The following is a 115,343-nucleotide window of genomic DNA, read 5'->3' as shown; positions in this document are numbered from 1 at the left end:
TTGTCGTGGCGTAAAATCAAACGATATTCTGCTCTTGATGTTAGTAAACGATACGGTTCATTGGTTCCTTTTGTCACTAAATCATCGATCATAACACCGATATAACCATCGCTGCGTTTCATCACGAAAGGTTCTTTATCTTGGACTTTTAAAGCTGCATTGATTCCTGCAATTAGGCCTTGGCCTGCTGCTTCTTCGTAGCCGCTTGTACCATTTGTTTGTCCAGCCGTAAATAAACCATCGATAACTTTAGTTTCTAAGGTTGGACGTAATTGATGCGGCACGACAACATCATATTCGATCGCATAACCAGTACGCATCATTTCAGCTTTTTCTAAACCAGCAATTGAATGTAAGATATCCGTTTGGACATCTTCTGGTAATGAAGTAGACAGTCCTTGAACGTAAACTTCTTCTGTGTTCAATCCTTCTGGCTCCAAAAATAGTTGATGGCGAGGCTTGTCAGAAAAACGAACGATTTTATCTTCGATCGAAGGACAATAACGAGCGCCAACTCCTTCGACGATTCCTGTAAACATCGGTGCACGATGCAGATTGTCTTGGATGATTTCATGCGTTCCTTCATTTGTGTAAGTCAACCAACAAGAACGTTGATCTAAATTATAAGCACTATCCGGTGTACTAAAACTAAAGTGATTTGGTTGTTCATCACCAGGCTGTTCTTCTGTCACAGAATAATCGATCGTACTAGATTTCACACGTGGTGGTGTTCCTGTTTTGAAACGATCCATTTCAAGTCCAAGTTCTTTAAGATGATCCGCTAAACCAATTGACGGTAATGAATTGTTGGGTCCTGAAGAATATTTTAGTTCACCGATAATGATTTCTCCGCGAAGAGCTGTTCCTGCTGTAATAATCACGGCTTTACTTTGATATTGTGCACCTGTTGTTGTGATAACGCCTTTACAAATACCATCTTCTACGATCAAGCGTTCAACGATTCCTTGACGTAATGATAAGTTGTCCGTCCGCTCGATTGTGTGCTTCATTTCTGTTGCGTAAGCGTGTTTATCCGCTTGGGCGCGCAACGCGCGAACGGCCGGACCTTTTCCAGTGTTTAGCATCCGCATTTGGATGTATGTTTTGTCTATATTGTGACCCATTTCGCCGCCTAACGCATCGATTTCTCGCACAACGACGCCTTTTGCTGGCCCTCCCACAGACGGATTACATGGCATAAAGGCCACCATATCTAAATTGATTGTTAGTAGCAGTGTTTTACTGCCCATACGAGCGGATGCTAAGGCTGCTTCTGAACCGGCATGGCCTGCTCCGACTACAATTACGTCATAAGATTCTGCTTTAAATTGATTCATCGACTCTTCCTCTCTATTTCCCTAAACAAAATTGACTGAATAATTGAGTGATCAGTTCATCTTGGACACTGTCACCGACGATTTCACCTAAAAAATCCCAGCAGCGTGTCATATCCATTTGAACGAGATCGACCGGCATTCCAGCTTCGATTCCTCGAATCACTTCATCCAGCGCTATAGCTGCCTGATCTAGTAATGCGATATGGCGGGTATTAGATACGTATGTGGCATCTTTTTCCCCTGTTTGCCCGCCGAAAAATAAGTCTGCGATTTTTAATTCTAGTTGTTCCATCCCAGTATTAGATAAAACAGATACGGGTAAAATTTCTTCATCTTTAACGAGCTGTTTTAATTCTTCTCGATTTAATTGAGAAGGTAAATCCATTTTATTCAGTAAAATCACGCGCTTTAACCCATCTGTTGCTACTAACAATTGACGATCTTCATTTGTTAATGGCTCATTTTGATTCAGAACTAGCAAAATCAAATCAGATTCAGCTAATGCTTTACGGCTACGTTCTACGCCGATTCGTTCCACAATATCTTCTGTTTCTCTAATACCAGCTGTATCGATCAATTTCAGTGGTACTCCACGAACGTTGACGTATTCTTCGATAACATCACGTGTCGTTCCGGCAATATCTGTTACGATCGCTTTTTCTTCCCGTAATAAATGATTCAGTAGACTAGATTTTCCAACGTTTGGACGACCGATAATCGCTGTGCTTAAACCTTCGCGCAAAATTTTCCCTTGTTTCGCTGTTGTTAGTAATCCTTCGATCTGAGCTTTAACAAATCCAGCTTTTTCAAGCAATAATTTCGTCGTTAATTCCTCTACATCATCATATTCAGGATAATCGATATTTACTTCGACCTGGGCCAAAGTTTCTAAGATTTCCTGTCTTAATGAGCGGATCAAAGAAGATAAATTGCCATCTAATTGATCTAACGCAACATGCATCGCTCGATCCGTTTTCGCCCGAATCAAGTCCATCACAGCTTCTGCTTGAGATAGATCCATTCGACCATTTAGAAACGCTCGTTTCGTAAATTCGCCTGGTTCAGCCAAACGTGCACCTTCTCTTAACAATAGCTGCAATAATTGGTTGACAACGACAATTCCGCCATGACAGTTTATTTCAACGACATCTTCTCTGGTAAACGTTTTTGGTGCCCGCATGACAGATACCATCACTTCATCCAGCAAACTATCATCTTTAGGATCAAGAATATGACCATAATGAATCGTATGAGAGGGAACATCTAATAATTGCTTACTGCCAGAACGGTAAACTTTATCTGCAATAGCAACTGCTTCATCGCCACTTAAGCGAACAATACTGATTGCTCCTTCGCCAGGAGGCGTTGAAATTGCGGCGATTGTATCAAATTCTAATGTTATTTGTTGCATGTTTGACTGACTTCCTTTCGTTATTGAATTGAGCTGTTTTTCGCGTAATACTTACTACGTTAAGCAACACCTAACTTTTTTAACTATGTATAAATCAATTTTTGGCTACAAAAAAAGCGCCCACTCCACCCCTATTTTTTCAGGTTGGATCTAGCACTTTCACTGCATCAATTCCTATTAATTTCTTGACATAGAATAGCATATTTTTATATTTTTCGCAAGATTGTTTATTTACTAAAATCGTTCGTTAACTTTGCATTTCTTCTGGTTTATCTTTAAAATAAACTTATATAAGGCAAGGAGGTTCCTATAATGAAACGAATAAAAAAAGAAGAATTCGATGAACAAGAATTAGAAAATCGTTTAAGTGGAATCACATTATCTACAGGAAATGTTAATAAAAAGTATATCGTTCGAGATATTGTTTTTGCGACAGATCGAATCGAGACAGATTTATTTTCACCAGATGTCAATCCAAATGATGTTTTCAGCGGTGTTTACCGTCAGTTGAAAGTGATTGCGTTTGAATATGAAGCAGATGCTGTAATCAATTGTCATTTTGAAGAAAAATATGTGGAATATCAAGGAAAATGGGTCGTTGAGATATTTGCTTATGGAACGGTCGTTCAGTTTACACAGACAAATATTGGCTAAATGTACTTCAAAGAGAGATTGGGACAGAACAGTTTAACTCTAAGAACTAAAGAGGTATTCTCCGATATCAGTTCATATCTCACTGTGTTTCACAACAATTTCAGCTTATTTCCGAAGCCTTCAAAACTCAGCGCTTTAACACTTTGAACTTGATGTGAGTAAAGCGTAGTAGTTGCTTTTGGCCCACTGTTTATCTGGATTCCATGTGACTGGGATATGACTCACAGAGTTATGTCTCGGTCACTTTTTTCTTTCTGTTTTTTAGCAGAATAAAAAACCTGATTCTAAAAGAACCAGGCTGGAAGAAGCACGACTGCTCCAACTACTTTATCATCGTATTTTGTACGTTGATAAGAATGATTTCGTTTAAAATATACTTTGTTTAACTGTGTTTGTCAATGTATTTTTTTGAAGAACTATCTAAACAAACAATAAATGCTCCTTTAAAAAAATTACTTTTTAAAGGAGCATTATCTATTGTTTAATAATATTTTTTCGCAGGTTCAACAACCAAATAACGATACGGTTCATCGCCTTCTGAATGTGTTTTGATATGATCATCTTTGCTCAAGGTAAAGTGAATTTGTTTTCGTTCAAATGCAGGCATTGGTTCTAGAAAAACAGGTCGACCAGTTTGTTTGACTTTTTCTGCCGTTCTTTCTGCTAAACGTTGCAAGATTGCTTGACGTTTTTCACGATAATCACCCACATTTACCACAACAGACAACTTGTTTTCTGCAACACGATGAACAAAAACTTGGGCTAAATATTGCAGTGCATTTAAGACTTTTCCGTGTTTTCCGATCAAGATTCCCTGTTTATCTGTATCTAAATGGAAAACTAACAAACCATCTTTACGTTCTAAGCGGACTAATGCTGGTGCATTCAATTCTTTTGAAATTGTTGTTAAATACATCGCTAATTCAGTGATGGCTTCTTCATCTTCTAGGTTTTCCAAGATTTTTGGTTGAGAGGAATCTGAGGTTTTGGCAGCTAATAATTCTTCAACAGCTGTTTCTACTTTTACTTCCTCATCTGTCACAATGATATCTTCAACTGTCTGTGCAACTGCTTCTGTGATTTGCTCACTGACAGTAGGTTCAATCGAAACTTGAGCAAGTTTTTTACCCAAACCCAAGAAACCTTTCTTAGCGTCTGCGATCACCTTGATCTCTACTTCTTCTTTTGACAAATTCAGTGCGTGTAAGCCCTTAGTTGTTGCTTCTTCAATTGTGTTTCCCTCATATACCGGCATCTGGAAAACCTCCTTTTATTTTTTCTTATTTTTTTTCTTAGGATTCATTGCTTTCTTCAATGCTCGTTCGCGTTCTTTCACTTGTCGTTCAGCTTCTGCACGCTCTTTACGGATTTTGAATGGGTTATTGATCAATAATGTTTGACCAACTTGGAAAGCATTAGAAACCACCCAGTAAAGTGATAATCCGCTGGCTAAGCTCATACCCATTACAAAAATCATAACCGGCATTACGAAGTTCATGATTTTAAGTGAAGCATTTGATTCTATTTGGCTCATGCTAGTCAAGTAGCTGCTGGCAAATGTAAAGACAGCCGCTAAAATAGGTAAAATCAGATATGGATCGGGTTGGCCTAAGTTCAGCCACATAAAACTTCCCTGCTTCAATTCTGGTACACGTGAAATTGATTGATACAGCGCCATCATGATCGGCATTTGAATCAACAATGGTAAACATCCAGCATAGGGGTTTACGTTATTTTCGGCATATAATTTTTGCTGCTCTTCACGGAATAAACGTTGTGTTTCTGGATCTTTTGATGAATATTGTTTTTGTAGCGCTTTTAATTTTGGTTGTAATTCTTGAGTCTTACGCATGCTTTTCGTTTGGAAATGCATTAATGGTAATAAAATGATTCTGATTACTAATGTAAATAGGATGATCCCGATACCAGTATTTGCTGAAATGGATAAAAATTTAATTGCTTCAGCGAAATAATAGACAATATAGCGGTCCCAAATTCCTGTACTACTCTCGTTGATCGGGGCTGTTCCACAGGCAGACAACACCAAAACAAGTGTCACTAAACCTGCCATCAATAATAGGCGTTTATACTTCTTCACAAAACTGTTCCTCTCTTATTTCAAAATTTTTGCAAGTTTTAAAACATGCGTCACGTTGCTATGAATTTCTTCAGAAGTCAACTTTTCGACGCCAGGTCTTGCGATGATAATAAAATCACAAGTTGGATCGATTGATTCTTTTAACTGGTAGATCGACGTACGAACTTTACGTTTTACAGCATTTCTAACAACCGCATTCCCAACTTTTTTCCCTACAGAAATTCCTACTCGAAAATGCTTTTGTTCTGGCTTTTCTAATACGTAGACGACAAATCTTCGGTTAGCACAGGACTGTTTATGTTGAAATACTGCTTGAAATTCTTTTTCTTTTTTTACTCTATAGGATTTCTTCATCTGCATCCCTTTGTTTCTTTCTATCTTTCTTTTTTACTCACTCTACAATGATAGCATATTTTAGTCATTTTTTTGCAAAATTAAAGGAAAATATCTAGAGATTTTGGCGATAATGACTCTAATTTCATATCTTATCATTTTTTTGGTTTTTTTTCACTTTATTTTACGGGATTGAAAGATTTTTTGAGGTAGCGGGGTTAATTTTTAAAATTTTAGTTTTTAGAAATTGGTGAGGTTGAAATGAAATGGGTTTTATTTAGAATGTTGCTGTTACCTTCATCTGATTAATAGTGTTACATTTCAATATTACTGCACTATTTTTTCAGAGTTAGGCGTTTGGTGATTCACTAGTGATGAACAACAAAAGAACCCTTTATTATTTCCACACATACATTGTGAAGATAATAAAGGGTTCTTAGTTTAAACTTGATTCGTTATTTAAAGTCAACATAGATTATGCTGAAATAACTTTTCTGCCTTTACGACGTCTGCTCGCTAATACGTTGCGACCATTTTTTGTGCTCATGCGTTTACGGAAACCGTGAACTTTTTGACGTTTGCGTTTGTTTGGTTGATACGTTCTTTTCATCTCTTGTTCCACCTCCTGAAATTGTAACTATCCATCAATACATAGACATACTTTGATAGTATAACTAGTATTGGGTCAGTTTGTCAATAAATTTTCAGGAAATATTTTTCCTCCTAATCAAATAAGTTATCCACAAAATGGAAAATTTTAGGGATAACTTGTGGATAGTTTTTTTGCTGCCTCCATTTCATTTTTACTTTTCTCAGTGTTTATACACAAAAAAACAGGGTGTTAAAAAGTTATGCACATCTTATTTTTTTATTGTGTATAACTTCCTAAAAAGCTTGGATTACTTGGTTTTGTTTTGCAGAATCTGTTGTGGATAAATAAAATAACAATAAGAAATCCACTGTTTGTTTTCGTGTTGTGGATAAGTTTATAACCCTCTGTGAATTTTTTTTCCACAATTCACAATTTGCCTGTGGAAAAAGTTCCGAAAAAATGCTAAAATTCTATTTGCTTATCTATTTATATTTGTTCTGCTTTTTTATATAGAAAATTTGTTCCGTTCTATGGGTCAGCTTCTTGTTAAATTTGGAAAAAGAATACAAACTGATTCTGGCAAAAAATGCCACTCTCTTTTTTCTTATCAGAACTGGACGAGCCCTATGCACTTTTACTTTGAAACATGCCAAATCATGAGAAGATATTGATTGGTCTGAGATGTCTAGTTGCCTCTATTCATTATTTGATGTTAAGAAGTATAAGGTGAGGCAACGCGGAACGTTGTTACTGTATATTACCCTAGCTGCACAAGCCAGCTCTTCGGAAAAAAGATAAACTATGAATAAGGAAAAAATACCTTAGTCATAATTTCCAATTTTTCTATCAGAGCTAAATGGTTTGTTCCGCTTTTAAATTAAGGAGGTCACCATATGCCCGATATGGAAAGTTTCTGGAAAGATCTGGAAGATACTTACCAATCTGTTTTATCTGCGCCAAGTTTTGACGCTTGGATAAAAACAACGCAACCGCTAAAGTTGGAGAATAACCAATTATGGTTAGAAGTTCCTTCTGCTGTTCATAAAGACTATTGGGAAAAGAATTTAGCCGCAAAAATCGTTGAAACCGGCTTTAAATTGACTGGTGCTGAAGTGATGCCTCATTTTGTTATTACTGGTGAAAAAGAAACGATGCCTGTCACAGAAGAGAAAAAAGCCCCTGTTACGCAAGAAAAAATTGCTGAACATGGGAAAAAAGCTTTGTTGAATCCAAAGTATTCTTTTGACACATTCGTTATCGGAAAAGGGAACCAAATGGCTCACGCTGCAGCCTTAGTTGTAGCAGAAGATCCTGGTTCTATCTATAATCCGTTATTCTTTTATGGCGGTGTTGGTTTAGGAAAAACACATTTAATGCATGCTATCGGTCATCAAATGCTGCAAAACCAACCAGATGCTAAAGTAAAGTACGTCAGTAGCGAAACATTTACAAATGAGTTTATCAATTCAATCCAAACCAAGAATTCAGAACAATTTAGAAAAGAATACCGAAATGTTGATCTTCTACTTGTCGATGATATTCAATTTTTAGCCGAAAAAGAAGCAACATTGGAAGAATTTTTCCACACCTTTAACGATTTGTATAACGAAAACAAACAAATCGTACTGACAAGTGATCGACCACCTAACGATATTCCAAAACTACCTGAACGGTTAGTTTCTCGTTTTGCTTGGGGCTTATCTGTAGATATCACGCCGCCTGATTTAGAGACTCGAATTGCCATTTTACGTAAAAAAGCCGATGCAGAACGCTTGGAAATTCCTGATGATACGCTTAGTTACATTGCCGGCCAGATCGATTCAAATATTCGTGAATTAGAAGGCGCTCTAGTCCGAGTTCAAGCATTTGCTACGATTAATGGTGAGGATATTACAACAAGTCTAGCTGCTGATGCATTAAAATCTTTAAAATCTGTCGGCAGTCAAAATCATCTATCGATTTTACAAATCCAAGAAGAAGTGGCAAAGTATTACCATATCCAATTAAAAGATTTAAAAGGCAAAAAACGTGTGAAATCAATTGTTGTTCCTAGACAGATCTCGATGTACCTTTCTAGGGAGATGACCGAAAATTCTCTACCAAAAATCGGTGCCGAGTTTGGCGGAAAAGATCATACTACGGTGATCCATGCTCACGAAAAGATCCAACAATTAATGGAAAAAGATCCGACAATTCAAAAAGAAGTTGGGGAAATCAAAAACTTGCTTAATTCATAGCCTGTGGATAAAAAAGTGAAAAAGCAAAAAGTTTTCCACAAGTTATGCACAGGTGGAAAACTTCTGTTTTATTTCATTTCCTGACTTTTCCACAGAATTAACAGGACCTACTACTTTTATTATTTATTTATATATAAATACAAAACTGTCTTAGCAAAATTTATGCTTTTAAAATCAATTAAAAAGGAGTTCAATCATTATGAAATTAACCGTAAAAAGAAATACATTCTTACAAGAATTACAAACCGTTCAAAGAGCGATTTCTTCTAAAACTACTATTCCAATTTTAACAGGTGTAAAAATCGTTTTAACTGACGAAGGATTATCCCTAACAGGTAGTAACGCAGATATCTCTATTGAAAGTTTCCTAAGTAAAGAAGACGAAAAAGCTCAAATGACAATCGAATCAACAGGGAGTATTGTTTTACAAGCACGTTTTTTTGGAGAAATCATCCGTAAATTACCAGAAGATATGTTTACTTTAGAAGTGTTAGACAACAACCAAGTAGCAATCACATCCGGAAAAGCTGATTTTACAGTTAACGGATTAGATGCAGATAATTATCCACATCTTCCTGTAATCGATGCTAAAAACCAAATTCAATTACCAGTGCACCTGTTGACAAAAATTATCAATGAAACAGGTTTCGCAGTTTCTCTTCATGAAAGTCGTCCAATTTTGACGGGTGTTCACTTTATTTTAGAAAATCAAAAATTATTAGCTGTAGCAACAGATTCACATCGTTTGAGTCAACGAATCATCCCAATTGAACAAGCAGCTGAAAATTTCAATATTGTAATTCCAGGAAAAAGTCTGACTGAACTTTCTCGTTCATTTACAAATGAAGAAGAAATGGTCGAAATCAGTATCATGGAAAATCAAGTATTATTCAAAACACAAAATATGTATTTCTATTCTCGTTTGTTAGAAGGAAATTATCCTGATACAAATCGTTTGATTCCAACAAGCTTTAATACTGAAATTGATTTTTATGTTCCCGAACTTTTATCAGCCATCGATCGTGCATCTTTATTGTCACATGAAGGTCGTAATAATATTGTTCGTTTAGCTATTACTTCTGATTCGGTTGTTCTTTATGGAAATTCTCCAGAAATTGGTAAAGTGGAAGAACCATTAAATTACGAAAAAGTAACAGGTGATCCATTGGAAATTTCTTTCAACCCAGATTATATGAAAGATGCCTTACGTGCATTTGGAGATATGAGCATTACAGTTAAATTTATTTCTGCGATTCGTCCATTTACCTTAGAACCAACAGAAACTGATTTAGACTTTATTCAATTGATTACGCCAGTTCGTACAAATTAAAAAATTTAAAAAAACGTGTGAGTGAAAAACTAAATTTCAGTTTTTCACTCACACATTTTTATGTTTATCGTAGCTAAGATCAAGATAGGGATATTATCCAGTCTCATATTTCTTTATAAGTTTTTTTGCTTTGGTTCCCATAATTGTAAAGTAGACAGCACCAAACATAAAAAACATCATAGGCATTATCTGAAGGCTCAAAAAGAATGTTTGCACAAGGATCATTCCAAACAATTGAAAACCAGTATATGCCCAAATACTTGAAGTCAAATACCATGAAGAGATATTTTCAAATGAAGGCTGCAACAGAAAGAAATAAAGAATCATCAATGTCGCCCATAGAATAGCTTGATCATATAAACGTTTATACCGTTCATTACTTGATGAGGTATCTGAAAATATATCTAAATCTTGATTGTTACTGTTTAACGGTACAAAAAATTGAAAACCACTACTCTTTGTACCACTGATATGCTGCCAACCACTATCTTCAAATAAAGTCAGATACGCAATATAATCAGCTTTCTTTTTGAATGTCTGATAGTCAATTCTGTAATTCAGCGTTTTTGGCGCTATCTTTTCAAATGTATAGATACCCCAAACGTTACATTTTACCAGAGCCCAACCTTGTTCAGCCATTTCCTTTAAATACTGTTCTTCTTTTTTTATATCAATGAATAATTTTAACTTTTTCATTTGTTCCTCCTATAATAAATTGTTAGCAAGTATTACTAATTCTTTTAACCGTTCGACTTCAAGCTTTAAAACTTTTTTGCCAGCAGTTGTTAATTTGTATACGCGCCGACGTTTATCTTCTCCAGGAACCTCACAAATTAGCTTTTGTTTTAATAAATTTTCTGTTGCGCCATACATTGTGCCAGCTGCAATGCGTACTCGACCATTGCTTATTTCTTCTACTTTTTGCATGATGGCATATCCATGAGAAGGTTCAATGAGTGACATCATAATATAAAAAGTTGTTTCTGTTAGAGGTAAAATCTTATTTATAGCCATTTAGTGTACACCTTTTATAAAATTATTGTATACAGTGTGACTGTACAATTAGATTGTATATCGTTAGACTGTATAAGTCAATTATTTTTCAAAAAAAACCTTAAATGAGAAACACTGAAAAAAATTTTAAGAGACAAAACTTACAAATTTCTCCTTAAAATGCATTTTAAGCCTTTTTTAATCGATAGAATATTTTTTATCGATTGCATTCAAAATTGCTTAGAAAGAAAATTAGACGGATAAATTTGTTTTTTGACGTAAAAAAGAGTATAATATAAGAGTAAAAGTGAAGACAAAAAAGAGGGATGCATTTTGAAAAAGACGATTGTTTTAGAAACTGATTACATGACACTAGGTCAAGTCTTAAAAGAAGCCGATGTTATCAGCAGTGGCGGTGCTGCCAAATGGTACCTAGCCGAAAATAGTGTTTTCGTAGATGGAGAGTTAGAGAATCGCCGCGGTAGAAAATTATATGCTGGTATGATGCTCGAGATACCTGAAGAAGGTACTTTTTTTATGGTCAAAAAAGGCGAGGCAGTCGATGAGACTGAATGAAATCGAGGTGCAGCATTATCGTAATTATGATGGGCTGACCTTAGATTTTCCTAAAACGTTAAATATTTTTCTAGGGGAAAACGCACAAGGCAAGACAAACCTCTTGGAAAGTATTTATGTTTTAGCAATGACTCGCAGTCACAGAACCAGTAACGAGAAAGAATTGGTTCATTGGGATTCCGATTCAGCAAGAATCAGAGGAGTTATTGAAAAAAAGACAGGAACGGTGCCGCTTGAGATCATTATTTCTAACAAAGGCCGCAAGACAAAAGTCAATCATATTGAACAGAAGCGTTTGAGTTCATATATCGGTCAACTAAATGTCATTTTATTTGCGCCAGAAGATTTATCGTTAGTTAAAGGCTCACCACAATTACGTCGTAAGTTTATCGACATGGAATTAGGTCAGGTCAATCCGATTTATCTATATGATTTGGTTCAATATCAGTCTGTCTTAAAACAACGTAATCAATATTTAAAGCAGTTAGCTGAAAAAAAACAGTCAGATCTTGTTTATTTAGATATTTTGACAGAACAATTGGCGGAATTTGGTGGTAAGGTTTTGTTTGCTCGCCTAGAATTTATCAAAAAATTAGAGCATTGGGCGAATTTACTGCACAAAAAAATCAGCCATGAAAAAGAAGAATTAGCGATCGACTATTTTTCAAGTATCCCGTTAGACAAAGAAAATATTTCACTAGAAGAGATCCAAAAGCAACTGCTGCAGAGCCTTCTTGACAATCGGAAACGCGAATTGTTTAAGGCAAATACTTTTTTAGGTCCTCATCGAGATGATCTGATTTTTAATGTAAATGGACAAAACGTCCAGACATATGGTTCACAAGGTCAACAAAGAACCACGGCTCTTAGCGTAAAGCTTGCGGAAATTGATTTAATGTATTCAGAAACAGGGGAATATCCTGTGTTGTTATTGGATGATGTCATGAGTGAGTTAGATAATGAACGACAATTGCACCTGCTAGAAACGATTGAAGGAAAGGTTCAGACTTTTTTAACAACGACAAGTTTGGATCATTTAAACAATAAATTAACTGTTGAACCAGATATTTTTTATGTTCATCAGGGAGAGATAGAGAGGGAAGCATCTATATGACAGAAGAAGAAAAAAATATGAAAGAACGTGCACAAGAATATGATGCCAGTCAGATTCAGGTATTAGAAGGTCTTGAAGCGGTTCGTAAACGTCCTGGTATGTACATAGGATCAACGAGTTCGGAAGGTTTGCATCACTTAGTTTGGGAGATCGTTGATAATTCGATCGATGAGGCTTTGGCAGGCTTTGCATCAAGTATCCAAGTAGTAATTGAGGAAGATAACAGTATTACCGTTGTCGATGATGGACGTGGGATTCCTGTCGGTATTCAAGCCAAAACAGGCAGACCAGCGGTAGAAACAGTCTTTACCGTTCTACATGCAGGAGGAAAATTTGGCGGCGGCGGATATAAAGTTTCCGGTGGACTTCATGGGGTTGGTTCCTCTGTTGTTAATGCCTTATCAACAACATTAGACGTAAAAGTCTACAAAGAAGGTAAAATTTATTATCAAGAATTCCACCAAGGTGCTGTAAAAGATGATTTGAAAGTGATCGGTGACACAGATCGTCATGGAACGACTGTCCATTTTGTTCCAGATCCAGAAATTTTTACAGAGACAACTGTCTTTATCTTTGATAAATTAGCAACACGTGTTAGAGAGTTAGCGTTCTTGAATAAAGGGCTAAAAATTTCTATTGAAGATAAACGTGAAGAAAAACCAGTCTTGAAAGAGTATCATTACGAAGGTGGAATCAAGAGTTACGTAGAGCATTTGAATGCAAATAAAGATGTTTTGTTCCCAGAACCAGTTTTCATTGAAGGGGAACAGCAAGATATCATCGTTGAAGTCTCTATGCAATACACAGATGGCTACCATACTAACTTACTAAGTTTCGCCAACAACATTCATACGTATGAAGGCGGAACCCATGAATCAGGTTTCAAAACGTCATTAACACGTGTAATCAATGATTACGCCCGTAAACAAAAGATCATGAAAGAAAATGACGAAAACCTAACAGGGGAAGATGTTCGTGAAGGATTAACAGCGGTTATTTCTATCAAACATCCAGAACCACAATTTGAAGGACAAACGAAAACAAAATTAGGAAATTCAGAAGTTCGGACTGTTACAGACCGTTTATTCTCTGAGTATTTCAATAAATTCTTGATGGAAAACCCAACTGTTGGGAAACAAATCGTTGAAAAAGGCCTACTTGCTTCTAAAGCCCGTATGGCTGCTAAACGAGCACGTGAAGTAACGCGTCGTAAAGGAGCACTTGAGATCAGTAATTTACCTGGTAAATTAGCCGATTGTTCAAGTAAAGATCCTGAAAAATGCGAAATCTTCATCGTCGAAGGAGATTCAGCCGGCGGTTCAGCAAAACAAGGACGTAGCCGTGAATTCCAAGCGATTTTACCAATTCGTGGGAAAATCTTGAATGTTGAAAAAGCCAGCATGGATAAAATTTTAGCGAATGAAGAAATCCGTTCACTATTTACAGCGATGGGTACAGGCTTTGGTGCTGATTTTGATGTATCTAAAGCACGTTATCACAAATTAGTAATCATGACCGATGCCGATGTCGATGGTGCACATATCCGTACACTGTTGTTGACACTGTTCTATCGCTTCATGCGTCCGGTTGTTGAAGCGGGATATGTATATATCGCTCAGCCACCTTTATATGGGGTCAAACAAGGAAAAAATATCACCTACGTTCAACCAGGAAAAAATGCTGAGGAAGAACTAGCTCAAGTTTTAGAGAGCCTACCAGCCAGTCCAAAACCAAGCGTTCAACGTTATAAAGGTCTTGGAGAGATGGATGACCATCAATTATGGGAAACAACAATGGACCCTGAAAAACGTTTGATGTCACGTGTCAGCGTTGATGATGCAATCGAAGCCGATCAAATCTTTGAAATGTTGATGGGAGACCGTGTTGAACCACGCCGAGCATTTATTGAAGAAAATGCCCATTACGTGAAGAATCTAGATATTTAATGAAGAAGGAGATAAATTCATGAGTGAAGAAATCAAAGAGAACATTCAAGACGTCAATCTGACCAGTGAAATGAAAGAATCCTTCATTGATTATGCAATGAGCGTTATTGTGGCGCGTGCGTTGCCGGATGTTCGTGATGGGTTAAAACCAGTTCATCGCCGTATTTTATATGGGATGAATGAGTTAGGTGTAACACCAGACAAACCACATAAAAAATCAGCTCGTATCGTTGGGGACGTTATGGGTAAGTACCATCCACACGGAGATTCATCCATTTATGAAGCAATGGTACGAATGGCTCAACCGTTTAGCTACCGTAGTATGTTAGTTGATGGACACGGGAACTTCGGTTCTGTCGATGGTGATGGCGCTGCTGCCATGCGTTATACCGAAGCTAGAATGAGTAAGATTGCGTTGGAAATGTTACGTGATATCAATAAAAATACAGTCGATTTTCATGGAAACTATGATGATTCAGAACAAGAACCAGATGTACTGCCAGCACGTTTCCCTAACCTGTTAGTGAATGGAACGACAGGGATCGCTGTTGGGATGGCAACCAATATTCCACCTCATAATTTAGCGGAAGTAATCGAAGCTGCAAGTTTATTGATGGAAAATCCCGATGCAACAACCAATGAATTGATGGAAGTATTACCTGGACCAGATTTCCCAACAGGTGGTTTAGTTATGGGTAAATCAGGTATCCGTCGCGCCTATGAAACAGGTCGAGGATCGATTACAATTCGTGCTAAAGTTGAGATCGTTGATATGCCAAACGGTAAAGAGCGTATCTTAGTATCTGAATTGCCGTATATGGTCAACAAAGCTCGCTTGATTGAACGGATTTCAGAATTACATCGTGAAAAAAGAATCGAAGGAATCACTGATTTACGTGATGAATCTTCTCGTGAAGGTATGCGGATCGTCATTGATGTTCGTCGTGATGTCAGTGCCTCTGTTATCTTGAATAACCTTTATAAAATGACGGCATTGCAAACCTCTTTTGGTTTTAATATGTTGGCAATCGAAAAAGGGATTCCTAAGATTTTGAGCTTGAAAGAAATTCTTGAAAATTATATAGAGCATCAAAAAGAAGTTATTACACGTCGTACAGAATTTGATAAGAAAAAAGCTGAAGCGCGTGCTCATATCTTAGAAGGGTTACGAATTGCGTTAGATCACATTGATGAGATCATCGCAATTATTCGAAACTCAAAAGCAGATGATGAAGCAAAAGCTTCTTTGATTGAACGTTTTGAATTTTCAGATCGTCAAGCACAAGCGATTTTAGATATGCGTTTACGCCGTTTAACAGGTTTAGAACGTGATAAGATCGAAAATGAGTATCAAGAATTATTGAAATTCATTGCTGATTTGAATGATATTTTAGCTCGACCAGAACGTGTAGTTGAAATCATCAAAACAGAGTTAGGTGAGATTCATGATAAATACGGTGACGCTCGCCGTACAGAACTATTAGTCGGTGAAGTTCTAAGTTTAGAAGATGAAGACTTGATCGAAGAAGCCGAAGTCGTGATTACTTTGACGAACAATGGCTACATCAAACGAATGGCAAATAGTGAATTTAGAGCACAACGCCGTGGTGGTCGTGGTGTTCAGGGAATGGGTGTTCATGATGATGATTTCGTGAAAAATCTTGTTTCTTGTTCAACCCATGATACGTTATTATTCTTCACGAATAACGGTAAAGTCTATCGTGCTAAAGGATATGAAATTCCTGAATATGGCAGAACAGCTAAAGGAATTCCTGTAATCAATATGTTAGGTATCGACTCTAGTGAGAAGATCCAAGCAATCATCGCTGTTGAAGGACAAGCAGAAGAAGGACATTATCTATTCTTCACGACTCGTAAAGGGACTGTTAAACGTACAGCAGTCAAAGCATTCTCTAACATTAGAAGCAATGGTTTGATCGCAATCGGTCTAAAAGAAGATGATGAGCTAGTCAATGTTGTTTTAACGAATGGCGAACAAAACATGATCATCGGAACCCATAATGGTTATTCTGTGACATTTGCTGAAACAGCAGTCCGTGATATGGGACGTACAGCATCTGGTGTGCGTGGTATTCGTCTAAGAGAAGATGATTACGTCGTAGGAGCCTCTCTACTCGACGCTGACACGGAAGTTCTAGTGTTGACGGAAAATGGTTACGGCAAGCGTACAAAAGCCTCTGAGTACCCTGTGAAGGGCCGTGGCGGTAAAGGAATCAAGACAGCCAACATTACAGCGAAAAATGGGCCGCTAGCGGGGCTTACGACTGTTCGTGGTGATGAAGATATTCTAGTAATCACCAATAAAGGTGTCATTATTCGTTTCAATGTCGATTCAGTTTCTCAAACAGGGCGTGCCACATTAGGTGTTCGTTTGATGAGAATGGAAGATGACGCAAAAGTTGTGACGATGGCAGTTGTAGAGCCAGAGCCAGATGAAATCGTTGAAGAAGTTGAGAGTGTAGAAACGACAGTTGTTGAAACTGAGACATCAGACATAGAGACAACAGAAGAATAAACAAAAAAGAACATTTCAGTGGAAAGCTGAGGTGTTCTTTTTTTGCATCTTTTTTATATTCAAAAAAAACATAATATCGTTTTGCTTTGTTTTGAAAAAAAGTATGATTATAATAAGGGTAATAAGAAGTGAGAGGTAAAAAATATGACACAAGAAAAATTATTATTATCTAAAACTTTTTCAAAGCAATTAAATATTGGAACGGCATTATCTAACTTTCTTGAAAATATATTAGAAATATTTGGAGGAAAAACAACAATTTATGAACGTAGACCGATTACTTTTTCAGAGTATCTTTATGTTGAGATGATCACCTTCTCAAATGGTTTTCAGATCAGAACGAGCCTAAAGCGGAATCCGGAAACATTTGAAATAGAAGCATTTGCTTACTCTGAGCCGAATCATGTTTATCTATCAAATTTAACCTCAGAAGAGTTGAACTTGATGTATTTACTTGTAAAAAAAGAAAGAGAAAAAATTATGAATCAAAAATATTCAGAAGTGGATCAAAGGGAATTAGAAGTGATGTCTTCTTTGCTAATGAAGCTAAAAGTTATCACAGGGGAGATCATTTAGCGAAAAGTTAAATGATCGTTTAAAAAGTGTCTATTTATTTATTTATTTTTGAATCCTTCATAATAAGCATTCAACGAATTAGAAACAAATAAAGAGGTTTGACAAAACTATTTTTACGTTTTGCCGAACCTCTATTTATGTATCCATTTTGCGACTCATCAATGTACAGCGACCAACTGCTGTCAGCTCATCTGAGGTGTTAAAAATTTTTCCTTCCCAAACTTGAACTGCTTGTCCGATTCGATCAGCAGTTGCAATTACTGTTAATGTACCATCAGAAACACCTTTTAAGTGATTGATTTGAAGATCGATACCGACTGCATAAGAATTCTCATCTAGCTGTTCATTCGCACCTAAACTACAGGCTGTTTCAATCAAAATACCATTCATTCCTCCATGTAAAATTCCATAAGGCTGTTTATGGAAATCTTCTATTTTCATTGTTAAAACTACTTTTTCTTTAGTTAGTTCAGTTGTTTTAACATTCAAATAGTCTAATAAATGCATACCAATCAATCCTTTCATATTATTGTTCAATCGACTCTAGAAATTTGAGAACTTTATCTAGATTTAACTCATGATAACGTAAAGAATCAAAATAAAACACTTTTTCTTTAGGATAATTCTTGATATCAAACTGCTTTTGCAATCCAGGTACACAAATAATGGCATCAGCTTTTTGAGCAATAACGTCGATATCAGCTATAGAGTTGTCTAAAACAGCTAACCAGTGACTACCCTCCTTTTCGAGGGCTCTATTTAACGTTGTTACTAGTTTATTTTGTTTAAACATCCCTAGAATATTACCATTGGGAAATTTATTTTTTCCAAGCATGGGTGTACTTTGATAAACTACAATTGCTGTACTCATAAAATCCTCTCCTTCTTAGTAAAAGAATGATTCATACTTACGATAGTAACTAAGTTATTGATTGTTCACAAGTGATTTTATATAGTTTGGTAAATTTATGCTTTTAGTAGGAGTTTGTTTTCTATTTTTGTAGTATAATCTATTTTTATCTAATTAAAGTAGAAATAGGAGGAGTTAAGATGGGTTGTCTAGGAAATATTATTTGGTTTATCTTTGGTGGATTTTTTGGAGGATTGACTTGGCTTTTAGCAGGAATTCTTTGGTGTATTACGATTGTGGGGATTCCAATCGGATTACAGTGTTTTAAACTGGCAGGTCTAAGTTTTTGGCCCTTCGGTAAAAAAGTTGTGTACAGCACAAGTACTACCTCATTTTTAGTGAATATTCTTTGGCTGGTTTTTAGTGGCTTTTGGTTAGCGGTAGGTCATTGTGTCAGTGGCATTATTTTATGCGTGACAATCATTGGAATTCCATTTGGGATGCAGTCATTTAAACTAGCTAAGCTTGCGTTGATGCCCTTTGGAGCACAGGTAGTGCCTACAAATAGTGTTTATATGGAATAATATTAAAAAAGTAGATAAAGACCAAGAAAAAAGCGTAATTGTTTTTTTCTTGGTCTTTTATTTGTATCTTGACAACGATAAAAAATATTGTTATATTCTCATGTGGTTAAAACGTAATCATTACGTTTTGTAGAACGCGAATCGGAAAGGAGCGGTCAAATGAACAATTAAATTCTTTAACAAATGCGTTTTTCGCACTAGTAATTATTTGTAAGGTGCGGTGCATCATAAATAAAATGATTGAGGAGATCAGAAATGAAAAAAAAGTTAAAACTAATTATCACAGGACTATTGTTACTAGGAGTTATTTTAACAGCTTGTACCAAACCGAAAACGGAAATAAAAGAGAATAAAAATAACAAACAGCTAATGATTGTTACCTCTTTTTATCCAATGTATGAATTTACAAGAAATATTGTTGGAGACATTGGAGAAGTTAGTTTAATGGTGCCTGCCGGAACGGAAGCCCATGATTATGAACCTTCTGCAAAAGAAATCGCTAAACTACAAGACGCAGATGCCTTTGTTTACAATAGTGAATACATGGAAACGTGGGTTCCTAAGATGGAGAAATCATTAAAAAATGTGAAGAGTATCAAAGCAAGTGAAGGTATGGTTCTTTTACCTGGTAGTGAAGATCACGATCATTCAGCAGAAGAAAATCACGATGGACATTCCCATGCGTATGATCCTCATTTATGGTTGAGTCCTTTTCGAGCGATCAAAGAAGTTGAAACGATCAGAGATGGTTTGATTAAACTTTTTCCAGAACAAAAAGCGACATTTACTAAAAATGCAGCTGATTATATCGAACAATTAACGGAGCTTAATGAGCTATATGAAACAAAATTAGCGAATGCCAAACAAAAGAATTTTATCACCCAACATACAGCTTTTTCATACCTAGCTTTGGATTATAATTTAAAACAAATACCAATTGCAGGAATTTCTCCTGATCAAGAACCACAGCCTTCTCGGATTGCAGAACTGAAAAAATTAGTTGAAGAAACAGGAATCAACTATATCTATTTTGAAGAAAACGCAAATGACCGAGTAGCGAAAACCTTAGCAAACGAGACAGGTGTTGAATTACTTGTATTAAATCCGTTAGAAGGCCTTACCAATGAAGATATGAAAGCTGGAAAAACATATATTAGCGTGATGAAAGAGAATTTGGAAGCATTGGTAAAATCAACAGACGTTACCCCTAAAAAAGAACTAACTGAAACTGCCGTAAACAAGACGGTCTCAAATGGTTATTTTGATGACAAGAACGTTAAAGATCGTGCCCTTTCTGATTATGTAGGTGAGTGGCAATCGGTGTTTCCTTATTTAGAAGACGGCACGTTTGATCAAGTATTTGATTATAAAGAAAAACTAACGAAAAAAATGACGGCAGAAGAATACAAAGCCTATTATCAAAAAGGGTATCAAACAGACGTGGATCGAATTGATATTAGCAAGGATGCTATGACGTTTATAGTAGGGGATAAGAAGTATTCATCGAAATACAAATACGCAGGCAAAGAAATCTTAACGTATAAAGCAGGAAATCGTGGGGTTCGCTATTTATTTGAAGCCACAGAAGACACGCCTTATAAATATGTTCAATTTTCAGATCATGGAATCGCACCGTCAAAAGCAGCACATTTCCATATTTATTTTGGTAATGAAAGCCAACAAAAGTTATTGGAAGAAATGGATAATTGGCCGACTTATTATCCTGTTGGTATGACTGGATTTGAGATAGCACAGGAGATGTTAGCGCATTGATAGTGATGTAAATCGTTAAATTTAAACCCATCAAAAATCAACTAGTTGAGATTTTTGGTGGGTTTATGTTTAGTTGTTTTTCTAAATCAAATTGCAAAACGGCAATGCAGAACGAGATACTACTCCACTTTAAATGCTTGATTTTTTTTAATTTTCTTTATAACCATTATATTTTGTCTAGTAAATTTCCATTCAATTTCACCACCCTCTAAACCGTCTATCATTCTAAATTTTCTATATTTGTGTATAATAGAAACATTGAAAACAATCTGCTCAGCTTTTAAATTATCTAGCTGCACAAGCTAGCTCTTCGGAAAAAAGATAAACTATAAATGAGGCAAAAAGCACCTTAGTTATAGTTTCCTACTTTCCTGTCGAGGCTGAATGAGCCTGCTCAGCTTTTAAACTATCTAGCTTCACGGGCTAGCCTTTCGGGAAAAAGATAAAAATGGAATGAGGCAAAAAGCACCTCAGTCAATTTTTCCTATTTTCCTGTCAAGGCTGAACGAGCCCGATCCGCTTTTAAAGCTATCTAGCTGCACAAATCAATCCTTAGGAAAATAGATAAATTGTCAGTGAACCAAAAAATGTTTCAATGCCAATTTCCTAATTTTCTACAGGATTAACCGATTTGTTCCGCTTTTATGTTATCTAGCTACGTAGGCTAGCCTCTCGGGAAAAAGACAAATTATGAATGAGGCAAAAAGCACCTCAGTCATAATTTCCTATTTTCCAGTCGAGGCTGGACGAGCCCACTACGCTTTTAAAATTATAAGGAGGTTTCCTAATGAGAAACTGGACAACGATCAAAGAATACGATGAAATTTTATTTGAACAAGAAGGAAAAGTAGCGAAAATCACGATTAATCGTCCTCAGGTGCATAATGCCTTTACACCAAAAACCGTTATGGAAATGATTGATGCATTCAACATTAGCCGTGATAAACAAGATGTTGGCGTCATTATTTTAACTGGTGCAGGAGACAAAGCATTTTGTTCTGGCGGAGACCAAAAAGTTCGCGGTCATGGTGGCTATGTAGGGGAAGATAGTGTTCCTCGTTTAAATGTATTAGATTTACAACGTTTGATTCGTGTGATTCCAAAACCTGTTATTGCAATGGTCAAAGGATATTCAATCGGCGGCGGAAATGTACTTCAACTTGTATGTGATCTAACGATTGCAGCAGATAATGCTAAATTCGGCCAAACTGGACCAAATGTAGGTAGTTTTGATGGCGGCTATGGTTCTGGTTATTTAGCTCGTGTGGTTGGTCATAAAAAAGCAAAAGAAGTGTGGTTCCTATGTAAACAGTATTCAGCTGAAGAAGCCTTGGATATGGGCTGGATCAATACAGTGGTACCTTTGGCAGATGTTGAAGATGTTACAATGGAGTGGGCAGAAGAAATGCTGAAGAAAAGCCCTCTTGCATTGCGCATGATCAAAGCTTCTTTAAATGCTGATACAGATGGATTAGCTGGGATTCAGCAATTAGCAGGAGATGCAACGTTACTTTATTACACAATGGATGAAGCCAAAGAAGGACGCGATTCTTTTAAAGAAAAACGTGACCCTGATTTCGACCAATTCCCTAAATTTCCATAAAATAAAAGGGTGAAAAAAATGAGTAGTTGGCTGCAAAAACAAGTGAATGAAAGACCTGATCACCCTGCTTTTTATTGGCAGGATGAAGCCTGGACATTTGCTGAGGTTGCTCAAGAGGTCAAGCAATGGACAGCATTGTTTTCGTTAAAGATACCAAATAAAGAAAAACGAGTTGCTCTATTTAGCCGTAATTCAAAAGAAATGTATTTTTCAATTTTAGCTTTGTGGGAATTAGGTAAAGAGCTAGTTTTATTAAATACACATTTAAGCTTACAGGAACTCCACTACCAATTGACCGATTCAAAGGTGAAACTGGTGGTGGTTTCTACTGAAAGTTTGCCATTTTTTACTGAATTGGATCAATTGACACTAATTGAAATGATAGAGCCAGAAGGTACTGAAGCAGTTGTAGAAACAGAAATAGACTCTATCTATCAACTTAAAGCTACGGCTTCAATCATGTACACATCAGGTACGACAGGAAATCCTAAAGGTGTCGTGCAGTGTTTTAGTAATCATTTGGCTAGTGCTATGGCAACGCAAGAAAATATGAACATTACAGATGAAGATTGTTGGCTGTGTCCAGTACCGTTATTTCACATTAGCGGTTTGTCGATCATTATTCGTCAATTAGTGCTGGGGTGCAGTTTCCGTTTATATCATAAATTTGATGCAAAAATAGTCACAAATGATTTAGCCGAAGGTCGGGGGACCGTGATTTCTGTTGTGGCGATTATGCTGCAAGAATTACTGGAAAATTATCCTAAGAAGGGCTATAGCTCAGCTTTTAAAGCAATGTTACTTGGTGGTGGACCGATTTCTCCCAAAGCGTTGGAAAAATGTGAAAGCTATGGTATTCCTGTGATTCAATCATATGGAATGACCGAAACCTGCTCTCAAGTCGTGGCACTAAGCTTTAAAGATGCGGGAAATAAAATTGGTTCTGCTGGTAAACCATTGATGGGGATGGCAATCAAGATCGTTGATGAACAAGAAAAACGAGTGGCTCCGAATGAAGTTGGAGAGATTCTATTAAAAGGAAAGAATGTCGTTCGTGCGTATTTAAATGGTGAACAATGGCAAACGGTAAAATGGACAGTAGATGGCTGGTTTAAAACGGGTGATATGGGGTATTTAGATGAAGAAGGTTATCTGTATTTAGTGAGCCGTTTAAGTGAGTTGATTATTTCAGGCGGCGAAAATATTTACCCCACAGAAATTGAACATGTAATTCAAGAGTTTCCTGGGGTAAAAGAAGTTGCCGTAGTTGGTGAAGCCGATGCAAAATGGGGCGCTGTTCCAGTAGCTTACATTGTTGGAGAATCAACGATCACAACAGAAAGAATCAATACATTTGCCAAACATTATTTAGCAAAATATAAACTACCTAAACGAATTTATTTGTGCCATTCACTGCCTAAAACAGCTAGTGGGAAATTAGCGAAACACCGCTTAACAACAAGAGAAAGGGAGGCTTTTTTAAGCAAATGAGCATTCCTAAAGAATTAGAACAAGCTTATGAAGATGGCTATCGTCAATTTAGTTGGGTCAAAGAAATAAATGAAAATACAGTTTCTTTGCGTACTTCTTTTGAGAAGGGGCAAAAAGCATTTAAAGGGAAACGTTTTTATTGGCAAACACCTGATAAAAATTTTACGCTAGTCGGTTTCGGTAAAGAAAAAGAATTAGTGCATGATCAAGCTTCATTTGAACAAGTAGATGCATTTATTTTAGGAGAAAAAGATAAAATTTATCAAAATTGTTCTGTTTCTGGAACAGGGGCTATTTTATTTGGAGGATTTGCTTTTGATAGCAAGCATTCTAAGCAAAATGACTGGGGAATGATGGAACAAGGGCTGTTTTATTTACCGACTTTTTTACTTACAGAAACCGCTGGAAAACAGTATCTTACGCTGAATTTCAGTGCAGAAAATAAAGAAATAGTACAGCAAAAGTGGTTGGAACTCACATCTCAATTCGCAGAAATAATGGATACTCAGGCGATAGAAGAAAAAGATACTACCAAAATAAAAGCAGAAGAAATCGCTGTGTCCGAATGGATGACGGTAGTGGATGAAACGGTAGCAAAATTAAGAGAAGCAGGTCCCTTAGAGAAAGTTGTTTTGGCAAGAAGGATGGAAGTGAAAAGCGATCGTCCATTTCAGGCAGAGGTCATTTTAAAGAATCTTCAACAACAGCAAACTAATACGTACTTTTTTGTGTTTGAATCGAATGAACATGTCTTTATTGGGGCTACGCCGGAGCGCTTATTGAAAGCTTCTACAAAGACTTTTTCAACGGCCAGTATCGCGGGTTCTGTTTCACGTGGAACAACGGAGACAGAAGATGATGCGCTAGGTAACTATTTATTGAATGATATGAAGAATAAACAAGAGCATAAAATTGTTGTAGATAGAATCATCAAAGAATTAGAAAAAATGACAGGGACTTCTATACAAGTTCAGAAACCAGAATTACTAAAGAATCGCGATATTCAGCATTTACATCTACCGATTGAAGGACAGCGACAAAAAGAGTATCGTTTCTTAAAAGGCATTCAACAGTTACATCCAACACCCGCATTAGGCGGTGAACCGAAGGAATTAGCTTTGGCATGGCTTAAAGAACATGAACGGTTAGATCGAGGTTTATATGGCGCTCCAATCGGCTGGGTCGCTATTAAAGAAGATGTAGGAGAATTTGCGGTTGGGATTCGTTCAGCAGTATTTTCTGATAATGTCGGTTACTTATACGCGGGTTGTGGGATTGTGAAAGACTCTGTAGCAGAACAAGAGCGAATAGAGACGAAAATCAAATTTCAACCGATGTTAAGAGGAATAGGGGGGACGAATCATGACAAATCAAAGTGATATGACAAATTATTTACAAACCTTTGTTGAAGGGATGATCAGCAGCGGAGTAGAGCAAGCTGTGATAAGTCCTGGTTCTCGTTCTACACCATTAGCATTATTGTTGCATCGACAAGAAAAAATCGAAACCTTCATTGAAGTTGATGAACGATCTGCGGCCTTTTTTGCCTTAGGATTAAGTAAAACTAGTCTCAAACCAGTTGTGTTATTGTGTACATCAGGAACGGCCGCAGCAAATTATTATCCAGCGATTTGCGAAGCAAATGCTAGTCATATTCCATTAATCATTTTAACAACAGATCGGCCGCATGAATTACGACAAGTAGGGGCACCTCAAGCAATGGATCAATTCCATTTATTTCAAAGCCATGTAAAAGAATTTATAGAAATGGCAATTCCAGAAGGAACTAAAACGATGTTGGATTATGCTTATTGGCAAGGAATGCGTGCTACAGATACTGCGTGCCAAATACCCAAAGGTCCTATTCATTTGAACTTTCCGCTGCGAGAACCTTTACTACCAGATTTAGATCGAACGTTGATTATTGAAAAGGCAACTGAAATATTAGTAGGTAAAAAGCAATTGTCAGAAGAGCAACTGCTTGAATGTGTTGATGCTTGGCAAGAAAAAAAAGGTGTTTTAGTTATTGGTGGAAGTCATACGCCAAAAGAAGCTGAAGTATTTATAAAATTAGCAGAAACCTTAAATTGGCCGATTATTAGTGATCCACTAGCAAATATCACATCATGTGGTAAAACTAGTCCTTTGATCATGAACTATGCGGATCTTTTTATCCAAGAAGTTGAAATGTCCCAACGACCAGAAGTAGTGGTCCGCTTTGGTATGTTGCCTATCTCTAAAAATACGATGTTCTGGCTACAATCACTCGATGATGCGACAACAATCTACTTTGTTGATGAAACGGGTGACTGGCAGGATCAATTAAAACAAACTCAAGTTGCCATCCAGGCAGAAGAACAAACTTTTGCTCGAGCAATCATAGAAAAGGTTAAAGTTAAAACAGTGGATTCGTGGTGTAATCAGTGGATTGATTGGCAATTAACAACGGAACAACAATTAAATGAACTTAGCGACATGAACACATTAAATGAAACAACAGCAAGTATTCTTGTTCATAAAAAAATGGCAGAAAACGGTCAGTTGTTTGTTTCGAACAGTAATGCGATTCGCTTTTTAGATCGTTTTTCAACGGCGGAAGCAAATCATTACCAGTTATTTGGTAATCGTGGAATCAATGGTATTGATGGTATTGTTTCAACGGCTTTAGGAATGTGTGCGACTAATCCAGAACGTCAAAATGTCTTGTTGATTGGTGATTTAGCGATGTATCATGATATGAATGGTCTACTATTAGCTAAACGCTATAATCTGCCTTTGACAATTGTTTTATTGAACAACAATGGCGGTGGTATTTTCTCTTTTCTTTCACAACGTCAGTTAGAAGTGGCTGATTTTGAACCTATTTTTGGAACGCCGATCGATTTAGACTTTTCTTTAGTTGCTCAATTATATAATGCAAAATATATAAAAGCTGAGAGTTTGGAACAGTTAGCGTTATTATTGGATGCCACCCAGAAACAGCCAAAATTCCAAATAATTGAAGTTGTTGGTGACCGTCAGGAAAATGTTCAACTATACGAAAAAGTGGTTGCAGGATTAAAAGAAAAATTTGGGAAAAACAAATGAATACGACTATAAATGGCGTAAAATATTATTATGAATGGATTTCACCCTATGAAGAAAATCGACCAACATTGGTTTGTCTTCATGGGTTTACAGGCACTAGTCAGACCTTTGTACCAGTTTTTCAAAAAGAAAATGGACTCAATATTTTAGCAATTGATTTGATTGGCCATGGCAAAACGGATTGCTATGTCCATCCATATCGTTATCAAATGGATTGCTTGTGCCAAGATATTGCATTATTGACCGAAGGGTTAGGTATAGTTGAGTTTTCTTTATTAGGCTATTCAATGGGCGCTAGAGTGGCTTTAGGATTCACCTGTCTATTTCCTCAAAAGATTCATCAACTGATCTTAGAGAGTGGTTCTCCGGGTTTAAAGAGCATGTCAGAACGAATGATGCGCAAATGTGCTGATGAACATCTAGCTGGTTTTATTATGAGTCACTCTATTGAAGCCTTTGTTGATAAGTGGGAGAATCTGTCTCTTTTTGATAGTCAAAAGCGATTATCAACTAAAGTTCAGAGAACGCTTCGTCAAGAGCGGTTATCTCAACAAGCTTTTGGATTAGCCTGTAGTTTATGGTTTATGGGGACTGGGGTTCAACCTGATTTTTGGCAAGAGTTGGACAAGATAAAAGCACCCATGTTATTGATAGTAGGAGAATTAGATGCTAAATTTCAACACATCGCCCAAAGTATGCAGAAAAATCACCCCAATATATCTATTGAAATCGCAAAAGATGCTGGTCACTGTATTCATTTGGAAAAACCAGAGATAGTTGAGAAAGTCGTTTATACGTTTTTAGCTAGCTACAAAATCAACCCTTAAGAAAATAGGAAATTTTCAGTAAAACAAAGAGGAATTCAGGGTTAATTTTTTAATTTACTTACAGGATTATCCTGTTTGTTATACTTGTTAGTGCACAAGCTAGTTCTTCGGAAAAAAGATAAAATCTGTTTGAGGAAAAGAATATTGCCTGCAGATGATCTTATTTTTTTATCAGAGCAAAACAGCTTGTTCCGTTTTTAAAAGGAGGAAACTAAGTTGGAAATTCACCGTATCGATCGTTATCGCGTTCGACTGCCTTTAAAGAGTCCATTTGAAACAAGTTATGGTCGTTTAACAGAGAAAGCTTTTGATATTTTATTAGTGACAGATGAATTAGGTAACCAAGGTATAGGAGAATTGGTTCCTTTTGAACAGCCAGATTACATAGAAGAGACAATCGATACAGCTAGAATTATCATTGAAAAACATTTGATTCCGTTATTGATAAATGCAGATATTCAACATCCTAAGGAAGTCTCCGTGCTCTTTGAGGAAGTAAAGGGCAATCAAATGGCTAAATCTAGCCTTGAAACAGCAATCTGGGACTTATATGCAAAACGTAGCAACAAGAGTCTGAAAACGTATTTGAATGATACCAGAACACAGATTCCAGTTGGTGTTAGTATTGGGATTCAAACTGATCTAACAAAATTAACAGATCAAATTACAAAGTATATTGATCTTGGATATAAAAGGATCAAATTGAAAATACGTCCAGGTTACGATTTAAAACCAATCGAAGCTATTCGACAAAAATTTCCTGATATTCTGTTGATGGTCGATGCCAATTCAGCCTATACTATTAAGGATATTCCGCACCTAAAGCAATTAGATACGTATAATTTAGCAATGATCGAACAGCCCTTTGCGGCGAATGATTTTCTGGATCACGCACAATTACAAAAAGAAATAAAGACCGATATTTGTTTAGATGAAAACATTCGATCGCTTAAAGATTGTGAATTAGCTTATTCTTTGGGGAGTTGTCGAAGTATCAATTTAAAGATTCCTAGAGTAGGTGGGATTACAGAAGCTATGAAAATAGCCGATTTCTGTAAAGAAAAAGAGCTGCTTGTTTGGTTGGGGGGAATGTTTGAATCTGGTATAGGGAGAGCGTTGAATTTACAATTTGCTTCTCAAAAAATCTTCACTTTTCCAGGAGATATTTCTGCTTCTGAACGTTATTACTATGAAGATATTTTGACAGAGCCTATTGAAATGAAACAGGGTGAAATTAGAGTGCCAGATGGAGTAGGAATAGGTGTTTGTCTATCCCGAGATTCATTATTAAAACATGGTGTTTATGATACATTATTTACTAACTAAAAAGAATCACAGACTGGAATTAAATAGTCTGTGATTCTTTTTAGTTAATGCTATTTATTTTCTTTCAAAGCTTTCTCAATCTGTAATCGTTGGACTTTCATCGTAGCTGTACGAGGAATTTCGTCCCACTCCATAATAATCGGTTTATTTAAATGTGGTAAATCAGTCACTTGTTCCCACCAAGCATCCCAATTCATCCCTTGTTTTGGATCAACAGCTAAAATTGGTTGAGGAGAATTATCTTTCGCTCTAACAATGATTACTTCTTGAAGAAAATCAAGCGCATCTAACAAATGATCCTCGATCGCCAAATTACTATCAATTTTATCAATCAAATCTACTTGACGGTCTTTAAGGAATAAATGACCATTTTCATCCATAAAACCATAATCACCGCTGTCCCACCAAGGGCCAAAAACAGTTGATTGGAAACGTTCATCTTCTTTATAGTAAGTTAGTGCACGCCCTTTAGATAAAAATTGGATATGTCCATCTGTCATAGCAGGTAAAACATTGCCTTCTTTATCTGCAATTCGTGCTTCAGTCAATCCTTCTAAACCAACCCCCATATCACGAGCGTCGGACGTTTTAAGAGAGTCTAAAGTATGAGCTTTCAAGATCATTGGGCCACATTCACTTTGCCCATACACTTGAAGGAAAATTGGATCATTCTTCTCTGAAGCTTTTAAAAAACTTGCCATTGTAGCATTGTTGATAGCATCAAAAGTAGAGTGATAATAACGAACACTTGCAAAAGCTTCAGGCTGTCTTTTTGCCAAAGATGTCCACTGAACGAAATTGTTAGGGTGTGTTTCAACAGCGATCGGTTGATGCTCTGAAAGCATTTTTGAAACGGATTCGCTATTTGAGATCGATAATGGCATCATCGGAAACCCCATTGCCATCAAAGAAGAGATTCCAATATTAAAACGAGAATGGACGGGTGAAATATGAAATCCAACAAGTTTCTTATCGGCAATTTTTGTGAAAATCGTTTTTTGCCACTTTGTACGCCAGCCCATAGAATTAGCAGAGTGACAAATCAATTTAGGAATTCCAGTTGTTCCAGACGTGTGTGTCATATAAGCAATCATATCTTTAGGTAATTCTACTTGGGGTACCTTGTTAGCAGGAGCTTGTAAAAGTGCTGCGACTGAAATCTGTTTTTCAGGAGCACTATTTTTTACGTTCCCAATTTTCTCTTCTGTTTCTTCATCAAACAGGATAAACGGATCTTCTAAACGATCGACAAAGACTTCAATTGTTTCAGCTGGAAAATGATAAGAAATCATCGCTGGAACGGCACCTAAATAAGAAGCAGCCACTGCCAACAAATACGTATCGAATTTTGAGCTTTTGAAAATAATGATTTTATCTTCAGCTTTCACACCTAAACTAGCTAGTTGATAAGCGCGGTTTAAAATTGCCTCGTGACTTAATTGATAAGTGTAGCTAGTTCCAAGTTCAGGAAAAGCCGGCAAAGATTCATCATGAATGATGGCAGTTTCTGGGTTATTACGTGTAGCCTCAAGATAATTCGTGTACAAGTTGAGCGGTTGGTATTCTAACAATTGATTCAATGTAACAGCATCCTTTCAAACGACATAAAATTATTTGTGTAATTTCGAACAAGGATAGTATACCACGAAAAATAAATAACCTGAATTATAAGTAAAAAGTGAGACTAGCGGATTTATACGTATATTAAAGTAAGACATGAGAGAAAAAATGATTGCAAAAAAAAGATCAAAAATTGCTAATAACACTTGATTTTATCAGCTTTTAGCTGTATAATGAAACATTGTGAGTAGTCTATATATTTTAGATAACTCTCCTTGCTCTTAGCAATCTAAGAGCCTAAAGTCCATAGGGAGGTGAAAATCAATGAGTCAAGTTACGAATTATGAAGTTATGTATATTATTCGTCCGAACATTGATGAAGAAGCAAAAACTGCTTTAGTAGAACGTTTCGACACAATTTTGAAAGATAACGGAGCAGAAGTTATCGAATCAAAAGATTGGGAAAAACGCCGCTTAGCATATGAAATGAACGGATTCCGTGAAGGCATCTATCATATCGTTAAAGTATCTTCTCCATCAACTGCAGGAGCAATCAATGAATTTGATCGTCTTGCTAAAATCAATGACGATATTATCCGTCACATGATTATCAAGGAAGAAGCATAACCAAATGTTTCACGTGAAACATTTGGATTGACGAAAGGAGATGTTTAAATGATTAACAACGTTGTATTAGTTGGAAGACTAACAAAAGATCCCGATTTGCGATATACATCTAGTGGTTCAGCAGTTGCGACATTTACTTTAGCAGTAAACCGTAACTTTACGAATGCAAATGGAAATCGTGAAGCAGATTTTATTAACTGTGTGATTTGGCGTAAACCTGCTGAAACAATGGCAAACTATGCGCGTAAAGGTACATTATTAGGCGTAACTGGTCGTATTCAAACTAGAAATTACGAAAATCAACAAGGCCAACGTGTTTACGTGACCGAAGTTGTATGTGAGAATTTCCAGTTGTTAGAGTCTCGTTCTGCATCAGAACAAAGACAAACAACAGAAGGATCAGATTCGACACCAAGTTATAATGCTGGTGGCGGAAGTTTCCAACAACCACAGAATAATAATTTTTCAGGGCAAAACAATTTTAATCAATCATCCTCTCAGTCTAGCAATAACGGTATGCCTGATTTTGATAGAGATTCTGATCCATTTGCTGGAACAGGTTCTACTATTGACATTTCAGATGATGATTTACCATTCTAAACGAATTTGATAGGAGGGAATAAGAATGGCACAACAAAGAAGAGGCGGACGTAAACGTCGTAAAGTCGATTATATCGCTGCTAACCATATTGAATATATTGATTATAAAGATATCGAATTATTAAAAAAATTCATTTCTGAACGTGGGAAAATTTTGCCACGTCGTGTAACAGGTACTGGTGCTAAGAACCAACGCAAATTAACAATTGCAATCAAACGCGCACGTATCATGGGCTTATTACCATTTGTTGGTGAAGAGCAATAATATAGAATTATGAGAATCAAAGAACTAGTTTCTTTGGTTCTTTTTTTATTTAATTTATTGATAAAATGGAACGAAGCTTTTATATTATATAACTCAAAATAAGCTATATAGAGATACTGAAATGTTTCACGTGAAACATTTCAGTATTCGCAGAAATCCTTTTTTTATGCTAAAATAGTCTTATCTGTAGAACACGGAGGAGCCTTTATAATGAGAAAAATTAGAATGAAACGGATTTTGGGTTCTGTATTCGTTCTCTTTTTATTAGAAGTACTTATATTTTTCTTTGTATCTAATAAATATATTGCTATAGCTGGTTTGCTTGTACTCAATCTCATATTGATAAATAGAATCTTTAATTTAATCAAGAAAATTGAGATATCTAATACGGAGAAAATTAGAGAAGCCAGTACGATTGCAGAAAAATCATTGGATTATGCATTTAATGAAGTGTCTGTTGGGATTATTAATTATGATGTTGATACAAAAGAAGCAAAATGGTTGAACCCATTTGCAGAGAGTATTTTTCGGAAAGATGGTCAAACTCTGATCAGTCCTGAATTAATACAAACATATGTAACGTTAGCAGAAAAAGGGAAAGATATATTTAAAGTTGGGGATCATGTTTATCGCTTCAATATTGATACAAAACAAAACACGATTACGTTTAAAGATATTACAGAAGAAAGTAACTTATATCATGAAAAATTAGAAATGCAGACCGCTATTGGTATTGTCTCAGTTGATAATTATGATGATATTACAGATAGTATGGATGAAAAAGAAATTTCCTATTTGAACAGTTTTATTACTACAATGGTCTCTGATTGGATGGATGAGTATCAAGTTTTTTATAAACGATTGAATGCAGAACGTTACTTCTTTATTGCACAGTTGGAAGATGTAAAAAAGATGATGGAATCGAAATTTCAAATTTTAGATAAAATTAGAAAAGAATCTAGTACAAGAGAGATAGCGATTACATTAAGTATGGGAATTTCTTATGGTGGAGAAACTTTAAGCCAGACGGGTAACACAGCTCAAACGAACCTAGATACAGCACTGGTTAGAGGTGGAGATCAAGTTGTTGTGAAAGAAGCTAAAGACAATGCTAAACCTATTTTTTATGGAGGTAGAACAGCGTCAGTTGCCAAAAGAACGCGTGTTCGGTCTCGTGCTATGAGTACTGCCATCCAGGGAATTTTAGCAGAGTCTTCAGATGTTTATATTATGGGACATCGTTTTCCCGATATGGATGCAATCGGTTCAGCATTTGGTATGGCAAGATTAGCTAAATTTCATAATAAGGACGCCTGGGTTGTTTTAGAGAAAACTGAAAGTATACCTGATGTTGATCGAGTTATGGCTGAGCTAGAAAAGTATCCTGAATTAGCAAAACAAATTATCACACCAAAAGAAGCAATGAAAAGAAAAACGGATAGCAGTTTATTGATTATGGTAGATTACCATAAGCCTTCACTTTCAATTTCACAAGAACTATATGAACAGTTTGATAAAGTTGTGATTATAGATCATCATCGACGTGGGGATGAATTTCCAGTTAAGCCATTACTTTCTTATATTGAGTCTTCTGCATCATCTGCTTCAGAGCTAGTGACTGAATTAATTGAATATCAAAGTAATACGCAAAAACAGTTGGATAAATTTGAAGCAACACTCTTACTTGCTGGGATTGTTGTCGATACAAAAAGCTTTAGTGTTCGTACTACAGCACGTACCTTTGATGTGGCTAGTTATTTAAGAACTTGTGGCGCCGATTCATCTTTAGTACAATATCTATTAAGCTCAGATTTAACCAGTTATTTGGAGATGAACAGTTTAATTGCCCAAAGTGAGTACGTCACACCAGATACGGTTATTGTGACAGGCAGTGAAGAGAAGGAATATGATAGTGTTACTGCGGCGAAAACAGCAGATACGTTATTATCAATGGTAGGAATCAATGCTGCATTTGTGATAACCAAACGAACCGATAAGCAAATTGGGATTAGCGCACGTAGTAATGGGTCAATAAACGTCCAACTAATCATGGAAAATTTGGGCGGAGGTGGTCATTTCACTAACGCTGCGGTACAATTAACGAATGTAACGGTAGCTGAAGTAAAAGAGCAGTTATTGAAAGTGATTCAGCAAAATATAGATGTGATGTATGATCCAGCTCCATAAGCTAGTCTTCTGGAAAAAAGCATCACAAGTTTGTTTTCCTATATTTATTTCAATGCTGAATAAGCTTATTATGCTTTTAAAATGAGGAGGAATAATAGTATGAAAGTTATTTTTTTACAAGATGTCAAAGGTAAAGGAAAAAAAGGGGAAGTAAAAGAAGTACCAACAGGATATGCACAAAACTTTCTAATTAAAAATGGTTATGCGCAAGAGGCAAATAAAGGCAGTATCAGTGCGTTAGCTGGACAAAAAAAAGCACAAGATAAACACGAAGCTGAACTATTAGCAGAAGCTAAAAAAATGCAGGATTTCTTAGAAAAAGAAGAAACTATTGTAGAGCTTAAAGCGAAGGCTGGAGAAGATGGACGTCTTTTTGGATCTATTCCTTCAAAACAAATTGCGGAGGCCTTAAACAAGCAATATAAGGTCAAATTAGACAAACGTAAGCTAGAACTATCACAACCAATTCGTTCACTAGGTTTTACAAAAGTTCCAGTGAAATTACATCATGAAGTCACTGCAACGATTAAAGTTCAGGTAGTAGAAGAATAATTAGAAAAGAGGTTGGAGCAAAGTTGTTCCAGTTCTCCCTGTTTATAAGGATTCCATGTGATTGGGATATGACTCGAAGAGTTATGCCTCAATCACTTTTTGCTTATTCTTAAGAAGAAACGATTCGATATTGTCATTGTACATTTCAGTTGTTTCTTGTTAAAATAGAAAGACTGAAAAGCGTAATTTTAGCTATAGGAGAGAAAAAAATGAATGAAGTATGGCAAGATCGAGTACCGCCACAAAGTATGGAAGCAGAGCAGGCCGTTTTAGGGTCGGTTTTTTTAGATGCTGAGGTTATTATCGATGCGTTAGAGTACATAGAGCCAAAAGATTTTTATCGCCGTAATCATCAATTGATTTTTCAGACTATGCTTACTTTGAATGATCGAAATGAAGCGATTGATGTTATTACGATCAAAGATCGCTTGGAGCAAGAAAATTTACTTGAAGATGTAGGTGGCTTAAGCTACTTATCTGACTTAGCTTTAGCTGTGCCAACAGCTGCTAACATTGTTTATTATGCTAAAATCGTTGAACAAAAATCACTGCTTCGCAACCTGATTCAAACTGCCACAGAAATTGTTACAAAAGGATTTGAACAAGGCGAAGATGTTGAGACGATTCTGGATGATGCAGAACGCAGTATTTTAGAAGTTTCAGAAAAAAGAAACAGAAGTGGCTTCTTATCGATCGCAGATGTATTGAATACCTCGATAGCAAATATAGACCAATTGTATCAAAATGATGAAGAAATTACTGGTTTACCTACTGGTTATCCAGCTTTAGATAAAATGACAGCCGGACTACAAGCAGAAGAATTGATTATTTTAGCAGCTCGTCCTGCCGTAGGGAAAACCGCCTTTGCTTTAAATATAGCCCAAAATATTGGGACTAAAACTGACCGATCTGTTGCTATTTTCAGTTTGGAAATGGGTGCTGAATCGCTTGTTAACCGGATGCTTTGTGCGGAAGGTTCAATAGAAGCTGGGCACTTGCGGACAGGTCAATTATCAGAAGAAGAATGGCAAAATCTAATTATTGCGATGGGAAGTTTGTCCAGAGCCCAAATTTATATCGATGACACTCCGGGGATTAAAATTACAGAAATTCGAGCAAAATGCCGGAAATTAGCGCAAGAACGTGGCAATCTTGGGTTGATATTGATCGATTACCTACAACTGATCGAAGGAACCGGCCGCGAGAGTCGTCAACAAGAAGTCTCTGAAATTTCCCGTCAATTAAAAAAATTGGCGAAAGAATTAAAAGTTCCAGTTATTGCATTATCTCAATTATCCCGTGGCGTAGAACAACGTCAGGATAAACGACCTGTACTTAGTGATATTCGTGAGTCTGGATCTATTGAACAAGATGCGGATATCGTGGCTTTCCTTTACCGTGATGATTATTATGATCGTGGTGAAGAGGGGGAAGACGGTAATCGTGAGGAACCTGAAATCGATAATGTTATTGAAGTAATTATTGAGAAAAATAGAAGTGGTGCCCGAGGAACGGTCGAATTATTATTTATTAAAGAGTTCAATAAATTTGCTTCGCTCTCCCAAAGGCCAGATGACTTTTAACCATTAAATAAAAAACAGCTACAAGCAGGTATTTATTCCGGCTATAGCTGTTTTTTTATTTACCATAATTCTGTTATCATCAAAAATCCTGGAATCCAAGCAGTAACAATTCCTTCAAAAATCGCTAAATACAAAACATATTTCCCGATTGGAAGTGCTAGAACATTTTGTAAAAATCCAGAAAACCAGAGAATTCCCCATAATATCCAAATGATGGCAAAACGCCAATCACCGCTAACATATGAAAGGTAGGCACAAGGAATGGCATTTACAGCAACAAATAAACCGAAAATACCATATGCCCGCCAATCCAAATCAAACAAGTAGATAACCCCCATCAAGAGATTCGTACATGCAAATAAAAAACCAGTGCCAGCAGAAAAGTAGTCTCCACGCAATAAAAAAGTCGTATTGACTATGAACGTAACACTTCCTGTAAACAAGTTTAAAAAGGCAGTCGATTTACCATCTACTCCTGCTAACCCGCAATAACCGTTACTAATCAATGTAATTCCAACAAATAATAAAACAACACCCAACAAAATAAAAACCCTCCTATTTAAAATAAATTGCGTATTATATTTTACGTTAGTTTCCTAGAAAAAGAAATGTGAAATTTATTATTTTTAGATAACGGGCTTCAAAAAGAATGAGCCAACTTCCTTTCATTCCCAGTACAAGTAAATATTATTCGCTTTTTTATCTAATGTTTTTTTTAATACTAGTTAATGTTCGTGTTTTAAGTGTTTTTTGTTTTTCTAAAATGATAATATTCGATTTTTCCTTGAAAGCGTTCTGCTTTCTTGGTACAATGAATCAGGACAAAATAATTTAGAACGAGGTGTTCGAATGTCATCAGTTGTAGTAGTCGGAACGCAGTGGGGCGATGAAGGAAAAGGAAAGATCACGGATTTTTTAAGTGAGAATGCTGAGGTCATCGCACGTTATCAAGGCGGAGATAATGCAGGTCATACCATTAAATTTGATGGTGTTACTTATAAACTACACTTGATTCCTTCAGGTATCTTTTACAAAGACAAGATCAGCGTAATCGGAAATGGCGTTGTAGTTAATCCAAAATCTTTAGTAAAAGAACTGGCTTATTTAAAAGATAATAATGTCACAACAGATAATTTACGTATTTCTGACCGTGCCCATGTGATTTTACCTTATCATATCCAATTGGATCAATTGCAAGAAGATGCTAAAGGCGAAAATAAAATTGGTACAACAATCAAAGGGATTGGTCCTGCATACATGGATAAAGCAGCTCGTGTAGGGATTCGTGTAGCAGATTTACTAGATAAAGAGATTTTTGAAGAACGCTTGAAAATCAATCTAGAAGAAAAAAACCGTCAATTTGTAAAAATGTTCGATAGCGAACCAATTGCTTTTGAAGATATTTTCGAAGAATATTATGAGTACGGCCAACAAATCAAACAATACGTAACAGACACTTCTGTTATTTTAAATGATGCATTAGATGCAGGTAAACGCGTATTATTTGAAGGCGCACAAGGTGTTATGTTGGATATCGACCAAGGAACCTATCCTTTCGTTACATCATCAAATCCAGTTGCTGGAGGCGTTACGATCGGAAGCGGTGTTGGTCCTTCTAAGATCAATAAAGTCGTTGGCGTTTGTAAAGCTTACACATCACGTGTTGGCGATGGCCCATTCCCTACAGAATTGTTTGACGAAACAGGAGAAACAATTCGCAGAGTTGGGAAAGAATATGGTACAACAACAGGTCGTCCACGTCGTGTGGGCTGGTTTGATACTGTTGTGATGCGTCACTCTAAACGCGTATCAGGTATTACGAATTTATCATTGAATTCGATTGATGTTTTAAGTGGTTTAGACACGGTCAAAATCTGTACAGCCTATGAATTAGATGGTGAGTTGATTTATCATTATCCAGCTAGCTTGAAAGAATTGAGCCGCTGTAAACCAGTCTATGAAGAGCTGCCAGGCTGGTCAGAAGACATTACAGGATGCAAAACATTAGCTGATCTTCCAGCAAATGCAAGAAACTATGTGCACCGTATTTCTGAATTAGTTGGCGTGCGTATTTCAACATTCTCAGTAGGTCCAGACCGTAATCAAACAAATGTATTAGAAAGCGTTTGGGCACAAATTTAAATCTAAAAAGCAAACGAGAGACAACGTACTAAAATGTCTCTCGTTTTTTTAGTCATTTTTATCCAAAATACGGTCTTTTTTAGTCGGGTTTGATTTTAATAAAGCATGAGTATCCAATAATTATATGTTAAAATAGAAAAACAGTTAGGGAGGATTTAAAAATGACATTTAAATTAATGACAGATTCATGTTGTGATTTACCATATACATATTTAGAAGCCAATGATGTTGATTTTATTAGTATGACCATTCAATTAAATGGAAAAGAACTGGTCGATGATTTAGGGAAAACGTTTGACTATGATTGGTTTTTACAAGAAATAAAAACAGGCGGCATGCCGACTACTTCTCAAGTAAATGTGGGTCGCTATATTGAATTTTTTAGACCATTTGTAGAAAAGAAAACGCCGATATTGTACTTAGCTTTTTCTTCTGGGCTGAGTGGCTCTTATCAAAGTGCGATGCAGGCTGTTGACATATTGAAGGAAGAATACAGTGATGCAGAGATTTATGTAATTGATACAAAAGCAGCTAGTTTAGGCGAAGGGTTACTAGTCAGTGAAGTGATTCAATTGAAAGAAGATGGTCATTCTTTAGAAGATATTTTATTGTGGTTATCTGAAAATAAAATGACAGTTCATTCTTGGGTCACTGTAGATGATCTAAAGCATCTAGAGCGTGGTGGTAGAATCTCAAAAGCCGCAGCAGCAATCGGTGGATTAATGAATGTTAAACCAATTATTGTAGTAGATGAACAAGGGAAACTGCAAAATATTGGAAAAGTCCGCGGTCGCGGTAAAGCATTGAAGAAGCTAGCTGATGAGACCGTTCAAGGAATGATCGAACCGTTAAAACAAACGGTATTTATAGCTTATGCTGGTGATTTGGAAAGTGCGGAGAAAGTTAAAGAGATGATCGAAGAAAAAATCCAAGTCAAAGAGATTCGCTTACATCCGCTGGGACCAACCATTACTAGCCATACAGGAAACGGTTGTATCGCGGTCTTTTCTAGAGGGAAAAAGAGATAAATTGGTGATTGGCTTATAGTTAAATAAAGAACAGGAGGTTGGCATAAAAGTACTTGTTACTTTTGTTTCAACCTCTATATTTTGCATAGGTTTAGCAATGGATCATAGGCTAGGTAAGTAAGTATTTTATTACTTTTGATTTTTAAAACATGATATACTACTACATATTCTATAGACTAATTTTTTGGAGGAGTTTTTATTGAATTTTTACGGTATAGACTATTTAGAGACACAATCAAATTTAAACGATTATATCAAATATTTCTTTATTTTTGGTGCTTTGATCGTCTTAATCATTGCCTTTAGTTTGTATATGCGTCATCGTATTCAAACTAAATACCGTGATTTGAGTATTATCACATTTTTGCTACTACTGTTCTTACTGGGTGTACAGTATTCTGATTACACACAAAATCAAAGCAAAAATTCACAATCATCTCAAATGGTCAACTTTGTGAAACAGATATCAAGAGAAAAAGGTGTTGATAAAGAAGAAGTTCTTGTAAATTCAACTCAGTTAGTTGATGGAACACTTGTAAAAATTGGAGATAGCTATTATAAAACAACATTAAGTGGAGACCAAAACTCTTACATCTTAGAAGAAGCATATTTGATGAATCCAGAAATTTCAATTACGAAATAATAGAATAGAAAGGAAGATATCATGCAAGTTTATAGCCCAATCATTATCAAACTTGGCTTGGGGATTATTTGTTTAATTATTCAAATCAATTTAATGGGAAAAGGGAACCTAGCACCATCTTCTGCAATGGATCAAGTTCAAAATTATGTCCTTGGGGGAATTATCGGGGGTGTGATCTACAATGATTCAATTGGTGTTTTACAGTTTGTTTTAGTTCTGATTATTTGGACGTTGCTTGTATTGACTGTTAAGTTTGCGAAAGAACACAATCGATATGTGAAGTATATTGTGGATGGCAGACCAATTACATTGATCAAAGATGGAAAGGTTGATGTGAGTGAGTGTTTAAGATGCGGTATTTCAGCTAATGAATTAATGTTTAAATTAAGAGCTAATGCTATTTATGAAGTTGAAAATGTAAAAAGAGCCGTCTTAGAACAAAATGGTCAATTAACGATCATAGAATTCGGAGATGAAAATATTAGGTATCCGATTATTGTAGATGGTCAGGCAAATTATGACGTATTGGAATTGATCGATAAAGACATTGATTGGTTATCGGAGCAAGTGCAAAGTGAAGATTACAAAGGCGTTAATGAAATTTACTTAGGTGAGTATCTTTCAGGTAAACTAAAATTATATGGGTATGAAAAAAATACGTAATAGGGAAAGAATCTTAATTAATCAACAAATTGAAATGATCGATCACATATAGAACAGACGTTAATCACAAGTATTTTTGAGAGCTTAACTTTCAAAAATATTTCTGACTACGTCTGTTTTTTTGATCTAAAGTAGTAGATAAAATCATATGGGAGGAAATTGACAGGATTTTAAAAGAAAAAAAGCAGTAATTTACAGTAAGATTGTTTTATCAAACAAAAAAAACGTTTGATTAGACATATTTACGATGTGATCGAATGATCGTATTGGCTAGAAATAGTTCGTTTTAACTTTTTATTCAATGATAGTCAAAAAAAGGAGTCGCTGTGTTGGTAGCAATAGCGAAGATGAGAAGATTAAAAGGAGGAAAAAAGATGAGAAAATCAACATTTAACTACATTAAGGATATTTTAGGAGATTACCCCAGGATTGAAGAATATATCAAACAACGTGAAGAGGAATTAAGATATCCTCATCGTGAAAGTGATTTAAATGCAGGGATCAAAGGAAGTAGACAAGCTTATGACGTTCAAGATCGATTAATGATCACCATCGAGCAGGATCAAAGATTAGCTGCACTAGAAAGGAATAAACGTGTTGTTTCTACTATATTGGATGAGTGTTGTGATGATACTAAAATGATTATTCAAGAACTATATATGCGGCGCATGCCAAAATACACGATTCAAGGTTTGATTACAAATGGCCTGATTTTTGTTGGTAGAACAAAAGCGTTTGAATTACGGGACTGGTTCTTTTTACAAGTCGCAAAAGAGTTACACTTGACTATCTAAACTGTGAACGATAGTCGGATTTTTGGAACAAATTTCCATTGTAAGATGATAGTATCAAAAAATAAACAACAGCATAAATCGTTGAATCTTTTTTGATAAATAAATTCTTGCCTAGAAAAATGCGTCCGGATTTGTTGTCTGACATTCAGACGAAGTACAAAATATGAACGATGTCCGAATTTTTAGAAACACTATTTAGTATAAGATGATTTTATCGAAAACTAGTTATGAGAGCACTGGCTGACGGAAGCTCAAAATAAGTCTACTTCCAGTCAAGCACGCTGTAATAATTCAAGTTATCGTATGAGACAAATCCCGAAAATTCCGGCAGATAGATTTTTACAAATATCCAAAGAATCGAATAAGCGGATAAAAAATTTGTCTACGTTTATATAGATCATGATGTGACGATCGCACATCAAAAGAGATTTGTATAGGACACGTAAACAGAAGGTTCAAATCAATAAAAAAGAGTATAAGTAAGAGAAAAAAGCGAGGATACCTATGAGTAAGTATTTTAAATTGGTCAGTGTAATCGACACAGTCACTACATTAAATGTAGCCTACCAAAAAAATGGCAGGATAGCCTATAGCCATGTTCGTTTAAGTCCTGGTGAAAAATATGAATTAGGTAATGATGAAGTGTTTAACCAGACCTTACAAACTATTAAGATTGAAAGACCCTATTCGGAGCAATTAGCAAATGAATTAATATCGTTAGGTGTTGACTATACAGAAAAAGTTTGTAAGTCCTGTGGTGGTCACACAAAAAAAATCTCTTACTTGGCTATAGAAATTATTGATGAATGAATCTTCGTTTACTAAGAAAAAAAGACAATAATTGGAGGCGAAAAGATGAAAATCCAATTTCTGGGAATCAAGAATCAAGTGAAAAAATCAGGCTGTTCGTCTTGCGGCAGTCGGCAAGTGTCTAAGCATACATTTCAGCGTGAAGCTCGAATGGTTTTACCTAGCGGACAGGTCAAGACTTTTTATGTAGGTGAAGTGTATAACGTAATGGAGCAAGATGGCGAATTTCTGCTGAAGCAGATGTATAGCTTGGATGGACAGAATGTAAAAATGTTTAAAGCGGGCTGAAAGAGGCTGCTACGTTTTAAAATTATCTAGCTATGCAAGCTAACTCCTCAGAGAAAAGATAAATTATGAATGAGACAAAAAACATCTCAGTCCTAATTTTCTATTTCTCGTTCGGAGTTGAACGAGCCTGCTACGCTTTTAAAATTAGGAGGAAAGAAAATGGCAAAAGAGAAAAAAGTAAAAGAAATTGCTAAAAAAGATACTGTTGATGCACAAGTATTTATTCAAAGAAAATTACAAATATTAAACCAAAAAAATGGCGGAAGATATGAGCGCGATGCAACACGTGTCGTTCAAAATAATCAATAATAGGGGGAATTATAAATGACAAGATGTAGCAATGATACATTGATTTCTAAAATTGGGATGAAATCATTAAATAAATTAATGGAAGTTGATTTTGCCGTATTAACGGATATCGACAGCTGTGTAAAAGTAAATACAAAAAATTATATCGATTATAACGGAACCAGTGCAGTTTACAATGTTTACAGCACACCAGAAGATATGTTTAATTGTTTAGCGGAAGGATGCAAAAATTCAGGAACATTGACGGTTATGAATGCTGCTGGATCCGCATCAGGCGCTTCATTTGCAGTCAATGCAGATGCGACAGAATTCGCAGCGGGTGTGATCACGTATTACCTTCACTTCCCAGCAGCTGGAACGTATAGAGTTGACACAGCTATTTCTGATATTGCAGATCAAAATCAATCAGATTCAGATATCTATCAAAAACAAGTAACGGTACAAGGTGCCGGGTTCCATCCTGTAGTGATCGATTTATCTAAACTCTCTGAAGCTGGAAGTGGTGCAGGTTGGGCAGCAGGCGAAAATGGGATTATCATTCATGTGGATGTAACACCAGAAAATTCGATTATTTCAACGATTGGTTTTTCTTCGATCTATGTTTATAACAGTATTGAAGATTTTGAAGTCAATGATGTTGTTAAGATCGGCTGTATCGATGAATTTGCTGGAGAATTAACCGTTGACCCAGTTGAAGCAAGCTGTTTTGGTGCAGGCTACGATGCAACAAGTATTGCAATTGAAAGAACATTAACTGGTAAGAGTGCAACTGCGAACTATTGGAAATTGAACCCTTTGATGTCTAAAGGAACATTGACAAGCGGCTGGTTGATTCAAACAGCTGAAAAAGCAGTTTCTGCTACTACGATCGATGGCGTGGATTACGGCTATGTTCAACTTGCAGATATGAATATGGACGAATGTGCCTTTACATCAGCTGCGATTGCCGACAGCTGTAATGTTACAGAATCACTATTGAATCGCGTTAACACACCAGCAGTAGTTGAAATCAACGAAAAACAATTTATCGTTTTAGCAGATGGAAAAATCTTATTCCATAAATCATTAGTAGGAAAAGATCTAGTGATCAGTTATCCGAAAAAAGTTGATGTAGAGCACTTTGTTGGAAATGAAGATGTCTTAGATGCACGTCGTGTGCGTATGTCATTTACACAAGAACAAACAGATGGTGTGAAACAAAACTATGTTTATAACAACGTCTTGATCACGTCATTCCCTGGAACTGTGAATAACGAAGAAACTACTTTTGAGTTTACAATTTCAGTACAACGCGATAAAAATGGTAACTTCTTTGAAATGTACCGTGTAGCAGAGTAATATAAATCATTTAGCTTCAAGAGCTAGCCTTTCGGGAAAAAGAGAAAAAATAAATGAGGCAAAAACCATCTCAGTTATTTTTTCCTATTTTCCAGTCAAGGCTGACCAAGCTCTTTCAGCTTTTAAAATTAGGAGGAACAGAGATGGAAGAAAAAGGCATGAAAGCCGCTGATTTTTTAGCAATCAGCAATAATTTGAAAAAAACGAATGAAAATGATACCCCTTTTGCGGTGGTAAAAGATCAAGAGGTGTCAGTGATCGGTGATGCAAATAAAACCGAAGTGAAAAAAGCGGACTATAGCGTGAGATTTCGTGTCCCTCAAACTCATTTTGAACAAAAACCGGAAGGCGCTAAAGAGGTCGGATCTTATTATGTTTTCAGCGTTGCGTTTGGAGATATCACGATCACACCACGTTCAGATTTAAGAATTGTTGATGCGATCATGAAAATTATCCCATTTTTCAATAAGTTGAAGGAAAATGGCGATATGGAAGACTTTAGCAAAGAAGAATTGTTATCTGTTTTTGTAGGTGCAGGTGATGAAATTCATTTAGCTATCTACAATTTAGTTGCAACATTCTTAGGGATCGACGATCAGATGGGCGAGTATATGCTGCCATTCTCTGTGATCGAAAACCTAAACAAAATCATGGAAAATCATCCAGAAGTCTTTAATGAAGCAGATGTTTTTTTCGGTTAATCTACAGACAAGCATGTGAAAATGAGACTTCAGTAGAAAAAGAATCGGAAACATTTTTTGCGAATTTGAATATTTACACGTACATGGCTCATTATGTAGCCAAAGTGTTAAAGCAACGCCCGAATATTATCTTAGATGAGTGGGGCGTTGCTGAATTATTGGTGGCTTACGGGCAATATGCAAACGAAGAAAGTTATAGTAATTTTCTAGAATGGAAATCGCTTGGGAATGAAACGAAGCGCAAAGTGAAGAAACCAAAAGAGTACGCTGTTTTGTTTTATACAAATGATGATTTGGCGGATTAATTGGTTCAGTGAAAAATGTTATGAATAGTGAAAACACACTCTTTCTTTTATATTCAGGCTCTATACTTTCTGATGTTGGTGAGAAATCACTGGCATCTTTTTAATGCAAAATAATAGAAAAGACACCCTGATATCCTTTAGAATTAAGTCGACTAAAACCAATCAAAAGGAGGAAATCAAGATGTCCTATACAAATCTTATCAAAAATACCTTAGATATTCTAGACTTAAATATTACTTTTAATGAAAATTCTTTAAAAAAGGAACGAATCAAAGGACGAATCTGCCACGTATTTTCTGGTACATTGGACTATTCCGCTCACTCCTGTCATCATTGTGGTGCCAAAGAAAACGGATCGATTATTCTTTGGAGCTTTACAACGTGTCTGATTTTACTGAATGATGTCTCTGAATACCAAACATACTTACGCTTGAAGAAACGTCGTTTCTTCTGCCATTCTTGTGATAGAACTTTTGTCGCTGAAACAAGTCTTATCGAAAAGTGTTGCTCGATTTCTAAGAAAGTCAAGCTTTCGATTGCCGAGCGTCTACGAAACACTTCGTCTATGAGCGAAATTGCCCGTCAAAAGAAGGTCTCTGTTTCCTCTGTTTATCGCGTATTGAAACAGTTTTACGAACCAAAAAAAATCAATCGACTCATCTTGCCAGAAGTTCTTTGTTTTGATGAATTTAAATCAGTGAAACAAGTCGCTGCCTCTATGAGTTTCATTATGATGGATGGACAAACAAAGCAATTACTCGATGTCGTTGAAAACCGCCAGTTGCCTTTTTTAGAACGCTATTTCTCACGATTTTCTTTATCTGTTCGTGAAGGTGTAAAATACATTGTTTGCGATATGTATACGCCTTATTTTTCTTTAATTAAGAAACTATTTCCCAAGGCTCAGATTGTTCTTGATCGCTTTCATATTGTGCAACACATCGGGCGAACGTTCTTAAAACACCGTATTCAACGAATGAATACCTTTCTCCATCAAGGATCTGTAGAAGCCAAAAAATACCGTCACTTGAAGAAATACTGGAAACTACTTCAAAAGAATCAATCGAAGCTCAATTTTGAAAAACGCCAATGGCATCCTTCCTTCCGTGCTTATTTAACAGAAACCGAACTCGTGGATCGGTTACTTGCCTATGATGAAGAATTAAAAGCTGGCTATACCTGTTATCAGGATTTTCTCTATGCCATACAAACAAGAGATTACACACGGTTTCACGCGTTATTAGAACAAGATTATTCTAGGCTTCCAGCTTATTATCAAACAACCATTACTACCTTTAAAAAAGTTCAAACGGGCATTAAAAATGCGTTGGATTTGCCTTATTCCAACGGACCGTTAGAATGCTTGAATAACCATATCAAAGTATTAAAGAGAAATGCCTACGGCTTCCGCAACTTCTATAATTTTAAATTGAGGATTACTTTATGCTTTGGTACTATTCTTTTTCAACCAAATAGAAAAACCTAGAGGAATTTCCCTCTAGGCTTCATCATTGATTTAATTCTTTAGATTTTCTTCACCAACATTAGTTGACAAAGAGCCTATATTCAAAAGAAAGAGTGTGTTTTTAGCTTTATTAGCAAATTACTTAGTTCTTGTCATCTCTAAAATATTTTGTTTAGAAGTAATCGCAATTCGATCTCCATCTACTAATTTAAAAGCTTTTAAATTTTTTGTAGATTTTCCTAGATAATATAATTGAGGGTTTCCATCTTTATGATAAATTTTAAATTGGACTTTTTCATTTTCTATAGGTTTAATTGTATATTGTCTTGCAGGTAAATCTTCACCTACAGCCACATCATTGCCAGAAGTATAAGCAGTTTCACCTTTGGCTAGATTAGGAAGAGGATCATTTAAAAGTTCTGCCTCTAATATCATTCTTTTAACTGTTAACTCAATGCGATCACTTTTAGATAATTTGAAAGCTGCCAGTTCTTTTGTAGATACTCCTAAATAGTAAGTCTGAGACTCTCCATTACTATAATGTATTTTGAATTGTACAGGCTCATTTTCAGCGGGTCTGATAATATAACGTCCAGGCTCAATATCTTCTCCAACAATAAAATCACTACCAGAAATTTCAGTGATGTCTCCGGTTATGAGTTTTTCCATAGCTATATCTAGATTTTCAAAACTACTTGTTTCATCAACAGAATGTTCACTAGTTGCTTGTTGCGTGTTTTCTGTTTGTTTAGTTTGAGTAGGTTTGTTAGGAGAAGAAGTATTACTAGAGCTTTCGCAGGCAACTAATATTAAACTGCCTAACAAAAAGAACCCTATAATTTTTATTTTATTCACAAAAAATACTCCTTATTTAGTTCGAGTTAGTGCCAGTACATCACTTTTTACAGCCAATTTAATTTTATCACCTTGATTTAACTTGAAAGATGTTAACTCTTCTTTTCCTTCTCCAAGAGTATATATTTGGGAGTTTTCTTTGTTATGATAAATTCGTATTCGTACTTTTTTATCACCAATAGGTTTAATTGTGTAAGTTCCCGAAGCTAAATCTGTGCCAACAACTGTATCGCTACCGGAAACATAAGCAATTTCATTTTTTGAAAGGTTTGAGAAATTATCATTTAAAAGTTCTGCCGCCAAAATATCACTTTTATTGGCTAATGAGATTCGATTACCTATATCTAATTTAAATGCTTTTAAATCTTTTGTTTCTTTCCCCAGTTGGTATGATAAGGAGCTTCCATCATTTTCATAAATCCTTACTTGTACAGTGGTTCTATCCTTAGGTTGGATAATATAACGTCCAGGCTCAATATCTTCTCCAACAATAAAGTCACTGCCAGAAATTTCAGTAATATTTCCGGTTTTTAGTTTTTCCATAGCTACATCCAGATTTTCTAAACCACTCGTTTCATCAACAGAATGTTCACTAGTTGCTTGTTGCGTGTTTTCTGTTTGTTTAGTTTGAGTAGTTTTTTCAATAGGCTTGTTGGGAGAAGAAGTATTACTAGAGCTTTCACAGGCAGCTAATATTAAACTGCCTAACAAAAAGAAGCTTATAATTTTCAAATTTTTCATGTTAAATCCTCATTTCTGTAAAATAAGTATTTTGCAGGAACTAAAAAGAAAGTATGTTACTCATAGATACAATAATAACACTTTTTGATTGGAATATCAGTAAATAAATAACAGAAATTAATGATGAATCTAGTCATGTTCGGATAAGTGCACACATAATCCATAAAGAAGTATATTCTGAATGATTTCCGAACTTTCAGATTTGAATTCTGCTATAGAATGGTATTATCAGTAAATAGTTACAATATCTGTTGATAGTAAAAGATCTATCAGTATTTTTTTATTGTGAGTAAAGACGCAGATATATACAGTCTTTAGTTTTAGTTTAGAGAAAATATTCTGTGAAAGAAGTGATAAGTGAATACTAGAAAAAAATATAATATTTAGAAAAAGCATGAGCTTGTTGCCATGTTTTTTTTGTTTAGTATCAGAAAAAGATCCACATAACAAAATAAGAAAGGAGGCGGCAGAGTGGCAATAGAAAAAATATCAATAGATATGAAATCCAACTCTGAAGAAATCGCAAAGCAGCTTTCTAAAATAGACAGTAAAATCAAACAATTAAAAATAGAGAAAAGTAAAGTTCAATCAAGCGTTAAAAAACTTGAAAAAAGCTTAAGTGAATTTAAAGGATTCAGTTTTATAGAAGATGCAGCTAAATCCATAGGATCAGGGGCAACAGCGCTCAAAGAAGTTAACGATAAAGTGCCATCCGATTTAAGCAAAATTGGGCCAAAATTAGGAAATATGGGAATCGCTATAGTAGGAATGGGGACCATAGCGGTTATAGCTGGTGCATTAGCCAGTGGCGATGGGAAAAAAGCCCAAACAGGTTTTAAAACGATTCAAGATATCGGAGAACTATTGGGAGACGCAGCGGAGACCATGAGCCAAATTGCTGTAAAAGTACCATCAGATTTAGGATCAATGGGCGCTCGTTTAGGAAATATGGGGATCGCCATCGTAGGAATGGGAGCATTAGTAGCGATAGCTGGCAAATTGGCAAGTAGTGATGCAAAAGTAGCAAAAACAGGCTTTAAAACGATTCGAGACATTGGCAAGCTATTAGAAGAAGCAGCGGAGACGATGAGCCAAATCGCCGCTAAAGTGCCATCAGATTTAGGGTCGATGGGTGCTCGATTAGGAAACATGGGAATCGCTATAGTAGGAATGGGCGTATTAGTAGGGATAGCAGGAAAACTAGCGCAAGATAATCCCAAAGAAGCGAAAAAAGGGTTCCAAATGATTCGAGAAATCGGCAAACTACTGGAAGAAGCAGCCGAAACGATGAGTCAAATCGCCACAAAGGTTCCAGCAGATCTTGGAGAAATGGGTTCTCGTTTAGGAAGTATGGGGATCGCCATCGTAGGAATGGGTATATTAGTAGGGATAGCAGGAAAGCTGGCCCAAGATAATCCTAAAGAAGCAAAAAAAGGGTTCCAAATGATTCGAGAAATCGGCAAATTATTAGAAGAAACGGCCGAAACGATGAGTCAAATTGCTGCCAAAGTGCCAGCAGATCTTGGAGAAATGGGTTCTCGTTTAGGAAGCATGGGCATCGCAATCGGTGGAATGGGTATTTTAATTGCCATCGCAGGCAAACTAGCTCAAGATAACCCTAAAGAAGCGAAAAAAGGCTTCCAAATGATCCGAGAAATCGGTAAATTATTAGAAGAAGCAGCAGAAACGATGAGTCAAATTGTCTCCAAAGTGCCAGCAGACTTTGGAGAGATGGGTTCTCGTTTAGGAAGTATGGGCATCGCGATCGGAGGAATGGGTGTTTTAATCGCCATCGCTGGGAAATTAGCGAAAGACAATCCCAAAGAAGCGAAAAAAGGGTTTCAAATGATCCGAGAAATCGGTAAATTATTAGAAGAAGCAGCAGAAACGATGAGTCAAATTGTGACAAAAGTGCCATCCGATTTTGGTGAAATGGGTTCTCGCTTAGGAAGTATGGGCATTGCAATAGGCGGAATGGGTGTCCTAGTAGCGATAGCAGGAAAATTAGCGAAGGATCATCCTAAAGAAGCAAAAGCTGGCTTTAAAATGATTCGTGATCTTAGTAGCTTATTAGGTGAAACAGCAGAAGCAATGGGACAAATTGCTGCCAAAGTACCAGGTGATTTTGGCAGTCTAGGTGGAAAACTTCTAGCTATGGGTGCTGCCATCGGAGGAATGGGTATTCTTGTTGGCGTTGTCGGCTTGTTAGCTGAAAAGAAACCAGAGATGGCTATGGCTGGGTTGGCATCTATCGAGGGTATTATAACGCTCCTCACAAAAGCAGCTGAAGCAATGAAACAAATCGATGAAAAAGTACCAGATGACATTGCCAATGTTGCAGCAAAGCTAGCCAATATTGGCATAGCAATCGGAGGCATGAGCGTTCTAGTCGGCGTTGTCGGTGCTTTAGTATCATCAGGTGTTGGCGCATTGATTGCTGGGGCAGGATTAGCAACAGTCTTTCTAGTAGCAGAAGAATTGATGCATGTTTCAGAAGCACTCTACCAGTTAGAGCAGAAAGTACCAGATGATACCTCAAGCATCAAAGGAAAAATAGAATCTGTTACGACAGCAATCGGTTATTTCACTGCAGCTAATCTAGGTGGTGTGTTAGATTTATTCAAGAATGCTGTAGGAGCTCTAAATACTGCAGTTGTAGCTGAGGGAATTATCCAATTAGCAAAAGTGGGAAAAGAACTTCAAAAGTTTGAGGATATTACTATTCCTGCGAATATAGAATCGAAAATCAATGAAATTCAAAGCGTCTTCGAATACTTGAAAAAAGGAGTAGGCTTCTTTAAAGAAATTGGTCAGTTTTTCAGTGGAGGAAAAACAGATACGAAAATCGGAGAAGATGCGGCAAAAGCTGTGGGGAATTTAGCTGATGTAGCTAAATCCATCGAAAAGCTTGAAGAAACTGAGATAAAAGATCCAGAAGGATTAAAAGACAGAATCGAAGAGATTCAAAAAACATTTGAATATTTTACCAAAACAAAAGGTTGGTTCGATGATGTAAAACGAGCCTTCAAAGGTGATAATATCGATGACGGGGTTGCAGAAGACGCTAAAAACTATGTAACTCACTTAGTTGGAATCATGGAACAGCTTGATAAAATCCAAAAAACGGAATTAAATTTTAGTGATGTTATAAGTAAGCTACAGAACGTTCAGGATATTATAAAAGGTTTTGAAAAAATTGATCTCAATATGAAGTTGGACGTTAATACTCTAAAAGCAACAGTTGAAAAGGCTGAGTATCTAAGCAAATTGATTGGACATTTGAAAACAGCTATTGGATTTACATTTGATGCGAATGCTGTTACTAAACTGAAAGAGACCATCAAAGGAATCAAAGAAGCAATCAAGGAAATCCTAAGTACCGACTTTACGCCTAGAGATGAAAATGGAACCAGAAGCAACATGCCTGACTGGACCTGGGCGATGGAAAGAGATATCCAACAAGCAATTGATAAGTTGGGGAAATTAAATGAACTAGGGGCTAAGCTTAAAGCTGCTCTAGCCTTTGAGTTTGATGAAAGTAGCTTTGGAACATTTGAAGAGAGAGTCCAACTCATGCAGGATACCATCCGTAAAGTGTTGCTTACCGATTTTTCACCTACCAATGAAGCTGGTGAGTTTCTTACATTAGAAAAATTGGATGAACAATTGTCTATTATTACAAATGCAGTGAATAAATTAACACAGCTAAATTTAATGGGAGACCAGTTTGCAAAAGCTTTGAATTTTAATTTTGATGAAGGAAGCAAAGAAAAATTTGAAAAAACAATGGGTCAGATTGTTGAAGCTATGGAGGCTGTTGATAAGTTCACGTTAAGTAATACCTCAGGTTCAAATACCCCGGATACTACTGATAATACTAATTTAATGACAGTATCAGAGTCTAATTTAAGCCTTAACAATCAATTAGGGCAGAATATTAATTTCGGACCGCAAACAGTATCACAGAAAGGAACAGATACTTTTGAAGAAAAAGTTGAAAAAGCTCTTAAAAAGATTAAGCAACTCAATGATTTAATAACGAAAATACAAGATGTTCCTCTTTTAAATCCAGTTGAATTTGAAAAGAAAATAACAGCAGTTAAACAGTGTTTAGAAAAACTTAGCCTCTTTGTTGCTGATGAAAAAGTAAATAATAATGCTGAAAAAATCACTAGCAGTGCAGATGCTTTTACAAAATTAGCAGATACATTGAATGAATTATTGCCGGAATTTTCAAAATTCGGTGAAGGCTTTGCATTAAATATCATGGCAAAATATAATGAAATCAATCCAACAGGAACGATAGGCGCAGCATTTACAAACCTTATCACTGTTCTTAAGGGGCATATAGAAACCTTTAAAAAAATTGGGGATTCATATACAACGAATCTAACAGAAGGGCTTATCAACACAATTCAAAATATACCTAAAGAAATTGATACTGTAATCAGCGAGATGAATAAAAAAGATTCTGCAGCTATGACTAATTTCAGAAATATAGGTACTAATTTAGGAAATTCTCTAGTGGAAGGATTTAAGAGTGCTGTAGAAGGAATGTACGTCAAGGTAGAAACGATAAATCCACTTAAACGAGCAACAGGAGGTATCGTTCCTAACTATCTGGCTTCAGGAGGATTGACTAGTATCTTCAAAAAGGAAGGAACAGATACAGTACCAGCGATGTTGACTCCTGGCGAATTTGTTCAGCGAAGATCTGCTGTCAAAACCTTTGGACTTGACTTTATGAACAGGGTAAACAATCTTGATGTCAAAGGAGCATTTAATGCGTTGACTAATAGATTTACTACGCCAGCAATGTTTATACCTGCTGTTTCAACAGTTGTCAATAATATCAATCATACAACTAATAATGCAAATAGAGTTACTCAAAACGTTGTTGGTGGTAACGCAGATTACATGATGAAGCGTGCTAGCCGATATTTGAGGTAAAGTGATATGATGCATTTAAATACCTCTTATTTTAAATGATATTGCTAGAAAAAGAATTTATTCTATATAAAATCTGTGTTAAACTAAAATTGGACGTTATTTATTACATTAGGAGGAAAATAATGAAAAAGATAGTTTTATCATTGCTAGTAGTGGGTGTAACCATGAGTCTTGCAGGTTGTGGTTCTAACAAAAGCTCAGAGGAAAAATCAACAGATTCTTCTATAGAACAAACAACAGAAGATACAGCAGCAAAAGAAGCTGAAAAGATGAATCAAATAGCAGAAAACTTAGAGGATCAGGGTGTAGAAATTAAATCTTATGGTAACTATTTAAGCTTTATTAGAGAAAAGGGTATAGACTATGATTATTTTGAGGTAACATTTGTATTTGCTTCAAGTGAAAGAAGAGTTATTCAGGTTAGACTGACACTTAAGGGAAATATTGATGGGAAAGAAAAAGAGGATTTGATTTATGAAGTAAGTAAAGGCAGAATGGTAGAATCATCGGGAGATAATACAGACATTGATGCTTTGGCAGAAGTTCTAAAAAGTATAGATTGCTCTGATAAAGACTTAGTAGAATTCGCCCAATGGTATCATTATGATAATAAATAAATTGATAAAAAAGAACAAGAGCTAGACTAAGCTCTTGTTCTTTTTTATACATTCAATCCAATCAAAGAAAGGAGAAACCATGACAATTTTAAACAGAAAATACATCCAATTCAACGACCTTGTGATCGATAACTACGAAATGCTGCAATCAGCGGATCTAAGCGGTGGTTTTAAAACCAACACAACAGAATACAGCTTCGGTCATGGAAGCTACGCCAATTTTAAAGCCAAGCAACAATTTTCTCTGGAGCAATCACTAAGCATGACGCTAAAACTCGATACGCGAAAATTGAGTTGTGATCAAAAGAAATTTTACAAAGACTATGTCTTCATGAACATCGTCAAAGCAGGCAAATTATGGGCCATTGAAGGTGAACAACTTTTATGGACGAATGCCTTTATCAAAGATTTCAGTGAATCCTATTCAATGGAACGACACGTTGTCAATATTGATATCGATCTTGTCTTATACGAAGGAATTTGGCATAAAGCAGACACGAAAAAAGTTTTCTTAAAACCATATACAGCGTGTAATTTTATGGAATGTTTAGATTTTCAGGAAGTCGATGAGTGCCAAGACTGTTGTATTTCATGTAGTCAAACCAAACATGAACCTTGTTCAAAATGCGTTTGTGAATGTGAATTTCTAACTGGGGATAATTCACTTTGTGAACTGAAAAAAGAAGTTGCGAATGCTTTTTATAGTCAATGTGGTGATACGTATCAAATCATCTATAACTGCGAGGCTGGGAAAAAGATTTGGTCTGAAGAAAAAATGCTTGGACATAAAATCTGTAAGGCTGAACCGTGCAAAGATATTATTGCAGGACAATTTTATAGCGACACGATCATGGATAGTGACAAGCTCACCATCACGTTGATCGGAGCGATGAAAGATCCGGTGATTACCTTGAATGGTAACACAATGCAAATTTTAGGCGAATATAACGGTAAGTTGACCTTGACGGCTAGCGGTGAGATTTATTATCTCGAAGATCAGTGCTGTTCAGAAAAAGCCATCAACATCAATCAATTAGTGATACCAAGTGGCAGTACATTTGGTTTCAGTGTTCATCATGGAACGAACGGCATCATCGTCGAAACAAATAATTGCTGTGAAATGACCTGTGTGTACGTCAAAGTTGACAGATTAACGATTTAAAAAAGGAGGGAAATACATGTCTGATTATTGTACAGCTTGCGGCGCTCTAAAAGAATATGCACCGAATTTTGTGAAGAATGGCATCACAGATAAAGAATGTAAAAGCCTACAAAAAGATACGGGCTTCAACCCAGGTTTGAAAGAATTGCACAAAAATTGTGAAGACCTTAATGATATGTTGGATTGCTTACTCAATTCGTTACAAGATAAATTGCCGGCTTACAGTGTTTGCGATTGGAAAGCGTATATGAAAGAACTAACGAACAATCTATACACGATTCAAAAAGCCATGATTTGTAGTGAATGCGGACAATGGATAAAGGTACATGAAATAGAAGACTCAATCAATAAATTATGGGCAAAAATGGCGAAAGTCGAAGCCGCTTTAGATGCATTAGCTGCCCAAAAATGGGAAGTTGATGTGCGACGTTTAGTGCAATCTGAAGTCCCGGAATTAAAGATTCACATTGATCGATCAGGATATTTTGAATTTAACTGGACCGATTGGGATATGAACGGTTCTGTTATCACTAATCCAATGGGACGAGGAAAACTTACAGGAACGATCAACTTTGGCATGGCTCAAGAAAATGGGATGAATGCGAAATGGCAAGTTAGAAGTGTGACCTTGGATACTGTGACGTACCAATCGTTGAAGGTTAGAAGTTTAGAATTCATTATTAAATTTTATGTACCAACAATTTCAGGTGGAACGCTGGAATATGAGCGTGCTCATGATAGCTTGGAGACTTTCACTGATAAGATCAATAAAACGATCCCAATCAATTTAAAAGGAGTTTTAGACTCTGGACAAAATAGCGGCTGGTTGCAGATTTTTACCTTTAAAGATCAAGGAAAAGTGTTAAGCAGTATTGTGGATGGACAAGTTCGATTTTCCAATAAAAATCTGACATCCGTTCCACCTTATATTTAGAAAAGGAGATGAAAAGAATGGCTGATTATTGTACAGCATGTGACAATTTAAAAGACTATGCAGCGAATTTTATCATAAATGGTATTACAGAAAAAGAATGCAATAGCTTGAAGAAAGATACGGGGTTAAATCCTGATCTAGACGTTCTTCACACCAACTGTGAGGATTTAAACGATCTTAACGACTGTCTGCTTGGGGCTTTAAAAGCTACTTTAGCAGATCAGAGTGTATGTGATTGGAAAGAATTTATGGATCAATTAATGACCAACCTACAATTGATGAATAAAGCAATGGTTTGCAGTGACTGTGGGCAATGGCTCAAAATTCATGAACTGGAAGACTCTATCAATAAATTATGGGCAAAAATGGCAAAAGTCGAGGCAGCTTTAGATGCTCTAGCTGCTCAAAATTGGGAAGTAAATGCTACTTACACAATTGATTATTCCACGCCAGAAATGAGTGTTTCGATTGATAGAAGTACAGGAAATTTTGTTTTTAACTGGACAGATTGGCTAAATAGTTCCTACACTACAAGATTGGGGCGAGGCCGCGTGACGGGTAAGGTCAATTTTGGGATGGGACAAGAAAGTAGTTTAACTGCGAAATGGCAAGTACGCAGTGTAACAGTGAATGACTGTACATATAAGTCGGAACATGTTAGTGCTGTGAATGAATTTGTGATCAACCTATATGTTAAAAGTGATAAAGAAGCCCGCATATTTCAGGTGAAACATAACACGACAGAGGATAGGAATTGGGCAATCAATCAAACGATCAATATCGGGATGAAAGGTGTTCTTCCACCTGGAGGCGACAGTGGTTGGATTCAATTTCTTGAAGTCTTTAACGATAGTATATCAAGCCCACTGGATGATCGTGCGAATGTGAAAATTCAGTTTGCTAATAAAAATAAAGCACCCGTTTCGCCATATGTATAGAGATTTGATGCTATGAAAGAGGAAGAAGAGAGGATGAAAGAAAATGACAGATTGCCAAGCGTGCGAAGAATTAAAAACAACGAGCCCAGAATTTGTTTTACATGGGATTAGAGAAAAAGAGTGTAAAAGCCTACAGAAAAACACAGGATTGAATCCTAAATTACCCCTATTACACAATAACTGTCAAGATTTAAATAACATGAATGATTGTTTATTAGGCTATTTAGGAGAAGAATTACCAGCAGTTGATATGTGTGATATTAAAGATTTTATTCTGGATTTTTTAAATAATCAACGATTGATGAACAAAGCATTGATCTGTTCTGATTGCGGACAGTGGGATTTGATTGAGAAAATGCTGGATGCATTATTGAAAATCATCGAAAAATTAAAAGAAATCGGTGTTTGGGAAGGCGGTCTTGAAGGTGGTTTTATCCCTGGTAAAGGGATTGCTGGTGGGAATATCAATTTATTTGGTGGGTCTCCTGATGGTGCTCACTACATTAGAACAAATAATAAATCAACTGAAAATGATTTGGCTGGCGGAATCAATACAGCATTGTTGAAACAGTTGAAAGCTGAATTGAAAGAAGAACTAAAAGTAGAATTAAGAGAAGGTGAGTAATTATGGCGGAAAAGAAATATGCTCCGATTCGAGGAAGCTGGGGACATGATCCTGGTGTTCCAGGAGATGTTTATATCGCTGGGGCGCCGACAGCAGCACAGTTTCAAGCGATGCCGGGAAATCCGCCAGGGTTTCCTAAAACAAGTGGGCATGGGGAAGGGATTACGGCTGAAAATGTTAATGGTAATCTGTATAGATTGCGGCTCTCATTGGTAGCTTATGGAACTAGAGCAACAACAGGGATCTATACACCCTATGTTTATGCAGGAAATTTAGCAACAGAGTATGACTGGCAGCTGATCGTGGCTAAAACATCTGTGCAGACAGAAGATCCAGCGAGTGCATCATATACGCATGCATTTACTGAAACGTTGAAACAAAGATATTATGGAACGCAGCCTTTATATGCGATGGATGGCTGGAACAATCCCCATTCTCCTAATAGTTCTGGAGGAACATGGTACAACGATGTTACAAGAAATACATTTGATGCAACAGGGATTACTTGGCTGAAAATAACTATTTATGGGGACGATACATTTCCCCTTGAATATAGCTATATCCGATTTAAAGATATCATTGCTGACTACCGACCGATGGCGATTCGAAAAAAGGGTACTTGGAAGTCTCTTGATAACGCAGGTGGGTTTTGGCAGATTCGAAAATCAGGTAAATGGGTCGATGTTCCAAAAACGTTATTCAGCGATGATGGGAAACCAAATAAAAGTGCCAATCAAATTCGCAAAGGCGGAACATGGAAAGCACAAAGTAAAATAGGGGGGTAAATAGATGTCAAGCATTGAAACAGCAATTAATTGGATGGATCAACGCAAAGGAAAAGTATCCTACAGTCAAGGGGCTAGGTTAGGTCCAAATAGCTATGATTGTAGTTCAGCTGTTTATTATGCCTTGATTGCAGCTGGCGTATTTACTGTCGGCACAATGGGAAATACAGATACTCTATTTGGACATCTCGAAGGCATTGGATGGCAGCAAGTAAGTAATCCACAGCGGGGAGATGTTTTTATATGGGGCGTAAGAGGCGCTTCTGGTGGTGATGAGGGGCATGCAGGAATATTTGTTGATAATACCTCTATTATTCATTGTAATGCGTTTGCTAATGGAATCTCAATCGACAATCACGCCTCCAGACTTAGTTATAATGGTAATCCGCCAACGACTTTTTACCGCAATCCCAAAGGTTCTAGCGGTTCCACTCCTGCACCAGAAATAACGTCAGAAGAAGAACGGAGAGCTTGGTCGATTGCACAGTTGCTAAATAAATCTGGCTATAATATGATTTCGATCGCTGGTTTATTGGGAAATATCGATGTTGAAACAGGTGGATCAATGAATCCTGACACAGATCAATCTCATGGCGGACCAGCCTATGGACTCGTTCAATGGGATGGTTCCGCGTATCCATTAGTGGGCAGTCCAACTGCTAGTGGTCGAGAATACGTTCAGCGTTTACTAGCTCATGCAGGGATCAACGGAAACTATACCAGTGTGGAAGTTCAAACCCGTTTGATTGATTGGTGTATGTTCAACGGTCAATGGATCGGTGTTGTTGAGCCTAAATCTGTGGAAGCATTTAAAAATGCTACAGATGTTGAACAAGCGACACTGGCTTTTCTTAAAAATTTTGAACGAGCTGGGACAGAACATTTTCAAAGAAGAGTAGATGCAGCGCAACGTTGGCATCATTTTTTGAATCAATTACCGTCTGATCTAGGCGATTTTGAGACGTTTGAAACAATGACGAATGTAGGTTCATTGGATTTTTTAGGAATCAAAGATGGAGAAATACATGCTTCCGGCTGGCATTTTAGCTCAGATAAAGGAGAAGAATATATCGCATTCATCAATGCTGAAACGGATCAAGAATTAGGGCGTATCAAAGCTACACCAGTTGACCGTCCCGATGTTAAAGAGGCCTATCCAAAAGTGATCGGAGTTGAAAATTCTGGTTTTGAGGTCAAGCTTAAAGTACCTAATGGAACTGCGGTTTATGTCAAAGGAATTCGTACAAATGGAAGTGCAACGGATGAATTGATTTTTGACCAAATCATCATTTTTGAACAAGCATTTGATGTTGAAATCGATCCTTATGCTAAAAGCAATACTAAATTCTTTTTTGAAATATTAGAAGGTGGTAAAGTCATCAAACGAGGGACTAAAATTCTTAACACACTTAGTTGGGGTAATGAATTGATGTATGTGCCGACCACTCAAATCGTTTTGCCGATAGAGTATACCAAATGGATCAATGGTCGTGAGGAGATGAAGCTATATATCAATAAAAAAGTCTTTCATGGAATCGTGACCGCTTATACCTTAGATAAGGAGAATGAAACGTTATCGATCGATTTAGCGCATGTAATTTCTGAATGGGAGTACCGACAAATTTCGACCAATTTAGCTGCTAAAAATCGAACAGTTAATGATATTTATAGCACGCTAGATTTTCGTTATCCAGGCTGGAATGTGAATTATAGACAAGATTCAGCGATGCGTGTGATCGATTATGTCTACAGTCGACAGAATAAATTAGAAGGTTTGACGAAAACGTGTGAGTTGACGCCAGATCTTTTTTGGCGTGTCGGGTTTCATTTTGGCCGTGCGCTGGAAATTGGTTCTTTCGGAGAAAAGAAATCCTACCTATTTTCTACAAAACCAAGTAGCAAGCAAAATATCCGCATCATTGCTGAGCCGACAATTGCTCATAGTTTTGATCATGTTATCAATATTGCCACCGTGTACGGTGAAAAATCAGATTCCGGGATGTCGAGCATGAGTCTTAGAGAAATATATGAAAATAAAGCCAGCCAAGATCCTAAATTTCCAGTCGTGATTTTGAGAAACGGGATCAACAATGAGCGAGGCTATGATTATATTCAGTTTTCAAAATTAGCTCCGAACGGCAATATTGAATATTCAGTGATCGATACAGAGAGTATAGCGTTAGAATCCGCTAAAGTGATTGAAGGAGCTTTTTCATTCAACGATTTAGCCCCATTTAATACAAACGAAGAGACGATCACAGATGAAGATCGAGCTAAAGCGGCTAAAACAGCCTATGATGCAGCAGTAAAAAAATTGAAACAGTCCAGACGTACCTATCAAATCGAATTGACAGTGGAAGAGCTCCCAGAAGAAATCAATGTAGGCGATAAAGTTCGTTTACTTTATGATAATCAATTATTGATGATTGAGGAATGTTCCAATTATATGAAAAAAATCCTACAAATGGATAACTGGTTTTACATTACTAGCATAAACTATTCAATCGATCAAAGTGGTGTAGAAACGAACAGTGTTGTCTTAGAAAAATTCTTAAAAGTAGACAGGGAGAGTGGTCAGTAGTGAAAATGACATATGATTCAGCCTTAAACAAAATGGCTGAACGAATTGCTGATCGGACGAGCGAAAGCAAACAAGGTCAGCTTCAACGACGAAACCAAGTAGTTGATATTTATGGGATGGAGTTTACAAGGCAGGGTGATACCAATCATCCTGCCACTTTTTATATCTCAGTTAGTCCCGATTTGATTTATTACGAGCGGTTTGAATTTAAAATTATTATCCAACCATTTGCTATGCCGATCGGTGCTGGTGGTGCAACGGGTTCCACAGCTGTTCAAGTCAACGAGACAAGTTTAACTGTAAACCAAAGTGCAGTCAGTCCAAATCCTCACCAACATACAACCGTACCTCATAATCATTCGCTAAGTGCAGGTGTCTCTTTATTTACCAGTAGCGTATCTGATTTTGAAGTTTGGATCGAAGGCATCGATGTTACTCCTTATTTGAAAGCGCAATATAATGGGGCATGGATTGATGGAGAAGGTGTTTTTCCTGTTAAAGGATTGTCTAACTATGATTTACTCAAAGCGGTTGGGTTTATGCCGACTTGGCAACGAGGAGCGATTTTGACACCAGGTTATAAAAAAGTAGAGCTGAAAGGGACTGGGGTTTTCAATGCAACTTTAGTGAATTATTTGAAATATTCCCATGTGAACAGGTGAGGATATGAATAAATATGAGCAGCAAGCGCAAAAGATGAAGAGTCATTTACAACAACATCCTAAAGATTATCAAACGGTCATCAGTCTTTTTAAAGTCGAAAGTGACTCGATTTTCTATGAACAACAAAAAAGTAAACATCTCATGTTAAGAGAAATCGCAAAATATCAGAGAAAAGAGGATGAATATGGAAAATAAACATTCAACAGATGGTATCGCAGAAGATCTAATTAGGAGCTTTGTTCAAATTGCAAGTACTGAAATGCATGCTAAAACCTTATTGGAAAAAAGAGTGTCAGAATTAGAAAATGGCTTGATTGATCTAGAAACAGATCTTGAGACACAGCTACAAAAAATTACCGAATATAAAGAAGAAATCACGACTTTAGCTGAATTAAGGCGGACAGATATGCTCTATCTTTTTGACTTATATGGAAGTCGCGGTGATAAAGAAAAATGGTGTACCGTAAAACATTTGTCTATTGCAATGATGACAGCATTTGAAGCCTGGCAAGCAAGTAATCAGGATGAAGCATTACTATCAGCAGCCTTAGCTAAAAATAAACTATTTATCAAAGCCTTAACACAATTTTTAGGCGTCGAAGTAACAGAATGCGCAGCATGTTTTGCAGACATTATTAAAGGAGGAAAAAACAATGGTTAAACCAAAAATTTGTAACGATAATGAAAAACAACCGTCTGTTCCGGAGTTTTGTGACTTTGGAGACTGGGAAGTTCCTGTAAACAATTTATCAGAAATCAAACAACCAAATCGTGATCATGCCTATATTTTACCAGATGACTCATTATGGGTACTAACACATGACGGAAAACAATTTACGCCAATTAATAGCGGAGAAGGTGTCGGCAATTCTCGCCCTACGCAAATCAATAATACAGATGGCTATTTAGAATTAAGCGGCAGTGGGACCTATAGTGTTACAGCCAACCTAAACACAGAAAAAGTTATCAAACTAGCCAAAGATCACGTTGAAATACCCAAAATCACGATTGCAACAAATGAAACACCGGGAATCGTAAAACCAGATGGAAAGACTATTACTATCAGTGAGAGCGGAGTACTTTCTTCAGTATTTCCAGAAGCACCTCGAGATGGCCATATGTATGCGCGAAAAGAAGGCAAGTGGGTCAAAAGTTTCGCCTATCCTAACGTGTATTACGAGCTTAAAAGTTTAGAAGATAACCAGCTTACGTTTAGCATAGCTGTAAAAGATGATGTGCAAAATTATAAAGTAATTTTCAATGATGCACAAATTCCTTTGGTCAAGCATGAAACAAGTCTTGAAGGAACACTATTCTTTGACAGAACCAGCAACACACAAATGAAGGTTCAATTTTATTATATAAAAGATGGGATCAATGAATTATTTTACACCCTAGATTTGTTGCCGTTACTTAAGCTGTTGAGGGCTGAAACGAGTGGAAATCCTGAATATGATGATCAGTCAACTACTGTAACGTTTGAAGAAACAAATTATTTCAATATTGTGGATAAAAACGTTATTAAACAAGGGAAAACGGTCTTCTTTAGTGTGAATTTGACGAGTATCAAAGCTTTTTCATTTTCAAGAAATGATAAATTTAAAATTGGAAAAATAGCGAATCCAGAGTTATTCCCAAGATCTAGAGTCGCTGTGAACATGGTGACAGAAAACCCTAGTACAGCAATTTATGCCAATACTGCAATTATTATCGAAAAAAATGGTGATATCATATTGGTCAATACATCGGATGTTGGAATTGGTTCAGCTTATAACTTTCGTGTTGGAAACACTCATTTCATCAATTTGACTTATGTAACAGTATAAAATTGAATGGAAAGTTGAATAAATTTTTGGACGTACATGAGTTAAGGAAGCCTTTTTTAGATTGAATTGTAGCTGATTTTAAAAATTTGATAATCAGGATAGAGACAAAAAAATAGGTCTTAGGTCTGATTACAGAAACATTACAAATGTATTACGATTAGTTTACAAAAAGGAGCGTATAAACGTGAGAATGTGCATTCTACAAAGCACAAGGAGAAAAATAAAAAAAGGTGGGATGGTAGATGTTCAAATATATGAAAGAATATGTTGATTTTTCTGTTAAACTAAATGATTATATTTCAACGTTTATGTTAGATAATGGGATAAGCTGTGAGGAGTATAAGTATTCTCAAATATGGGAGCTGGTACAATCTCAAGGTGTGACGATTAGAGGATTTAAATTTAATGATATCGCAAGTGGGCCGATTGCCGGACTACTCATTCAAGATCGATTAGAAACTACAATTGGATTTAATCAAGAGCTAGATGAAAAAAGTAAAAATTTCGCGATAAGTCATGAGATCATTCATTATTTGTTCCACATGGATGGCAAAAATCAGCTTTTTTTTGATACAGCAAAGAACATGAAGCAATGGCATCATCAGGAACTGCACGAATTTCAAGCAAATATAGGTGCATCTATGATTTTGATTCCAGATAGTGTGTTATTTTACTCATTAGAAAAAGGGTGGAGTATTTCTCAGATATCTACTACTTTTGGACTATCAGAGGAAGCTCTTACTAGTCGTTTGATTTTAATGAGGCAAGCCAATTTAGGGGATTCTTTTAAATCTGCTAAAGTGTATTCAATGGCAAAAGAAGGACATCCGCAGTCCAATTTGCAAATGAATTAGACTATTGATTAAAATAGCCGCAACAGTTGGTTTAAGTTCTTTAAAATAACAAAAAAGCCATAAAGAGGACATAGAGTTTGTTCCATCCTCTTTATAGGCATTTTAAAAATTAATATTCACCAGAAAACAATTCATCTAATTGTTTTTGAACATCCTTATTTTCTAAGAATTCGTCATACGTTGTATCCGCACGATCGACAACACCTTTGTCAGAAACAGCGATGATGCGATTTGCTAATGTTTGAATAAATTGGTGGTCATGTGATGCGAATAAAATTGCACCAGTAAATGCCATTAGTCCATCATTCAAAGCAGTGATTGATTCTAAATCCAAGTGATTCGTTGGATCATCTAGAACAAGCACGTTTGATTTAGACAACATCAATTTAGATAACATCACACGAACTTTTTCGCCCCCTGAAAGCACGTTAACTGATTTCAGTACGTCTTCACCTGAGAATAACATTCTTCCCAAGAATCCACGTAAAAATGTATTGTCATCTTCTTCTTTACTTGCAAATTGACGTAACCAATCTAAAATAGTTAAATTAGTGTCAAAATCTTTGCTGTTATCTTTTGGTAAGTATGCTTGAGTTGTTGTAACACCCCAACGTACGCTACCTGTATCAGGCGTGATTTCACCCATGATTACTTTGAATAAAGTTGTTGTAACGATATCATTATCTGCAATGAATGCCACTTTATCAACATTATTTAAAGAGAATGAGATGTTGTCTAAAATCTTCTTACCATCGATCGTCACAGAGACATTTTCCACGTGAAGTAAATCATTTCCGATTTCTCTATCTGGAGTAAAGCCAACAAACGGATAGCGACGTGAAGATGGTTGAATGTCATCTAATGTGATTTTATCCAACATTTTTTTACGAGAAGTTGCTTGTTTTGATTTCGATGCGTTCGCACTGAAACGAGCGATAAAGTCTTGTAATTCTTTGATTTGTTCTTCTTTTTTTGCGTTAGCATTTGATTGTAATTTTGCCGCTAATTGGCTTGATTCCAACCAGAAATCATAGTTTCCAACATATAATTTGATTTTACCGAAATCAAGATCGGCCATGTGTGTACATACTTTATTTAAAAAGTGACGGTCATGGGAAACGACGATAACAGTATTTTCAAAGTTGATCAAGAATTCTTCTAACCAATTGATTGAACGAGTGTCTAAACCATTGGTCGGCTCATCTAGTAGTAAAACATCAGGTTTACCAAATAGAGATTGAGCAAGCAATACTTTCACTTTTTGACCAGCTGTTAATTCACTCATTTTTTGGTCATGCAAGCTTTCAGGAATGTTCAAGCCTTGTAGTAAAACAGCCGCTTCGGGTTCAGCTTCCCAACCATTCAACTCGGCAAATTCACCTTCAAGCTCAGCTGCTTTGATCCCATCTTCATCAGTGAAATCTTCTTTCATGTAGACAGCATCTTTTTCTTTCATTACTTCGTACAAACGTTTGTGACCCATGATAACCGTTTCTAAAACCGTATTTTCTTCAAAGTCAAAGTGATTTTGTTTCAAAATAGCCAAACGTTCATCAGGGCCTAAAGCAACATTTCCAGTTGTTGGCTGAATATCGCCAGATAAAATCTTTAAGAATGTTGATTTACCGGCACCATTAGCACCAATCAAACCATAACAGTTACCAGGTGTGAATTTAATATTTACATCATCAAAAAGTTTGCGGTCAGAAAATAGCAAACTTACATCATTTACAGTAATCAATTGTTTTCCTCACTTCATATAGAATAGTTAAACCTCTCTGCATTATAGCGAGGAAACCCATATTTTTCAAGGAATTTCAGACTTTTTCAGAAATCCCTTATGGTTTTTACTAAAATGTGAGTCCTTTTTATAAAATCGTTGTTTCATGTGAAACATTTTAATAAAAAGGTTATTAGTGTACTTTTGAATCGATACACTGTATGATACACATAAAATTAGTGTATCATTTATTGATTTCGCTTTTAAATTGGAAGGAGTAATGACATGAAGCGTATAGACCGAATTTATCTTTATGTAAAAGAGCAGACTGAAAATCTCACATCAAGCGATGTCTCTTTAGGAAGCGGTCTGACGACTGAAGATGTTTCCAATGCTTTGGGTATCCAAAGAACAAATGCCAGTAAAGACTTGAATCAGCTTGTTCGGGAAGGGTTATTAGAGAAGACAGAAGGACGTCCAGTTAAGTATGTCGATAAAAGTATTTTTAAATACCAGCCGTTGACGAAACCTGTAAAAAGTTATCGTGAACATAGCTTGCTTGAAGAGCGAAGAACATCTGCGAATCCTATACATAAACCAACTAAAAAATTTGCTGGAGAAGATATTTTTAAAGGAATGATTGGCTCTACTGGCAGCATGAGAACTCCTGTTGAACAAGCTAAAGCCGCAATTCTTTACCCACCAAAAGGATTAAACTGTTTGATTACCGGACCAACTGGATCTGGAAAAACGTATTTTGCTCATGCAATGTTTCAGTTTGCATTGTTGAATCATGTGATCGATCCGGATAAAAAGCTAGTTGTGTTTAACTGTGCCGACTATGCGCACAACCCGGAATTATTGATGTCCCATCTCTTTGGCTATGCTGAAGGCGCATTTACTGGCGCAACTAAAGCGAAAGAAGGGATCATCCATGAAGCAGACGGAAGCATTTTATTTCTTGATGAGGTTCACCGCTTACCACCAGAAGGGCAAGAGATGGTCTTTTATTTTATGGACCATGGAACATATTCAAGATTAGGTGAAACGGTTAAAAATCGCCATGCAGATGTCCGTATTATTTGTGCAACAACTGAAAATCCTACCTCCTCTTTATTAAATACCTTTGTTCGTAGAATTCCGATCATTATTCAGTTGCCGAATTTTATTGATCGACCTGCAAAGGAAAAAATTGATCTGCTGAGAGTGATGATTTCAATGGAAGCTTCACGCATTCAAAGAAAAATTTCTTTATCAGAAGATGTAGTGAAAGCCTTGATCGGCAGTGTTTCTTATGGGAATGTAGGCCAATTGAAATCCAATGTTCAGCTAGTGACAGCCAGAGGCTTTTTAAATCATATCGACCAAGATGAACTGACGATTACGATCGATGAATTAACAGACAGTATCAAAGAAGGCATGATGCAGCTAGCCAGTAATCGCGATGCACTAGCAGAACTATCCAAATATTTGGAGCCACAAATGATTGTTACGCCAAATGAACCTTTAGTAACGATACAGTCAGATTCGTATGAGCTGCCATATAACTTATATGAGATTATTGGTGACAAAGCAGCCTTGCTAAAAGCAGATGGACTAGAACAAGAAGTAATCAACAACTTTATTACAACAGATATTAATGTGCATTTAAAATCTTTTTATAAAGATCATGGGTTTACGTTTGATACTGAAAACAAGTTAGCAGAAATCGTAGATCAACGGATAATCGACGTTACTAAAGAAATCTATACTTTTGCCAAACAAAAATTAAACTATAATTTTCAATCTAATTTTATTTATGCCATGAGTTTACATATAAGTTCATTTTTAAAACGAATTCAAAATGGTGAAGAACGCCAACATCAATTAAATGAAAATATCAAAAACATGGTATTGGACTATCCAGTAGAATTTGAGACTGCACAAGAAATCAAACGCATTATCGAAATCAATTATCAAATGAAGATCCCAGAATTTGAAACCTATTATCTAGCAGTTTTACTGATTTCACTAAGAGAAAATAAAGATGCAGGCCGGATCGGGATCGTCGTTGCAGCTCATGGAAAAAGTACAGCTACAAGTATGGTTCAAGTGGTCTCTCAATTGTTGAATGTTGATAATTTAAGAGCAGTTGACATGCCTCTAGAAATGCAGCCGAAAGAAGCATTGCGCCAAATCGTCAATGTAGTCAAAGAAGTTAATGAAGACAGCGGTGTAATTCTTTTAGTGGATATGGGTTCTTTAGCTACTTTTTCAGATGAAATCACGCGGCAGACAGGAATCGAAGTGCGAACAGTAGATATGGTCACAACGCCAATTGTGTTAGAGACTGCTAGAAAAACGACGTTGATCGATACACAGCTGGACACATTATATGATTCACTGAAAAACTTCCAAGGATATGCTGAAATCCAGCAGGAAAGAGAAATCGATCCCTTGGAAACTTGGAAAAAAAGAGTAATCATCGCAATCTGTGCCTCCGGTGAAGGGACAGCTAAACGGATGAAAGAAATGATTGAAGCCGCTGTTCCGCCGCAATTAGGTTTAGAATTGGAAGTACTACCGTTATCCATTATCGATATGAAAGAGCAGCTCGTTACGATCCAAGAAGAGTATCGTATAATTGCTACGACGGGCATTACTGATCCAAAAATTGCAGCACCGTTTATTCCGATGGAAACCTTTTTCTCAGGTGAAGCTGAATCTGTGATCGATCAGTTATTAACGGCTAGTGACATCTATGTTGAGACACAGGAAATGGATGAACCAATGGCTAAAAAAATCTGTATTGATTACATGGAAGAAAGCTTTACTTTTATCAATCCTAAAAAAATAATTGATCCTTTATGGGAATTTGCAGACATTATCAGAACGAAGCTGGATTTGAAGCTGGATTATTCTTTTTATGTTAATTTAGTTATGCATCTAGCAGGTATGCTAGAGAGAGTGCTACAGCACGATACATTGACGCTTACAGAAGAAGAATTAAGGCAGGTTACAACTGAGCCTAGCTATGAGATTGTAATGGAAGCAGCAATGTATCTAAAACAACTATTCAAAATAGAGTTACCGATAGAAGAAGTCTATTACATTATTCAGCTGATCAAAAATACACAGTTGAATCAAGCCCAAAATACAGAAGATACACTAGAAGAAATACACAAAGAAGATACACTGTTTTAGTGTATCTTCTTTGTGTATTTTCTTAAAAAAAGCCTTAGTTTTTCCTTTATTTTGACAATACACTAATTTTGGCACGAAAATTGCTTTAAATAAATCAATGGATGAAATCTGTCTATTGTTCAATCAATTCATTTGTAATGATTTGGCTGATCCTGCTAGTCGTTATTTTGGCAATAAATGATTAGACATAGTATTTTATTAATAATGAATCAAGAATTTGCATTATAGAGCACCTTGAAGAAGGAGAACAATACACATGATGGATATTCGTTTAGTGCGAATCGATGATCGTCTGATCCATGGACAAGTTGCGACTGTCTGGACCAAAAGCACCAATGTAAACCGAATCTTAGTTATTAGCGATGCAGTTGCACATGATACACTGAGAAAAGCATTGCTCGTACAAGCTGCGCCTCCGGGTGTTAAAGTAAATGTGATTACGGTTGAAAAAATGATCGATATTTTTTCAGATGAACGTTTTGATAGTTTAAAGGTAATGTTGTTGTTTACAAACCCGGAAGATGTAAAGCGTGTGGTAGAAGGCAATGTAGTATTCCATTCTGTCAATATTGGCGGGATGAGTTTTACTAATGGTAAGCGGATGATCACAAATGCTGTTGCGGTTAATAAAGAGGACATCGCAGCATTCAAGTATTTACATGAGCATGGTATTACGTTGGAAATTCGGAAAGTGGTCGCAGACAACAAAGTAGATTTGATGGAATTGCTGAAGAAAGAACAGTTAGTGTGATTCTTTTTCAGCTTCTATATAAATGGCGTGATGGACTGACTTGATGTTAATTGTCGTATCTTATGCATAGAATTGGAAGGAGTGATCCGATCGAGCAAAGTCGGTGTAGGGAGTAATCGTTGAGTAATAGGTAGTCATCAAAAATCATCTGATAGATCGTAAGAAGTAATTGAGAACATACTAAGTAACGCATTTTTTCTTTTTTATATTTTCTAGTTGGTGTTTTCATCTATTGATGATGGTAGTGACAAAGTAGTTGAAAAAAATATAGGAGGTATCAAATTATGGTAGGAATTATTATTGCTAGCCATGGGGAATTTGCTCAAGGCATTTTACAATCCGGTTCCATGATTTTTGGTGAACAGGAAAAAGTACAAGCAGTTGTATTGATGCCTAGTGAAGGCCCAGACGATTTAAAAGCAAAGTTGAAAGAGGCAATTGCAACTTTTGATGAAGAGGACGAAGTATTATTTTTAGTCGATTTATGGGGAGGAACACCGTTTAACCAAGCAAATAGTCTTTTTGAAGAACATAAAGACAAATGGGCGATCGTTAGTGGATTGAACTTACCAATGTTAATTGAAGCTTATGCGTCACGCTTCTCAATGAACTCTGCTCAAGAAATCGCAACACACATTCTTGAAACAGCTAAAGAAGGCGTAAGAATCAAACCAGAAGAGCTAGAACCTGCGGACGCACCGAAAGCTGTTGTGGAAGATGCACAACCTAAAGGAGCATTACCAGAAGGAACAGTTGTCGGCGAAGGCAAAATCAAATACGTTTTAGCGCGTGTCGATTCTCGTTTATTACACGGTCAAGTAGCGACAGCTTGGACAAAATCGGTTTTACCAAATCGAATTATCGTTGTTTCAGATGCTGTTTCTAAAGATGATCTTCGTAAAAAATTGATCGAACAAGCGGCTCCTCCAGGAGTAAAAGCGAATGTTATTCCGATCAGTAAAATGATTGAAATTTCAAAAGACCCACGTTTTGGGAATACAAAAGCATTATTGCTATTTGAAAATCCAGAAGATGTGGTAAAAGTGGTTGAAGCAGGCGTAGATATCAAAGAAGTAAACGTTGGTTCTATGGCACATTCAGTCGGTAAAGTAGTCGTAAGTAAAGTGTTATCCATGGGACCAGAAGATGTTGAAGCTTTTGAGAAATTAGAAGATTTAGGTGTAAAATTTGATGTTCGTAAAGTACCAAATGATTCTAGCGCGAACATGGATGAAATTCTTAAAAAAGCAAAACATGAGTTGGCACAAGCACACTCAAAATAATCCAAAAATTCAAATGAAAATAGGAGGCTTATCATGTCTATTATAACAATTATTTTAGTAATTTTAGTTGCCTTTCTAGCTGGTATGGAAGGAATTCTTGATGAATTCCAATTTCATCAACCGTTAGTGGCATGTACCTTGATCGGTTTAGTAACTGGTAACTTGGAAGCAGGTATCGTTCTTGGTGGAACGTTACAAATGATCGCACTTGGTTGGGCGAACATCGGAGCCGCAGTAGCACCAGATGCGGCATTAGCATCTGTTGCATCAGCAATTATTTTAGTATTAGGCGGACAAGGCGTTAAAGGTGTTCCATCAGCAATTGCGATTGCTGTACCACTTGCAGTAGCAGGTCTTTTCTTAACAATGATCGTTCGTACACTTGCTGTACCGATCGTGCACATGATGGATGCGGCAGCTGAAAAAGGCGATATTAGAAAAATCGAAATGTTACACATTTTAGCAGTATGTATGCAAGGGATCCGTATTGCGATTCCAGCAGCAGCTCTTTTATTCATTCCAGCAGAAACGGTTCAATCAGCATTGGAATCAATGCCAGCATGGTTAACTGAAGGTATGGCAATCGGTGGTGGTATGGTCGTAGCTGTAGGTTACGCATTAGTAATCAACATGATGGCAACAAAAGAAGTATGGCCATTCTTTATCATTGGTTTTGTTGTAGCGGCAATTTCTCAATTAACATTGATCGCACTTGGTGCTTTAGGTGTAGCTTTAGCGTTAATCTACTTGAACCTTTCTAAAATGGGTGGTTCTTCAAATGGTAGCGGCGGTGGAAGCAATACTGGCGATCCACTAGGCGATATCTTGAACGACTATTAAAATAAGAGGAGGAGAAAGAGACATGGCAGAAAAAATTGAATTAACAAAAAAAGATCGTTTAGCCGTTGCATGGCGCTCTACATTCATCCAAGGTTCTTGGAACTATGAACGTATGCAAAATGGTGGTTGGGCATTCTCAATGATCCCAGCGATCAAAAAATTATATAAAACAAAAGAAGATCAATCAGCAGCATTAAAACGTCACTTAGAGTTCTTTAACACGCATCCATACATTGCTTCACCAATTCTAGGGGTAACGTTAGCACTAGAAGAAGAACGTGCCAACGGCGCACCTGTTGATGATGTAGCGATTCAAGGGGTTAAAGTTGGGATGATGGGTCCTTTGGCCGGTGTTGGTGATCCAGTATTCTGGTTTACGATTCGTCCGATGTTAGGTGCTTTGGGTGCTTCTCTTGCAATTGGCGGAAATATCCTTGGCCCAATCATTTTCTTTGTTGCTTGGAACTTAATTCGCTGGGGATTTATGTGGTATACACAAGAATTTGGCTATAAAGCTGGTTCTAAAATCACTGAAGACCTTTCAGGTGGTTTACTACAAGATGTAACAAAAGGTGCTTCGATTCTTGGTATGTTTGTACTGGCAGCGCTCGTACAGCGGTGGGTATCGATCAAGTTTATACCAGTAGTTTCTACAGTTAAATTGGATAAAGGTGCATACGTTGAATGGGATAAACTTCCAATCAATGGCGAAGGTCTACAAAAAGCATTTGAAGAAGTTGGCTCAGGTAAAGCATTATCTGCAATGAAAGTAACAACATTGCAAAATAACTTAGATCAATTGATTCCTGGTTTAGCGGCGTTATTACTTACATTCTTTTGTATGTGGTTATTGAAGAAAAAAGTTTCGCCAATCGTTATCATTCTTGGTTTATTCGTAGTCGGCGTACTTGGCCACGTAATCGGATTATTATAATCTGTCTATGCGTTTTATGCTTGGGATAAAGCCAGTTGGTTTTGTCCCAAGTTTCATTTACATAGCTTAATGGGGTAAAAACACATATAATAGAAAATATAAATCATGGAAGAAACGGAGCAGATAAAATGGTTCAATCGCTGAATACACAAGTAGATTTCATAACGGATGCCACCGCTTTTACAGGACTTACAGATTACGGGAAAATTATGATCGGCGACAAAGGTTTTGAATTTTACAATTCCCGTGACAGCCGAAAATTTGTTCAAATTCCGTGGGAGGAAGTTGATTATGTGATCGCTTCAGTCATGTTTAAAGGGAAATGGATTCCACGCTACGCAATCCAGACTAAGAAAAATGGAACGTTTACGTTTTCGTCTAAGCAGCCTAAAAAAGTGCTTAAGGAAATGCAGGAATATGTAGCACCTGATCATATGGTGCAGTCATTAGGCTTTTTTGATGTAATCAAACGTGCATTTCGTTCGATAGGTAAGAAAAAAGGTTAAATAAAAAAGGAAACCCGCTTTGCGATTATGTAGTGACCCAAAAAATTAGCCTTTTTGGGTCACTACAGTTGGTTCAAAGTGCGTTTCCTTTTTATTTATTTTAGTTTTTTCGAAACTTTTGGTTATCTCTTACAACACCAAGGATACTGACAAGAATAATAACTAGCCAAAGAATAATCTGCAAACCAGTTGAGACAAATAGAGGATTGACTATCCCCAGTAAAACAGCACCTTCCAATACGGCGAAAAATGTTGTGATGTAGATACCTACAGCGTTGTTCATTTTGAAGCGGAATTGGACGACCAGTAAGCTGATTGATAGGATAAACAAGATCGCTGCAAATGCTTGATGAGAGAGCAATACATAGCCGACAATACCATTCATTTTCTTATCAACAATAGGGGTTAAAATACTTACCAGCCAGAAGAACAAAGCCAGGAATGCGAAAAAGATACTTTTTTTCCTGTCGCTTGTAAAAGCTGAGTATTTGATCGAAGTAAGCCCAAATATTGCCGTTACGATTAATAGAATTACAGGTAGCACTGTGTTGAACCAATTTATAGAAACAACTGGTTGTAATAGTAGATCGAATAGATTGTATTGCAGAAGAATCAAGAAAAAGACAAATAAAAATTTACTCCAATATTTCTCAGAGTCATTTGGTAGTTCAGCTAAAATGCTATCGCTGATTTCTTTCGGATTTTTTCCAAAAAAATCTTGTGCAGACGAGCCATTTTTCTGTGCATCTAAAATGTCATGTAAAATTTCTAAGAGAACTTCTTCAGTTTGGTGCTCCTCTTTATTCAAATTTAGTCGGATATAAACAAGAATGTCTTCATAATATTTTTTGTTTTCTGGATTTAGCTGCTTTCTTAGTTCATTGTTTTGTTTGATCATATCTGTTGTTTTCATTTTAAACCCTCGTTTTCTAAAATGTTATTTACGCCTGTTGAGACCAATAACCATTGTTTTTCAAATTGTTGTAAATAGGCTTCGCCAGTGGATGTTAAAGAGTAGTATTTACGCTTCGGACCTTCAGAAGAAGGGTGCATTTCCCCAGTGATCAATTGTTGTTTTTGGAGTTTGAGCAAAATGGGATAAATACTTCCTTCACTGACCATATTCAAACCATACTCTGATAATAGAGTAATCATTTCATAGCCGTAAACTGTTTTTTTTTGAATGATTTTCAAGATACAGCCTTCGAGCAATCCTTTTAGCATTTGGGTCGCGTCCAATAGAGTACCTCCTTCACATATATCTTGTAATACAATATACTAAAAGTTTACTATGTTGTAAAGCAACATAGTTCTGGCGACTAGATCAATTTCTTTTCTTACATTTGAGAGATAAAAGATGATTTTAGAGGATTTATGAGAGATAAATACCTTTTGTTATTTTTAGACCTTTTTTTTTGACCTAAACTTTTTTTAGGAGTACCATAAAATTGTAGAGAGAATGAAGAAGGAGTGGAATAGTATGAATGAAACAAGCAAAAGAGGTATAGACTGGGGTTCATTGATTCTAGGAGTTCTATTTGTTTTAACAGCGTTAGTATCATTTCAAGATCCGGCTGGAAATTTAATTGCAATCGTAATGGTTTTCGCTATATTTGCGATTTTGAAAGGAATCTTTGAAATTTTCGCCCGTAACAGAATGAAGGAATTAACAGGATACAAAGCGTATGCTCCAATTGTTTTAGGTGTAATCGATATTATTATCGGTGTGTATTTCTTATTTAACTTAAATATCGGAGTTGCAGCCTTACCGTTTATATTTGCGATTTGGTTTATCTTAGACTCTGTTTTTGGCTTATTCGCTTTAGATTTAGCGAAATCAGTTAGCACTGGTTACTTCTGGTTTACATTAGTCGTGGATGTTTTGGGTATCATTTTAGGTATAATGTTATTGATGAATCCTTTATCATCTGCACTAACATTAAGTTTTCTAGTTGGATTTTATTTTATGCTTTTTGGTATCACACATATCGTTTACGCATTTAGATAAGACAAGGAGGAACAAGTAATGGCAAATTATGCAGAAAAAGAAGTAAAATTAGTAGAAAAGATTGGTAAAGAAATGGATAAGTTAGACGTGACTCTTGAAAAAATGGAAGATACTGATAGCAAAATCAAACATTTTTTTGAACAAGAAAAAGCGTTACATGAAGTAAAATCAATTATCCGCAAAGAAAACAAGATTGAAAAAGAAGAACAAAAAGCACATGATAAAGCTGTAGAAAATGCTGAAAATTGGATCGATGATCAAGAATCATTAGTTTATCAAATCAATGCTGAAATCGATAAATTAGACTCAACCTTAGGTAAAATCGATAGCGATGAAAATAAAGTGAAAAGCTACTTGGAGCAAAAGAAAGCCATTCATGAAATCAAAAAAATCGTTAAAAAAACTGAAAAATTAGGGTAAATGATCGATTTTGAATTGAATAACAAAAAAGTGGAGGATAATCTTTTGGGATTGTTCTCTACTTTTTTTGCTAGTTTCATTTAAAAAATACGTTATAATAGAAAAAAACATGAAGGAATGACACCATGAACTATCATCGTTTTAAACTACCTAAAGCCTATTGTCCAAAATGTTCAAGAAAAGTAGAATTACTTTTTCCTGAAGATTCTTCAGAGTTACCTCAATTTTATATATGCTTTAAATGCAAAACTGTCGGACAGTTTGGAGTCGGAGAATTGTCTGCTAATGAGTTTTCAGCATTTTCTTCTGAAAGGAAAAGAGAAATCCAGAAAACTGTAGAAGAAATTCCGAATAAATATATTTATAAAGCACAAGGAAGTCAATTGCGTTTACAAGAGAAAACAGATACCTATGCAAGACGTTGGTTAAGTCTTTATGAATATGAAAAAGCGTTTGGTGAAAAATTAGGATTTGAAACGATCGATTTTAGGGAAGATATTGGACTATGTAAGTGGTGTAATCAACCTTTAGAAGGTCGGAGAAGATCATTTTGCTCGGATCGCTGCAGCAGGAATTATGGTAAAGCGACTTTTTTCAAGCGGGGAATTTCAACGTTGCCTTATAGAATTGCTAGTAGAGATCGTTTTTACTGCAGAGTAACTGGAGAAGATCTAGCGATTACGAATCGGTTTGGCGTTAGAATTCCAGCAAGTAATCATCAAGTCGAGATTCATCATTTAGTTTTTGTATCCGCAGGCGGAAGCGATCATGAGAGCAATCTTTTAACCGTCTCTAAACAAGTCCATAAAGATTATCATAAGGGCGTTAGGTATGCTGTAAAAGCTATTGAGGAGATCAAAGAACAACAGTTAATCCGTTACCAAGATAAGATGTACACAACAGAAGCAAATAATTAGGCAAGCCAATTATAAAGAAAAAACTAAAAAACGGTCCAACTCCTTTCGAGTTGAATCGTTTTTGTCTATCTCTTAATAATATCTACGACGGTTTGACGGACCTGAAATCATACGAACTAACCAAACAGCGATAGCTACAGGAATCATAATTTTGATTGCAAACCATAACAGACCACCTAAAAGTCCAAGTACAATACTTAAAATAATACTTCCTACGAAAAAGAACCCGATTACCATTAATATATTCATTATCATTGAGCGTTGTCCCATTTTAAAAACCTCCATTTTTTCTCTCGTTCTCTATGAATAAAGTATAGCAAGAATCGTCGATCAAGGAATCAACCTTTAGGCTGATTTTCTCTCCATCTTTAGGCGGGTCATAATCATTGCAATTAGCCAAAAAGAACGTAAAATAAAAAATGGGGAGATGAAAATATGTCAAAATCAAGACTTGAAGCTTTTACAGATGCTGTGATTGCGATTGTGATGACGATCTTAGTTTTAGAATTGCACCAGCCGACAACCGATACTTTAGCTGGTTTAGCTGGAATTGAGCGCAAATTATTTATATATATAGTAAGTTTTGTGATGTTGGCCATTTATTGGAACAATCATCATCACATGTTTCAATTAGTAAAAAAAATCGATGGACGTGTTCTTTGGGCGAACAACTTTTTTATTTTTACGTTAACGCTTGTTCCATTTGCTACTGCCTGGGTAGGTGACTTTATCGACAGTTTAGTCCCTCAGCTAACTTATGGTGTGATGACGCTTTTGGCGAACAGCTCATATTTGATACTAACTAGAGCGTTGATACGGGTAAATGGCAGCGATTCTACTTTGAGTGAATTGTTTCAGCGCTACAATAAATCCTATGTAAGCATTTGTTTGAATATTCTAGGTTTGGTGTTAGGCTGGTTGATTCATCCTTATTTTGTATTGATTGTCAATATCGCTATTTTGATCATGTGGATCATCCCAGATCGTCGAATTGAACGACAATATAAAGAGTAAATAAGAAACGGTATTTTTATATAATTAAATTAAAAAAGATAAGATAATGGTTTAAATAAACTTTATCTTATCTTTTTGTTTATTAAAATATATAAAGTTTAAATTAACGCGGTATATTCTCATTTTTTTACAATATTTGAACATTTTATGAAAACAACGAGGCTTATTTTTAAGGTAAAATTGAGGATGATTGTTCAAAAAAGAACGTAGTCAACATAGAATTACAAAAAGGATGTAGAGGGGATTGGAACAGAAGTCGCGTAGTGCGGCTTGATGCTACCTTAATCCAAACAAACTGGTACTATAAAAGTTATTTTGATCCTGTGTGACCCATTCAATCTGATCGACTTTAAAGTGAAAGATAGAAAAGTTGATGGTCATGATTTTCAAAACTTTGGTTCCAGCCTCTTTGATTATAAAAAGGTAAGGTACAAGTAAAAAAGGGGCCGTTAGTACATATGGAAAAAGTGAATCTTACAAAGAATACAGCAGGAAATAAAAAAGTTTATTTAAGAAAAGAAATCGAAGCAAATCGCTTAGGAGAAGAGATTTATTCAGAAGATGTCTTGAGTCAATACTCAGTTTATCTATTAAGAAAGTTTGAGGTAACGACTGATTATGAGCAACCAGAGCAATTTGAAGCACTCTTAGCAGATCTTCCTGAGCAGTTTAACCATGAATTTGAAGACTGCGTTGCAAAAAGTCTCTATGTTCGCGTAACACAAAAAGCAGTTTACATCACACTACTTTTAGCTTTGGCGCATCCGCTAAGTAAGTTACAAATCAGCGATTTGCGTACTTGGATCAGCAGTTTAGAAGTTCCTGAATTGCCTTTAGAGCACATGTCTAGTCTTTTAGAAGAAGTTCCGCTTGAAATGATAAAAGGACTACAAGAAACCAATAGTGAAGTATTACTTTTAACAGAGATGATGAATCAATTTAGTGAAAATTTAAATGATATTTATAAAGACGTTCAAGCAGTCAAGGAAAAGAGAACGCCGCCAGTAGTGAAAGTTGTACAAAGTAAAGTTGCTGCTAAAGAAGCATTGGAATTTGAAAATGCTAAACAACTAAAAGCAGCAAATGAAAAAATTAGTCAATTAATGGAAGAATTTTCAACATTTAAAACTTATGTAGATGATAAATTAGCAAATATGCCTAAACCAAAGACGCCGCCAAAATTCAAAATTACGTTTGGACCAGGTGAAAAAGCAGGGCCAACTGTGGAAACACGCTTAGAAGAAGCAATCAAGCGAATTGATTTGCTAGGACAAAGAATGACCCGTTCAGACGAACAAGTCATAGAATTAAATAAAACAATCAAAGAAAATAAACCAACTCCAAGACCAAAACTAAAGTTTGCTACAGCTAAAGAAACAAGCAATGAACAAAATAAGCTAGCCGATAAGTTAGCAACAACTAGTGAAGAGGTTACAACAATATCGCAACAATTACAACAGATCAACGATAAATTGAGCGCTGTAGAATCAACCGTTTTAGAAGCAAAACCAGATTCTGAGGCATTGGCAAGAATTGAACAGGATCATGGACAGTTACAAGAAACAGCGTCAGAGACCATTAAATTGAATCAAGTAATCAATCAACTGACAGAAAAGTTGCAAGCGGTTGAAACAGAACTTACAACAGTTAAAAATGAAAAGAAAAAAGTACCCACAGCGAAACTAACAAAAAGTGATTCAGCGAAAAAGTTGGCTGAACAACATCAAAAAGATCAAGAGCAATTAAAATCCAATGCGACAGAAATCAAGAAGTTGACACAAACAGTGGGTAAAGTAGATGTTCAATTGATCAAAGCACACCAAAAAATTGCTGAATTAGAACAAAAAATGCGTCAAACGGCACAATCTGCTCCAGTCGTTAAAAAAGAACCAGCAGTAGCTGTTCAGCAAGCACCCATGACAAGGTCAAGTAATACAATGGTGGGGCCAGCTGCCCCGCCAACGCTTCCCAAAGAACCACAACAAAAAGCAGCTACACAAGCAAGTAGAAATTTTCCGACAAAAGAAAGTTTTCTACAAGCAAACAGGCCCGTGAAGTCCGCCACAGAAATCGAGGAAGAAAGACCAACTGTTACTTTAGCAATCGAAGAAATGCTTGATCGAGTTTCAGAGAAGCATCCTCAAACAAATGTTACTAGAAGTTCTTGGGCATTAGAGGAAGGCTATGATCAAAATAGTCGTGATTCAGAAGATGTACAAGCATCCTCCTTACGCCGTTTAAAAAAATTAGAGTGGGACATCCATTCATTTTTCCAACCAGGACGAGGAATGGGACATAAAGGAATGATGCCAAAAGATGATTTTTACGCGAATATTCGCAAAATTGAAGTGTTACCATATTTGTGGGCATCAGTATATGAACGGGAAAAGAAAGATATTTTGTTAGGCAATGAATTAAGTAGTCAACAGTTAATCAATGATTTGAATGATTTTTTAGATGAAATAGCGATACTTTCTAAGAAACGAAAAGTCATGGGTAAATGGATTTATTGCCCGAAAGAAGTGGAACAAAAGATGGAAGGGTATAAACTACTGAGTGAGTATCTGGAAACATATCTTGCGAGACAAAGTGAAGGATAGTAATGGGATGAAAACGGAGATTAGCTAATTTTTAGCTGATCTCGTTTTTTTTGTTTAGCAGTAACAAGGTTTATGAGAAATAAAAATCGATTAAGTATGAAGCTATTTAAACTAGAATGAGTGAGTAATACATTGGAAAGTGGGCTAAACAAAAGCTGGATTTAGCGAAAATTTAAAAAATCAAGAAAAAATATGTGATACCAAAAGTTTAAATATCGGATATTAATTCAACATTGTCTATTGAAACAAAGTTAATGAATTGTAATTTTTGTGAGAAGTGAATCTTATTACTTGTTAGTAAAATATAATAAATGCTTTGTAATACGTTGTAATCAGAACAACAGGTGTTCAAAAGTTACGATTATAAGTAATACAAACATTTATTTGAAAGTTAAACAAGAATAAATCAGACACAAACTGATTCTGTCAGATATGATAACCAGTATTATTTACAAGAATATGATATAATGATTAAAAAAATATTAGATAGGATTAATGTGTACGGAGGCATTTTTATGAACGTTATTAATAAAATTTCTGATATTCTCGATGAAAAAAGGAGATCTAAGCAGAAAAGAATAAAAGAAAGAAATGACAGGATGCGAGCTCTTGGTAAAAATCCAACGAAAAAGGGTTGGGGCACAATGGTTAATACGGGTTCCGGCGGTATAAATAAGAATCCAATTGATCGTGTATACGATGTTGCACAGCAACAAAAAAATATTGCCGAAGAAAAAGAATTACAAGAAAGACGTTCTGGAGAAGTAAAAAGAAAATAGACACGATTGATGTAGAAAATAATTTCAAAAGTCACAATAAAAAGAATAGCACACTGTAACCCAAATTAGTGTTTAGGTTATAGTGTGCAATTTAAATTAACAATATTATGCTTAGTAGCTTTTTTTATATGCCTTCAATCAAACGGCTAGGATTGGGCAATTACCACCGCTTAAATAAAGAGTATCTGGATAAACACGCCAATTACCGAGCGCATATCCATTAGATTGTAAACTGTTCTAATTATATAAACGGAACTATCAAAACTCAAAGGATTTGATTTTTGTGAAATTTAAATTACTTTTAACTTTGTTGTTGGGTTTATTTTTAATTGTTACGATCGTTTATATGGTATTTACATTTGGAACATTAGATAAACATAATTCGACGATAAAGCTTGGCACAACGCCTTGACGTTATCGTTTTTTAGTTAATAATAAGATGATTGATTTTCTAAATACGGATTAACTGGTACAATAAAAGTACTAAAGAAACTAAAGGTGCAGACAGATGACAGGATCACTGATTACGAAAAAGAAAATTGCGAAGGTATTTAAAAAACTAGTTGCGGATATTGGTTTTGAAAAAGTAACGATCGCGAAAATTATGAAGGAAAGCAATATGCGCCGTCAGACGTTTTATGATTATTTTCAAGATAAGTATGAGTTGGCGGACTGGATTTTCCGGCAAGAGGCAATCGAGAAAATCGAAGATAATTTGGCTTATGAAGGTTGGCAATTCATTGTGGAGAATTTATTTGTCTATTTTGAGGAGAATCAGGTCTTTTATCGCAGGATTCTGACTTTTGAGGGACAAAATTCATTTCAAGAATATTATACGCAACATTTAAAAGCATTGATTCGTCAAGTTCTAGTTGTTAAGAAGCAAGCAGATGAGGGGCTTGGGGAAGCAGATCGCATATTTTTGGAAGAATTTTATGCAAATGCATTTGTTTCATTAACGACAAAATGGATCATTGATGGTTGCAAGATTGATTCATATCGATTTTCAGAGCAAATGAAAATTGCTTTTTTAATGGGTTTTGAAGAAAGACAATGAATAACAGCATGTAAGTGGAGTTTACGCTGTTGTTCATTGTCTTTTTATTTTTTATCTCCAAGCAAAGGCGTCAGTCGGAACACGTAAATAATCCAGCCATTTATCGTCTTTGATTGCTAATAAAGTTAACGAAAGGCCGTTTGTATTATAAGCAGTTAAAAAATTGCCCATTCGTTTATAAACTACCTGAATGTCTTCAATGTCCATTAATTGTTGAACATCATTCATAAAAACACCAAGTTCCAGTAATGGAATGTTGCCTAATCCGTTCACTAGTACAGCCGCTTGGATCAGGTCTTTTTTTGAGTATTGTTGTTTTAATTTGTTTACTAGCTCAATAGCGATTCGTTCAGAAGATTGCATCGTTTCGATACGATAACCAGGCTCTCCGTGAATCCCGATTCCGAAATACATTTCATCTTCAGCTAATTCATACTGCTGGGGAATGATCCCAATGGGAGAGGCGGGTGAAAAAGCGACACCTAATGTTTTGATCAGAGGAATCAGCTGTTCACCTAATGCTTGGAGCTCATCTAGAGATTTTCCTTGTGATGCGGCTGCACCTAAAATTTTATGAACAAAAACAGTTCCAGCCACACCGCGCCGTCTTTTTTTGAAGGAGCCACTTTCAATGGAGCAGTCATCATCTACAATCACATGAGAGACCGCTAACCCTTTTGCTTTCGCCAGACGTTCAGCTTCTAAAAAACTAGCTAAATCTTTTTCAAAGTTTTTGATGATCAGTAAAGTGCCTTGACCATTGTAGGTTTCTTCGATAGCTTGAAGAATTTCTGAGCTGGCAGGTGGTTCAAAAATAGCCCCCATTACTGCACAATCTAGCATATTCTCACCGATGTAACCAACGTGAGCTGGTTCATGCCCGCAGCCACCACCGCTGATTAAAACCACTTTATTTTTAGAAATCATTTTTTTAGTAACAATACCAGTCTTGGTGTGCCAAGTTAATGTGTCGTCATATGTATAGGTAAGCCCAGCTAATAATTGCTGACGAATCTGCCCACTGGAGTTAATCAATTTCTTCATTGAGCCTCTGCTCCTTTTCAATAATATCTGTTTCTATTATACGCTGTATTCTATTTGAAAACTACAATCTTTAAGTGCAACAAAAATGAAAGCGGACACATTTCATTGTTTGTCCGTTGCAACATTTCCCATATGCGAGTATTGTAAACGTATACAATAAATAAAAGCGCAACGAGTTCGTTCAACTCCGACAGAAAAATAGGAAAATATGAGGGTCACGTTCTTAGCCACAATCAGATTTTATCTTTTTTCCGAGGAGTTAGCTTGTGGAGCTAGATAACACAATGGTAACAACGTTCCGCTTCGCTACACCTTGTACTTTTCAACATCAGTTTATTTCATTCACTGTGTTTCAAAGTAAAAGCGTAACGAGCTTGTCCGACTAAGAGTAAATTGGCGTCACTAAAGCACAGGCATAACAGGAGGGAATATCATGAAAAAAATTATCAACCAAGCGCAAAATGTAGTGCCGGAAATGGTACAAGGATTTGTCCGAGCTCATCATGAAACAATAGAACAAGTTCCAGAAACATTCGTATTGAAGCAAAAAGAAATTGGCAAACAAGTTGCTTTGATCAGCGGCGGCGGTAGTGGTCATGAACCAGCCCATGCCGGATTTGTCGGATCAGGGATGTTGCAAGCCGCAGTTTGCGGTCAAGTTTTTACATCACCAACGCCTGATCAGATTTTTGAAGGAATCAAGGCAGTTGATCAAGGACAAGGTGTTGTGATGGTTGTAAAAAACTATTCTGGTGACATCATGAATTTTGATATGGCAAAAGATTTGGCAGAAATGGAAGATATCAAAGTCGGTACAGTTATTGTAGATGATGATATTGCCGTTGAAGATAGCACCTACACTCAAGGTAAACGTGGCGTAGCTGGAACGATTTTAGTTCATAAAATTTTAGGAGCGGCAGCACGAAATGGTGCCTCTGTAGAGGAATTGGTTGCATTAGGAGAACGGGTTGTGAGCAATTTAAAAACGATTGGGGTCGCTTTGACAGGGGCAACGGTTCCAGAAGTTGGAAAGCCAGGGTTTGTGTTAGCTGATGATGAGATTGAATTTGGTGTCGGAATTCACGGTGAACCTGGTTATAAACGAGAAAAAATCAAACCATCTAAGGAGATGGCGAAAGAATTGATTTCAAAATTAGCCGCAGCTTTTCAATGGAATAAGGGTGATAAGTTCGCTGTTTTAGTGAATGGATTAGGTGGAACGCCATTGATGGAACAATATATTTTTTACGCTGATGCAATGGGTTTATTAGATGCTGAGGGCGTAGAAGTTTCGTTTTCAAAAGTCGGCAATTATATGACCTCTTTAGAAATGGAGGGGCTTTCTGTAACGTTGTTGAAAGTAGAAGATGATTGGGTAGAAGCGTTAAATGAAGAGGTTGATACTGTTGCTTGGTAACGCCTGACATAGTTTGAGCGCTGATCAGTATATTTTGGAAAATGGAGGAATTTATATGTTTACTGTAGATAATTTAAAAAAATCACTACAATTATTCAAAGAAAAAATCGATAAAAATAAAGACTATTTAAGTGAATTAGATACGCCAATCGGTGATGGTGATCATGGAAATAATATGGCGCGAGGGATGGAAGCTGTAAGCGAAAGTTTGCAGAGTAAAGTACCAGAAACAGTACAAGATATTTTCAAATTGACGGCAATGGCTTTGATCAGCAAAGTCGGTGGGGCATCAGGTCCGCTTTATGGAACTGCAATGATGGAGATGGCTAAAACTTCGGCAACAACTTCAGAGGCGTTACCCATTTTAGAAGCAGGTTTAACAGGAATTGAAAAACGTGGCAACAGTAAACCAGGTGAAAAAACGATGCTGGATGCATGGGCACCAGCAATCGAAGCAATTAAAAATGGGACCTTAACAGATGCTTCACTTGAATCCGCCGTAGAAGCGACGAAAGAGATCGCAGCAACGAAAGGGCGCGCGTCTTATGTGGGTGAACGTTCTATCGGTCATATTGATCCAGGCGCAATGTCCAGTATGTATTTCTTTCAATCTTTAATGGAAGCAGGTGTGTTCAATGAGTAATGGTGTAGTAATTGTCTCGCATGTCAAAGAAATCGGCGAAGGAGTCGATCGTTTGATCAAAGAAGTGGCAAAAGATGTGCCGATCACTGTTGCAGCAGGATTAGATCAAGGTGAGGTTGGAACTTCATTTGAAAAAATCATGGATGCATTTGAAAAAAATCCTGCGCAGACCTTGTTCGCTTTTTATGATTTAGGGAGTGCCAAAATGAATTTGGAAATGGCCATTGATATGACGGAAAAAGAAGTGTTACTGTTTGATACAGCTTTAGTAGAGAGCGCTTATACAGCGGCAGCATTACTACAAGTAGATACACCGATTGATGTCATAAAGGAGCAGTTAGCGCCTTTAAAAATAAAATGAGAATAGGAGTTTGCAAACATGAGAAAAGCGTTTATTAGTCCAACGAAATACGTTCAAGGTGAAGATGAGTTATTGAATTTAGGTTACTTTGTCACAACATTTGGAAAAAAAGCACTCTTGATCGCTCACGCAGATGATGTCGAACGAGTAAAAGACAAACTGGATAAAACCGCTGAAAAATTTAATATTTCTTTTGTTGAAAGTAATTTCCACGGAGAAGCATCACGGGTAGAAGTAGCCCGCCTGCAAAAAGTAGCGAAAGAAAATGAGTGTGATTGTGTAATCGGCCTTGGTGGTGGGAAAGCAATCGATACAGCGAAATGTGTAGCTGAAGGACACAACTTGATCATCGTACCAACAATCGTTGCAACAGATGCTCCAACAAGCCATTCCGCAGTTCTATATACAGAAGATGGTCAGTTTGATGATTATGCTTACTTTGTTCAAAGCCCAAGTGTAGTTTTGATCGATACCGTCGTTATCGCGAATGCGCCAACACGTTTCTTGGTATCTGGGATGGGAGATGCTTTATCAACTTATTTTGAGGCAAGAGCAACGCATAATTCTTATTCTAATGTAAATGCTGGTTTGCCTTGTGGGGCTCGTGAAGGGGTTTGTCCGCCGGCTAAAGGCACGAATACGGCATTAGCATTAGCTAAACTATGTTATGAAACGATTTTAGAAGACGGACTAAAAGCTAAAGAAGCTTCAGATAATAACGTGGTAACACCAGCTTTAGAAAATATTATCGAAGCAAATATTTTACTTTCAGGTTTAGGGTTTGAAAGTGCTGGCTTGGCTGCAATCCATGCGATCCATGATGGATTGACCGTTTTACATGACGCACATGGTGCAACACATGGCGAAAAAGTAGCGTTCAGTACGATTTGTCAGTTGGTTTTAGAAAACGCACCAAAAGCTGAATTATATGAGGTATTGGAGTTTGCTTTATCGATTGGGTTACCTGTTTGTTTAGCCGATTTAGGGGTGAAAGAAATCTCAGATGCTGAGCTAACAGAGGTAGCTGAAAAATCATGTATTCCAGAAGAATCAATCCACTCAATGCCATTTCCAATTACGATAGATCAAGTGAAAGCAGCGATTATTGTGGCAGATAAGATTGGTCAAGAGTATAAGAACAAGTAAAATCGTTTGTTTGAAACAGTTGTTAGGCTTGTATTCCGAGTCTAACAACTGTATTTGTGTATTTCAATAGCGAAACTGGAAAAATAACCAGTTATAAGATAACATATAAAAGAAAACTCTTAAACTATGCAAAGGTGGTGAGCAGATGAAAAATAGACTGAGGCAACTAAAACACTGGATGAAAGAGCACAGCTTAATATTAAAATTAATTTTTCTAGGTTCGGTTTTAATTTTTGTTGCGAATCAGGTAACACATATTGTCCAAGGAATGACTTGGCAGGACGTTTTTCATACTATGGGGCAGCAGAACCGCTTTCGTATAATAGGAATGGTTTTAGCCGGATTTATTGGTGTATTGCCGATGCTTTTATACGACTTAGTGGTCGTAAAAGTATTGGAGGAGCAAGGTAAGCCAAAAATGAATCGTTGGGAATGGTTTGTTTCTGCTTGGGTCACGAATACGATCAATAATCTCGCTGGATTTGGCGGTGTGGTGGGCGCAACGTTACGGGCTAATTTTTATGGAAAAGACGCGCCGCGTAAAAAAGTTGTAGCCACGGTTTCGAAAGTTGCACTGTTTATGATTTCTGGTCTATCTATTTTATCATTTGTTGCATTTATTGATGTCTTTTTTATTCGACCGGATAGTTTGTTTCGAGAGTATTGGGTGTGGCTGCTTGCTGGAAGTTTTATTGCGCCAGCGTTATTGCTGTTTACTCAATTAAAAAAATATACGTTGTTTAAAGATTTTTTCCCGAAAGGTATTTATCTTCTATTTGGGGCTTCGCTTGGGCAGTGGTTAGGTGCGATGTTTGTCTTTTTAAGTGTAGGAGCATTGATGAAAGTCGATGTATCGCTGCTTTCGGTGTATCCAATGTTTGTGATTGCGACCTTGATCGGCATGCTGACAATGGTGCCAGGTGGTATGGGAACTTTTGATGTATTGATGATTTTAGGATTAGCACAATTAGGCGTGGGGCAATCAACTGCAGTTGTTTGGCTAATATATTATCGTCTATTTTATTACGTCTTGCCTTTTATTACTGGAATTATTTTATTTATTCATCAAACAGGGATCAAAATCAATCGATTTTTAGATAATTTACCACGAATGTTCTCGCAAAAAGTGGCGCACTTCATATTAGTAGCAGCTCTTTATTTTGCGGGGATTATGATGGTTTTGCTTTCAACGATCACCAACTTATCGAATGTTAGTCGATTGTTTAAATTTTTATTGCCGTTTTCTTTTGATTTTTTAGATCAAACCTTCAATATGTTGATCGGATTTTTATTGTTAGGGCTTGCTCGAGGGATTTCTATGAAAGTAAAAAAAGCGTATTGGCCAACGATTGGGTTGTTGATTTTTGGGATTGTTAATACGGTTTCTAGAACGTCTTCTTGGCAGCTGATCTTAGTGTATCTCGTAATTCTTTCAGCTGTTTTTTTAGCAAGAAAAGAGTTTTACCGAGAAAAATTTGTTTATTCTTGGGGAGCACTTTCTGTTGATAGTGTTTTGTTTAGTTTCTTGTTTATTATTTATGCAGTAGCTGGGTATTATAGTTCTCATCCGGATAAAACAGGACCGCTTCCGCATATGTTTTTACTCTTTCCATCAGATGATGTTTGGTTCTCTGGTTTGATTGGGTTGGGTATTTCGATGATCGGCTTGATTACGCTATATCAGTACTTAGCAGACACGACAAAAAGTTTAGGTGAGTCTTATCATGAAGCTCGTTTAACGGCGCTAATCGATAAATATGGGGGGACACAAGGGAGTCATCTGCTGTATTTGAAAAATTATTCTTATTACTACTACCAGGAAAAAAATGAAGATGAAGTCCTATTTGCTTATCAAATCAAAGGCAATAAGTGTTTTGTTTTAGCTGATCCAATCGGCAATAAAGAAAAATGGGCTCAAGCCACATTAGCTTTTATGGATGCTGCCGACTTACTTGGGTATCAAGCGGCATTTTACCGTGTTAGTGAAACATACACAATGGTTCTTCATGATTTAGGATTTAATTTTATGAAGGTTGGCGAAGAAGGAATCGTTGATCTTGCTCATGGCAACTCGGAATCGATTTCTTTAGTGACAAAGAGTATGGAGTTAAAGCATTTAAATAATTTAGGATACACATTTAGGATGTATCACGAACCTGTTTCAGACGAGCTCTTTCAAGCGTTAGCTCGTGTATCAGAGGAGTGGCTCGGGAATGCTCGGGAACGGAATTTTGTCGGTGGTCATTTTGATAGAGAGTATCTCATGTTAAGCGATATTGGCATCATGAAAAATGAACGGCATGAAGTAGTTGGATTTATTACCGCTAAGCCAATTGTTAAAAATCTAGAAATGTCTTATGACTTATTACGTTATACTGAAATGGCTCCAAAGCAGGTTACCGATTTCTTGCTAGCTCATTTCATTGCGGAATATCAAGAGCGAGGTTATCATACGATTGATCTAGGAACGGCTCCGCTATCGAATGTTGGTGAAACGAAGTATTCATTTTTAAATGAGCGTTTTATCAATATATTTTATAAATATGGCGATCAGGTATATGGATTTAAAGATACGCGAAAAGAAAAAGAACACTATGTGACAAACTGGGAGTCTAGGTACTTTGCTTATTCCAAGCAAAGTAATGTGCTGTTTGCTTTTATTCAACTAGCATTATTGGTTGAGCGAGGGAAAGGCAAAGCCGCTTCTCTGGTGGAAGAGGTAATGATCGGGGAGAACATTTGAAGAGGTTGGAACAGGAGCTTATTTCCGAAGGGGGTTGCTTCTGCTCCCACCGTTTATTCGTATTTAGGGTGTGAAACAAAAGTACTGTTTACTTTTGTCCCACACCCTTTTTTTCAGCCTCAATTACCACTAGTAAAAAAATAGGAATAGCGTATAATAATTGAAAAAGGAGGTTTTTGAGATGGGTTTTGAGCAGGTAACGGTAAGAACAAAAAATGAATTAGTAACAGCGTTAAACAAGAAAACAGATGAAATCATCGTTGAAGGGGATTTTAGCCAAACTATCGCAGAAATTAAAAAGGGACAATTAAGTGATACGGATACACTGGGTTTTGCGGTTGGTAGCGGTGGAATCGGTATATTAGTGGAATATGGCGTCGGTAAGTTACTGGATGTTTTTGACCCTACGACAAAAGAGGATAAAAAAATCCACAAACAAATTGAGCGTTTGTATACGATCAAAAGTTTGACGAAGGATTCTTTTTTACTACATTTGAAGCAATTAGACTATTAAAAATAGAAGAAGGCGGGAAGACAGGCACTTTTTTCTGTTTCCCGCTTTTTATATAAAAAAGGGGTAGCTTTAGTGAGGTAAAAATAGCGTGGGAGAATTTGCTTTTTTTGCGTACCTAAAGTTTAAAAGGAAGGAATCATAAAGTGAAGAAACCAAGAAAAATCATCATCGATACAGATCCTGGCATCGATGATGCTGTTGCAATTGCTGCTGCGTTATTTGATGAAAGGTTGGACGTCAAGCTTTTTACGACAGTTGCAGGTAATGTCGGTGTGGATAAAGTAACAAAAAATTTGCTGAAATTGTTGGCTTTTTGGGACAAGGGAGTACCAGTTGCGATTGGCTCTGATCGCCCGTTGCTACGTGAAGCAATCAATGCAAGTGATATTCATGGCAGCACTGGAATGGATGGGTATGAATTTCCAGAATCTAAGTACGAACTATTAACAAAAAATCATGCAGTGATCGAAATGTACAAAGTGTTGATGGAGTCTAAAGAAAAAACGACGATTGTTGGGATCGGACCATTAACGAATACTGCACTTTTACTTAGGCTTTATCCAGAATGTGCGGAAAGAATCGAAGAACTTGTGATTATGGGAGGGTCTTTAGGTAGAGGGAATTATGGAGTATTGTCAGAATTTAACATTGCTGCTGATCCAGAAGCGGCGAAGATCGTATTTGAAAGTAAGATAGCGTTGACGATGGTGAGCTTAGATGTTGGAGAGAAAGCATTAGTCTTGCCAGAAGATTGTGACAAGATCCAGAAAATGAATAAAACTGGAGACATGATCGCTCAGTTGTTTCAACACTATCGTGGAGGTAACTTAGAGACTGGCTTGAAGATGTATGATGGTTGTGTAATTGCTTATTTGTTAGAGCCTGAAATGTTTGAAGTTAAAGAGTCATATGTTGCAGTTGAAACTCAAGGGACGTTGACGTCTGGTGCGACTTTGGTTGATTTAGAAGGGTATTTGAGTAAAGAAGTGAATTGTCGAGTTTGTGTGGATGTTGATGAGAAACAATTTGGACAGTGGTTTTTAGAAGCGATTAGGAAATGTGATTGAGCTCGAGAGGCTGAGGCAAAAGCGTTTAGCTCCGAGAAATAAGAAGGAATTCACGAAAATTGCTTTTCAAATTTTTGTGAATTTCAGCTTATTTCCGAAGGAGCTGCTTTTTTCTCGCCGTTTATTCTAATTAAAAATCCATTTATATCTGGATGTTTTAGAATGGATGTAAAATATAATTATTGGTTTTGGATATCAAAATGGCCAATTTCCTTAAGAGGTTTACCTTCAAAGTTAATTTCATTTAGTTGAATCGTATAAACGGATGTTTTATCTAGTGCGCTTAGACTGAAAGAAATTGTCACTTCGCCAGTTTCAGTGTTATGAATCTCAGTAAAAATTTGATTATCAGTTTTAACACCACCTTTGTAAAGTGTCACAGCTGGGTAGCTTTCAAATTGAATGGGTGCAGTAAATTTAACAGTTGTTTGTAATGCGTCATTTTTTACTTTGATATCCGTGATATTATTCACGTTGCTGATTTGCGTATCTGCAGTTTGAGTTAATGGTTTGTAGTCAATATCAAAACGCCAATCTCCCTCATACTGCAAAGCATTGTCAACACCGAAAGGACTACCTGTTTCAGATGCTTCGAGAAATGCTTGGTCCAGTTCTTCAGCATCTTGCCAATATAGTTTATAAATGTGAAGAGTCAATTTAGCATTTTCAGGAATTTTTTCCTGATTAAAAGTTGCGACAACAGAACCATAGAAAGTATCTCCTTCTACGCGAAAAGTAGATTGAGATGAAACACCACCAAATATGTCTTCATCATTGTCATTAACAAAAAGACCAAGGTCAATATGTTGAGCATTTTCCGTATTTTTAGTGAATACTCGATCAGGAGAGCGTTGTTTTTCCAATAACTCTTTCAGTTTTTCATCATCTAACTTAAATTGATAATCAAAGGCAAATTTCTTTTTTGTGGATATAAATTTGGTTAAGGTAATCTCGCGTCCGTTTTGTGTGCTAGTTAAATTGAGTTCATTTTCTATGCCGTTATTTTCTACCATCGCAACACCTGAATCTTGGCTAATGCCTAAAGCATTTTTGATTGCTGTATTTATTTGTAAATATTTATAATTGGTACTGCAAAAAACCATAAAAAGTGTTTACCTAACACCTTTTATGGAAATATAAGAGCTCCCACTATAAAAATTCAGTCATCATAAAATAGAAAATAGTAGCGAATAAAAATAAAATATATGAACTAACAACCATTCTGTTCAACTGTACATTTTTCCATTTGTTAGAGTATGTTTTTTGGAAAGTAATGATCAACATAGATAGTGTAATTATAGTTACTAAAATATGTCTGAAATTAAAAAACATATTCCAATGAGGAGACAGTGTTGTTATTTGTATTCTTGGTAGAAAATAATAAACTACGATCGCTAAATTAGTCCCGAAAACAGAAATATATCTTTTGTTAGTCATAACATTACCTCCACTTCTAATTTATTAAATTAATGTTATTATGAAAGCGCTGTATTTTCAATGCAACTTTTCCATGTATAAAGATGAATCAGAAAATTTGGTGTAATTTAATCAAGGTATATAAGCCTTTTATTGCGAACGGACGTTTCTTTCTACATAGGTAGACATATAAGTTAAATGTACTACCAAAAAATCGTAAATAGAATTCCTGTTATAATGATGTTGATTAGACATACTCATAAGGGGAAATTTATCTATGACTTCATACATGTACTTTACTACTCGTGAACGAGAAAAGCTATTTTTATATTACGATTCTGGCTGTTATCTCCATAGGATAGGGCGCTTAATTAAGAAGAATGCTTTAAAATTTAGATCGTATTCACCTTCGCTATCACAAAAATAAACAGAATTAATGTTATCAAGACTAAACAATAAGGATGTATCATAATTGTGTGACTACGCTTAGGAATTAGTATCTTCACAAGTTTAAATCTTGGTCTATTGAGACAATTTACTCAAGGTGAAATAGCTATTTTTCTGAAATTTGTTCTAAAAAGAAACATTTAAACAATCAATAAAATATTTGATTAATTACTCTTACTACATATTAAAGAAATATATTTTTAAGGAGAACAAGATGAAAATAGAACGTATGTTAACCATTATTGTGATGTTACTTAATAGAAATCGTGTAACAGCCAATGAATTGGCTGAGAAATTTGAAGTGTCGGTCCGGACTATTTACCGAGATATCGAAACAATCAATCTAGCTGGTATTCCCATCATTTCGCATTCTGGAAACAATGGTGGATTCAGCATTTATGAGAGTTATAAATTAAATCATCAAGTGTTGACTCTTAATAATCTGTCTTCCCTTCTGTCTGTTCTCAAGGATATTAATTCTACAGTTGACGATATTGAGTTAGAATCAACCATAGAAAAACTACAAAATATCGTTCCTGAAAACAAGGTAGATCATCTAAAGCTGCACATGGAACAAATCATCATTGATTTACATCCTTATGGAGACACGCCTGACCAAAAAACTTTAGTTAAGACAATCAGAAAAGCTATTACAGAGACTGAATTACTGACGATTGATTACAGGAATTATGATAATATCGTCAGTAAAAGACAAGTTGAACCTATGTCACTCGTATTTAAAAATTATACTTGGTATTTATTTGCTTATTGTCTTTTAAAAGAAGACTTCAGAATATTTAGAGTTTCTCGTATAAGTGATTTTCACCTTGATAATCAATCATTCAAACGTCGAGAAAAATCCTATCATGAGATTACGGCATTATTAAATGAGCAAACAACCATGACAACAATTGTCTTGAAAGTTTCCCCTAAAATGAAGTCTCGTGTAGAGGATGTTTTTAATAAAGAAGACATTGAGGTGTTAGAAACAGGGGAACTTCTTGTTACAGCGACTTTTCCCGATAAAGAATGGTTGTTCTCACTTATATTTAGTTTTGGAGAACATATAGAGATCTTAGCACCAAAAGAAATGCGCCAAACAATGGCCTCTAAACTCAAATTGATGGCTGAAAAATATCATTAAGTTTGTTTCTCAAACCTGACAGACTGCTGTCAAACCTCCGTGATAATATTGTTTTTGTAAGACAGTTTTATTTTAATTATCTAGCTTTGTAGGTCAGGTCTTCAGAAAAAAGATAAATTCCGATTGTGACAAAAAACGTCGCCCTTAGATTTTCCTATTTTTCAGTCAGAACTGAACGAGCCTGCTCAGCTTTTAATGTTATCTAGTTACATGGGCTAGCCACTACGCTATGCTTCGATCTCAACAATTCCTAAGAGCTAAAGCTCTAAGGATTGAAGGTCTCAGAAAAAAGATAAAAATGGAGTGAGACAAAAAGCGTCTCAATTAATTTTTCCTATTTTTCAGTTGAAGTTAAACGAGCCCGTTCCGCTTTTATATTTAGGAGGATGTTAAATGACAAACAATTATGAATTTCCCACACCAACACTTATCTCAGTTAATGATGTGGAGCTAGAGGTTTTTGAAGCTGGACAAAAAAATGGGGGGCAGCCTATCGTTCTCTGCCACGGCTGGCCTGAGCATGCCTATTCTTGGAGACATCAAGTGATGCCTCTTGTAGAAGCAGGTTATCACGTGATTATTCCTAATCAACGCGGGTATGGAGAATCTTCTTGTCCAAAAGAAGTCACAAAATATGATATTGAACATTTAACGGGCGATCTTGTAGCGTTATTGGATTACTATGAGTACAAAGATGCCATTTTTATGGGTCATGATTGGGGCGCAAGCGTTGTTTGGAGTATGGCTTTGCTACATCCAGAACGTGTTCGTAAAATGATTAACTTATGCTTACCCTACCAAATTCGTGGAGAGAAACCTTGGATTGATTTCATGGAAGAATTTTTTGGAGATGAGTACTATTTTGTTCATTTTAACAAACAACCAGGTGTTGCAGATGCTATTTTAGACGAAAATACATCCCAATTTCTTCAGAACTTATATCGGAAAAACGTGCCAGTTCAAGGTCCTGCTGAAGGGATGGAAATGATTAATCTGGCTAAAGCAAGCCAGCCGTTAGGTGAACCTGTTATGAGCGATGAAGATCTTTCTGTTTATATCTCAGGCTTCAAGAAGACAGGTTTCACGCCAAGCATCAATTGGTACAGAAATTTAAATCGTAATTGGGATTTATTAGCTGATGTATCTCCTATTCTTCATCAACCAACATTGATGGTTGATGGCGAGAAAGACAGTATTCCGCCGCTTCCAAACATAAAAGACTTTGTACCTAATATAGATGTTGAGAGTTTAAATGCTGGTCATTGGATTCAAGAAGAAAGACCTAATGAGCTCAATCAAATAATTTTGGAATGGCTGGAAAAATGAGTGAAATACTATTCTTCAGTAATCAAACGGAATTTATTGATTGGTTGGCTAGTCATCACCAAACAGCTAGTGAAATATGGGTAGTTTTTTTTAAGAAAAAGACTAATAAAGCAAGCCTCACTTGGCCTGAATCAGTGGATTGCGCACTGTCATTTGGTTGGATTGATGGGATACGAAAAACAGTTGATGAAGATCGCTATAAAATTCGCTTTACTCCACGTAAGCCTAATAGTCTCTGGAGTAAAGTGAATGTGCAAAAGGTGCATAAACTGATAGCACTTAATCAAATGAGACCTGAGGGATTGGCTGTTTTCAATCAAAGGAATGATCTAACTGGTTATTCTTCAGCCCATAGGAACGCTACTCTTTCAAAAGAATATGAAGATGAAATTAGAAAAAACTCAAGTTCTTGGGAATTTTTCAATCAACTTCCGCCTTCTTACAGAAGAGATTCTATTTGGTGGGTAATGAGTGCAAAAAAAGAAGACACTAGACTAAGAAGATTGCATCGATTAATTGTTTCATGGGAAGAGGGAAAGATGTTAAGACCCTAGATTTTTTATTTGTTCTTTTTCTCATTTACTCTCAAGCAATATTATGTCTGTTCCAAGCAATAGCAAATATACCAGAAAAAAAACAGTCTCTATAAAAAAAGAAGTGAGTGGGACATAACTCTTCGAGTCATATCCCACTCACCTGGAATCCGAATAAACTGCAGGAGCAGAAGCAATTCCTTCTTGCCCCATCCTCTTCACAAAAAATCGATTTAACGTTTTCGACGCTTACGCTTATTCGGTTTTACTAACGCCAATTTTGGCTTGTTCGTAAATCGTACATAGACCACAAAACCACCAATACAAACGATAAACAAAATCACACCAGGCACAAATCCTTCTGGCAGATAAACAAATTCAATTGTATGTTCACCTTGCGTTACAGGAATACTAACGAAGGCTTTTTTAAACGACTTAACGGGTACTTTCTTACCGTCAACATAAGCTTTCCATCCCTTGTCATAAGGAATCGTTGTTAAAAGGACTTGATCTTTTTCTGCTTTCACAGTTCCAACCGCTTTACGTCCTTTAGCTGTTAAATCAGCTCCTTTATCTTGGATTGCTTGAACGGAACTTTCAAAGGCTTTTGTATCTAATCCAACAACTTTTGGCTCCATAAAGCTGACTGCTGTTGTGCCATAGAAGCTGACCGTAAACGTAACGCTAGTTGGCTTATCGTAGTAACCAATATTGTAGTATTGACCAGTAATATTGATTTGTGATTTTTGACTTGTCCCATTTACAGACATTGTGGCAGTTGAACTTTCTAATTGCCCAAAATCTGTTGGGAACAGGCTCAGATAGGCTTGCGTATTTGCAGGTACATCAACTGTCCAAGTCAGATCTTTTGCAACGTTATTTTGTAGTTCCTTATATGTCACAGAACCGGCATTTTGTTCGATTTTGACATTCTTTTTATCAATCAGTGTTGGTTGATAAAACTTGAAGTAATTTTCTTTTTGTCCAGCTAATGCATTGAATAATTCAGTTTGGCTACTTAAATTATCATTGGCTGGCTGTTTGACTTTATAGATATCTTCATCTGCTAAAAAGCCTAGAGGTAGCGCATTGCTGTTTTCGTAAAGTGAAAATTTTCCCGCTTTATCTGTTGGGAAAAAGCCGAATTTCAATGGATCACTTTCAGAAATATTGTATTTGATGCCAACGAGCGAATCCATCAATAGGGTATTATTTGGATAGCGAATATTCAAACCAGTTCCTCTAGAACGGAAACCTAAGTCATTCAGATAAGAAGAGGAATGACGATTTCTAATGGAAGAAAATAAGCTAACACCGCTGTAACCGTAATTGATACTATCATTAGAGGAAACTGGATTTAAGTTCTCCAAACGATAAAATTCGTCATTTTCTTTTTTCGTCTTATCCACTAGTTTTTTGATCGATGGATATGGTTCTGAGTAAAGACTGCGTGAAGCATAGTTCCAATCCTTTAAAATTCCTTTTAGCATCGAGTTGGTATTAATAAACGCTTCAGTTGAAACAAGCAATAACAGTAAGATGATCAGATAATGCATGGGTATTTTCTTCAATTGATAAAAAATGATTCCGGCAAGATACAGGAGTAAAAACAAAGCTGTGATAACAAATGCTGAAATCGGAATATAGTCATAACTTGTCGTACTTTTTGTCCCTTCAGCCAATGCAAAAATCGCAATCAGCATGATCGTAGAACCAGCTAGCAACCCTAAATCATCGGTTTTGAATTTCTCAAAGCCATACCCCGCTAGTAGCACCACTAAGAAAGAAAAGAGGAAACTATAACGGAACAAGAACATATTCGGTGCATGCATTCCGTGCCAGAATAAATTTAGTGGCGTGATATAAAAGCTAGCAATTAAAATGATAAACAGGCTACCAAATAGAAGCTTGTTTTTCTTAGGAATTTCTTTTGTGATAAAGTAAAAAACACAGAATATCAAAGGAAGCAGCCCCACATAGATAAAGGGAATCGAGCCGTACTTGGTCGTGTCATAGACACCGATCATATTTTTCATGACAATATCCCAAAAAGCAGTTGCTTCGGTTTTGAATTGGGTTACTTGAGACAAAGTTTCACCGTTTGCTCGTAAATCAAGGACCGCTGGTAATACTAAAATCATCGAAGCGCCGCCTGCTAACAGAGAGGTGATTCCATAAGGTAGGATACGCTTTTTGTAACTTTTCCAGTTCGTCAACATTCGAGCCACAAAATATAGGAAAGAGAAAACACCGATCATAAAGCCCATATAGAAATTGGAAATAAATAATAGCAAGTAACTTACAAATAAAAGAGTTGGTTTTCGTTTATCCATCAGTCGATGAATCCCTAAAATAACTAGTGGCAAGTAAGTAAACGCGTCTAACCACATAATAATTTCTGAATGAGCTGTAGCAAATGACATCAAGGCATACGGAACACTAAGCATGACATGGCCCCATTTTGGTATCTTGTAGGTATTTCTAGCAAACACCCAAAAAGCCAAGCCAGCAGAACCAATTTTCAGCAGTGTAATCAAATACAGTGCATCCGGAATATTTTGGTTTTTAAAGAAGATCACCAGTGGTGTAAATAGTCCCCCAAGATAATAGGAAATCAGCGAGAGATAATTTAATCCAAGTGATGCATTCCAAGTATAAAAAATACTTTGTTTACCATGCAGCACATTGTTGAAACTAGCATGGAAATTGGAAAATTGTGAAAAGGAGTCACTTGCCATCACACTTCGGCTACTGCCAGGATAAATGCCAATACTTAAATAAATAATGACCATTATAAAAAAAGGAATGAAAAAGCTGGCGGTCATATAAGGCCAGTTTTCTTTAGTAAATGCTTGTATTTTTTTCTTCATAATCAACCTCACAACGTAATAAATAGAATATATATAGTTTAGCATATCCATTGAAAAATTGATTGTCAGAAAGAAAAAATTAAAGAAAATCGAAAGGTTTCGATCTGGATAAAATTGAAAAATAATTTTGATTAGTCGTTTTTATAATAACATGTGTATAATATATAGTATAAAACGATCTTTATAGAAAGTAAGGGATAACCATGTGTACAGGGATAAGTTTGAAATCACTAGAAGGAAGTCATTATTTAGGCAGAACACAAGAATACAATATTGAGTTTGATTACGTTGGGGTCCAAATTCCTAAAAACTTTAACATTACGGAAAGCATTGAAAAATGGCAAACGCTTTATTCAGTATTAGGGATGGGGATAAAGGAAAACCAACAAACCGTTGCTCAAAGTGTGGTCGATGGTGTCAACGAATGGGGACTTGGCGGAATCACACAATATTTTGCAGAGTTTAATCAATATTCAACCGTTGAAGAAATTAAAAAAGCTGGAAAATTACCACTAATAGCGGAGCAATTCGTCTGTTGGGTGTTAGCTAATTGTAAGGATACACAAGAAGTAGAAGAAAAGATTTCAACACTGGCAATTGCTGATCTTTCAATGAACGGCAAAGCGCCAGGATTGCCACAACATTTTATGTTTACGGATGCTGCTGGTCGCACAATCGTTGTTGAACCATCAATAAAACTAGGATTTGTTGTATACGAAAATCCAATTGGCGTAATGACCAACAGCCCTAAGTTTGATTGGCATATGACCAATCTAGAAAACTATACAGGATTGTCTGATGTAAATGTAAAAGATGCAATGTTCCACGATCATAAAGTCTTATCTGCTGGTAAGGGATCGGGCATGCATGGTATTCCTGGAGATTACACTGCCACTTCACGCTTTGTTCGAGCAGCATATTTGTTAAAATTTAGTGACCCAGTTGGGGAAAATGCCATTATCAATAAAGCTTTTCATATTTTATCCACATCTGATATTGTCAAAGGCGTAGTCAAATTAGATGAGCCAAAAGGAGAAGACCGACAATATACACAATATACTTCTATTTACGATTTAAGTAAGAGACAGATGTACGTTAAGCTGTATGATAATTTTACGATTCAAACGATTCATTTTGATGAAACAGTAGGAAATGATGATCAGATCAAGATTTATGAGCTAGTGAAAACACCGCAATATGAAGCCTTGAATTAAAAAGAATATAAAAAATACTAAGATCATTGAGGTAATTACTCAACGGATCTTAGTATTTTTAAAGCCATTTCTCGATTTTTTCATATCCCTGTCCCACATCAGCCAAAGCATGAGTATCTGATCCATAAACTAATGGAATTCCTAATGCGTTCGCTTTTTTAGTTATCCACACCTGTGGATAAGTCTGTTGATAACCTTGTTTATAAAATCCAGCTGTGTTTAAATCTAAGCTGTATTTTTCCTGTTGCACACGTGTTAAAAGGGTGTGGACAAGTGCTATATTTTCAGAAGGATAATCAACCGATTGATCAAAGAAACGTTCGAATTTTTGGCATAAAGAAATATGTCCCAAGCGTGTAGGTTTAAAAGGGCCTAAATCTGCTTCTAAAGAGGCTAAAACCTTTTGATAGTAACGTTTTTGAGCCTTTTCAAAACTACCTAAATAATCAACAACACCTGTCTGATACTCTTCAAAAGAGTAGTCGATTCCGTGTAATCCATCTTTGCCCTCAAGAAAATGCACCGATAAAATCCCGTCATCGGTTTGTGGTCCGTATTCAGCTAAAAAATCACGAGTCCAGCCTTCAAATTCTGAAAAATAATCCAATTCAAACCCAATGTGAATAATGATGTCAGAAGCATACTTTTTTCGGAGTTCATTCATTCTTTTGAAATAGTTATCCACATCATTTAGAGCCATGGAAGCAGTTGTCCACACGTTAGGATCTCCTATAGACAGTTTTTCTATGCCTTTGGGTAAAGGTGCATGTTCTGTGATGCTATATTCTTTAAATCCAAGGCTGATTGCACGCTGGATCAGTAGTTCAGTATCTTCGACTTTTCCATGTGGACAAAATTCTGTGTGGGTGTGACCATCACGTTTCATGATAAAACCTCCTGCATTGTGTATAAGGTAATAAACAAAAAATTACTCCTCTTTTTGAGGTAATGCAAACTTAGCAGCGAAAAAATTATTTTCCTGAGTAAATGAATAAGATGTTTTGCGATATTGTTTTAACAACTTAATAAAAATATGCAGACCTTTTCCTTGATGGTCTTTTTTAGTTGTGAAATTATTTTTGAGAATTTTTTCAATTGAAATAGAATGATCAGTTCTATTTTTAACTTCTACAAAAATAGAATGATCTCTTTGTTCAATGGTTACCTTAATCAAAGGATTGGTCACTTCTAAAGAAGCTTCTAATGCATTATCTAAAAGAATTGAGAGGCAGCGAATAAAGTCAAGTAAATTAATGGTTATATCTAAATAAGAAATATTTTGGCTGATCAAAAATTGAATGGGGACATTGTTTTTTAAACAATTTTCAGAAAAAGTAATTAAGATACCTTGAACAGGAGGGATATTTATAGTAGAAATTTGAGAAAAATAATCCGCTTCAATAAAAGTATTAGAGTATTCCGTAATAGAAGATAGGTATTTTTTTGCTTCATCAATCTGATTCTCATTGAGGTAAGTATTTAAACTCAAAAGGATATTACGATAATCATGTTTAAATTCATTTGCTAAGGAAATTTTTTCTGTTTCTTGTGTTAATTTTTTTGCCAAAAAAGAAACTTGTTGTTGTTGTTGGTAGGAATGACTGATCATATATACGATGTAGCAAAAGATACTGCTTAACGATAGTAAAATAATCGTAAGAAAAAAATATTGTTCAATTCTAAATTTAAGAAAATCAGCTTGCAGAATAATTTGTCTGATAGCGGTCAAAGACACCAACAAAATAAAACAAAGAATAGACTGTAGAACATACCTTTTTTGTAGGTGAGAAATAGAAGTGAAAATATTATATCTAATCGATATTTTTTTGGCGATTACAATAAAAGTAAAAAGTAATATTTGCTGTAAAATTATCGCTATAGGCCTATAAAAATCAAGTTGCTGGTAAGAAATAACGTCAGTTGTCGACAAAATATAAGCTGGATCCCAAGGGATAGCCCAAGAACCTATCACAATAGTATTTTGTAAGAGAGTATAAAGTGCAGCTAATGTCCAACTTTTTAAGGAGTAGATAATGAAAAAAAATTGAATAATCATAAATGGAGCAAATAAATATATCGAAATCTTCCCTCCGATTAAATAGTTCATTAGGACTTGGAAGATAATAAAGCTAGTCAAGAAAATTGTTTGGTTGAAGCTGAAATATTTTTTATATCCTACGAACCAACAAACCTCTAAATAGTTTAGTGTAAATAAAAGTGCTAATAAAGATATGTCCATTGCAATACTCCTCTCGTGTTCGAGAGATAGCTACAGAGCTTTTCTTAATTTATCTATTATTCTTTTTCCTACTTCTAATTCACTTCCATCATCAAACATAATGATGCCAGTTGCACGTTCCAATGAAAAAATATGATTAAGATTAATGATATAAGATTTCAATTCAGTGTATAAGTAAGTAGAATCTGCAGTCTCTCTCAACTTGTTAATGGTTCCTTCAACAACCTGTTCAGAATTTTCCGTATGAATCACGACCATATTTCTTACTCCAGGCATAGATTTAATATATAATATTTCATTGTATTTCACGAAAATAATCTGTCCAAAATTTTTAAAAGAAAGATAACTATCCTTATCTTGCACTCGCTGGAGAATTTCCTGCTTGATGGAATAAAAAGCTTCTTCTAAAATATGTGAATCTAAGCTAGGACCTTTTACAAGATAAGACATGGCATGGATTTGATGATTGATGATGTCAATCCCTTTGTCATCTGAATTAGTCAGAAAAAGAATAAAGGCTTTTTGGTTGTGTTCTCTGATTTTTTTTGCGATGTCAATTCCAGAATAATATGTTTGTAAATCAATATCTAGAAGAAAGATATCATTATCATTGATAGTAAGCACGTTTAACGAACTAAAAAAAACTTCTTGTTCTTCAACAGGAATGATTTCTACAGAGAAGGAATCGGTGAAAAAATGTAAGGAAGCCAAAATTTCTTGAAGTTTTTTTCTATACATGAAATCATCATCAATTATATAAATAGTCATTGTTTTCGACATATTCTCACCTCATATTCTATCGTTAGATTTTTACTTATGTATTTTAGGATAAAATTCAAAAAAAACAGGAAAAGCATATGTAAGCGTTCTAAAGAAATTCTTATAAAATTTTACTTTAGTATAGTTTATATAGGAAAAATAAAAACTTGAAAAAGAAACAAATTTTCATACATATTATATCAAAAAAAAGAAAAAAAGAAAGGTGTAAAGGATTAACGATGAACATGTGTGTATATCCTTATGCTGATGTTGATTCGTTTAACTATGAGTGAATAATATTAAGAAAATACACAGTACATTTAATTCGTATAAAATTTATTTTTAAAAATAATTAATACTTGTAGAGTATCAGCTTCAAAAGCAGAGGGACGCGAATATTCGTGACTCACGGGCATATTTGCCATTAAAAGAGGAGATCTTAACAGGACATCTGATAGTTGAAAACTCTTAGAGAACGAAATGAAAAACACAGCTCTTAAAACCAATAAGAGGTGTGTTTTTATAAGTAAATTTCAATTAAACAATAGCAAAGAAGACGTGAATACGTCAATCTAATTAGCATTCTATCTATGTTATGAAAAACAATTTAATAAGAACAAAGCAGATATTTTTTTCTCAGAATTAGTTATTATAAGAAGAAGATTATCTATACATATTGTTATTAAAAATTTTTTTATGAGTGATTTCTTTCATTTTAATACAGAAACGAAGAAAAGTCCATAATAATAAAACGAAAGTTTTTTAATTTCATTCCTTTTTATTGGTTAAATAAATGAAAAAAATTGACATAATTCTTCTTATCCTCATTTGTAACCGTCAATCATACCGTCAATGACTAAACAAAGATTTTATTACATAAAAATAGGATAACACCAAATAGTTTAGCATTCAAGCTCATTATAAGACTTATGAGCATCTCTTTAGCAAAGACCAAAACAAAAGTGATCGCGGTCACGGATGTACATTCGAAACCGTCAAAAAAAGGGTCAGATCAGGTAAAAAAACCATTATTGTAAGGCATAGAGAGCTTTTTTCTTATAATAACTAATTCTGAGAAAAATAGTAATAGAAATCAAGTATTTTCTATCTATAGTATAGCAAATAAAAATACAACATGACAATTTAAACATTGGTATGGCTATATCATTTTCTCTTTTATCTACGTTAAAGATAAAAGGGCAAGTATTGGATTAGTTTTTATGACGCCTTTTTACTACATATAATAGTATTGAAGAAAACGGTTTTTGATAAAATTTTCTCTTTCCGTAAAGAGAGGTTATGTTAGGAGAGTAAAAAATGAAGAATAAAAAACTAGTATTACTGAGTATGCTGCTATTGATTGCCAGTGCTTATATCTTCGTGATGAATGGAAATACAAAAAAATTATCGGCGCAGGAAACAATAAAAGTCGAGGAAGAAAAAGTAATATCTAGCCCAATAGCAACGAGAACTGCTCAGAGTGATCTATTAACCAAATTAAAGGATGGCTGGGTAGAACTTCCAGTAGGCTCTACAGAAGGAGTGATTGAAAATCCTGTTAATCATTCGAAAATAGGTTTCGGGGGGCGCGGGCTTGATACTGGCACGATTCAAAATGAAGGGTATGGAGTAGTAGACGCTACCGGAAAAACTCCGTTATCCGAGGCACCCGTTTATGTACCTTACGAAAATAGTAATAAGCTATATAAAAGATCAAAACCGTTGGCTCCATTTGCCACTGAAGGAATAGGAGACAATTGGCAAAAATTGCCAGGAAATACTTTTTGGAAAAAAGGAAATACGTTGAGAGAAATTATAGTTGATGAAGCAAGAAGCGTCATATTTGTTTATGATCTAGCTATGGAAGCGAATCTAAATTTTAATGTAAAATTTTCGATGTATAATACGTCTAATCAAAATAAGAAATTTTCAATTGTAGAATCAATACCTCTTTCTTATAGCGGAATGGGTGAAACTTCTATAAGAACGTTAGGTAACAATCAAGGGTTTTATCAAACCAAAGATGGATTACGAATGACCTTTAAGCTTAGAAATGACAAAGGTGCATGGTTTTCAGACTTTACAAGGTATGTTGTTGGGAGTGGTGGGGCCGGAGGTATTGGTTCAGCCTTGGGTAACAGATTAATTTTAGATAGTTGGTTCAAAGATGATTTTTCTGTACGTGGTAATGAAGCAACTACTGCAACCCCTGATCAGATAATTTATAGCAACAGTCATCTTGACCCATATGCTCATTTTGGTGCTCCTCCTAAGATGATTGCCCCAGGGGAAGCAATGGTTGTTAGTCATGAATTGTTTATAGGAGATGAAATTCCTTACATGGAAATAGCTTTAACACCAGATGAATTTAATGTATATGAAGATCATACTGACTTTTCAGGTAATTATATACTCTCAAAAATTCCAACTATTGGAGATCAAGGAATTGTTAAATTTTCGTACCCTGATGGTTCAGAGGAAGACAAAGATTATTTAGGGAACGATACCAAAGAGAGTTTGGGAACATTTAAAATCCCTAGAACAAGCTTACCAAAGGTATTGAATGACGATACTGAGGAAATTAAGACCTATTATACTGATGTGCTGGCAACTAACACAAAATCGTCAGCTGGGGTGGTCGGCCTTGTCTCACAAGAGTACTCTATTCCAATCAATGTCTACAAATTTGGTGCAAAACCACTGGCACAATTGATAAAAAAAGGAACTGCATTTACCAAAAAGGCAGAAGAATTAGTTGAGAAACCAGGTATATTGCCTGGTCATACTGTATCGTATTCATACGAAGGAGCACTTCCAGATACAACAACTATAGGCTACAAATTTGCTAATGTACGTATGACAGATACAACAATACAGCCCAATAAAACGACCATAATTAAAGTTCCTTTTCAAGTTGCAGATGTACTTCCGACACCAGGCTCTTTGCATATAGGGGCTAAGGATTTTCAAGAGATGACGACCGCATTTGAAGGAATAACTGCAGAGCAAGTGAATGAAAAAATTCTAGCACTTTCTGAATCAGCTGCTTGGGATGCGGACACGGGGTCAGGTGTTGGAATCGATTTGGCAGTGGAATCCACCACATTGGTACCCAATCCAGGGCCAGGAAAGTATACAGCCAGACTAAATGCTAAGCTGGCAGGCACTTTAAAGCAAGCTACGAAAGATATTAGTATCACTATCTTACAAGAGCAAAATGTGAAAGTAGCTTTTGTGGACGGAGCTGGAACTGCTTTACACGATTCTATCACGTTTAGAGGCTTGGTGGGCTCAACTCTAGATCTCACAAAAGAAGCGACAGTTCAAGATGCCTTGGTGGCGGTCGACAAGAAGTATTATGACTTAGTAACTTCTCCAACGCCAGAGACAGGTATTACCATAGATTCAACAGAAAAAACAATAACGTACACGTTTAAAAAAAGGAAACAAGAAGTGAGGGTACGTTTTATTGATGAGAACCAAAAAACAATTAAAGCTGGACGTATTCTATCTGGTGAAATAGGGAGTACTATTAATGTTGCTGCTAATGCATCTGTAATAAAGAACTTAGCTGATCTTAAAGCTGACCATTATGAACTTATGAAAGTACCAGAGAACGAGACCGCTGTTTTGGTAGAGCCAGAGCTTAAAATTGTCTACTATGAGTTTAAAAAAATCGAGCAAAATTTAAAAGTGGCTTTTATAGACAACGTTGGGACTGTTTTACATGATGTTGTTACCTTAAAGGGGCCAATAGCTTCAACCAAGGACCTCACCAAAGAAGCCACCGTGCAAACAGTCGTAGAAGAAGTGAAAAAGAAGGATTATGATCTAGTGACGTCTCCAATGCCAGAGACAGGGATTACTATAGATCCAGAGGAAAAAACAGTAACCTACACATTTAAAAAAAGTCAAGGAATATTAAAAGTCACTTTTTTGAATGAAGGGAAAGAATCAATTGAAGAGCCGATTATCATCACGGAAACTATAGGAACGGTGGTTAACCTAGCCACAAATATAGATGTACAAGCTAAGCTTAAAAAGTTAAAGGACCAACATTTTGAATTTGTGCAATCCCCTGTTAACGAGACATCAGAAGTCATAAAAAGCGGGGAGCGGTCTGTTTCATATGAATTTAAGGGGATGCTTTTTGTAAAATCATTTCCTTCAAAGTTAGATTTTGGGAATAAATATATGATACGTCCATTTATCAAGGGGGAACAACCTAAATACGATATGCCTTTAGTTGTTGCGGATAATAGAGCGAATAAAACAGCTTGGACATTAACCGCAACTTTAGAAGATTCATTAAGAAGTGTAGAGAGTCCAAGTGAAGTTTTACCAAGAGCCCTTGCGTATAAAGTGAAGAATAAAGAGAAACAATACTTACTGAAAGGGGAAACTCTTCCTATCGAGATGGGGACAGCAATGTCTACAGGGATATATAATATTAGTGATAAGTGGAAGACTAGTAACACAGGTTTACAGTTAGAGGTATTTTCTAGAGAGATTATACAAAAAGGAAATTATAAAACATCGATATTATGGCAGATGGGTTCCACACCATAAATGGATAGACGTTAAAAAACCAAGTAGAGTAATAATAGCTACTTGGTTTTTCTATAGCACTGAATTATTGGCTTTCAAATAAAACTGTCTATTTTTGAGAGAAAGGGTAGATGGATATTTTCTTTATACAAAAAAGAAAAAGTGGAAACAATATGTAAAACGAAATTAAAATATATGGATATATTATTTAAATTTAAAATATAAAAAACAGTAAAGTGAAATGTAAGCGCTCCAACGAAACACGTAGATATTTTATTTTAAGTATAGTATGTGTATAAGTAAAACGGTGGAACGAGAAATTCTAGACACTTTTTTCTCAGAATTAACCCTTCTAAGAAAAAAGTATTCTCGACTTATTGTCGTGATCTAGCGATTTATAACAGCTTTATTCCATTTTAGTATAAAAAAAGAGAAAAGTCCATAACAAAAAAACGAATGTTTTCTAATTATTTTCTTTATATTATGAGAATAAAACGAAAAAAGTAAGATAATACGTTTGTTTTACAGTTTGTAACCGTCAATTATACCGTCAACGACCAAAGGAGGATTTCAATTATGACTAAAAAAGGCGAAAACATTTACAAGCGAAAAGATGGCCGTTGGGAAGGGCGCTATCGTAAAGCGAGAAATGAGCAAGGAAAAATTGTCTATGGCTACATTTATGGTCAAAAATACGGGGAAGTTAAGCAAGAATTAGAACGACTAAAAGCTCAGTATACTCTTCCAAAACACAACACAACTCTCTTTCAAGGGAGTGTGGAGGAATGGCTTAATTATTGGTTAAATCATTTGATTGTTCGGCAAATTAAGCAATCAACCTATGCGGCCTATCGAATAAAAATGGACAAACATATCATACCTTATATAGGAAAGAAAAAATTACTTCAAATCAGAAATAAAGAGGTCAACGAATTGTTGATTCATTTATCTGATAAAGGATTAAGTCTGACGACGATACATAACGTTTTGACAATCTTTAAAAGTTCAATGAACAAAGCCTATTCTGAAAAAGTAATCTTCGAAAACCCTTGTGCTGGCGTCATGTTACCAACGATTCGAAAAAAAGAAATCGCCATTTTAACACGAGAACAGCAGCAAAAATTAGAAAGAATCGCCCTGCAAGACATAGATTGTTCACCAATCATTATCGCTTTGTATACAGGGATGCGCATCGGAGAAATCGGCGGTTTGACTTGGTCAGATATTAATCTGGAAAGTAAAATCATTCACGTTGTGCGCACGATCCAGCGGGTTTCAGTAACTGAAAAAACAGCAAAGACAGAAATTATTTTTGATCTGCCAAAATCGAAAAGTTCTGTTCGGAAAATCCCCATTGCCAATAATTTATTAACCTATTTAACGAAAAAAAAAGCGGAGGCAGTTAGTGCGTATGTAATCAATCATAAAAATTCATATGCGGAGCCTAGATTGATCAATTATCGGTTTAAAAAAACTATGTTAAAAGCAGGAATCGAGCCTATACATTTTCACGCGTTACGGCATACTTTTGCGACTCGCTGTATTGAGAACGGAATTGATATCGCTACATTAAGTAGCTTATTGGGGCATCAATCAATCAAGCTAACCTTAGATACTTATGCCAGCTCTTTGTGGGAAACAAGAGAAAAAGCAATATCTGTTATTGATGCACAATTAAACTTAGAGTATTAACCGTCAAAAAAAACGTCAACTTGAAAACAAACTCGCTTGTTGTAAGGCATAGAAACTTTTCTTCTTATAAGGGTTAATTCTGAGAAAAATAAAAATAGAAATTCAATCATTTTTCTACCTCGTAGTATAACAAAAAACAATAAAACATGAAAGGAGGAAGGATTTAATGAAAAATATAGGTTTATATCATTTCGAAAATCCCTCTTCATTATATATAGATGTACTTAAAGAAAAAAAATATACACTTTTACCGTTGGAAAAATATACAACTGAAGCAAAGCAGACAAAACTAGAAGCCATCATCCTCGATCATTCAGGAGAAAGTCTAGGAGAATCTGTTGAACAAATTAGTGAAATGCTTTTTACTATTAAAAAAAGTGAGGTGCCATTTGTATTTATTTTACTACGAGAAAGCACCCAGGTTGAACGTTTAATTTACTTACAATTGGGCGCAACAATTGTATTCGACCAACATATAAAACCTCGTGAATTTGGGGAAATCATTTCTAATGTGCTTCATCAAAGAACGAAATCTGACCAACTGATGATACAAGAAAAAGAAGAGAAACAAATTCAATTAAATGACTACAATCATTCTATATGTTTAGAAAACGGAAATGAAATTTCTTTAACCCGCCTTGAGTACAGATTAGTTAGTTATTTAAATGACAAACAAGGAAAAGGTGCAACCTATGAAGAGATTTATAAGGTTTTATGGGATAAAGAGATAGAAAATAAACGTTATCAAGTAGCTAATTTAGTGTTTCACATAAGAACTAAAATAGAAGAGAACACTGCGAAACCGAAATACTTAAAGACTATCCGTACAATCGGCTATGCTCTTGTACATGAAAGTACGCAAAAAAATAATAAAGGAATGAACTAATAAGATGGACACCACAGCTACAAGTAACAGAAAAAACAAATGGCGTTTCTATTCTATCCAAGCGATCTTGAGCATAAGTTGGATCGGGTACTTGATAAAGTTTTATACCTTCTACGAAGAAGCTTACTTTTTTTTGGATAAACGATTATCACTATTCCTACAACTACTATCGTTTTTACATGACAATTGGATGGAGTCGTTCATTTACTTCATAGTAAGTTTCATTTTAATGTCAATTACTTTATTTTTTACTTATTTAGTCTATTTAGTAGATAAAAAAGATCAACGTTATAAAGGAATCGTTCAATTGTTTTTAGTTATAAATTTAATTAGCTGTTTATCTTTAATTTTCAATGTAGCTGGAATTGTTTTCTTCATTTTATTTGTTTTAGCTGCAAGTTTAGTTTATATCATATCGATTCTAGCAGCGATTGGTTATCGTAAGGAAGAGATCGACTATGAAGAGGGAGAAGTAATTGAAATTAAAGGCCCGTTTGAGACAGAAGAACAGGCTATAAAAGTAGCAGTTGATTTTATCACTCAATGGCAAGAAAAAGAAAAATTGATATTAGGTGAAGAAATATATAGAGAAGATAGTGAATATTATGCAAGTATTTACATCGAAACAATAAAAAAATAGAATTTTAACCTATTTTAATAAGGAGAAATCAAAATCTTGATAAAGAAAAACAAAATATTATATGTCGTATTATTTATGAGTTTGTTCTTATGGTTATTTCCAGATAAATCGTTTGCTGATGAAAGTTCCAATTTAGGTTATACAGTTTCAGCAGTTCTTAATGGGAAACAAATCGATCCAGAAAAAAGTTATTTTTATATCCAAACAGTTCCGGAAGAAGAACAATTATTAAAAGTAAAAGTGAAAAGCACGCAAAAAGAGCCAATCAAATTAAAGTTGTACACTACAGATGCATTTACAGGAGACAGCGGAACAATCGAATATACAGAGAATAAAAAAATGCTTGATACAACTCTTCATGACCCTATCAGTAAGATTGTTACTGTAGAAACACCAAGTTTAACAGTTGAAAACTTTGAAGAGAAGGAAGCTGTTTTTAAACTTACCCCACCTAGTGAAAATTACAAAGGGGTAAAGATGGGAGCTCTCGTATTTGAGGTGGACGGTGAAGAAAGTGAAGAGCAAGTTTCTAGCAAATTCTCTTATAGGATTGGATTGATAACATCTGAAACTGGTGATGACTACAAAGATTCTAAAACATTGAACTTAATAGATGCAAAGTCAACATTGAAACGTGGAAAGAAAATGATTTTAACGACGTTACAGAACCCTGAACCCAAAATGATATCTAATTTAGAGATTGTTGCAGATGTCAAAGCAAAAGATAGTGAGACGATATTAAAGAAAAAGAAAGTTGAAAATTACATGATGGCGCCAAATAGTCATTTTGATTTTGAGATGGATTGGGGCACGGGTACTGTTCGAGCAGGCACATATATCGTAACGATGAGTGCGAATGACGGGTACAGTGATTGGAAATTCGAGAAAGAATTTACGATTACAAGTGATCAAGCGAAATCAATGAATGAAAATAGCGGTTTTAGAATCATAACGCCAACATGGATAAAAATTGTAACAATCCTAATTTTAGTTGTGATAGGAATCATTATTGTAATGATTCTCGTTAGAAAAAAGAACATGGAGATAGAGTGGAAACGAAGAAGAGAAAAAAGAAAGAAAAAAAGAAATCAAAATAAGAAGATTTGAAAGTGAGTGAAACAAATGATTGATTATTTATGGATGTTAATACTGGGGGCCGCCGCCATTATCTCATTGTTCTTTTTCTTAATGACGTTATCGAAAGATGTGTTCTTAATAAAAAAATTAAGGAAAAAGAAATCTAAATTAATATTGAACTTTAGTCTTCTCTTTATAACATTGACTAGTTTAGGCTTGATTGCGTATCTATTTACTTTATTAAGAGATCAAATCGAACTTCTACAATAACAAATTAGCGAATGAACAACTTATAACAATAACTATCGTCAATCGTATACTTAAAATATCAAAGGACGGTACAAAAATGAAAAAATTAGTAATGATGTCTCTATTATCAGCAACAGCTTTAATGTTATTTGCTCCAAAAGCGGATGCAAAAAGTTTTGAAGATAAAACAGATATAGGTGTGAGTTTTAAATCGGATGATCCAACAATTCCTGGTGAGAACAAGCCATTTAAAAACAACTTGTCACTTGTTTGGAAACCAACTTCTTTCCAATTTGGGGAGCAAAAAGCTGTAGGTGCTTCAGCGACATTTAGTAATACAGTTAAAGGTAATCAATATTTGATCGTTAATGATGATAGATCGGCTGCTACAACGTCGTGGTCATTAAATGTTAAATTATCAGAAATGACTACTGCAGATGCTTCTAAAACATTAGCATCTAAACTAATGGTGAATTTAAATGATGCACAAAAATATGATATTGGTTCAGAAATTGGTGAAGATAATGATTTTGTTCCCAATAAACCAGATGCTACTTCATTGAGTGCATTAGATGCAAATGCAGGAATTACTCTTGGGGATGGAAAAGCTAAAACATTGACAATTGAAGCTGGAAATACAACAGGACAAGCAGTATTAGTTAAGAAAACAGCAAATGCCGTAAAAGGTGGAGTTTCGACACTAATCTCAGATGTTAAATTAGTTGTAACCGATGCAGCAAAAGATGAAGCCGCTGGAGAGTCTTTTGCGGGTACAGTTTCTTGGACGTTAGATGATTTACAATAGCAATCAGAAACAGCAATAAAAGTAGTAAAAAATATAAGTAAAGTATTGATTGAAATAGATAGTTATTGTTATAAGTTGTTCATTCAAAAAAATGTTTATAAGGAGGAAGGTAATTGGGGAAGTAGTCGTTAGGAGAAAGGATTGTTTATTTGAAGTTAATGTATGAAAAAATATTGTATTGCCTGTTTTTAGGGATAGCATGTCTATTTATTTGTCCAACCATTGTTTTTTCTGACGAGTCTGCTAAAAATCCAATTAAAGATTTTTCCTACGAGGTCGTATTTCCTGAAAATCAACAAAATAAGAATGTGGGCTATTACGATCTTTTAATGAAGCCAGGAGAAAAACAAACAATCCAGTTAAAAATGCACAATATATCAGATAAGCCTCTAAAAGTTGCTATTGATTTGAATAGTGCGAAAACAAATGGAAATGGTGTAATCGAGTACGGACCAACAGACTTAAAAAAAGATGTGTCGCTAAATTATGACCTTGCTCAAATCATGACAGGGCCAAAAGAGGTTACTTTAAAGCCAAATAGTACTGAAATAGTTGAGTTTGTGATCACTCTTCCAGAAGTTGCTTTTGAGGGGTATCTTGCCGGTGGGATTCAATTAAAACCTATTGTAAAAGAAGAGCACTCTCAAGAGGAAAGCATAATTATTAATAAATTTGCTTTTTTAATTGGGGTCTTGATCCATGAATCAAATACCGAAAAAATCAAACCAGTATTGAAACTCAATGACGTTTCACTAAAACTAAAAGATGGTTCTTATTCCCTATTTGTCGATCTCTCCAATACAAAAGGAGTGTTCGTTGAAAAAATGGCCGCAGCGATTAATATCAGAAAAAACAATAGTTCAAAAAACTTGATCAAGTTCAACAAACAAGACATGAGAATGGCTCCTAATTCAGCCATTGCTATCCCAGTTTCTTTACAGAATCAAAAAATTACTGCTGGGGAATATACAGCGGATATCCGTATTACAACAGCAGATGGTGGAAATTGGACATGGGTGAAGAATTTCACCTTTACGAGGATTGAAGCAGAACAAATCAATCGACATATCAATCAAAATGATCAATCTTATTTTAGTGGGTGGTGGGTGCTATTGTTTTCCACGCTACTTATAATAACGCTACTCCTTTTTTTCTTGCGCAAGAAAAAAAGGAGTGCCTAAATTAAGATGCGGGGATAAATAACGAGGAAAGAGGGGGATGACGATGAAAAAAAATATTTTTTTGTTACTACTTTTTGTAATTGGAGGTTGTTGTTTTTTCGGAAAAACAGTTGAAGCTACCCAAAGTGATGCCACTACAGACGTAATGATTACTTTGCCGAAGGAAGAAGTTCCGTTAGAATTACCGCCTATTTCTCAGCCACCACTACTTAATGATGTAGCGACATCTCCAATTTCTCAGGGAAAGCTACCTTCAACAGGTGACCTGATTACATCTATTATTTGGACGCTACTTGGTTGTTCGTTATTGATTATATTTATAGGTGTGTATAGTTTGAAACATGTATTTAATAGTAAAACTAACATATATCCTCTAAAATAAAAGGTTTTGGGCTGAAATTTACTGATTAGGAGTATCTAATAATAACCAAATATGGCACAGTTTACCGAGTAACAGATACACAATAGCAATAAAGAAAAACATAGTAAATTTAAGCGATAAAATCAGGTCGTAAAATAACTCTTATTGGATGAGAGGAGAACGAATGAAGAAACAAAATATAATAACACAGGTTAAGCGATGCATCATTCTATTTGGTTTCGTTTTAGTAAGTGGATTTTTTTTCATGCAAAGCGATAAAAAAATAATAGCTCAGCAAGAAGATGAGCTAGCTACTACTGAGTCCAAAACAGGTGCTTTAGAGA

At 35.9% G+C, this 115,343-nt stretch carries 107 protein-coding genes (2 of these 107 only partly in view); 81 read left to right on the top strand and 26 right to left on the bottom strand.

Annotated elements, in window-relative coordinates; translation table 11 throughout:
- Together mnmG and mnmE are read right to left on the bottom strand one after the other, a co-directional pair.
- Positions 1-1,337, bottom strand: partial view of a tRNA uridine-5-carboxymethylaminomethyl(34) synthesis enzyme MnmG gene (mnmG, locus tag I583_RS14375; RefSeq protein ID WP_010762146.1) — the 5' portion only. Its footprint begins 568 nt before the window's first position; only the first 1,337 of its 1,905 coding nucleotides appear in the window; the start codon lies at positions 1,335-1,337; the stop codon falls past the left edge of the window.
- Between the two features lie 13 nt (positions 1,338-1,350).
- Positions 1,351-2,748, bottom strand: coding sequence for a tRNA uridine-5-carboxymethylaminomethyl(34) synthesis GTPase MnmE (gene mnmE / locus I583_RS14370; protein WP_010762145.1), 1,398 nt, complete (start codon positions 2,746-2,748; stop codon positions 1,351-1,353).
- A 312-nt stretch (positions 2,749-3,060) separates the two neighbouring features.
- On the opposite strand from mnmE, the gene I583_RS14365 reads away from it, so the two are divergent.
- Positions 3,061-3,402 carry a hypothetical protein gene (locus I583_RS14365; RefSeq protein WP_010762144.1) on the top strand — a complete coding sequence of 114 codons (342 nt, stop codon included), beginning with the start codon at positions 3,061-3,063 and terminating at the stop codon, positions 3,400-3,402.
- A 481-nt stretch (positions 3,403-3,883) separates the two neighbouring features.
- Here the strand turns inward: I583_RS14365 and jag are convergent, their stop codons facing one another.
- The 4 genes from jag to rpmH form a co-directional block, all read right to left on the bottom strand.
- Positions 3,884-4,657 (bottom strand): RNA-binding cell elongation regulator Jag/EloR, encoded by a 774-nt coding sequence (gene jag, locus I583_RS14360; RefSeq protein ID WP_010762143.1) that lies wholly within the window; start codon positions 4,655-4,657, stop codon positions 3,884-3,886.
- Between the two features lie 15 nt (positions 4,658-4,672).
- Positions 4,673-5,500, bottom strand: coding sequence for a YidC/Oxa1 family membrane protein insertase (locus I583_RS14355; RefSeq protein ID WP_010762142.1), 828 nt, complete (start codon positions 5,498-5,500; stop codon positions 4,673-4,675).
- Positions 5,501-5,515: 15 nt separating this feature from the next.
- Complete coding sequence (rnpA, locus tag I583_RS14350; RefSeq protein WP_010762141.1) at positions 5,516-5,854, bottom strand: ribonuclease P protein component; 339 nt, start codon at positions 5,852-5,854, stop codon at positions 5,516-5,518.
- A 454-nt stretch (positions 5,855-6,308) separates the two neighbouring features.
- Entirely contained in the window at positions 6,309-6,443 is a 135-nt protein-coding gene (rpmH, locus tag I583_RS14345; protein WP_010762140.1) for a 50S ribosomal protein L34, read from the bottom strand.
- Positions 6,444-7,318: 875 nt separating this feature from the next.
- On the opposite strand from rpmH, the gene dnaA reads away from it, so the two are divergent.
- Together dnaA and dnaN are read left to right on the top strand one after the other, a co-directional pair.
- A complete protein-coding gene (gene dnaA / locus I583_RS14340; protein ID WP_010762139.1) occupies positions 7,319-8,662 on the top strand; it encodes a chromosomal replication initiator protein DnaA in 1,344 nt (447 codons plus the stop codon).
- A 199-nt stretch (positions 8,663-8,861) separates the two neighbouring features.
- Positions 8,862-9,992 (top strand): DNA polymerase III subunit beta, encoded by a 1,131-nt coding sequence (gene dnaN / locus I583_RS14335; protein WP_010762138.1) that lies wholly within the window; start codon positions 8,862-8,864, stop codon positions 9,990-9,992.
- 93 nt (positions 9,993-10,085) lie between these two features.
- Here dnaN and I583_RS14330 read toward each other — a convergent pair whose 3' ends face one another.
- Together I583_RS14330 and I583_RS14325 are read right to left on the bottom strand one after the other, a co-directional pair.
- Positions 10,086-10,688, bottom strand: a complete 603-nt coding sequence (locus I583_RS14330) for a DUF2812 domain-containing protein (RefSeq protein WP_010762137.1) — start codon at positions 10,686-10,688, stop codon at positions 10,086-10,088.
- A 9-nt stretch (positions 10,689-10,697) separates the two neighbouring features.
- Entirely contained in the window at positions 10,698-11,006 is a 309-nt protein-coding gene (locus I583_RS14325) for a PadR family transcriptional regulator (RefSeq protein ID WP_010762136.1), read from the bottom strand.
- Positions 11,007-11,318: 312 nt separating this feature from the next.
- On the opposite strand from I583_RS14325, the gene yaaA reads away from it, so the two are divergent.
- From yaaA to I583_RS14300, 5 genes are all read left to right on the top strand, one after another.
- Positions 11,319-11,561 carry a S4 domain-containing protein YaaA gene (gene yaaA, locus I583_RS14320; protein WP_010762135.1) on the top strand — a complete coding sequence of 81 codons (243 nt, stop codon included), beginning with the start codon at positions 11,319-11,321 and terminating at the stop codon, positions 11,559-11,561.
- A complete protein-coding gene (recF, locus tag I583_RS14315; RefSeq protein WP_010762134.1) occupies positions 11,548-12,675 on the top strand; it encodes a DNA replication/repair protein RecF in 1,128 nt (375 codons plus the stop codon). Before yaaA ends, recF begins: the two co-directional genes overlap by 14 nt.
- Positions 12,672-14,621 (top strand): DNA topoisomerase (ATP-hydrolyzing) subunit B, encoded by a 1,950-nt coding sequence (gene gyrB, locus I583_RS14310; RefSeq protein WP_010762133.1) that lies wholly within the window; start codon positions 12,672-12,674, stop codon positions 14,619-14,621. Before recF ends, gyrB begins: the two co-directional genes overlap by 4 nt.
- A gap of 19 nt (positions 14,622-14,640) precedes the next feature.
- The gene (gyrA, locus tag I583_RS14305; protein ID WP_010762132.1) at positions 14,641-17,157 is read left to right on the top strand and encodes a DNA gyrase subunit A; all 2,517 of its coding nucleotides are present in this window, start codon (positions 14,641-14,643) and stop codon (positions 17,155-17,157) included.
- Positions 17,158-17,301: 144 nt separating this feature from the next.
- The gene (locus tag I583_RS14300; protein WP_010762131.1) at positions 17,302-17,733 is read left to right on the top strand and encodes a hypothetical protein; all 432 of its coding nucleotides are present in this window, start codon (positions 17,302-17,304) and stop codon (positions 17,731-17,733) included.
- A gap of 135 nt (positions 17,734-17,868) precedes the next feature.
- On the opposite strand, the gene I583_RS14295 is transcribed toward I583_RS14300, so the two are convergent.
- Together I583_RS14295 and I583_RS14290 are read right to left on the bottom strand one after the other, a co-directional pair.
- Positions 17,869-18,240 (bottom strand): PaaI family thioesterase, encoded by a 372-nt coding sequence (locus tag I583_RS14295; RefSeq protein ID WP_010762130.1) that lies wholly within the window; start codon positions 18,238-18,240, stop codon positions 17,869-17,871.
- A gap of 19 nt (positions 18,241-18,259) precedes the next feature.
- Entirely contained in the window at positions 18,260-18,604 is a 345-nt protein-coding gene (locus tag I583_RS14290; RefSeq protein ID WP_010762129.1) for a hypothetical protein, read from the bottom strand.
- A 179-nt stretch (positions 18,605-18,783) separates the two neighbouring features.
- Between I583_RS14290 and I583_RS14285 the strand changes: the two genes are divergently transcribed.
- Both I583_RS14285 and I583_RS14280 read left to right on the top strand, forming a co-directional pair.
- Positions 18,784-19,167, top strand: a complete 384-nt coding sequence (locus I583_RS14285) for a YccF domain-containing protein (protein WP_010762128.1) — start codon at positions 18,784-18,786, stop codon at positions 19,165-19,167.
- A gap of 255 nt (positions 19,168-19,422) precedes the next feature.
- The gene (locus tag I583_RS14280; RefSeq protein ID WP_010762127.1) at positions 19,423-20,940 is read left to right on the top strand and encodes a zinc ABC transporter substrate-binding protein AdcA; all 1,518 of its coding nucleotides are present in this window, start codon (positions 19,423-19,425) and stop codon (positions 20,938-20,940) included.
- A gap of 119 nt (positions 20,941-21,059) precedes the next feature.
- On the opposite strand, the gene I583_RS14275 is transcribed toward I583_RS14280, so the two are convergent.
- The gene (locus I583_RS14275; RefSeq protein ID WP_034683609.1) at positions 21,060-21,239 is read right to left on the bottom strand and encodes a hypothetical protein; all 180 of its coding nucleotides are present in this window, start codon (positions 21,237-21,239) and stop codon (positions 21,060-21,062) included.
- 488 nt (positions 21,240-21,727) lie between these two features.
- On the opposite strand from I583_RS14275, the gene menB reads away from it, so the two are divergent.
- From menB to menC, 6 genes are all read left to right on the top strand, one after another.
- Positions 21,728-22,543, top strand: coding sequence for a 1,4-dihydroxy-2-naphthoyl-CoA synthase (menB, locus tag I583_RS14270; RefSeq protein ID WP_010762126.1), 816 nt, complete (start codon positions 21,728-21,730; stop codon positions 22,541-22,543).
- A gap of 18 nt (positions 22,544-22,561) precedes the next feature.
- Positions 22,562-24,034, top strand: a complete 1,473-nt coding sequence (locus I583_RS14265; protein ID WP_010762125.1) for an o-succinylbenzoate--CoA ligase — start codon at positions 22,562-22,564, stop codon at positions 24,032-24,034.
- Positions 24,031-25,413, top strand: coding sequence for an isochorismate synthase (locus I583_RS14260; RefSeq protein WP_010762124.1), 1,383 nt, complete (start codon positions 24,031-24,033; stop codon positions 25,411-25,413). The genes I583_RS14265 and I583_RS14260 overlap by 4 nt, the downstream gene beginning before the upstream one ends.
- Entirely contained in the window at positions 25,397-27,121 is a 1,725-nt protein-coding gene (gene menD, locus I583_RS14255; protein ID WP_010762123.1) for a 2-succinyl-5-enolpyruvyl-6-hydroxy-3-cyclohexene-1-carboxylic-acid synthase, read from the top strand. The genes I583_RS14260 and menD overlap by 17 nt, the downstream gene beginning before the upstream one ends.
- The gene (gene menH, locus I583_RS14250; protein WP_010762122.1) at positions 27,118-27,948 is read left to right on the top strand and encodes a 2-succinyl-6-hydroxy-2,4-cyclohexadiene-1-carboxylate synthase; all 831 of its coding nucleotides are present in this window, start codon (positions 27,118-27,120) and stop codon (positions 27,946-27,948) included. The genes menD and menH overlap by 4 nt, the downstream gene beginning before the upstream one ends.
- Before the next feature lie 216 nt (positions 27,949-28,164).
- Positions 28,165-29,274 carry an o-succinylbenzoate synthase gene (menC, locus tag I583_RS14245; protein ID WP_010762121.1) on the top strand — a complete coding sequence of 370 codons (1,110 nt, stop codon included), beginning with the start codon at positions 28,165-28,167 and terminating at the stop codon, positions 29,272-29,274.
- A 50-nt stretch (positions 29,275-29,324) separates the two neighbouring features.
- On the opposite strand, the gene I583_RS14240 is transcribed toward menC, so the two are convergent.
- The gene (locus I583_RS14240) at positions 29,325-30,854 is read right to left on the bottom strand and encodes an AMP-binding protein (RefSeq protein ID WP_010762120.1); all 1,530 of its coding nucleotides are present in this window, start codon (positions 30,852-30,854) and stop codon (positions 29,325-29,327) included.
- 304 nt (positions 30,855-31,158) lie between these two features.
- Between I583_RS14240 and rpsF the strand changes: the two genes are divergently transcribed.
- From rpsF to dnaB, 6 genes are all read left to right on the top strand, one after another.
- Positions 31,159-31,461 (top strand): 30S ribosomal protein S6, encoded by a 303-nt coding sequence (gene rpsF / locus I583_RS14235; RefSeq protein ID WP_010762119.1) that lies wholly within the window; start codon positions 31,159-31,161, stop codon positions 31,459-31,461.
- A 48-nt stretch (positions 31,462-31,509) separates the two neighbouring features.
- Positions 31,510-32,061: a single-stranded DNA-binding protein gene (gene ssb, locus I583_RS14230; RefSeq protein WP_010762118.1), complete on the top strand. Its 552-nt coding sequence runs from the start codon at positions 31,510-31,512 to the stop codon at positions 32,059-32,061.
- Between the two features lie 25 nt (positions 32,062-32,086).
- A complete protein-coding gene (gene rpsR, locus I583_RS14225) occupies positions 32,087-32,326 on the top strand; it encodes a 30S ribosomal protein S18 (RefSeq protein WP_010762117.1) in 240 nt (79 codons plus the stop codon).
- A 210-nt stretch (positions 32,327-32,536) separates the two neighbouring features.
- A complete protein-coding gene (locus I583_RS14220; protein WP_010762116.1) occupies positions 32,537-34,513 on the top strand; it encodes a DHH family phosphoesterase in 1,977 nt (658 codons plus the stop codon).
- Positions 34,514-34,612: 99 nt separating this feature from the next.
- Entirely contained in the window at positions 34,613-35,065 is a 453-nt protein-coding gene (gene rplI, locus I583_RS14215; protein ID WP_010762115.1) for a 50S ribosomal protein L9, read from the top strand.
- 209 nt (positions 35,066-35,274) lie between these two features.
- Complete coding sequence (gene dnaB / locus I583_RS14210; RefSeq protein ID WP_010762114.1) at positions 35,275-36,648, top strand: replicative DNA helicase; 1,374 nt, start codon at positions 35,275-35,277, stop codon at positions 36,646-36,648.
- A gap of 59 nt (positions 36,649-36,707) precedes the next feature.
- Here dnaB and I583_RS14205 read toward each other — a convergent pair whose 3' ends face one another.
- On the bottom strand, positions 36,708-37,190 hold the full coding sequence (locus I583_RS14205; protein ID WP_010762113.1) for an AmiS/UreI family transporter: 483 nt from the start codon (positions 37,188-37,190) through the stop codon (positions 36,708-36,710).
- A gap of 307 nt (positions 37,191-37,497) precedes the next feature.
- Here I583_RS14205 and I583_RS14200 point away from each other — a divergent pair, with 307 nt between their 5' ends.
- The 12 genes from I583_RS14200 to I583_RS14150 all read left to right on the top strand — a co-directional run bounded on the left by I583_RS14200 (position 37,498) and on the right by I583_RS14150 (position 47,155).
- Positions 37,498-38,790, top strand: a complete 1,293-nt coding sequence (locus tag I583_RS14200) for an adenylosuccinate synthase (RefSeq protein WP_010762112.1) — start codon at positions 37,498-37,500, stop codon at positions 38,788-38,790.
- A gap of 161 nt (positions 38,791-38,951) precedes the next feature.
- Positions 38,952-39,818 carry a DegV family protein gene (locus I583_RS14195; RefSeq protein WP_010762111.1) on the top strand — a complete coding sequence of 289 codons (867 nt, stop codon included), beginning with the start codon at positions 38,952-38,954 and terminating at the stop codon, positions 39,816-39,818.
- Between the two features lie 199 nt (positions 39,819-40,017).
- Positions 40,018-40,461 carry a DUF3290 domain-containing protein gene (locus I583_RS14190; protein ID WP_010762110.1) on the top strand — a complete coding sequence of 148 codons (444 nt, stop codon included), beginning with the start codon at positions 40,018-40,020 and terminating at the stop codon, positions 40,459-40,461.
- Positions 40,462-40,482: 21 nt separating this feature from the next.
- The gene (locus tag I583_RS14185) at positions 40,483-41,124 is read left to right on the top strand and encodes a DUF421 domain-containing protein (protein ID WP_010762109.1); all 642 of its coding nucleotides are present in this window, start codon (positions 40,483-40,485) and stop codon (positions 41,122-41,124) included.
- A gap of 374 nt (positions 41,125-41,498) precedes the next feature.
- A complete protein-coding gene (locus I583_RS14180) occupies positions 41,499-41,918 on the top strand; it encodes a RinA family phage transcriptional regulator (RefSeq protein ID WP_010762108.1) in 420 nt (139 codons plus the stop codon).
- 504 nt (positions 41,919-42,422) lie between these two features.
- A complete protein-coding gene (locus I583_RS14175; protein WP_010762107.1) occupies positions 42,423-42,728 on the top strand; it encodes a hypothetical protein in 306 nt (101 codons plus the stop codon).
- Between the two features lie 45 nt (positions 42,729-42,773).
- Entirely contained in the window at positions 42,774-43,016 is a 243-nt protein-coding gene (locus I583_RS14170) for a hypothetical protein (RefSeq protein ID WP_010762106.1), read from the top strand.
- A gap of 159 nt (positions 43,017-43,175) precedes the next feature.
- Positions 43,176-43,325: a hypothetical protein gene (locus tag I583_RS16905; RefSeq protein WP_010762105.1), complete on the top strand. Its 150-nt coding sequence runs from the start codon at positions 43,176-43,178 to the stop codon at positions 43,323-43,325.
- A 15-nt stretch (positions 43,326-43,340) separates the two neighbouring features.
- Positions 43,341-44,663 carry a hypothetical protein gene (locus I583_RS14165; RefSeq protein ID WP_010762104.1) on the top strand — a complete coding sequence of 441 codons (1,323 nt, stop codon included), beginning with the start codon at positions 43,341-43,343 and terminating at the stop codon, positions 44,661-44,663.
- A 143-nt stretch (positions 44,664-44,806) separates the two neighbouring features.
- Positions 44,807-45,364, top strand: a complete 558-nt coding sequence (locus I583_RS14160; protein ID WP_010762103.1) for a hypothetical protein — start codon at positions 44,807-44,809, stop codon at positions 45,362-45,364.
- Positions 45,365-45,447: 83 nt separating this feature from the next.
- Entirely contained in the window at positions 45,448-45,669 is a 222-nt protein-coding gene (locus I583_RS14155) for a hypothetical protein (protein ID WP_174270363.1), read from the top strand.
- A gap of 181 nt (positions 45,670-45,850) precedes the next feature.
- Positions 45,851-47,155: an ISL3 family transposase gene (locus tag I583_RS14150; RefSeq protein ID WP_010763307.1), complete on the top strand. Its 1,305-nt coding sequence runs from the start codon at positions 45,851-45,853 to the stop codon at positions 47,153-47,155.
- Between the two features lie 117 nt (positions 47,156-47,272).
- Here I583_RS14150 and I583_RS14145 read toward each other — a convergent pair whose 3' ends face one another.
- Entirely contained in the window at positions 47,273-47,989 is a 717-nt protein-coding gene (locus I583_RS14145) for a hypothetical protein (RefSeq protein ID WP_016249911.1), read from the bottom strand.
- A 12-nt stretch (positions 47,990-48,001) separates the two neighbouring features.
- Positions 48,002-48,730 (bottom strand): hypothetical protein, encoded by a 729-nt coding sequence (locus I583_RS14140; RefSeq protein WP_010762099.1) that lies wholly within the window; start codon positions 48,728-48,730, stop codon positions 48,002-48,004.
- 471 nt (positions 48,731-49,201) lie between these two features.
- Between I583_RS14140 and I583_RS14135 the strand changes: the two genes are divergently transcribed.
- From I583_RS14135 to I583_RS14075, 13 genes are all read left to right on the top strand, one after another.
- The gene (locus I583_RS14135; RefSeq protein WP_010762098.1) at positions 49,202-53,680 is read left to right on the top strand and encodes a phage tail family protein; all 4,479 of its coding nucleotides are present in this window, start codon (positions 49,202-49,204) and stop codon (positions 53,678-53,680) included.
- 122 nt (positions 53,681-53,802) lie between these two features.
- The gene (locus I583_RS14130; protein ID WP_010762097.1) at positions 53,803-54,297 is read left to right on the top strand and encodes a peptidylprolyl isomerase; all 495 of its coding nucleotides are present in this window, start codon (positions 53,803-53,805) and stop codon (positions 54,295-54,297) included.
- A 79-nt stretch (positions 54,298-54,376) separates the two neighbouring features.
- Positions 54,377-55,459, top strand: coding sequence for a hypothetical protein (locus I583_RS14125; RefSeq protein WP_010762096.1), 1,083 nt, complete (start codon positions 54,377-54,379; stop codon positions 55,457-55,459).
- Positions 55,460-55,475: 16 nt separating this feature from the next.
- On the top strand, positions 55,476-56,393 hold the full coding sequence (locus tag I583_RS14120) for a hypothetical protein (protein ID WP_010762095.1): 918 nt from the start codon (positions 55,476-55,478) through the stop codon (positions 56,391-56,393).
- A 17-nt stretch (positions 56,394-56,410) separates the two neighbouring features.
- Entirely contained in the window at positions 56,411-57,331 is a 921-nt protein-coding gene (locus I583_RS14115; protein WP_010762094.1) for a hypothetical protein, read from the top strand.
- A gap of 43 nt (positions 57,332-57,374) precedes the next feature.
- A complete protein-coding gene (locus I583_RS14110; RefSeq protein WP_010762093.1) occupies positions 57,375-57,956 on the top strand; it encodes a hypothetical protein in 582 nt (193 codons plus the stop codon).
- Between the two features lie 2 nt (positions 57,957-57,958).
- Entirely contained in the window at positions 57,959-58,741 is a 783-nt protein-coding gene (locus tag I583_RS14105) for a hypothetical protein (RefSeq protein WP_010762092.1), read from the top strand.
- 4 nt (positions 58,742-58,745) lie between these two features.
- Positions 58,746-61,322, top strand: coding sequence for a phage tail tip lysozyme (locus I583_RS14100; protein WP_010762091.1), 2,577 nt, complete (start codon positions 58,746-58,748; stop codon positions 61,320-61,322).
- A gap of 5 nt (positions 61,323-61,327) precedes the next feature.
- The gene (locus I583_RS14095) at positions 61,328-61,984 is read left to right on the top strand and encodes a hypothetical protein (RefSeq protein WP_010762090.1); all 657 of its coding nucleotides are present in this window, start codon (positions 61,328-61,330) and stop codon (positions 61,982-61,984) included.
- Positions 61,985-61,988: 4 nt separating this feature from the next.
- Positions 61,989-62,180 (top strand): hypothetical protein, encoded by a 192-nt coding sequence (locus tag I583_RS14090; RefSeq protein WP_010762089.1) that lies wholly within the window; start codon positions 61,989-61,991, stop codon positions 62,178-62,180.
- Positions 62,170-62,646, top strand: coding sequence for a hypothetical protein (locus I583_RS14085; RefSeq protein ID WP_010762088.1), 477 nt, complete (start codon positions 62,170-62,172; stop codon positions 62,644-62,646). Before I583_RS14090 ends, I583_RS14085 begins: the two co-directional genes overlap by 11 nt.
- On the top strand, positions 62,639-63,811 hold the full coding sequence (locus tag I583_RS14080) for a hypothetical protein (protein ID WP_010762087.1): 1,173 nt from the start codon (positions 62,639-62,641) through the stop codon (positions 63,809-63,811). Before I583_RS14085 ends, I583_RS14080 begins: the two co-directional genes overlap by 8 nt.
- A gap of 242 nt (positions 63,812-64,053) precedes the next feature.
- Positions 64,054-64,665 (top strand): ImmA/IrrE family metallo-endopeptidase, encoded by a 612-nt coding sequence (locus tag I583_RS14075; protein WP_010762086.1) that lies wholly within the window; start codon positions 64,054-64,056, stop codon positions 64,663-64,665.
- Between the two features lie 109 nt (positions 64,666-64,774).
- Here the strand turns inward: I583_RS14075 and I583_RS14070 are convergent, their stop codons facing one another.
- The gene (locus I583_RS14070) at positions 64,775-66,406 is read right to left on the bottom strand and encodes an ABC-F family ATP-binding cassette domain-containing protein (protein WP_010762085.1); all 1,632 of its coding nucleotides are present in this window, start codon (positions 66,404-66,406) and stop codon (positions 64,775-64,777) included.
- A gap of 264 nt (positions 66,407-66,670) precedes the next feature.
- Between I583_RS14070 and I583_RS14065 the strand changes: the two genes are divergently transcribed.
- From I583_RS14065 to I583_RS14040, 6 genes are all read left to right on the top strand, one after another.
- Positions 66,671-69,568, top strand: coding sequence for a sigma-54-dependent transcriptional regulator (locus I583_RS14065; RefSeq protein WP_010762084.1), 2,898 nt, complete (start codon positions 66,671-66,673; stop codon positions 69,566-69,568).
- A 256-nt stretch (positions 69,569-69,824) separates the two neighbouring features.
- Positions 69,825-70,319 (top strand): PTS sugar transporter subunit IIB, encoded by a 495-nt coding sequence (locus I583_RS14060; protein WP_010762083.1) that lies wholly within the window; start codon positions 69,825-69,827, stop codon positions 70,317-70,319.
- Between the two features lie 284 nt (positions 70,320-70,603).
- Entirely contained in the window at positions 70,604-71,602 is a 999-nt protein-coding gene (locus tag I583_RS14055) for a mannose/fructose/sorbose PTS transporter subunit IIA (protein WP_010762082.1), read from the top strand.
- A gap of 33 nt (positions 71,603-71,635) precedes the next feature.
- Positions 71,636-72,442 carry a PTS mannose/fructose/sorbose transporter subunit IIC gene (locus tag I583_RS14050; protein WP_010762081.1) on the top strand — a complete coding sequence of 269 codons (807 nt, stop codon included), beginning with the start codon at positions 71,636-71,638 and terminating at the stop codon, positions 72,440-72,442.
- Positions 72,443-72,464: 22 nt separating this feature from the next.
- Complete coding sequence (locus I583_RS14045; protein ID WP_010762080.1) at positions 72,465-73,376, top strand: PTS system mannose/fructose/sorbose family transporter subunit IID; 912 nt, start codon at positions 72,465-72,467, stop codon at positions 73,374-73,376.
- Between the two features lie 128 nt (positions 73,377-73,504).
- Positions 73,505-73,882, top strand: coding sequence for a DUF956 family protein (locus tag I583_RS14040; protein ID WP_010762079.1), 378 nt, complete (start codon positions 73,505-73,507; stop codon positions 73,880-73,882).
- 100 nt (positions 73,883-73,982) lie between these two features.
- Here the strand turns inward: I583_RS14040 and I583_RS14035 are convergent, their stop codons facing one another.
- Together I583_RS14035 and I583_RS14030 are read right to left on the bottom strand one after the other, a co-directional pair.
- Entirely contained in the window at positions 73,983-74,795 is an 813-nt protein-coding gene (locus I583_RS14035; RefSeq protein ID WP_010762078.1) for a DUF1129 domain-containing protein, read from the bottom strand.
- A complete protein-coding gene (locus I583_RS14030; RefSeq protein WP_010762077.1) occupies positions 74,792-75,121 on the bottom strand; it encodes a PadR family transcriptional regulator in 330 nt (109 codons plus the stop codon). The genes I583_RS14035 and I583_RS14030 overlap by 4 nt, the downstream gene beginning before the upstream one ends.
- A gap of 241 nt (positions 75,122-75,362) precedes the next feature.
- Here I583_RS14030 and I583_RS14025 point away from each other — a divergent pair, with 241 nt between their 5' ends.
- From I583_RS14025 to I583_RS14015, 3 genes are all read left to right on the top strand, one after another.
- Complete coding sequence (locus I583_RS14025) at positions 75,363-75,890, top strand: HdeD family acid-resistance protein (protein WP_010762076.1); 528 nt, start codon at positions 75,363-75,365, stop codon at positions 75,888-75,890.
- 18 nt (positions 75,891-75,908) lie between these two features.
- Positions 75,909-76,310 (top strand): hypothetical protein, encoded by a 402-nt coding sequence (locus I583_RS14020; RefSeq protein WP_010762075.1) that lies wholly within the window; start codon positions 75,909-75,911, stop codon positions 76,308-76,310.
- 125 nt (positions 76,311-76,435) lie between these two features.
- Entirely contained in the window at positions 76,436-77,227 is a 792-nt protein-coding gene (locus tag I583_RS14015; RefSeq protein ID WP_010762074.1) for an HNH endonuclease, read from the top strand.
- Positions 77,228-77,299: 72 nt separating this feature from the next.
- Here the strand turns inward: I583_RS14015 and I583_RS14010 are convergent, their stop codons facing one another.
- The gene (locus tag I583_RS14010) at positions 77,300-77,497 is read right to left on the bottom strand and encodes a hypothetical protein (RefSeq protein WP_010762073.1); all 198 of its coding nucleotides are present in this window, start codon (positions 77,495-77,497) and stop codon (positions 77,300-77,302) included.
- 165 nt (positions 77,498-77,662) lie between these two features.
- Between I583_RS14010 and I583_RS14005 the strand changes: the two genes are divergently transcribed.
- The 4 genes from I583_RS14005 to dhaS all read left to right on the top strand — a co-directional run bounded on the left by I583_RS14005 (position 77,663) and on the right by dhaS (position 82,677).
- Complete coding sequence (locus I583_RS14005; RefSeq protein ID WP_010762072.1) at positions 77,663-78,241, top strand: TMEM175 family protein; 579 nt, start codon at positions 77,663-77,665, stop codon at positions 78,239-78,241.
- Positions 78,242-78,699: 458 nt separating this feature from the next.
- Complete coding sequence (locus I583_RS14000) at positions 78,700-80,841, top strand: coiled-coil domain-containing protein (RefSeq protein WP_010762071.1); 2,142 nt, start codon at positions 78,700-78,702, stop codon at positions 80,839-80,841.
- Between the two features lie 515 nt (positions 80,842-81,356).
- Entirely contained in the window at positions 81,357-81,620 is a 264-nt protein-coding gene (locus I583_RS13995; protein WP_010762070.1) for a hypothetical protein, read from the top strand.
- A gap of 508 nt (positions 81,621-82,128) precedes the next feature.
- Positions 82,129-82,677 carry a dihydroxyacetone kinase transcriptional activator DhaS gene (dhaS, locus tag I583_RS13990; RefSeq protein ID WP_010762069.1) on the top strand — a complete coding sequence of 183 codons (549 nt, stop codon included), beginning with the start codon at positions 82,129-82,131 and terminating at the stop codon, positions 82,675-82,677.
- Between the two features lie 51 nt (positions 82,678-82,728).
- Here the strand turns inward: dhaS and I583_RS13985 are convergent, their stop codons facing one another.
- A complete protein-coding gene (locus tag I583_RS13985) occupies positions 82,729-83,721 on the bottom strand; it encodes a dihydroxyacetone kinase subunit DhaK (protein ID WP_010762068.1) in 993 nt (330 codons plus the stop codon).
- Between the two features lie 433 nt (positions 83,722-84,154).
- On the opposite strand from I583_RS13985, the gene dhaK reads away from it, so the two are divergent.
- The 7 genes from dhaK (at position 84,155) to rihC (ending at position 91,612) form a co-directional block, all read left to right on the top strand.
- On the top strand, positions 84,155-85,138 hold the full coding sequence (dhaK, locus tag I583_RS13980; RefSeq protein ID WP_010762067.1) for a dihydroxyacetone kinase subunit DhaK: 984 nt from the start codon (positions 84,155-84,157) through the stop codon (positions 85,136-85,138).
- 55 nt (positions 85,139-85,193) lie between these two features.
- Positions 85,194-85,781, top strand: coding sequence for a dihydroxyacetone kinase subunit DhaL (gene dhaL, locus I583_RS13975; RefSeq protein ID WP_010762066.1), 588 nt, complete (start codon positions 85,194-85,196; stop codon positions 85,779-85,781).
- Positions 85,774-86,142 (top strand): dihydroxyacetone kinase phosphoryl donor subunit DhaM, encoded by a 369-nt coding sequence (dhaM, locus tag I583_RS13970; RefSeq protein ID WP_010762065.1) that lies wholly within the window; start codon positions 85,774-85,776, stop codon positions 86,140-86,142. Before dhaL ends, dhaM begins: the two co-directional genes overlap by 8 nt.
- Before the next feature lie 18 nt (positions 86,143-86,160).
- Positions 86,161-87,288, top strand: coding sequence for a glycerol dehydrogenase (locus I583_RS13965; RefSeq protein ID WP_010762064.1), 1,128 nt, complete (start codon positions 86,161-86,163; stop codon positions 87,286-87,288).
- 145 nt (positions 87,289-87,433) lie between these two features.
- A complete protein-coding gene (mprF, locus tag I583_RS13960; protein WP_010762063.1) occupies positions 87,434-90,031 on the top strand; it encodes a bifunctional lysylphosphatidylglycerol flippase/synthetase MprF in 2,598 nt (865 codons plus the stop codon).
- 181 nt (positions 90,032-90,212) lie between these two features.
- Positions 90,213-90,545 carry a hypothetical protein gene (locus I583_RS13955; RefSeq protein ID WP_010762062.1) on the top strand — a complete coding sequence of 111 codons (333 nt, stop codon included), beginning with the start codon at positions 90,213-90,215 and terminating at the stop codon, positions 90,543-90,545.
- A gap of 143 nt (positions 90,546-90,688) precedes the next feature.
- Complete coding sequence (rihC, locus tag I583_RS13950) at positions 90,689-91,612, top strand: ribonucleoside hydrolase RihC (protein WP_010762061.1); 924 nt, start codon at positions 90,689-90,691, stop codon at positions 91,610-91,612.
- A gap of 179 nt (positions 91,613-91,791) precedes the next feature.
- On the opposite strand, the gene I583_RS13945 is transcribed toward rihC, so the two are convergent.
- Positions 91,792-92,715 carry a hypothetical protein gene (locus I583_RS13945; protein ID WP_010762060.1) on the bottom strand — a complete coding sequence of 308 codons (924 nt, stop codon included), beginning with the start codon at positions 92,713-92,715 and terminating at the stop codon, positions 91,792-91,794.
- Positions 92,716-92,761: 46 nt separating this feature from the next.
- The gene (locus tag I583_RS13940) at positions 92,762-93,049 is read right to left on the bottom strand and encodes a hypothetical protein (protein WP_010762059.1); all 288 of its coding nucleotides are present in this window, start codon (positions 93,047-93,049) and stop codon (positions 92,762-92,764) included.
- Positions 93,050-93,689: 640 nt separating this feature from the next.
- On the opposite strand from I583_RS13940, the gene I583_RS13935 reads away from it, so the two are divergent.
- The 3 genes from I583_RS13935 (at position 93,690) to I583_RS13925 (ending at position 96,499) form a co-directional block, all read left to right on the top strand.
- Complete coding sequence (locus tag I583_RS13935) at positions 93,690-94,619, top strand: helix-turn-helix transcriptional regulator (RefSeq protein ID WP_010762058.1); 930 nt, start codon at positions 93,690-93,692, stop codon at positions 94,617-94,619.
- Between the two features lie 393 nt (positions 94,620-95,012).
- Entirely contained in the window at positions 95,013-95,945 is a 933-nt protein-coding gene (locus I583_RS13930) for an alpha/beta fold hydrolase (RefSeq protein WP_010762057.1), read from the top strand.
- On the top strand, positions 95,942-96,499 hold the full coding sequence (locus tag I583_RS13925) for a YdeI/OmpD-associated family protein (protein WP_010762056.1): 558 nt from the start codon (positions 95,942-95,944) through the stop codon (positions 96,497-96,499). Before I583_RS13930 ends, I583_RS13925 begins: the two co-directional genes overlap by 4 nt.
- A gap of 212 nt (positions 96,500-96,711) precedes the next feature.
- On the opposite strand, the gene I583_RS13920 is transcribed toward I583_RS13925, so the two are convergent.
- Positions 96,712-99,348 carry a YfhO family protein gene (locus I583_RS13920; RefSeq protein WP_010762055.1) on the bottom strand — a complete coding sequence of 879 codons (2,637 nt, stop codon included), beginning with the start codon at positions 99,346-99,348 and terminating at the stop codon, positions 96,712-96,714.
- A gap of 203 nt (positions 99,349-99,551) precedes the next feature.
- Between I583_RS13920 and I583_RS13915 the strand changes: the two genes are divergently transcribed.
- Positions 99,552-100,562 carry a choloylglycine hydrolase family protein gene (locus I583_RS13915; protein ID WP_010762054.1) on the top strand — a complete coding sequence of 337 codons (1,011 nt, stop codon included), beginning with the start codon at positions 99,552-99,554 and terminating at the stop codon, positions 100,560-100,562.
- Positions 100,563-100,620: 58 nt separating this feature from the next.
- Here I583_RS13915 and hisJ read toward each other — a convergent pair whose 3' ends face one another.
- From hisJ to I583_RS13900, 3 genes are read right to left on the bottom strand one after another with little or no spacing between them, the layout of a single operon-like run.
- Positions 100,621-101,448, bottom strand: coding sequence for a histidinol-phosphatase HisJ (hisJ, locus tag I583_RS13910; RefSeq protein WP_010762053.1), 828 nt, complete (start codon positions 101,446-101,448; stop codon positions 100,621-100,623).
- A 42-nt stretch (positions 101,449-101,490) separates the two neighbouring features.
- Positions 101,491-102,801, bottom strand: coding sequence for a sensor histidine kinase (locus I583_RS13905; RefSeq protein ID WP_010762052.1), 1,311 nt, complete (start codon positions 102,799-102,801; stop codon positions 101,491-101,493).
- Between the two features lie 30 nt (positions 102,802-102,831).
- On the bottom strand, positions 102,832-103,581 hold the full coding sequence (locus I583_RS13900) for a LytR/AlgR family response regulator transcription factor (RefSeq protein ID WP_010762051.1): 750 nt from the start codon (positions 103,579-103,581) through the stop codon (positions 102,832-102,834).
- A 1,296-nt stretch (positions 103,582-104,877) separates the two neighbouring features.
- On the opposite strand from I583_RS13900, the gene I583_RS16335 reads away from it, so the two are divergent.
- From I583_RS16335 to I583_RS13850, 10 genes are all read left to right on the top strand, one after another.
- Complete coding sequence (locus tag I583_RS16335; RefSeq protein WP_010762050.1) at positions 104,878-108,129, top strand: MucBP domain-containing protein; 3,252 nt, start codon at positions 104,878-104,880, stop codon at positions 108,127-108,129.
- A 555-nt stretch (positions 108,130-108,684) separates the two neighbouring features.
- Positions 108,685-109,800, top strand: a complete 1,116-nt coding sequence (locus I583_RS13890; protein ID WP_010762049.1) for a tyrosine-type recombinase/integrase — start codon at positions 108,685-108,687, stop codon at positions 109,798-109,800.
- Positions 109,801-109,966: 166 nt separating this feature from the next.
- The gene (locus I583_RS13885; RefSeq protein ID WP_010762048.1) at positions 109,967-110,686 is read left to right on the top strand and encodes a winged helix-turn-helix domain-containing protein; all 720 of its coding nucleotides are present in this window, start codon (positions 109,967-109,969) and stop codon (positions 110,684-110,686) included.
- Positions 110,687-110,915: 229 nt separating this feature from the next.
- Positions 110,916-111,326 carry a hypothetical protein gene (locus tag I583_RS17030; protein ID WP_244264886.1) on the top strand — a complete coding sequence of 137 codons (411 nt, stop codon included), beginning with the start codon at positions 110,916-110,918 and terminating at the stop codon, positions 111,324-111,326.
- 36 nt (positions 111,327-111,362) lie between these two features.
- Positions 111,363-112,433 carry a WxLIP family cell surface protein gene (locus I583_RS13875; RefSeq protein WP_010762046.1) on the top strand — a complete coding sequence of 357 codons (1,071 nt, stop codon included), beginning with the start codon at positions 111,363-111,365 and terminating at the stop codon, positions 112,431-112,433.
- A gap of 15 nt (positions 112,434-112,448) precedes the next feature.
- Positions 112,449-112,673 carry a hypothetical protein gene (locus I583_RS17155; protein WP_010762045.1) on the top strand — a complete coding sequence of 75 codons (225 nt, stop codon included), beginning with the start codon at positions 112,449-112,451 and terminating at the stop codon, positions 112,671-112,673.
- A gap of 76 nt (positions 112,674-112,749) precedes the next feature.
- Complete coding sequence (locus I583_RS13865; RefSeq protein WP_010762044.1) at positions 112,750-113,457, top strand: WxL domain-containing protein; 708 nt, start codon at positions 112,750-112,752, stop codon at positions 113,455-113,457.
- Positions 113,458-113,615: 158 nt separating this feature from the next.
- Complete coding sequence (locus I583_RS13860) at positions 113,616-114,638, top strand: WxLIP family cell surface protein (protein ID WP_034683599.1); 1,023 nt, start codon at positions 113,616-113,618, stop codon at positions 114,636-114,638.
- A gap of 43 nt (positions 114,639-114,681) precedes the next feature.
- Positions 114,682-115,020: a hypothetical protein gene (locus tag I583_RS13855; protein ID WP_010762042.1), complete on the top strand. Its 339-nt coding sequence runs from the start codon at positions 114,682-114,684 to the stop codon at positions 115,018-115,020.
- A 163-nt stretch (positions 115,021-115,183) separates the two neighbouring features.
- Positions 115,184-115,343 carry the 5' end (the start) of a MucBP domain-containing protein gene (locus tag I583_RS13850; RefSeq protein ID WP_010762041.1) on the top strand. Its footprint extends 2,360 nt past the window's final position, so the window shows 160 of its 2,520 coding nt (coding positions 1-160); the start codon lies at positions 115,184-115,186; its stop codon lies off the right edge, out of view.

It is taken from the genome of Enterococcus haemoperoxidus ATCC BAA-382 (assembly GCF_000407165.1).
Classification (GTDB): domain Bacteria; phylum Bacillota; class Bacilli; order Lactobacillales; family Enterococcaceae; genus Enterococcus_L; species Enterococcus_L haemoperoxidus.
The sequence above is the reverse complement of the archived record's forward strand: the minus strand, read 5'-3'. Positions and strand labels throughout refer to the sequence as shown.

Excerpts from the sequence above, each read along its gene's own strand:
- menD (WP_010762123.1), top strand. The coding sequence starts at position 25,397 with ATGACAAATCAAAGTGATATGACAAATTATTTACAAACCTTTGTTGAA.
- I583_RS16905 (WP_010762105.1), top strand. The coding sequence starts at position 43,176 with ATGGCAAAAGAGAAAAAAGTAAAAGAAATTGCTAAAAAAGATACTGTT.
- I583_RS13860 (WP_034683599.1), top strand. The coding sequence starts at position 113,616 with ATGTATGAAAAAATATTGTATTGCCTGTTTTTAGGGATAGCATGTCTA.
- I583_RS14295 (WP_010762130.1), bottom strand. The coding sequence starts at position 18,240 with ATGCATTTATTAGACTATTTGAATGTTAAAACAACTGAACTAACTAAA.
- mnmE (WP_010762145.1), bottom strand. The coding sequence starts at position 2,748 with ATGCAACAAATAACATTAGAATTTGATACAATCGCCGCAATTTCAACG.
- rpmH (WP_010762140.1), bottom strand. The coding sequence starts at position 6,443 with ATGAAAAGAACGTATCAACCAAACAAACGCAAACGTCAAAAAGTTCAC.
- menB (WP_010762126.1), top strand. The coding sequence starts at position 21,728 with ATGAGAAACTGGACAACGATCAAAGAATACGATGAAATTTTATTTGAA.
- I583_RS13885 (WP_010762048.1), top strand. The coding sequence starts at position 109,967 with ATGAAAAATATAGGTTTATATCATTTCGAAAATCCCTCTTCATTATAT.
- rpsF (WP_010762119.1), top strand. The coding sequence starts at position 31,159 with ATGAGTCAAGTTACGAATTATGAAGTTATGTATATTATTCGTCCGAAC.
- I583_RS14090 (WP_010762089.1), top strand. The coding sequence starts at position 61,989 with ATGAATAAATATGAGCAGCAAGCGCAAAAGATGAAGAGTCATTTACAA.
- I583_RS14095 (WP_010762090.1), top strand. The coding sequence starts at position 61,328 with ATGACATATGATTCAGCCTTAAACAAAATGGCTGAACGAATTGCTGAT.
- dnaA (WP_010762139.1), top strand. The coding sequence starts at position 7,319 with ATGCCCGATATGGAAAGTTTCTGGAAAGATCTGGAAGATACTTACCAA.
- I583_RS13855 (WP_010762042.1), top strand. The coding sequence starts at position 114,682 with ATGAAAAAAAATATTTTTTTGTTACTACTTTTTGTAATTGGAGGTTGT.
- I583_RS14020 (WP_010762075.1), top strand. The coding sequence starts at position 75,909 with ATGGCAAATTATGCAGAAAAAGAAGTAAAATTAGTAGAAAAGATTGGT.
- I583_RS14080 (WP_010762087.1), top strand. The coding sequence starts at position 62,639 with ATGGTTAAACCAAAAATTTGTAACGATAATGAAAAACAACCGTCTGTT.
- I583_RS14200 (WP_010762112.1), top strand. The coding sequence starts at position 37,498 with ATGTCATCAGTTGTAGTAGTCGGAACGCAGTGGGGCGATGAAGGAAAA.
- I583_RS14325 (WP_010762136.1), bottom strand. The coding sequence starts at position 11,006 with ATGGCTATAAATAAGATTTTACCTCTAACAGAAACAACTTTTTATATT.
- I583_RS13935 (WP_010762058.1), top strand. The coding sequence starts at position 93,690 with ATGAAAATAGAACGTATGTTAACCATTATTGTGATGTTACTTAATAGA.
- I583_RS13985 (WP_010762068.1), bottom strand. The coding sequence starts at position 83,721 with ATGAAGAAATTGATTAACTCCAGTGGGCAGATTCGTCAGCAATTATTA.
- I583_RS14065 (WP_010762084.1), top strand. The coding sequence starts at position 66,671 with ATGAAGCGTATAGACCGAATTTATCTTTATGTAAAAGAGCAGACTGAA.
- rnpA (WP_010762141.1), bottom strand. The coding sequence starts at position 5,854 with ATGAAGAAATCCTATAGAGTAAAAAAAGAAAAAGAATTTCAAGCAGTA.
- I583_RS14330 (WP_010762137.1), bottom strand. The coding sequence starts at position 10,688 with ATGAAAAAGTTAAAATTATTCATTGATATAAAAAAAGAAGAACAGTAT.
- ssb (WP_010762118.1), top strand. The coding sequence starts at position 31,510 with ATGATTAACAACGTTGTATTAGTTGGAAGACTAACAAAAGATCCCGAT.
- gyrB (WP_010762133.1), top strand. The coding sequence starts at position 12,672 with ATGACAGAAGAAGAAAAAAATATGAAAGAACGTGCACAAGAATATGAT.
- I583_RS13930 (WP_010762057.1), top strand. The coding sequence starts at position 95,013 with ATGACAAACAATTATGAATTTCCCACACCAACACTTATCTCAGTTAAT.
- dnaN (WP_010762138.1), top strand. The coding sequence starts at position 8,862 with ATGAAATTAACCGTAAAAAGAAATACATTCTTACAAGAATTACAAACC.
- I583_RS14120 (WP_010762095.1), top strand. The coding sequence starts at position 55,476 with ATGTCTGATTATTGTACAGCTTGCGGCGCTCTAAAAGAATATGCACCG.
- I583_RS14175 (WP_010762107.1), top strand. The coding sequence starts at position 42,423 with ATGAGTAAGTATTTTAAATTGGTCAGTGTAATCGACACAGTCACTACA.
- I583_RS14170 (WP_010762106.1), top strand. The coding sequence starts at position 42,774 with ATGAAAATCCAATTTCTGGGAATCAAGAATCAAGTGAAAAAATCAGGC.
- I583_RS13995 (WP_010762070.1), top strand. The coding sequence starts at position 81,357 with ATGAACGTTATTAATAAAATTTCTGATATTCTCGATGAAAAAAGGAGA.
- I583_RS14180 (WP_010762108.1), top strand. The coding sequence starts at position 41,499 with ATGAGAAAATCAACATTTAACTACATTAAGGATATTTTAGGAGATTAC.
- rplI (WP_010762115.1), top strand. The coding sequence starts at position 34,613 with ATGAAAGTTATTTTTTTACAAGATGTCAAAGGTAAAGGAAAAAAAGGG.
- I583_RS14125 (WP_010762096.1), top strand. The coding sequence starts at position 54,377 with ATGACAATTTTAAACAGAAAATACATCCAATTCAACGACCTTGTGATC.
- gyrA (WP_010762132.1), top strand. The coding sequence starts at position 14,641 with ATGAGTGAAGAAATCAAAGAGAACATTCAAGACGTCAATCTGACCAGT.
- I583_RS14155 (WP_174270363.1), top strand. The coding sequence starts at position 45,448 with ATGGCTCATTATGTAGCCAAAGTGTTAAAGCAACGCCCGAATATTATC.
- I583_RS14265 (WP_010762125.1), top strand. The coding sequence starts at position 22,562 with ATGAGTAGTTGGCTGCAAAAACAAGTGAATGAAAGACCTGATCACCCT.
- I583_RS14025 (WP_010762076.1), top strand. The coding sequence starts at position 75,363 with ATGAATGAAACAAGCAAAAGAGGTATAGACTGGGGTTCATTGATTCTA.
- I583_RS13965 (WP_010762064.1), top strand. The coding sequence starts at position 86,161 with ATGAGAAAAGCGTTTATTAGTCCAACGAAATACGTTCAAGGTGAAGAT.
- I583_RS13940 (WP_010762059.1), bottom strand. The coding sequence starts at position 93,049 with ATGACTAACAAAAGATATATTTCTGTTTTCGGGACTAATTTAGCGATC.
- I583_RS14220 (WP_010762116.1), top strand. The coding sequence starts at position 32,537 with ATGAGAAAAATTAGAATGAAACGGATTTTGGGTTCTGTATTCGTTCTC.
- I583_RS14015 (WP_010762074.1), top strand. The coding sequence starts at position 76,436 with ATGAACTATCATCGTTTTAAACTACCTAAAGCCTATTGTCCAAAATGT.
- recF (WP_010762134.1), top strand. The coding sequence starts at position 11,548 with ATGAGACTGAATGAAATCGAGGTGCAGCATTATCGTAATTATGATGGG.
- rpsR (WP_010762117.1), top strand. The coding sequence starts at position 32,087 with ATGGCACAACAAAGAAGAGGCGGACGTAAACGTCGTAAAGTCGATTAT.
- I583_RS14060 (WP_010762083.1), top strand. The coding sequence starts at position 69,825 with ATGATGGATATTCGTTTAGTGCGAATCGATGATCGTCTGATCCATGGA.
- I583_RS14130 (WP_010762097.1), top strand. The coding sequence starts at position 53,803 with ATGAAAAAGATAGTTTTATCATTGCTAGTAGTGGGTGTAACCATGAGT.
- I583_RS14140 (WP_010762099.1), bottom strand. The coding sequence starts at position 48,730 with ATGAAAAATTTGAAAATTATAAGCTTCTTTTTGTTAGGCAGTTTAATA.
- I583_RS14050 (WP_010762081.1), top strand. The coding sequence starts at position 71,636 with ATGTCTATTATAACAATTATTTTAGTAATTTTAGTTGCCTTTCTAGCT.
- I583_RS13925 (WP_010762056.1), top strand. The coding sequence starts at position 95,942 with ATGAGTGAAATACTATTCTTCAGTAATCAAACGGAATTTATTGATTGG.
- I583_RS13945 (WP_010762060.1), bottom strand. The coding sequence starts at position 92,715 with ATGGTTTTTTGCAGTACCAATTATAAATATTTACAAATAAATACAGCA.
- I583_RS14040 (WP_010762079.1), top strand. The coding sequence starts at position 73,505 with ATGGTTCAATCGCTGAATACACAAGTAGATTTCATAACGGATGCCACC.
- I583_RS13905 (WP_010762052.1), bottom strand. The coding sequence starts at position 102,801 with ATGGACATATCTTTATTAGCACTTTTATTTACACTAAACTATTTAGAG.
- I583_RS14365 (WP_010762144.1), top strand. The coding sequence starts at position 3,061 with ATGAAACGAATAAAAAAAGAAGAATTCGATGAACAAGAATTAGAAAAT.
- I583_RS14150 (WP_010763307.1), top strand. The coding sequence starts at position 45,851 with ATGTCCTATACAAATCTTATCAAAAATACCTTAGATATTCTAGACTTA.
- I583_RS13900 (WP_010762051.1), bottom strand. The coding sequence starts at position 103,581 with ATGTCGAAAACAATGACTATTTATATAATTGATGATGATTTCATGTAT.
- I583_RS14045 (WP_010762080.1), top strand. The coding sequence starts at position 72,465 with ATGGCAGAAAAAATTGAATTAACAAAAAAAGATCGTTTAGCCGTTGCA.
- I583_RS14110 (WP_010762093.1), top strand. The coding sequence starts at position 57,375 with ATGACAGATTGCCAAGCGTGCGAAGAATTAAAAACAACGAGCCCAGAA.
- dhaL (WP_010762066.1), top strand. The coding sequence starts at position 85,194 with ATGTTTACTGTAGATAATTTAAAAAAATCACTACAATTATTCAAAGAA.
- I583_RS14160 (WP_010762103.1), top strand. The coding sequence starts at position 44,807 with ATGGAAGAAAAAGGCATGAAAGCCGCTGATTTTTTAGCAATCAGCAAT.
- I583_RS14260 (WP_010762124.1), top strand. The coding sequence starts at position 24,031 with ATGAGCATTCCTAAAGAATTAGAACAAGCTTATGAAGATGGCTATCGT.
- I583_RS14055 (WP_010762082.1), top strand. The coding sequence starts at position 70,604 with ATGGTAGGAATTATTATTGCTAGCCATGGGGAATTTGCTCAAGGCATT.
- I583_RS14285 (WP_010762128.1), top strand. The coding sequence starts at position 18,784 with ATGGGTTGTCTAGGAAATATTATTTGGTTTATCTTTGGTGGATTTTTT.
- dhaK (WP_010762067.1), top strand. The coding sequence starts at position 84,155 with ATGAAAAAAATTATCAACCAAGCGCAAAATGTAGTGCCGGAAATGGTA.
- I583_RS14280 (WP_010762127.1), top strand. The coding sequence starts at position 19,423 with ATGAAAAAAAAGTTAAAACTAATTATCACAGGACTATTGTTACTAGGA.
- dnaB (WP_010762114.1), top strand. The coding sequence starts at position 35,275 with ATGAATGAAGTATGGCAAGATCGAGTACCGCCACAAAGTATGGAAGCA.
- hisJ (WP_010762053.1), bottom strand. The coding sequence starts at position 101,448 with ATGAAACGTGATGGTCACACCCACACAGAATTTTGTCCACATGGAAAA.
- I583_RS14100 (WP_010762091.1), top strand. The coding sequence starts at position 58,746 with ATGTCAAGCATTGAAACAGCAATTAATTGGATGGATCAACGCAAAGGA.
- jag (WP_010762143.1), bottom strand. The coding sequence starts at position 4,657 with ATGCCGGTATATGAGGGAAACACAATTGAAGAAGCAACAACTAAGGGC.
- I583_RS16335 (WP_010762050.1), top strand. The coding sequence starts at position 104,878 with ATGAAGAATAAAAAACTAGTATTACTGAGTATGCTGCTATTGATTGCC.
- I583_RS14075 (WP_010762086.1), top strand. The coding sequence starts at position 64,054 with ATGTTCAAATATATGAAAGAATATGTTGATTTTTCTGTTAAACTAAAT.
- I583_RS13890 (WP_010762049.1), top strand. The coding sequence starts at position 108,685 with ATGACTAAAAAAGGCGAAAACATTTACAAGCGAAAAGATGGCCGTTGG.
- I583_RS14290 (WP_010762129.1), bottom strand. The coding sequence starts at position 18,604 with ATGAGTACAGCAATTGTAGTTTATCAAAGTACACCCATGCTTGGAAAA.
- I583_RS14105 (WP_010762092.1), top strand. The coding sequence starts at position 57,959 with ATGGCGGAAAAGAAATATGCTCCGATTCGAGGAAGCTGGGGACATGAT.
- I583_RS14185 (WP_010762109.1), top strand. The coding sequence starts at position 40,483 with ATGCAAGTTTATAGCCCAATCATTATCAAACTTGGCTTGGGGATTATT.
- I583_RS14300 (WP_010762131.1), top strand. The coding sequence starts at position 17,302 with ATGACACAAGAAAAATTATTATTATCTAAAACTTTTTCAAAGCAATTA.
- I583_RS14115 (WP_010762094.1), top strand. The coding sequence starts at position 56,411 with ATGGCTGATTATTGTACAGCATGTGACAATTTAAAAGACTATGCAGCG.
- I583_RS14010 (WP_010762073.1), bottom strand. The coding sequence starts at position 77,497 with ATGGGACAACGCTCAATGATAATGAATATATTAATGGTAATCGGGTTC.
- I583_RS14000 (WP_010762071.1), top strand. The coding sequence starts at position 78,700 with ATGGAAAAAGTGAATCTTACAAAGAATACAGCAGGAAATAAAAAAGTT.
- I583_RS14165 (WP_010762104.1), top strand. The coding sequence starts at position 43,341 with ATGACAAGATGTAGCAATGATACATTGATTTCTAAAATTGGGATGAAA.
- I583_RS17155 (WP_010762045.1), top strand. The coding sequence starts at position 112,449 with ATGATTGATTATTTATGGATGTTAATACTGGGGGCCGCCGCCATTATC.
- dhaS (WP_010762069.1), top strand. The coding sequence starts at position 82,129 with ATGACAGGATCACTGATTACGAAAAAGAAAATTGCGAAGGTATTTAAA.
- I583_RS17030 (WP_244264886.1), top strand. The coding sequence starts at position 110,916 with ATGTCAATTACTTTATTTTTTACTTATTTAGTCTATTTAGTAGATAAA.
- mprF (WP_010762063.1), top strand. The coding sequence starts at position 87,434 with ATGAAAAATAGACTGAGGCAACTAAAACACTGGATGAAAGAGCACAGC.
- I583_RS13865 (WP_010762044.1), top strand. The coding sequence starts at position 112,750 with ATGAAAAAATTAGTAATGATGTCTCTATTATCAGCAACAGCTTTAATG.
- I583_RS13955 (WP_010762062.1), top strand. The coding sequence starts at position 90,213 with ATGGGTTTTGAGCAGGTAACGGTAAGAACAAAAAATGAATTAGTAACA.
- menH (WP_010762122.1), top strand. The coding sequence starts at position 27,118 with ATGAATACGACTATAAATGGCGTAAAATATTATTATGAATGGATTTCA.
- I583_RS14085 (WP_010762088.1), top strand. The coding sequence starts at position 62,170 with ATGGAAAATAAACATTCAACAGATGGTATCGCAGAAGATCTAATTAGG.
- I583_RS14035 (WP_010762078.1), bottom strand. The coding sequence starts at position 74,795 with ATGAAAACAACAGATATGATCAAACAAAACAATGAACTAAGAAAGCAG.
- I583_RS14195 (WP_010762111.1), top strand. The coding sequence starts at position 38,952 with ATGACATTTAAATTAATGACAGATTCATGTTGTGATTTACCATATACA.
- I583_RS13920 (WP_010762055.1), bottom strand. The coding sequence starts at position 99,348 with ATGAAGAAAAAAATACAAGCATTTACTAAAGAAAACTGGCCTTATATG.
- dhaM (WP_010762065.1), top strand. The coding sequence starts at position 85,774 with ATGAGTAATGGTGTAGTAATTGTCTCGCATGTCAAAGAAATCGGCGAA.
- I583_RS13915 (WP_010762054.1), top strand. The coding sequence starts at position 99,552 with ATGTGTACAGGGATAAGTTTGAAATCACTAGAAGGAAGTCATTATTTA.
- I583_RS14005 (WP_010762072.1), top strand. The coding sequence starts at position 77,663 with ATGTCAAAATCAAGACTTGAAGCTTTTACAGATGCTGTGATTGCGATT.